This is a genomic window from Cypionkella sinensis, from assembly GCF_042646385.1.
Taxonomy (GTDB): Bacteria; Pseudomonadota; Alphaproteobacteria; order Rhodobacterales; family Rhodobacteraceae; genus Cypionkella; species Cypionkella sinensis.
Genome location: NZ_JBHRTO010000001.1, coordinates 1734141 through 1848926, shown reverse-complemented (window position 1 = coordinate 1848926; position 114786 = coordinate 1734141). Strand labels below are relative to the sequence as shown.

103 protein-coding genes, 3 tRNA genes and 1 riboswitch (2 of these 107 running past the window's edge) are annotated in these 114786 nt (G+C 61.4%); of the genes, 56 read left to right on the top strand and 50 right to left on the bottom strand.

Annotated elements, in window-relative coordinates; genetic code table 11:
- Nucleotides 1–1672 carry the 5' portion of a DNA topoisomerase IV subunit B gene (gene parE / locus ACFOGH_RS09200; protein ID WP_380072771.1) on the bottom strand. It extends 284 nt beyond the left edge of the window, so 1672 of the gene's 1956 nt are visible here — the first part of the coding sequence; the start codon lies at nucleotides 1670–1672; its stop codon lies beyond the left edge, outside the window.
- Nucleotides 1673–1803: 131 nt separating this feature from the next.
- On the opposite strand from parE, the gene ACFOGH_RS09195 reads away from it, so the two are divergent.
- A complete protein-coding gene (locus ACFOGH_RS09195) occupies nucleotides 1804–2700 on the top strand; it encodes an NAD-dependent epimerase/dehydratase family protein (RefSeq protein WP_380072770.1) in 897 nt (298 codons plus the stop codon).
- A gap of 537 nt (nucleotides 2701–3237) precedes the next feature.
- Here ACFOGH_RS09195 and map read toward each other — a convergent pair.
- Nucleotides 3238–3987, bottom strand: a complete 750-nt coding sequence (gene map, locus ACFOGH_RS09190) for a type I methionyl aminopeptidase (RefSeq protein ID WP_380072769.1) — start codon at nucleotides 3985–3987, stop codon at nucleotides 3238–3240.
- 99 nt (nucleotides 3988–4086) lie between these two features.
- On the bottom strand, nucleotides 4087–4749 hold the full coding sequence (locus tag ACFOGH_RS09185; protein WP_380072768.1) for a glutathione S-transferase family protein: 663 nt from the start codon (nucleotides 4747–4749) through the stop codon (nucleotides 4087–4089).
- A 166-nt stretch (nucleotides 4750–4915) separates the two neighbouring features.
- On the opposite strand from ACFOGH_RS09185, the gene ACFOGH_RS09180 reads away from it, so the two are divergent.
- The 3 genes from ACFOGH_RS09180 to ppk2 (ACFOGH_RS09170) are packed head-to-tail and all read left to right on the top strand — an operon-like array spanning nucleotide 4916 to nucleotide 7954.
- Nucleotides 4916–6673: a LuxR C-terminal-related transcriptional regulator gene (locus ACFOGH_RS09180; protein ID WP_380072767.1), complete on the top strand. Its 1758-nt coding sequence runs from the start codon at nucleotides 4916–4918 to the stop codon at nucleotides 6671–6673.
- Nucleotides 6625–6966, top strand: coding sequence for a hypothetical protein (locus ACFOGH_RS09175; RefSeq protein ID WP_380072766.1), 342 nt, complete (start codon nucleotides 6625–6627; stop codon nucleotides 6964–6966). Before ACFOGH_RS09180 ends, ACFOGH_RS09175 begins: the two co-directional genes overlap by 49 nt.
- Nucleotides 6950–7954, top strand: a complete 1005-nt coding sequence (gene ppk2 / locus ACFOGH_RS09170; RefSeq protein ID WP_380072765.1) for a polyphosphate kinase 2 — start codon at nucleotides 6950–6952, stop codon at nucleotides 7952–7954. Before ACFOGH_RS09175 ends, ppk2 (ACFOGH_RS09170) begins: the two co-directional genes overlap by 17 nt.
- A 189-nt stretch (nucleotides 7955–8143) precedes the next feature.
- On the opposite strand, the gene ACFOGH_RS09165 is transcribed toward ppk2 (ACFOGH_RS09170), so the two are convergent.
- The 3 genes from ACFOGH_RS09165 to ACFOGH_RS09155 form a co-directional block, all read right to left on the bottom strand.
- Nucleotides 8144–9130 (bottom strand): Gfo/Idh/MocA family protein, encoded by a 987-nt coding sequence (locus ACFOGH_RS09165; protein ID WP_380072764.1) that lies wholly within the window; start codon nucleotides 9128–9130, stop codon nucleotides 8144–8146.
- A 107-nt stretch (nucleotides 9131–9237) separates the two neighbouring features.
- A complete protein-coding gene (locus tag ACFOGH_RS09160; RefSeq protein WP_380072763.1) occupies nucleotides 9238–9936 on the bottom strand; it encodes a response regulator in 699 nt (232 codons plus the stop codon).
- A gap of 6 nt (nucleotides 9937–9942) precedes the next feature.
- Complete coding sequence (locus ACFOGH_RS09155; protein ID WP_380072762.1) at nucleotides 9943–12609, bottom strand: ATP-binding protein; 2667 nt, start codon at nucleotides 12607–12609, stop codon at nucleotides 9943–9945.
- Between the two features lie 78 nt (nucleotides 12610–12687).
- On the opposite strand from ACFOGH_RS09155, the gene ACFOGH_RS09150 reads away from it, so the two are divergent.
- Nucleotides 12688–13257 (top strand): DinB family protein, encoded by a 570-nt coding sequence (locus ACFOGH_RS09150; protein WP_380072761.1) that lies wholly within the window; start codon nucleotides 12688–12690, stop codon nucleotides 13255–13257.
- A gap of 5 nt (nucleotides 13258–13262) precedes the next feature.
- Here the strand turns inward: ACFOGH_RS09150 and kdpC are convergent, their stop codons facing one another.
- The 5 genes from kdpC to ACFOGH_RS09125 form a co-directional block, all read right to left on the bottom strand.
- Nucleotides 13263–13829, bottom strand: coding sequence for a K(+)-transporting ATPase subunit C (gene kdpC / locus ACFOGH_RS09145; RefSeq protein WP_380072760.1), 567 nt, complete (start codon nucleotides 13827–13829; stop codon nucleotides 13263–13265).
- Nucleotides 13830–13839: 10 nt separating this feature from the next.
- Nucleotides 13840–15876 (bottom strand): potassium-transporting ATPase subunit KdpB, encoded by a 2037-nt coding sequence (gene kdpB / locus ACFOGH_RS09140; protein ID WP_380072759.1) that lies wholly within the window; start codon nucleotides 15874–15876, stop codon nucleotides 13840–13842.
- Between the two features lie 12 nt (nucleotides 15877–15888).
- Nucleotides 15889–17559: a potassium-transporting ATPase subunit KdpA gene (gene kdpA / locus ACFOGH_RS09135; RefSeq protein WP_380072758.1), complete on the bottom strand. Its 1671-nt coding sequence runs from the start codon at nucleotides 17557–17559 to the stop codon at nucleotides 15889–15891.
- 9 nt (nucleotides 17560–17568) lie between these two features.
- On the bottom strand, nucleotides 17569–17655 hold the full coding sequence (gene kdpF / locus ACFOGH_RS09130; RefSeq protein ID WP_380073987.1) for a K(+)-transporting ATPase subunit F: 87 nt from the start codon (nucleotides 17653–17655) through the stop codon (nucleotides 17569–17571).
- A gap of 204 nt (nucleotides 17656–17859) precedes the next feature.
- A complete protein-coding gene (locus ACFOGH_RS09125) occupies nucleotides 17860–19053 on the bottom strand; it encodes an MFS transporter (protein ID WP_380072757.1) in 1194 nt (397 codons plus the stop codon).
- An 83-nt stretch (nucleotides 19054–19136) separates the two neighbouring features.
- On the opposite strand from ACFOGH_RS09125, the gene ACFOGH_RS09120 reads away from it, so the two are divergent.
- Entirely contained in the window at nucleotides 19137–19490 is a 354-nt protein-coding gene (locus tag ACFOGH_RS09120) for an ArsR/SmtB family transcription factor (protein ID WP_380072756.1), read from the top strand.
- A gap of 8 nt (nucleotides 19491–19498) precedes the next feature.
- Here the strand turns inward: ACFOGH_RS09120 and ACFOGH_RS09115 are convergent, their stop codons facing one another.
- The 8 genes from ACFOGH_RS09115 to ACFOGH_RS09080 form a co-directional block, all read right to left on the bottom strand.
- On the bottom strand, nucleotides 19499–21013 hold the full coding sequence (locus ACFOGH_RS09115; protein WP_380072755.1) for a malonate--CoA ligase: 1515 nt from the start codon (nucleotides 21011–21013) through the stop codon (nucleotides 19499–19501).
- A gap of 66 nt (nucleotides 21014–21079) precedes the next feature.
- A complete protein-coding gene (locus ACFOGH_RS09110; protein ID WP_380072754.1) occupies nucleotides 21080–22939 on the bottom strand; it encodes an ABC transporter ATP-binding protein in 1860 nt (619 codons plus the stop codon).
- A gap of 350 nt (nucleotides 22940–23289) precedes the next feature.
- Nucleotides 23290–24471 (bottom strand): low temperature requirement protein A, encoded by a 1182-nt coding sequence (locus ACFOGH_RS09105; RefSeq protein WP_380072753.1) that lies wholly within the window; start codon nucleotides 24469–24471, stop codon nucleotides 23290–23292.
- A gap of 132 nt (nucleotides 24472–24603) precedes the next feature.
- Nucleotides 24604–25845, bottom strand: a complete 1242-nt coding sequence (locus ACFOGH_RS09100) for an ABC transporter substrate-binding protein (RefSeq protein WP_380072752.1) — start codon at nucleotides 25843–25845, stop codon at nucleotides 24604–24606.
- Nucleotides 25846–25914: 69 nt separating this feature from the next.
- On the bottom strand, nucleotides 25915–26967 hold the full coding sequence (locus ACFOGH_RS09095) for an aldo/keto reductase (RefSeq protein ID WP_380072751.1): 1053 nt from the start codon (nucleotides 26965–26967) through the stop codon (nucleotides 25915–25917).
- Nucleotides 26964–27308 (bottom strand): TIGR04076 family protein, encoded by a 345-nt coding sequence (locus tag ACFOGH_RS09090; RefSeq protein WP_380072750.1) that lies wholly within the window; start codon nucleotides 27306–27308, stop codon nucleotides 26964–26966. The genes ACFOGH_RS09095 and ACFOGH_RS09090 overlap by 4 nt, the downstream gene beginning before the upstream one ends.
- A complete protein-coding gene (locus ACFOGH_RS09085; protein ID WP_380072749.1) occupies nucleotides 27305–27772 on the bottom strand; it encodes a DUF3830 family protein in 468 nt (155 codons plus the stop codon). Before ACFOGH_RS09085 ends, ACFOGH_RS09090 begins: the two co-directional genes overlap by 4 nt.
- Nucleotides 27769–28494: a GntR family transcriptional regulator gene (locus ACFOGH_RS09080; protein ID WP_380072748.1), complete on the bottom strand. Its 726-nt coding sequence runs from the start codon at nucleotides 28492–28494 to the stop codon at nucleotides 27769–27771. Before ACFOGH_RS09080 ends, ACFOGH_RS09085 begins: the two co-directional genes overlap by 4 nt.
- Before the next feature lie 73 nt (nucleotides 28495–28567).
- On the opposite strand from ACFOGH_RS09080, the gene ACFOGH_RS09075 reads away from it, so the two are divergent.
- Genes ACFOGH_RS09075 through ACFOGH_RS09055 form a run of 5 tightly spaced genes read left to right on the top strand, consistent with a single transcriptional unit; the run spans nucleotide 28568 to nucleotide 33192 of the window.
- Nucleotides 28568–29332 carry an ABC transporter ATP-binding protein gene (locus ACFOGH_RS09075; protein WP_380072747.1) on the top strand — a complete coding sequence of 255 codons (765 nt, stop codon included), beginning with the start codon at nucleotides 28568–28570 and terminating at the stop codon, nucleotides 29330–29332.
- On the top strand, nucleotides 29329–30051 hold the full coding sequence (locus tag ACFOGH_RS09070; RefSeq protein WP_380072746.1) for an ABC transporter ATP-binding protein: 723 nt from the start codon (nucleotides 29329–29331) through the stop codon (nucleotides 30049–30051). Before ACFOGH_RS09075 ends, ACFOGH_RS09070 begins: the two co-directional genes overlap by 4 nt.
- Nucleotides 30048–30956 (top strand): branched-chain amino acid ABC transporter permease, encoded by a 909-nt coding sequence (locus ACFOGH_RS09065; RefSeq protein WP_380072745.1) that lies wholly within the window; start codon nucleotides 30048–30050, stop codon nucleotides 30954–30956. Before ACFOGH_RS09070 ends, ACFOGH_RS09065 begins: the two co-directional genes overlap by 4 nt.
- Nucleotides 30953–31897, top strand: a complete 945-nt coding sequence (locus ACFOGH_RS09060) for a branched-chain amino acid ABC transporter permease (protein WP_380072744.1) — start codon at nucleotides 30953–30955, stop codon at nucleotides 31895–31897. The genes ACFOGH_RS09065 and ACFOGH_RS09060 overlap by 4 nt, the downstream gene beginning before the upstream one ends.
- Entirely contained in the window at nucleotides 31894–33192 is a 1299-nt protein-coding gene (locus ACFOGH_RS09055) for an NAD(P)/FAD-dependent oxidoreductase (RefSeq protein ID WP_380072743.1), read from the top strand. The genes ACFOGH_RS09060 and ACFOGH_RS09055 overlap by 4 nt, the downstream gene beginning before the upstream one ends.
- A gap of 173 nt (nucleotides 33193–33365) precedes the next feature.
- On the opposite strand, the gene ACFOGH_RS09050 is transcribed toward ACFOGH_RS09055, so the two are convergent.
- Entirely contained in the window at nucleotides 33366–34706 is a 1341-nt protein-coding gene (locus ACFOGH_RS09050; RefSeq protein WP_380072742.1) for a sigma-54-dependent transcriptional regulator, read from the bottom strand.
- Complete coding sequence (locus ACFOGH_RS09045) at nucleotides 34703–36340, bottom strand: sensor histidine kinase (RefSeq protein ID WP_380072741.1); 1638 nt, start codon at nucleotides 36338–36340, stop codon at nucleotides 34703–34705. The genes ACFOGH_RS09050 and ACFOGH_RS09045 overlap by 4 nt, the downstream gene beginning before the upstream one ends.
- Before the next feature lie 208 nt (nucleotides 36341–36548).
- Here ACFOGH_RS09045 and ACFOGH_RS09040 point away from each other — a divergent pair, with 208 nt between their 5' ends.
- The 12 genes from ACFOGH_RS09040 to ACFOGH_RS08985 all read left to right on the top strand — a co-directional run bounded on the left by ACFOGH_RS09040 (nucleotide 36549) and on the right by ACFOGH_RS08985 (nucleotide 48917).
- Entirely contained in the window at nucleotides 36549–37910 is a 1362-nt protein-coding gene (locus tag ACFOGH_RS09040; protein WP_380072740.1) for a dicarboxylate/amino acid:cation symporter, read from the top strand.
- A gap of 300 nt (nucleotides 37911–38210) precedes the next feature.
- Nucleotides 38211–39488 carry an MATE family efflux transporter gene (locus ACFOGH_RS09035; protein ID WP_386847954.1) on the top strand — a complete coding sequence of 426 codons (1278 nt, stop codon included), beginning with the start codon at nucleotides 38211–38213 and terminating at the stop codon, nucleotides 39486–39488.
- Nucleotides 39489–39563: 75 nt separating this feature from the next.
- Nucleotides 39564–39656, top strand: a riboswitch (glycine riboswitch).
- 147 nt (nucleotides 39657–39803) lie between these two features.
- Nucleotides 39804–40928, top strand: a complete 1125-nt coding sequence (gene gcvT / locus ACFOGH_RS09030; protein ID WP_380072739.1) for a glycine cleavage system aminomethyltransferase GcvT — start codon at nucleotides 39804–39806, stop codon at nucleotides 40926–40928.
- Between the two features lie 11 nt (nucleotides 40929–40939).
- Nucleotides 40940–41299, top strand: coding sequence for a glycine cleavage system protein GcvH (gene gcvH, locus ACFOGH_RS09025; RefSeq protein WP_380072738.1), 360 nt, complete (start codon nucleotides 40940–40942; stop codon nucleotides 41297–41299).
- 84 nt (nucleotides 41300–41383) lie between these two features.
- Complete coding sequence (gene gcvP / locus ACFOGH_RS09020) at nucleotides 41384–44224, top strand: aminomethyl-transferring glycine dehydrogenase (RefSeq protein WP_380072737.1); 2841 nt, start codon at nucleotides 41384–41386, stop codon at nucleotides 44222–44224.
- A 169-nt stretch (nucleotides 44225–44393) separates the two neighbouring features.
- Nucleotides 44394–45104 (top strand): AzlC family ABC transporter permease, encoded by a 711-nt coding sequence (locus tag ACFOGH_RS09015; protein WP_380072736.1) that lies wholly within the window; start codon nucleotides 44394–44396, stop codon nucleotides 45102–45104.
- Nucleotides 45094–45423: an AzlD domain-containing protein gene (locus ACFOGH_RS09010; protein WP_380072735.1), complete on the top strand. Its 330-nt coding sequence runs from the start codon at nucleotides 45094–45096 to the stop codon at nucleotides 45421–45423. The genes ACFOGH_RS09015 and ACFOGH_RS09010 overlap by 11 nt, the downstream gene beginning before the upstream one ends.
- A gap of 59 nt (nucleotides 45424–45482) precedes the next feature.
- Nucleotides 45483–45803, top strand: coding sequence for a DUF3775 domain-containing protein (locus ACFOGH_RS09005; protein ID WP_380072734.1), 321 nt, complete (start codon nucleotides 45483–45485; stop codon nucleotides 45801–45803).
- A gap of 3 nt (nucleotides 45804–45806) precedes the next feature.
- Nucleotides 45807–46244, top strand: coding sequence for a thioredoxin TrxC (gene trxC, locus ACFOGH_RS09000; RefSeq protein WP_380072733.1), 438 nt, complete (start codon nucleotides 45807–45809; stop codon nucleotides 46242–46244).
- Between the two features lie 77 nt (nucleotides 46245–46321).
- Nucleotides 46322–47725 (top strand): sensor histidine kinase, encoded by a 1404-nt coding sequence (locus ACFOGH_RS08995; protein WP_380072732.1) that lies wholly within the window; start codon nucleotides 46322–46324, stop codon nucleotides 47723–47725.
- Nucleotides 47722–48363 (top strand): response regulator, encoded by a 642-nt coding sequence (locus ACFOGH_RS08990; protein ID WP_380072731.1) that lies wholly within the window; start codon nucleotides 47722–47724, stop codon nucleotides 48361–48363. Before ACFOGH_RS08995 ends, ACFOGH_RS08990 begins: the two co-directional genes overlap by 4 nt.
- Before the next feature lie 122 nt (nucleotides 48364–48485).
- Nucleotides 48486–48917, top strand: a complete 432-nt coding sequence (locus tag ACFOGH_RS08985) for a hypothetical protein (protein ID WP_380072730.1) — start codon at nucleotides 48486–48488, stop codon at nucleotides 48915–48917.
- 580 nt (nucleotides 48918–49497) lie between these two features.
- Here ACFOGH_RS08985 and rimO read toward each other — a convergent pair.
- From rimO to ppk2 (ACFOGH_RS08970), 3 genes are all read right to left on the bottom strand, one after another.
- Nucleotides 49498–50892 carry a 30S ribosomal protein S12 methylthiotransferase RimO gene (gene rimO / locus ACFOGH_RS08980; protein WP_380072729.1) on the bottom strand — a complete coding sequence of 465 codons (1395 nt, stop codon included), beginning with the start codon at nucleotides 50890–50892 and terminating at the stop codon, nucleotides 49498–49500.
- A gap of 147 nt (nucleotides 50893–51039) precedes the next feature.
- A complete protein-coding gene (locus ACFOGH_RS08975; RefSeq protein ID WP_380072728.1) occupies nucleotides 51040–51720 on the bottom strand; it encodes a DUF421 domain-containing protein in 681 nt (226 codons plus the stop codon).
- Nucleotides 51721–51920: 200 nt separating this feature from the next.
- Nucleotides 51921–52838, bottom strand: coding sequence for a polyphosphate kinase 2 (gene ppk2, locus ACFOGH_RS08970; RefSeq protein ID WP_380072727.1), 918 nt, complete (start codon nucleotides 52836–52838; stop codon nucleotides 51921–51923).
- Nucleotides 52839–52980: 142 nt separating this feature from the next.
- Between ppk2 (ACFOGH_RS08970) and ACFOGH_RS08965 the strand changes: the two genes are divergently transcribed.
- Nucleotides 52981–54975, top strand: a complete 1995-nt coding sequence (locus tag ACFOGH_RS08965; protein ID WP_380072726.1) for an AsmA family protein — start codon at nucleotides 52981–52983, stop codon at nucleotides 54973–54975.
- A gap of 101 nt (nucleotides 54976–55076) precedes the next feature.
- Here ACFOGH_RS08965 and ACFOGH_RS08960 read toward each other — a convergent pair whose 3' ends face one another.
- Nucleotides 55077–55709 (bottom strand): GcrA family cell cycle regulator, encoded by a 633-nt coding sequence (locus tag ACFOGH_RS08960; protein WP_380072725.1) that lies wholly within the window; start codon nucleotides 55707–55709, stop codon nucleotides 55077–55079.
- Between the two features lie 146 nt (nucleotides 55710–55855).
- Between ACFOGH_RS08960 and ACFOGH_RS08955 the strand changes: the two genes are divergently transcribed.
- Nucleotides 55856–56167, top strand: a complete 312-nt coding sequence (locus tag ACFOGH_RS08955) for a hypothetical protein (protein WP_380072724.1) — start codon at nucleotides 55856–55858, stop codon at nucleotides 56165–56167.
- A gap of 76 nt (nucleotides 56168–56243) precedes the next feature.
- Here ACFOGH_RS08955 and ACFOGH_RS08950 read toward each other — a convergent pair whose 3' ends face one another.
- On the bottom strand, nucleotides 56244–57158 hold the full coding sequence (locus ACFOGH_RS08950; RefSeq protein WP_380072723.1) for a nucleoside hydrolase: 915 nt from the start codon (nucleotides 57156–57158) through the stop codon (nucleotides 56244–56246).
- A gap of 235 nt (nucleotides 57159–57393) precedes the next feature.
- On the opposite strand from ACFOGH_RS08950, the gene ACFOGH_RS08945 reads away from it, so the two are divergent.
- From ACFOGH_RS08945 to ACFOGH_RS08900, 10 genes are all read left to right on the top strand, one after another.
- The gene (locus ACFOGH_RS08945) at nucleotides 57394–59052 is read left to right on the top strand and encodes an ABC transporter substrate-binding protein (RefSeq protein WP_380072722.1); all 1659 of its coding nucleotides are present in this window, start codon (nucleotides 57394–57396) and stop codon (nucleotides 59050–59052) included.
- A gap of 19 nt (nucleotides 59053–59071) precedes the next feature.
- Nucleotides 59072–60073, top strand: a complete 1002-nt coding sequence (locus tag ACFOGH_RS08940; protein WP_380073985.1) for an ABC transporter permease — start codon at nucleotides 59072–59074, stop codon at nucleotides 60071–60073.
- Complete coding sequence (locus ACFOGH_RS08935; protein WP_380072721.1) at nucleotides 60070–60918, top strand: ABC transporter permease; 849 nt, start codon at nucleotides 60070–60072, stop codon at nucleotides 60916–60918. The genes ACFOGH_RS08940 and ACFOGH_RS08935 overlap by 4 nt, the downstream gene beginning before the upstream one ends.
- Nucleotides 60911–62908, top strand: a complete 1998-nt coding sequence (locus tag ACFOGH_RS08930; RefSeq protein WP_380072720.1) for a dipeptide ABC transporter ATP-binding protein — start codon at nucleotides 60911–60913, stop codon at nucleotides 62906–62908. Before ACFOGH_RS08935 ends, ACFOGH_RS08930 begins: the two co-directional genes overlap by 8 nt.
- Before the next feature lie 71 nt (nucleotides 62909–62979).
- Nucleotides 62980–63885 carry a LysR substrate-binding domain-containing protein gene (locus ACFOGH_RS08925; RefSeq protein WP_380072719.1) on the top strand — a complete coding sequence of 302 codons (906 nt, stop codon included), beginning with the start codon at nucleotides 62980–62982 and terminating at the stop codon, nucleotides 63883–63885.
- 89 nt (nucleotides 63886–63974) lie between these two features.
- A complete protein-coding gene (locus tag ACFOGH_RS08920; protein ID WP_380072718.1) occupies nucleotides 63975–64769 on the top strand; it encodes a HalD/BesD family halogenase in 795 nt (264 codons plus the stop codon).
- A 71-nt stretch (nucleotides 64770–64840) separates the two neighbouring features.
- A complete protein-coding gene (locus ACFOGH_RS08915; protein WP_380072717.1) occupies nucleotides 64841–66349 on the top strand; it encodes an aromatic amino acid lyase in 1509 nt (502 codons plus the stop codon).
- 295 nt (nucleotides 66350–66644) lie between these two features.
- A complete protein-coding gene (locus ACFOGH_RS08910; protein WP_380072716.1) occupies nucleotides 66645–68726 on the top strand; it encodes a catalase in 2082 nt (693 codons plus the stop codon).
- A 307-nt stretch (nucleotides 68727–69033) separates the two neighbouring features.
- On the top strand, nucleotides 69034–69525 hold the full coding sequence (locus tag ACFOGH_RS08905) for a hypothetical protein (RefSeq protein ID WP_380072715.1): 492 nt from the start codon (nucleotides 69034–69036) through the stop codon (nucleotides 69523–69525).
- 36 nt (nucleotides 69526–69561) lie between these two features.
- Nucleotides 69562–70194: a hypothetical protein gene (locus ACFOGH_RS08900; RefSeq protein WP_380072714.1), complete on the top strand. Its 633-nt coding sequence runs from the start codon at nucleotides 69562–69564 to the stop codon at nucleotides 70192–70194.
- Between the two features lie 310 nt (nucleotides 70195–70504).
- Here the strand turns inward: ACFOGH_RS08900 and glgX are convergent, their stop codons facing one another.
- The 3 genes from glgX to ACFOGH_RS08885 form a co-directional block, all read right to left on the bottom strand.
- Nucleotides 70505–72565 (bottom strand): glycogen debranching protein GlgX, encoded by a 2061-nt coding sequence (gene glgX, locus ACFOGH_RS08895; protein WP_380072713.1) that lies wholly within the window; start codon nucleotides 72563–72565, stop codon nucleotides 70505–70507.
- Between the two features lie 108 nt (nucleotides 72566–72673).
- Nucleotides 72674–74245, bottom strand: coding sequence for an FAD/NAD(P)-binding protein (locus tag ACFOGH_RS08890; RefSeq protein WP_380072712.1), 1572 nt, complete (start codon nucleotides 74243–74245; stop codon nucleotides 72674–72676).
- Nucleotides 74246–75114: 869 nt separating this feature from the next.
- Nucleotides 75115–76707: an RNA repair transcriptional activator RtcR family protein gene (locus ACFOGH_RS08885; protein ID WP_380072711.1), complete on the bottom strand. Its 1593-nt coding sequence runs from the start codon at nucleotides 76705–76707 to the stop codon at nucleotides 75115–75117.
- A gap of 175 nt (nucleotides 76708–76882) precedes the next feature.
- On the opposite strand from ACFOGH_RS08885, the gene ACFOGH_RS08880 reads away from it, so the two are divergent.
- The 4 genes from ACFOGH_RS08880 to ACFOGH_RS08865 all read left to right on the top strand — a co-directional run bounded on the left by ACFOGH_RS08880 (nucleotide 76883) and on the right by ACFOGH_RS08865 (nucleotide 81292).
- The gene (locus ACFOGH_RS08880) at nucleotides 76883–78439 is read left to right on the top strand and encodes a vWA domain-containing protein (RefSeq protein WP_380072710.1); all 1557 of its coding nucleotides are present in this window, start codon (nucleotides 76883–76885) and stop codon (nucleotides 78437–78439) included.
- A 653-nt stretch (nucleotides 78440–79092) separates the two neighbouring features.
- Nucleotides 79093–79168, top strand: a tRNA-Gln gene (locus ACFOGH_RS08875).
- A 157-nt stretch (nucleotides 79169–79325) separates the two neighbouring features.
- On the top strand, nucleotides 79326–80729 hold the full coding sequence (locus ACFOGH_RS08870; protein WP_380072709.1) for an RtcB family protein: 1404 nt from the start codon (nucleotides 79326–79328) through the stop codon (nucleotides 80727–80729).
- A 314-nt stretch (nucleotides 80730–81043) separates the two neighbouring features.
- Nucleotides 81044–81292, top strand: a complete 249-nt coding sequence (locus ACFOGH_RS08865; RefSeq protein ID WP_380072708.1) for a hypothetical protein — start codon at nucleotides 81044–81046, stop codon at nucleotides 81290–81292.
- Nucleotides 81293–81392: 100 nt separating this feature from the next.
- Here the strand turns inward: ACFOGH_RS08865 and guaD are convergent, their stop codons facing one another.
- The gene (gene guaD, locus ACFOGH_RS08860) at nucleotides 81393–82667 is read right to left on the bottom strand and encodes a guanine deaminase (protein ID WP_380072707.1); all 1275 of its coding nucleotides are present in this window, start codon (nucleotides 82665–82667) and stop codon (nucleotides 81393–81395) included.
- Nucleotides 82668–82808: 141 nt separating this feature from the next.
- On the opposite strand from guaD, the gene mgtE reads away from it, so the two are divergent.
- From mgtE to ACFOGH_RS08845, 3 genes are read left to right on the top strand one after another with little or no spacing between them, the layout of a single operon-like run.
- On the top strand, nucleotides 82809–84158 hold the full coding sequence (gene mgtE, locus ACFOGH_RS08855) for a magnesium transporter (RefSeq protein ID WP_380073984.1): 1350 nt from the start codon (nucleotides 82809–82811) through the stop codon (nucleotides 84156–84158).
- Entirely contained in the window at nucleotides 84155–84697 is a 543-nt protein-coding gene (locus tag ACFOGH_RS08850; protein WP_380072706.1) for a 5-formyltetrahydrofolate cyclo-ligase, read from the top strand. The genes mgtE and ACFOGH_RS08850 overlap by 4 nt, the downstream gene beginning before the upstream one ends.
- 5 nt (nucleotides 84698–84702) lie before the next feature.
- Nucleotides 84703–85281, top strand: coding sequence for a hypothetical protein (locus ACFOGH_RS08845; RefSeq protein WP_380072705.1), 579 nt, complete (start codon nucleotides 84703–84705; stop codon nucleotides 85279–85281).
- Nucleotides 85282–85457: 176 nt separating this feature from the next.
- On the opposite strand, the gene ACFOGH_RS08840 is transcribed toward ACFOGH_RS08845, so the two are convergent.
- The 15 genes from ACFOGH_RS08840 to ACFOGH_RS08770 form a co-directional block, all read right to left on the bottom strand.
- On the bottom strand, nucleotides 85458–86774 hold the full coding sequence (locus ACFOGH_RS08840) for an ATPase (protein WP_380072704.1): 1317 nt from the start codon (nucleotides 86772–86774) through the stop codon (nucleotides 85458–85460).
- 62 nt (nucleotides 86775–86836) lie between these two features.
- On the bottom strand, nucleotides 86837–87328 hold the full coding sequence (locus ACFOGH_RS08835; protein WP_380072703.1) for a prepilin peptidase: 492 nt from the start codon (nucleotides 87326–87328) through the stop codon (nucleotides 86837–86839).
- Nucleotide 87329: 1 nt separating this feature from the next.
- Complete coding sequence (locus tag ACFOGH_RS08830) at nucleotides 87330–88175, bottom strand: tetratricopeptide repeat protein (protein WP_380072702.1); 846 nt, start codon at nucleotides 88173–88175, stop codon at nucleotides 87330–87332.
- A 57-nt stretch (nucleotides 88176–88232) separates the two neighbouring features.
- Complete coding sequence (locus ACFOGH_RS08825) at nucleotides 88233–88802, bottom strand: tetratricopeptide repeat protein (RefSeq protein ID WP_380072701.1); 570 nt, start codon at nucleotides 88800–88802, stop codon at nucleotides 88233–88235.
- A gap of 35 nt (nucleotides 88803–88837) precedes the next feature.
- Nucleotides 88838–89821, bottom strand: a complete 984-nt coding sequence (locus ACFOGH_RS08820; protein ID WP_380072700.1) for a type II secretion system F family protein — start codon at nucleotides 89819–89821, stop codon at nucleotides 88838–88840.
- A gap of 5 nt (nucleotides 89822–89826) precedes the next feature.
- On the bottom strand, nucleotides 89827–90795 hold the full coding sequence (locus tag ACFOGH_RS08815; RefSeq protein ID WP_380072699.1) for a type II secretion system F family protein: 969 nt from the start codon (nucleotides 90793–90795) through the stop codon (nucleotides 89827–89829).
- An 8-nt stretch (nucleotides 90796–90803) separates the two neighbouring features.
- Nucleotides 90804–92237: a CpaF family protein gene (locus ACFOGH_RS08810; protein WP_380072698.1), complete on the bottom strand. Its 1434-nt coding sequence runs from the start codon at nucleotides 92235–92237 to the stop codon at nucleotides 90804–90806.
- A gap of 22 nt (nucleotides 92238–92259) precedes the next feature.
- Entirely contained in the window at nucleotides 92260–93561 is a 1302-nt protein-coding gene (locus ACFOGH_RS08805) for an AAA family ATPase (protein ID WP_380072697.1), read from the bottom strand.
- A 276-nt stretch (nucleotides 93562–93837) separates the two neighbouring features.
- Nucleotides 93838–94494 (bottom strand): OmpA family protein, encoded by a 657-nt coding sequence (locus tag ACFOGH_RS08800; protein ID WP_380072696.1) that lies wholly within the window; start codon nucleotides 94492–94494, stop codon nucleotides 93838–93840.
- 4 nt (nucleotides 94495–94498) lie between these two features.
- Complete coding sequence (locus ACFOGH_RS08795; RefSeq protein WP_380072695.1) at nucleotides 94499–95893, bottom strand: type II and III secretion system protein family protein; 1395 nt, start codon at nucleotides 95891–95893, stop codon at nucleotides 94499–94501.
- A gap of 206 nt (nucleotides 95894–96099) precedes the next feature.
- A complete protein-coding gene (gene cpaB / locus ACFOGH_RS08790; protein WP_380072694.1) occupies nucleotides 96100–96942 on the bottom strand; it encodes a Flp pilus assembly protein CpaB in 843 nt (280 codons plus the stop codon).
- Between the two features lie 57 nt (nucleotides 96943–96999).
- Nucleotides 97000–97188, bottom strand: coding sequence for a hypothetical protein (locus ACFOGH_RS08785; RefSeq protein WP_380072693.1), 189 nt, complete (start codon nucleotides 97186–97188; stop codon nucleotides 97000–97002).
- 192 nt (nucleotides 97189–97380) lie between these two features.
- Nucleotides 97381–97587: a Flp family type IVb pilin gene (locus ACFOGH_RS08780; RefSeq protein WP_380072691.1), complete on the bottom strand. Its 207-nt coding sequence runs from the start codon at nucleotides 97585–97587 to the stop codon at nucleotides 97381–97383.
- Between the two features lie 314 nt (nucleotides 97588–97901).
- On the bottom strand, nucleotides 97902–98099 hold the full coding sequence (locus tag ACFOGH_RS08775; RefSeq protein ID WP_380072692.1) for a Flp family type IVb pilin: 198 nt from the start codon (nucleotides 98097–98099) through the stop codon (nucleotides 97902–97904).
- Between the two features lie 308 nt (nucleotides 98100–98407).
- Nucleotides 98408–98614: a Flp family type IVb pilin gene (locus ACFOGH_RS08770; RefSeq protein WP_380072691.1), complete on the bottom strand. Its 207-nt coding sequence runs from the start codon at nucleotides 98612–98614 to the stop codon at nucleotides 98408–98410.
- A gap of 356 nt (nucleotides 98615–98970) precedes the next feature.
- Here ACFOGH_RS08770 and ACFOGH_RS08765 point away from each other — a divergent pair, with 356 nt between their 5' ends.
- The gene (locus ACFOGH_RS08765) at nucleotides 98971–99840 is read left to right on the top strand and encodes a lytic transglycosylase domain-containing protein (protein ID WP_380072690.1); all 870 of its coding nucleotides are present in this window, start codon (nucleotides 98971–98973) and stop codon (nucleotides 99838–99840) included.
- A 90-nt stretch (nucleotides 99841–99930) separates the two neighbouring features.
- On the opposite strand, the gene ACFOGH_RS08760 is transcribed toward ACFOGH_RS08765, so the two are convergent.
- Genes ACFOGH_RS08760 through ACFOGH_RS08750 form a run of 3 tightly spaced genes read right to left on the bottom strand, consistent with a single transcriptional unit; the run spans nucleotide 99931 to nucleotide 101537 of the window.
- Complete coding sequence (locus tag ACFOGH_RS08760) at nucleotides 99931–100215, bottom strand: GNAT family N-acetyltransferase (protein ID WP_380072689.1); 285 nt, start codon at nucleotides 100213–100215, stop codon at nucleotides 99931–99933.
- On the bottom strand, nucleotides 100208–100834 hold the full coding sequence (locus tag ACFOGH_RS08755; RefSeq protein ID WP_380072688.1) for a 3-oxoacid CoA-transferase subunit B: 627 nt from the start codon (nucleotides 100832–100834) through the stop codon (nucleotides 100208–100210). The genes ACFOGH_RS08760 and ACFOGH_RS08755 overlap by 8 nt, the downstream gene beginning before the upstream one ends.
- 1 nt (nucleotide 100835) lies before the next feature.
- Nucleotides 100836–101537: a CoA transferase subunit A gene (locus ACFOGH_RS08750; RefSeq protein ID WP_380072687.1), complete on the bottom strand. Its 702-nt coding sequence runs from the start codon at nucleotides 101535–101537 to the stop codon at nucleotides 100836–100838.
- A 228-nt stretch (nucleotides 101538–101765) separates the two neighbouring features.
- On the opposite strand from ACFOGH_RS08750, the gene ACFOGH_RS08745 reads away from it, so the two are divergent.
- Nucleotides 101766–101847 (top strand) — tRNA-Leu (locus ACFOGH_RS08745).
- Between the two features lie 277 nt (nucleotides 101848–102124).
- On the opposite strand, the gene ACFOGH_RS08740 is transcribed toward ACFOGH_RS08745, so the two are convergent.
- On the bottom strand, nucleotides 102125–103189 hold the full coding sequence (locus tag ACFOGH_RS08740) for a sugar-binding transcriptional regulator (protein ID WP_380072686.1): 1065 nt from the start codon (nucleotides 103187–103189) through the stop codon (nucleotides 102125–102127).
- 64 nt (nucleotides 103190–103253) lie between these two features.
- Here ACFOGH_RS08740 and ACFOGH_RS08735 point away from each other — a divergent pair, with 64 nt between their 5' ends.
- The 10 genes from ACFOGH_RS08735 (at nucleotide 103254) to ACFOGH_RS08690 (ending at nucleotide 113712) form a co-directional block, all read left to right on the top strand.
- The gene (locus ACFOGH_RS08735) at nucleotides 103254–104195 is read left to right on the top strand and encodes a sugar ABC transporter substrate-binding protein (protein WP_380072685.1); all 942 of its coding nucleotides are present in this window, start codon (nucleotides 103254–103256) and stop codon (nucleotides 104193–104195) included.
- A 63-nt stretch (nucleotides 104196–104258) separates the two neighbouring features.
- Nucleotides 104259–105764 carry a sugar ABC transporter ATP-binding protein gene (locus ACFOGH_RS08730; protein WP_380072684.1) on the top strand — a complete coding sequence of 502 codons (1506 nt, stop codon included), beginning with the start codon at nucleotides 104259–104261 and terminating at the stop codon, nucleotides 105762–105764.
- A complete protein-coding gene (locus tag ACFOGH_RS08725; protein ID WP_380072683.1) occupies nucleotides 105761–106756 on the top strand; it encodes an ABC transporter permease in 996 nt (331 codons plus the stop codon). Before ACFOGH_RS08730 ends, ACFOGH_RS08725 begins: the two co-directional genes overlap by 4 nt.
- A gap of 15 nt (nucleotides 106757–106771) precedes the next feature.
- The gene (locus ACFOGH_RS08720; protein WP_380072682.1) at nucleotides 106772–107821 is read left to right on the top strand and encodes a thiamine pyrophosphate-dependent dehydrogenase E1 component subunit alpha; all 1050 of its coding nucleotides are present in this window, start codon (nucleotides 106772–106774) and stop codon (nucleotides 107819–107821) included.
- Nucleotides 107822–107831: 10 nt separating this feature from the next.
- Entirely contained in the window at nucleotides 107832–108827 is a 996-nt protein-coding gene (locus ACFOGH_RS08715) for an alpha-ketoacid dehydrogenase subunit beta (RefSeq protein ID WP_380072681.1), read from the top strand.
- Entirely contained in the window at nucleotides 108827–110353 is a 1527-nt protein-coding gene (locus ACFOGH_RS08710; RefSeq protein ID WP_380072680.1) for an acetoin dehydrogenase dihydrolipoyllysine-residue acetyltransferase subunit, read from the top strand. The genes ACFOGH_RS08715 and ACFOGH_RS08710 overlap by 1 nt, the downstream gene beginning before the upstream one ends.
- Nucleotides 110346–110681 carry a carboxymuconolactone decarboxylase family protein gene (locus tag ACFOGH_RS08705; protein ID WP_380072679.1) on the top strand — a complete coding sequence of 112 codons (336 nt, stop codon included), beginning with the start codon at nucleotides 110346–110348 and terminating at the stop codon, nucleotides 110679–110681. The genes ACFOGH_RS08710 and ACFOGH_RS08705 overlap by 8 nt, the downstream gene beginning before the upstream one ends.
- 27 nt (nucleotides 110682–110708) lie before the next feature.
- The gene (locus ACFOGH_RS08700) at nucleotides 110709–112199 is read left to right on the top strand and encodes an FGGY-family carbohydrate kinase (protein WP_380072678.1); all 1491 of its coding nucleotides are present in this window, start codon (nucleotides 110709–110711) and stop codon (nucleotides 112197–112199) included.
- Nucleotides 112196–112945 carry an SDR family NAD(P)-dependent oxidoreductase gene (locus ACFOGH_RS08695; RefSeq protein WP_380072677.1) on the top strand — a complete coding sequence of 250 codons (750 nt, stop codon included), beginning with the start codon at nucleotides 112196–112198 and terminating at the stop codon, nucleotides 112943–112945. The genes ACFOGH_RS08700 and ACFOGH_RS08695 overlap by 4 nt, the downstream gene beginning before the upstream one ends.
- An 11-nt stretch (nucleotides 112946–112956) precedes the next feature.
- Nucleotides 112957–113712, top strand: a complete 756-nt coding sequence (locus ACFOGH_RS08690; RefSeq protein ID WP_380072676.1) for an SDR family NAD(P)-dependent oxidoreductase — start codon at nucleotides 112957–112959, stop codon at nucleotides 113710–113712.
- Nucleotides 113713–114004: 292 nt separating this feature from the next.
- Here the strand turns inward: ACFOGH_RS08690 and ACFOGH_RS08685 are convergent.
- Nucleotides 114005–114079 (bottom strand) — tRNA-Thr (locus ACFOGH_RS08685).
- 137 nt (nucleotides 114080–114216) lie between these two features.
- Here ACFOGH_RS08685 and ACFOGH_RS08680 point away from each other — a divergent pair.
- Nucleotides 114217–114393 (top strand): hypothetical protein, encoded by a 177-nt coding sequence (locus ACFOGH_RS08680; RefSeq protein WP_380072675.1) that lies wholly within the window; start codon nucleotides 114217–114219, stop codon nucleotides 114391–114393.
- A gap of 9 nt (nucleotides 114394–114402) precedes the next feature.
- Nucleotides 114403–114786, top strand: the beginning of a protein-coding gene (gene murA / locus ACFOGH_RS08675) for a UDP-N-acetylglucosamine 1-carboxyvinyltransferase (RefSeq protein WP_380072674.1). Its footprint extends 885 nt past the window's final position; 384 of the gene's 1269 nt are visible here — the first part of the coding sequence; its start codon is at nucleotides 114403–114405; its stop codon lies off the right edge, out of view.

Genomic DNA, 114786 nt, shown 5'->3' with positions numbered 1-114786 from the left:
ACATCCGCCGCGCGCCTTGGGTCAGGCGATAGAGCGGCGGGCAGGCGAGATACAGATGGCCCTTGTCGATCAGCGGGCGCATCTGGGTGAAGAAGAAGGTCATCAGCAGGCTGGCGATATGCGCGCCGTCCACGTCGGCGTCAGTCATGATGACGATTTTATCGTAACGCAGATCATCGACCTTGAAGCGGGTGCCCATTTGCACGCCCAAAGCCTCGCATATATCGCGGATTTCGGAATTGTCATTCAGCTTGCCAGATGCTGCACCTAGGACGTTGAGGATTTTACCCTTCAGCGGCATGATGGCTTGGGTTTCACGATCACGCGCGCCTTTGGCGGAACCGCCCGCGCTGTCGCCTTCGACGATGAACAATTCGGTATTGTCGCGGGTTTTGCTGGAACAATCGGTGAGTTTCCCCGGCAGGCGCAATTTTTTGGTGGCGGTCTTGCGCTGGGTTTCTTTCTCTTGCTTGCGTTTCAGGCGTTCCTCGGCGCGCAGCACAAGGAAATCAAGAATGGCGCCCGCGGATTTGGAATCGGACACCAGCCAGTTATCAAAATGGTCACGCACCGCACCTTCGACATAGCGGGCGGCCTCTTCGGTGGCGAGGCGGTCTTTGGTTTGGCCGACGAATTGCGGCTCGCGGATGAATACCGAAATCAGCGCGCAGCCCCCGGTGAGCATATCGTCGCGCGTGATCAATTCAGCTTTGCGGTTTTTCACCAGGTCGCCGTAGGCGCGGATGCCTTTCAGGATCGCAGACCAAAACCCAAATTCGTGGGTGCCGCCTTCGGGGGTGGGGACGGTGTTGGTGTAGGATTGGATGAAGCCGTCGCGCACGGGGCTCCAGTTGATTGCCCATTCGACCGAGCCGGGGACTTGATATTTCTCTTGAAACGAGACTTTGCCCGCGAAAGGGTGGTCGGCGTAGGTGGTGGTTTTCTCAAGCGTATCAGACAGATAGTCGGCAAGGCCGCCGGGGAAGTGGAAGGTCGCCTCCATTGGGGTCTCGCCGTCGGGGATGGCGGATTTCCAGCGGATTTCGACGCCCGAGAACAGGTAGGCCTTGGAGCGGACCATGCGGAGCAGGCGCGAGGGGCGGAAGTGGTGGGAGCCGAAAATTTGCGCGTCGGGGTGGAAGGTGACGGAGGTGCCGCGGCGGTTGGGGGCCGCGCCGATCTTCTGGATCGGGCCTTGCGGTTTGCCGCGCGAAAACTCCTGCGCGTAAAGTTCCTTGTTCTTGGCGACCTCGACATACATCCGGTCCGACAGCGCGTTGACCACCGACGAGCCTACGCCGTGCAGACCGCCCGAGGTCTCATAGGCCTTGCCGTTGAATTTGCCGCCGGAGTGCAGGGTGCAGAGGATGACCTCCAGCGCGGATTTGCCGGGGAACTTCGGGTGCGGATCAATCGGGATGCCGCGGCCATTGTCGCGCACGGTGAGGGAGCCATCGGCGTGGAGTTCGATCTCGATCCGGTTGGCGTGGCCTGCGACAGCCTCGTCCATCGAGTTGTCGATGATCTCGGCGGCAAGGTGGTGGTAGGCGCGTTCGTCAATGCCGCCGATATACATGCCGGGGCGCAGACGGACGGCCTCTAGCGGTTCAAGCACCTCGATGGAGGAGGCGTTATAATCGTCGGACGCGCCAGAGAGAAGGTCGGGGGCCATGGATGCTCGATTCTTGTTATGCGGCTTTGGAAGGGGATTATCACAGAAACCGGGCGGGGGGCGCAAGATGTTGGGGTGTTGCTGCAGGGCGATACGGCGGCTAGGGTTGCGCGAAACATGGGAGATGCGCGATGCGGGTGATGGTGACGGGCGGGTCGGGCAAGGCGGGGCGGCATGTGGTGGCGTATCTGGCGGCGGCGGGGCACAAGGTGCTGAACGTCGACCGCGTGGCGTTGCGGCATCCGGGCGTGGCGGATGTGCAGGCGGATATCACGGACTCGGGCCAGATGTTCAACGTGATGTCGGCGCATATGGATGGGGGCGAGTTGGACGCTGGGGCCGCGCCGAAATTCGATGCGGTGGTGCATTTCGCCGCCGTGCCCGCGCTGATGCTTCAGGCCGAGAATGAGACCTACCGCGTCAATGTGATGGGCACCTATAACGTGCTGGAGGCGGCGTGTAAGCTGGGCATCCCCAAGGTGATCATTGCCAGTTCCGAGACCACCTATGGGGTTTGTTTTTCAAACGGAATTGTCGATCCGAAGGTGCTGCCACTCGAGGAGGATTACGACATTGATCCGATGGACAGCTACGGCATGTCAAAGAAGGTCAACGAGGCCACGGCGCGCAGTTTTCAGCGGCGGTTTGGCAATGACATCTACGCGCTGCGGATCGGCAATGTGATCGAGCCGCAGGAATATCGCACGCGGTTCCCCGAATTCTTTGTTGATCCGGGGCAGCGGCGGCGGATTACCTTCAGTTATATGGATGCGCGCGATCTGGGGCAGATTGTCGATCTGGCCTTGAAGAAAGATGGTCTGGGGTTTCAGGTGTTCAACGCCTGCAACGACACCAATTCGGTCTGCCAGAGCAACCAGGAATTGCTGGCGCGGTTCTTCCCGAAAGTGCCGCTCAGCCGCCCGGTTGGGGCGCGGGAGAGTTTGCTTTCCAACCGCAAGGTAAGGGAGGTTCTGGGGTTCAAGGAGCAGCACAACTGGCGGAATTATGTGGATGATCCGACGGTGTGAGGTTGGCAGGTAACGCGTGGACAGCGGGCTGATGGGTTTGCAATCAACGGTTTTGGGTAGGATGACCTTCAACTCGTTACGATCTGCTCGCCATTGGCGGCATTGTTTATTTTGAACAATGACGACTTGCGCGGCGGGTTCAATGATGGAGACTATGAAGGTCAGCTGCTTACGCACGGCCAATTTTTGATCGCGTCGGGTTTCTGACCCGCCCTTTGTGATGTGGTTTAAAATTTTAAGCTGCATCACATATTCAAGCGAAAAAAGTCGTATTCATCATTGTACGACGGCACATCTCTCAACCTTTAGGGCAAGTTTTAACAGCCCGGAATCAAGGCGCGTGCGCCGCCGGGCAGCGCCCGTCCGCCCCCTCGGGCGGGCGCTTTGGGAGGTCACCAGCAGAATTTCGGTGGGAGTGGCTGAGGAATAAAGCGCTTAGAACTTCTGTTGCATCGCCCACCCGGCGGACGGGCGCTGCCCTGTGGTGTGCTTGGGGAGAGCGGAATCTATGGAGCGGTTGCCTTCACGCACCTTACATCAACCCGGCAGCGTCACGATGATCGTGCCGCGGGTGGTGGCGACGATGGTGTGTTCGTATTGCACGGCGGGGGCGCTGGGGGTGGCGTAAAGCGTCCAGTCATCGCCTGAGCGGGTGTCGGCCCAGCGTGCGCCGCGCGACAGGAAGGGTTCGACCGTTAGCACAAGGCCCGCGTGGATGCGGCGTTTGTCGCGGTTGGGCCAGGTGGCGATTTCCTCGGGGTATTCGTGCAGCGCGCGGCCAACGCCGTGGCTGGCGAGGTTGCGGATCAGCGTATAGCCGCGTTTGGCGGCGAATTGGCCGATGGCGTTGCCGATATTGGCCAGCGGTTTGTCGGGCCGGACTTCGGCGATGCCGATCTGCATGGCGCGTTGGCCGTCGCGGCAGAGTTGGTCCAGTGCCGGGGTGACTTGGCCCAGCCGAAAGCTGCCCCCGGTGTCGGCGAAGTAGCCGTTCTTACTGGCAGAAACGTCGATATTCACCAGATCGCCCTCGGCAAGGACACGGTTGCCGGGGATGCCATGGGCGATTTCTTCGTTCACACTGATGCAGGTGGCACCGGGGAAATCATAGGCAGATTGCGGGGCCGAGGTGGCGCCGTCACGATCCAGCAAGGCGCGACCGATGTCGTCCAGCTCGCGCGTGGTCATGCCCGGCTCCATGGCGCGGGCCATCGCTTGCATGGTGTTGGCGACGATGCGGCCAATGGCCTTGAGGCCGTCGAGTTCGTCTTGCTGGGTGATGGTCATGGCTGCAGCTCCGGGCGAATGCAGGTGGGCGGGTGCAGGGAGCGGGCGGCGTGGTGCGTGAGATCACGCACCCTACCGATTGCTTTGCCGTGGGCAGGCTTACGCGGGTTCCGCCGAACGGGCTTCCCACATCGCTTGGAACGCCGGGCGGGCCTGGCAGCGTTCTGCCCAGGCTTTGACGGCGGGAAATTCGGCCAGCAGCGTGGGATGGGCTTGGGCGTAGCGGACGACTTCGGCCACGTTGATATCGGCGGCCGTAAAGCGGTCGCCGACCAGCCAGTCATGCGCGGCCAGATGCGCTTGCAGACGCGCCAGCGGGCGGCGCAGTTTCTCGGCATTCACTGCGATGCTGGCCTGACCTTCGGGTGTTTTGTCGCCGCCGTCGCCAATGATATACAGGATCTCCAGCGCGGGGGTTTCCACCGAGGTTGCGGCGAACAGCGACCACTGCTCCATCAACGCCGCTTCAGCATTGCTTTGCGGCCCCAAGGCGCCGCCGTGGCAGCGCGCGATGTGCAGGGTGATCGCCAGGCTTTCGGTCAGCACAAGGCCGTCTTCGGTATAGGCCGGAATCTGCCCCTGCGGGTTGACCTGCAGGAAATCCGCCGAGGCGGTGTTCAGCGGCGCATCAACGGCGGTGGGGTCGGTTTTCAGCCGGTAGGCCTGAATCACCGGCACATGGGTAAAGGGCAGGCCCAGCTCGGCCAGCAGCCACAGCGGGCGCGAGGCGCGCGAGCGGTAAACCCCATATAGCGTGATCATCGAAGGCTCCTTCAGCGGCGATTTGGCGGTATTCTTAGGCAAAGATCGCAGCGGCGGAAAGGGGCGGCGACGGGCTTTGCCGGATTCGGAAGATTCCGGGCGTTTGCTGCGGTGCAGCGACAGGATTTTACTTGCCGTAACGGCAGGCTTGCGCCACCACAAGCATATGCCAGAGCCGAAGTCCCCAGCTGACGCCGCGCAAACCCCATCGCGCGAGGATAGAGCCGAGATTGTTGATCGGCTCTACGAGGTTGCGCTTGATCCGATCCGGCTGGAAGACCTTGTCGACGTTTGGGAGGGCCGGATTGGGCCGCTGCGCGCGGGGCCAGAGCATGACCCGGTGCAGTTGGATGATCCCGAGATCGAGGCACATATCGCGCGGGCTTCGGTGTTTCTGGACAGGTTCGAGGCCACGCGCGAAGATGGCAGCTATCGCTCGGTGCTAGAGGATATTCCGCGCTCGGCGGCTTTCCTCAGCGATGGCGGGGCACTGCTGGCCGGGCACAACCGGCCTGCGACGGTGGCGTTTGGGCTGAAGGACGGCGCGCGCCTCAGTGATCTGCCGTTCGAGGTGGAAGATATTGCGCTGCTGCGCGGGGTGATCGCCAAGGTGGCGGCGGGCAAGGCGGAAAAGGTCGTCACGCTGCGGATGCGGTCGATGAAGACCGGCAGCCCGGTGATCGTGCGGGTGGGGCCGGTGGAAAGCCCCGGCCCCAAACCGCTGGCGCTGGTGATGTCGACCGAACTGGTCTGGCCCGAGGGTTTTGAAGAAACCGTGCAAGAGGCGTTTGGCCTGACATCCGCCGAGGTCGAGATCGTGCGCGGCATCACCCTTGGCCTGCCGGTCAAGGATATTGCCGAGGCGCGCGGGCGCTCTGCCGAAACGGTGCGCACGCAGGTCCGCTCGATCCTGGCCAAGACCGAAACCCACAGCCAATCGGAACTGGTGCGGGTGGTGCTGGGGCTGATGGACGTTGCGGTGCTGCCTTCGGAGGGGGCCGTTGCCGTGGCTAAGGCGGGCACGCTTGAGGCGCTGTCGTTTCAACAGATGCAGGCCCCGGACGGGCGGCGGTTGGAATGGATCGAGTTTGGCCAGCCCTCGGGCGCGCCTTGCGTGTTCATGCATCTGGATTACGGGCTGATCCGTTGGCCAGCGAGTGCCGAACGTGCCGCGCGCAGGCGCGGGATGCGGGTGATCGTGCCGGTGCGGGCCGGTTACGGGCGCACCGAGTTGCACCGCAAGGGCGTGGGCCATCTGGAAGGTGTCACGGCCGATTACATCGCGGTGTTGGAGCATCTGGGCGTGCGGCGCGCGGCGGTGATCGCGCTGGGGGCCGATCTGCGCTTTGCGATGAGCCTCAGCCTGGAGCGGCCCGAGATGGTCACGGGTATCCTTGGCTGTTCGTGCCAGTTGCCGCTGCGCACCTCGGCCCAGTATGAGCGGATGGACAAATGGCAGCGCTTCATCCTCGCCAATGCCCGTTATGCGCCGAAAATCCTGCCGTTTCTGGTCAAGGCCGGGTTCTCGCTGGCGCGGCGCTTGGGCAAGGAAAAGTTCTTCGCCCAAGTCAACGGTGGCTCTCCTGCGGATATGGAGGCTTTTGCCGACCCCGAAATCCGCGAAGCGATGTTGGCGGGCTCTGAGGTGTGCATGGGCGAGCGGGTGCTGGCCGCCGAGGCATTTACCCGCGAATGTATCGGATCGGAAAAGGATTGGTCGCATCTGGTCAAGCGGGTGCAGGTGCCGGTGGTGTTGTTGCAGGGCGATCAAGACCCGCAGACCCCGGTGCAGACCATCCGCGAGTTGATGGCGGAATACACCCATCTGGATATCCGCTTTCTGCCCAACACCGGGCAGTTGCTGTTTTTCAAGGAATGGCCGCAGGTGTTCGAGGTTTTGGAAAGATTCTTGCCGCGACGTTAAGATTCCGCAGCGGTCTACCGCAATTTGGGTATGCGGGCAGGGGCGGGGCAAGGGTATGGATAGGCATATTCAAGACGACCTTAGCTGCAACCTTTGACACAAGTGATTTTTCCCCAAGAAAGGGCGGCGGCATCTGGGGTGCCGCCGCCTTTCCTGTTTCTACCACCTGTTTTCGCGCGGGGCGGGTTCTTGCAAGCTGCGCTGTTTTGATGCGGATCAAAGTGACGCAGCCTGTTCTGCGCTATCCTGTCCGGGTGCTGGATGGTGGAGATGTGCATGCGTTTGGAGAATGAACCCGAAGTCACTGAAACTGTGGTCGAAGCCAATGCCGCGGTGGCAACCTTGGCCGCCGACGCGGCACCGCCCCTTGCAGAGGCTGCAGTTGCGCCGCAACCCGAGATGCTGACCGGGCCGCGCAAGTTTCCGGCTGTCGACCCCGATGCGATCCGTGAGGCGTTTGAGACCGGGCGCTACCCCTACGCCCGCGCGATGGGGCGGGTGGCCTACGAGGCAGAAAAGGCGCGGTTGCAGGCCGAATTGCTGAAGGTGCAGATCTGGGCGCAAGAGACCGGGCAGAAATTCGTCATCCTGATGGAAGGCCGTGATGCGGCAGGCAAGGGTGGCACCATCAAACGCTTTATGGAGCATCTTAACCCGCGCTATGCCCGCACCGTGGCACTTTCAAAACCGTCCGAGGCTGAGAAAGGCCAGTGGTTCTTTCAGCGCTATATCCAGCACCTGCCAACCGCCGGGGAGATCGTGTTCTATGATCGCTCGTGGTATAACCGCGCCGGGGTCGAGCGGGTGATGGGGTTCTGCACGCCCTCGGAATATCTGGAATTCATGCGGCAAGCGCCGGAGTTTGAGCGGATGCTGGTGCGATCCGGTATCCGGTTTTACAAATACTGGTTCTCGGTCACGCAGGCCGAGCAATTGGCGCGCTTCAAGGCACGTGAGACTGATCCGCTGAAAATGTGGAAGCTGTCGCCGATCGACAAGGCCAGTCTGGACAAATGGGATGACTATACCGAGGCCAAAGAGGCGATGTTTTTCTACACCGACACAGCCGATGCGCCTTGGGTGATCGTGAAATCCAACGACAAAAAGCGCGCAAGGCTGAATTGCATGCGGCATTTTCTGGCCAGCATCGACTATCCCGGCAAGGACATTGATCTGATCGGCACGCCCGATCCGCTGATCGTGGGCCGTGCGGCGCAAGTGTTGAATGGTGCGGGGCATATTCTTGAAACCGCGCTGCATCCGGCGGTGCGGCGGGCCTGAGGCCGGAAAAGTTTTGCGGCTTTTTTGCGGCCCTACCGCAATTTGGGTATGCGGCAGGGTCGTCGGTTGGCCTATCACCTTAGGCATAGAACGAGACGCTTAGCTGAAACCTTTGACGATCAAGCAATTTTTTCCCCAACCAAGGGCGGTGGCATCTGGGGTGCCATCGCCTTCGGCTTTTCTGGGGGGTTAGCTTTCGCTTGGATAGCGCAGGCCGATCTGGGCGCGCAGGGCGTCCAGCGTTTGCATGATCTGCACGGTTTCATCGGGGGGCAGGATGGCGCTTTCGGTCTGGCCTGCGGCGATCAGGCGTTCCACCTCATCCGCCTGAAACTGCATGCCGCGGCCGATGCGGGCTGGGGCGCAGGTTTCGATCAGGGCATTGTCGTTGTCATAGACGCGAAAGCTGCTGGGTTCATACCAGACCCGATCAATCTCAATCCGGCCCTTGGTGCCGACAATGGCGGCGCGGTTTGGCCCGGCGCTGTCAGAGGATGACAGCGTGGTCGCAATCGCGCCCGAAGCATAGTGGAACACCGTCGCCACCTGTGCATCGGCCCCGGTGGCGCGGAAGGTCGCGGTGGCGTGCAGGTGGTCGGGTTTGCCCAGAATGTCCCAAGTCAGCGAAATCGGATAGATCGCCAGATCCAGCAAAGCCCCGCCGCCCAAGGCCAGATCGTTCAGCCGGTGTTTGGGGTCATCGGACAGGTGCTGGCGATGGTCTGCGGTGATCGAGCGGACCTCGCCAATCGTGCCCGCCGCGATGATCTCGCGCATCCGGCAGATATGCGGCAGAAACCGCGTCCACATCGCTTCCAGCACCAGCAGGCCTTTGCTGCGGGCAAGGGCCACCACCTCGGCCGCTTCGACCGCGTTGATGGTGAATGGCTTTTCGACAAGGATATGCTTGCCTGCTTGCAGTGCCATCATGGCGTTCGCGTGATGCTGCGGGTGCGGGGTGGCGATATACACGATGTCAACATTCGGATCGGCGGCGAGCGCCTCGTAGCTGCCATGGGCGGTGGGGATGTTGAACGCGCTGGCAAAGGCTTGCGCGCGGGCGGAGGTGCGTGAGCCGACCGCAGTCACACTATGCCCGGTGAGTTGCAGGTCTTTCACGAACAATTCGGCGATCCAGCCGGTTGCCAGAATCCCCCAGCGCAGTTTTTCAGCCATCGGTTGTCCCATCCTTTTGCTTTCGTGCCACGCTAAAGCAGCGCCGTGCCGATTGCCAACCACGCCTGATGTGTTCTGACGATGGGCGGGGATCAGATGGGTGGGGATCAGACGGCCTCGGGCGGTGCGATAAAGCGATACCCGACGCCGGGTTCGGTCATGATATAGCGCGGGTTGGCGGCATCATCGCCGAGTTTGGCGCGCAACTGGCGGATGAACACGCGCAGATACTGGCTGTCCTCGACATGCGCCGGTCCCCACAATGCTTGCAGGATCATCGCCTGCGTCACCAACCGCCCAGCGTTGGAGGCAAGCATCCACAGCATGTCAAACTCGCGTTTGGTCAGATGCAAAGCGGTGCCGTTCTGGCTGACAAGGTGCAAGGCGGCGTCGATGCGCAGATCGCCTGCGGTGATCAGTGCGGGGGCCGTGTCACCAGGGCTGCGGTCACGCAGAAGGCTGCGGACACGGGCCAGCAACTCTTTCACGCTGAAGGGTTTGACCACGTAATCCTGCGCGCCTGCATCCAAAGCGGCCACCTTGCCCGCTTCATCCGCGCGCACCGACAAGATCAGCACGGGCACCGCACTCCACCCGCGCAGATCGCGCAGCACCGAAAGGCCGTCGGCATCGGGCAGGCCCAGATCAAGGATCACAAGGGCGGGGGTTTCACGGGCTGCGGTGCGCAGGCCATCGCGGGCGGTGGCGGCCTCGATCACGTCATGGCCATCCGATTCCAGCGCCACGCGCAGAAAGCGGCGGATCGGGGCTTCGTCGTCGATGATCAGGATGCGGGCGGCGGTCATGGTGGCTCAGGGCGTGGGGTGGATTTGCAGCGTGATCACGATACGCGTGCCCGTGCCGTTTGGCCATGTGGCTTCGGCACGGATGCTGCCGCCCATCGCCTCGATCAAGCCCTTGCAGATCGCAAGGCCAAGGCCGGTGCCTGCGCGCTGCCGGTCGCCGCCTTCGACGCGGTAGAACATCTCGAAAATCCGTGCGCGGTCCTCGGCGGGGATGCCGGGGCCACTGTCGGCGATGCTCAGAGTGACAAGGCTGCCGTGGGCTTCGGCGGCAAGCGTGATCTCGGACCCATCGGGCGCATATTTCGCGGCGTTGTCGATGATGTTGAACAGCACCTGTTCTAGCAGCACCGGGTCGGCCTGCACCGGGGGCAGGGCGGGCAGATCGGTGGTCAGCGGATGCGCCCGCAGGATGGCGCGCATCCGGTGGCGGGCAGAACCGATCACCTCGGCCAGATCGACAGGCCCCAGATGCGGGCGCAGCGCCCCGTGGCCAAGCCGCGTCATGTCGAGCAGGTTTTGCACATAACGGTCCAGCCGCTCGCCTTCCTCGCGGATCAGTTCGGCCAGCTCTAACCGGCTGGTGTCGGGCAGGTCGCTGGCCTCGGTCAAACTGCCAGCGGCGCCGATGATGGTGACAAGCGGCGTGCGCAGATCATGGCTGACCGACGACAGCAGCGCCGTGCGCAGCCGTTCAGTCTCGGTCGCAAGCCGGGTGGTGGCAAGGTCTTCGCTCAGCCGCAGCCGTTCCAGCGCCAACACGATCTGATCGCACAGCGCATCCATCAGCCGCTGATCCAGCCGGGTCAGCGCGCCATCATCGGGAAAGGCAATGCCCAACACGCCCAGCCGATGCTCGGTGGTTTTCAGCGGCATGAAATACCACCGCGCCGTGGGCAGGGTATCTGAATCGCGGCCCGCAGGCTGGCCCTTTTCCCAGGCGAATTGCGCGGCGGTCTGGTCACGCACCTCAAGCTGGTCTTCGGGGGGAAAGCCGCCCACCACATGCAGCACCTCGGCCGCATCGGGCATCAGCAGGATGCTTTCGCAGCGCAGGGTGACAGCGACATGGCTTACCACCGCCCAGATCAGATCATCGCGCTGGGCGGCGGCGGCGACCTTGCGGCTGAAATCATATAGCTTGTTGGTGCGGTCGGCGATTTCGGTTTGCACGCGGGCGCGGTGGCGCAGGCGCGCGGCCAGCGTGCCAGTGATCAGCGAGGCGACAAGGAACAAACACAGCGTCAGCACTTCGCTGCGGTCGGTGATGGTGAAGGTGCGGCGGGGATCGACGAAGAAGAAATCATACGAGAAAAACCCCAGAACCGAGGCGATGATCGCAGGCAGGTTGCCCTGCCGCGCCGCCACGATCACCACCGCCGTCATGAAGATCACCGACAGCGAGGCGACGGGAAACAGCCGGTCGGCCAGGGCTGCGGCAAAATTGGCCAGCAGGGTGATGCCCAAAGCCTCGGTCACGCCGCGCAAGGTCGGGCGGGCAAGGCTGAAGCGTGGCGGCTGTGCGGCCAGCCGTTCATCGGGCTGCGAGGCGACGGTGATCTCGAACGACCCCGCGCCGCGCATCAGGTGTTGCACCACGTCTTCTTGCAGCCAGCGGGTCAGGAAGCCGCGCTGCCGGGGGTAGCCGACGATGATGCGGCGCACGTTGCGGGTGCGGGCGTAGGACAGGATGGTTTCGGCGGTATTGCCATCTGCCTCGATGGTGGCCACCTCGGCCCCCAGACGTTCCGCCAACCGCAGCGCGTTGGAAATCCGGTCACGCGGGGCCTCGGCCAGATCTTGCTGGCGGGCCGAGGTGACGTTGACCGCGATCCAGTCGGCGCGGGCGCGGTCGGCGGCGCGTTTGGCGACCCGGATCGCCTCACGCGCGGCGGGGCTGTCGTTCAGACAGACGAGGATGCGTTCCTGCGTGGGCCAGGGGCCTTCGATGGCATTGGCGGCCATATGCTCGCGCAGTTGCGCATCCACCCGGTCGGCGGCGGTGCGCATCGCCAGTTCGCGCAGCGCGGTCAGATTGCCCTTGATGAAGAACGAGGTCAGCGCGCGGGCGGCCTGATCCTGCGGGTAGATTTTCCCGGCCTTCAGGCGTTCAAGCAACTCATCGGGCGGAAGGTCGATCAGTTCGATCTCATCGGCCAGTTCCAGCACCTGATCGGGGACGGTTTCGCGCACGCGCACGCCGGTGATGCGGGCGACGGTTTCGTTCAGGGTTTCAATGTGTTGGATGTTCAGCGTGGTATAGACATTGATGCCCGCCGCCAGCACCTCGGCCACGTCTTGCCAGCGCTTTTCGTGGCGACCACCTTCGGCATTGGTGTGGGCCAACTCATCAATCAGCGCCAGTTCCGGGCGGCGGGCCAGCAGCGCATCCAGATCCATCTCGGTCAGCGCGCGGTTTTTATACAGCACGGGCTTGCGGGGCAGCAGCGGCAGATCGGCCAGCTTGGCCTCGGTTTCGGCACGGCCATGTGTTTCGATCACGGCGGCCAGCACATCGACACCCTTGGCCCATTCGCGGTGGCCGTCGTCCAGCATAGACCATGTCTTGCCCACGCCGGGGGCTGCGCCGATGAAGATCTTCAGCCGCCCACGGCCTTCGCGATTGGCACGCTCCAGCAGGGCGGTGGGCGAGGGGCGGATGCCTTCGTCAGCCATGCGGACCCCCGATCGCGCGCGCTCTGGTCGCAGGGCGCGGGCTGCGGTAACATTGTGCGGCGTAATGGAGGAACGGTCTTGTCTGCATCATCCCCTGACCCCTGCCGTGTCTGGCGTAAACTGGCGCAAATGAACCGGCTTGCCAACCACCGCTTGCACGGCGCCTGCGCGGGGCTTTCCGCTGCGGATTACGCAGCGCCCCGCGCAAGTTTTTTCCCCTCGATCCGTGCGACGTTGAACCATATTCTGCTGGTGGATCGATTTTATATCAACGCCTTGGAAGGCAACGCGTTGGACACCGCAGCACTGGACGAGGCACGCGGATTGCTGACGCTTGCGGCTTTGGTGCAGGCGCAAGCCAACAGTGACGCGCGGTTGCTGGCGCTGGTGGATCGGTTGCAGCCCGAGGATCTGGCCCGCGTTGTCCGCGTCGATCGCGGCACGCGCAGCCAACACGACCGCGCCGACGATCTGCTGTCGCATCTGTTTCAGCACCAGACTCACCACCGCGGCCAAGTGCATGCGATGCTGTCCTCGACCCCCATCGCGCCGCCGCAGTTGGACGAGTTCATCGTCGGCGACGATGCGGGCGCAAGGGCGGCGGACATGGCCGCCCTTGGTTGGAGCGAGGCTGATCTGATGCGCTGAGCGGATCATTTCGGCAGCGGAAAGCTTGCATCCAGCGCGAGGTTGGATTGCAGCACATTCACCACCGGATCGCCATACAGCCCCAGCAGCGGGGCTTGGGTGTGCTGGGCGATCAGCGCCTGCACGGCAGCAGGATCGGCGTTGCGCGCGGTGGCAATGCGCGCGGCTTGGGCGGCGGCATTTTCCGGGCTGATGTCAGGATCAAGGCCCGAAGCCGATGCCGTCACCGCGTCAATCGGGGCATCAACCCCATTCTCGGCCCGATAAGCCGCGCGGCGCTCGGCCACGCTGGCGATCAGCGCGGCATTGGTGGGGCCAAGGTTCGACGCGCCCGAAGGTGTTGCGCCGTAGTCTGACGCCGAGGGGCGCGGGTGCAGATAGCCCGCCCCGGTGAAGGCTTGCGCGATCAGCGCAGAGCCGACAACCGCGCCGTCTTTCTCGACAAAGCTGCCATTTGCCTGTGCGGGAAACAGCGCTTGCGCCGCCCCGGTGATCGCCAAGGGATAGGCGAGGCCGGTCAGCACGGTAAAGCCCAGTGTCAGGGTGATGGCGGGGCGAAGATGGGTCAACATGATGGATTCCTTAGGCCAGATGCAGCGCGACAAGGGCAAGGTCGATGGCCTTGATGCCAAAGAACGGCACGATCAGACCACCCAAGCCATAGATCAGCAGGTTGCGCCGCAGCAGCACGGCGGCGCTTGAGGGGCGGTATTTCACCCCGCGCAGGGCCAGCGGCACCAGCGCAATCAGGATCAGCGCGTTGAAGATCACCGCCGACAGGATCGCCGAATTCGGCGAGGCCAGCCCCATGATGTTCAGCACGCCAAGGCCAGGATAGGCCCCGACAAACAGCGCGGGCAGGATGGCGAAGTATTTCGCCACGTCGTTGGCGATGGAAAACGTGGTCAGTGATCCGCGCGAGATCAACAGCTCTTTGCCGACCATGACGATCTCGATCAGCTTGGTCGGATCGCTATCCAAGTCGATCAGGTTGGCCGCCTCTTTCGCGGCAGGGGTGCCTGCGTTCATCGCCACGCCCACATCGGCCTGCGCCAAAGCAGGCGCGTCGTTGGAACCGTCGCCGCACATCGCGACCAGACGACCCCCCGATTGTTCACGCCGGATCAGGTCCAGCTTCATCTCGGGCGTGGCTTCGGCAAGGAAATCATCCACACCGGCCTCGGCGGCAATCGCAGCAGCGGTCAAGGGATTGTCGCCGGTGATCATCACCGTGCGGATGCCCATGGCGCGCAACTCGGCAAAGCGTTCGCGCACGCCGGGTTTCACCACGTCTTTCAGATGCACCGCACCCAGAATATTCATACCCTTGGCCACCAGCAGCGGCGTGCCGCCTGATCGTGCAATCGCATCAATATCCTGCGCCAGCGCTGCGGCAGGGCTTTGCCCGGTCAGCCGCACCACCGCATCAATCGCCCCCTTGCGCAAGCTGGTGCCATCGGCCAGATCCAACCCCGACAGCCGGGTTTGCGCGGTGAACTCCACCGCCGCCGCATCCGCGGGCAGGGCAAGGTCGCGGCCCAGCAGGCTGCGGGCTTTCTCGACAATCGAGCGGCCCTCGGGCGTCTCGTCGGCAAGCGAGGCCAGATAGGCGGCCTCGGCCAATGCGGCCATATCCACGCCGGGGGCGGGGATCAGCGCATCCGCCATACGGTTGCCGAAGGTGATCGTCCCGGTCTTGTCCAGCAGCAGCGTGTCGACATCGCCTGCGGCTTCCACCGCGCGGCCCGATTTGGCGATGACGTTGAACTTCACCAAACGGTCCATCCCGGCGATGCCGATTGCCGACAAGAGGCCACCGATGGTGGTGGGGATCAGCGTGACAAACAGCGCACCCAACACCACGACAGGGATGCTCAGGCCCGCGAAATTGGCAAAAGCGGGCAGGGTGACAACGACAAACAGGAAGATCAGCGTCAACCCCGCCAGCAGGATGTTCAACGCGATTTCATTCGGGGTCTTTTGCCGCTCGGCGCCTTCGACCATGGCAATCATGCGGTCGAGAAAGCTTTTGCCGGGCTCGGCGGTGATGCGCAGCACCAGCCAATCCGACACGATGGTGGTGCCGCCGGTGACGGACGACCGATCCCCGCCCGCCTCGCGGATCACGGGCGCACTTTCGCCCGTGATGGCACTTTCGTTCACCGATGCCACACCGCGCACGGCCTCGGCATCGGTGGGAATGATGTCGCCCGCCTCGACCAGCACGAACTGGCCCGCGCGCAATTCGTCAATCGGCGTCAGCAGCGCCACATCGAAGGCACTTTGCGGCCCCTCCAGACGTTTGACATAGCCCGAGGTCTTGGTGGCGCGCAGCGTATCGGCGCGCGCCTTGCCACGGCCCTCGGCCAAAGCCTCGGCAAAGTTGGCAAACAGCACGCATAGCCACAGCCAAAGCGAGATATGCAGCGCTTGCCAGCCGCCGGTGGTGCCGCTGGCAATATCGCGCAGCGACAGGATGGTGGTCATCACCGCCACGATGGCAGTGGTGAAGATCACCGGATTGCGGGCAAGGCCGCGCGGGTTCAGCTTGACAAAGGTCTGCCGCAGGGCCTGCGGGGCCAGATCGCGCAAGGACGCGGTTGGGATAGAGTTTGACATGATTTCAAGTCCTTAAAAGCTTTGGCCTACAGCGCGCGCGGTTTCTTCCGCAATCGGCCCCAGGGCCAGCACCGGAAAGAAGGTCAGCGCGCCCAGGATCAGCACGGTCAGGATCAGCAGGGTCACAAACAGCGGCCCATGCGTGGGGAAGGTGCCTGCGGTGGCCTCGGCGCGGGTCTTACGGCTGAGCGAGCCTGCAATCGCCAGCAGCGGCACGATCATCGCATAGCGCCCCAAGATCATCACCAGACCAATCGCCGTGGTGTGCCAGGGCAGGGCGGCCCCAAAGCCACCGAACGCCGAGCCGTTGTTGCCGGTGGCGCTGGAATAGGCATAGAGCACTTCGCTAAAGCCATGCGGGCCGGGATCTTGGATCGCGGCCACGGCGCTGGGCATCGTCACCGCCAGCGCGCCCACCACCAGAATCCCCACCGGCATCGACAGGAACGCCACGACGGCCAGCGTCACCTCGCGCGCTTCGATCTTGCGGCCAAGGTATTCGGGCGTGCGGCCCACCATCAGCCCGGCCAGAAACACCGCGATGATGCAATAGAGCAGCATGCCATAAAGGCCAGATCCCACGCCGCCAAAGATCACCTCGCCAATCTGCATGAACACCATCAGCACCATGCCCGACAGCGGCATGAAGCTGTCATGCATCGCGTTGACCGACCCATTAGATGCGGCGGTGGTCGAGGCCGCCCACAGCGACGACAGCATCGCGCCAAACCGGGCTTCCTTGCCTTCCATATTCGCGCCCAGCCCAAGGCTCGGGTTGCCTGCGGCCTCGTAGAAATGCACCACCGCAAGCCCTGCCAGCAGCAGAATGCCCATGGTCGCAAAGATCGCCCAGCCTTGGCGACGGTCACGCGCCATCGCGCCGAACAGAAAGCAGAACGCCACTGGGATCAGCAGGATTGACAGACACTGCGCCAAGTCCGAAGCAACTGTCGGGTTTTCAAACGGATGCGCCGAGTTCACGCCGAAAAAGCCGCCGCCGTTGGTGCCCAGTTGCTTGATGGCGATTTGCGCCGCCGCAGGGCCGCGCGGGATGATCTGCTGCGCGCCCTCAACCCCCGTCGTGTGAACCGCCCCCAGCAGGGTTTGCGGCACACCTTGCTGCGCCAGAAACAGCGCCAGCACGATCGACAGCGGCAGCAAAATCCACAGCGTCGCGCGGGTCATATCGGCCCAGAAGTTGCCAAGCCCGCTGTCCTTCGCGCCGGTAAAGCCACGGATCACCGCGACGCCCACCGCCATGCCGCTCGCGGCCGAGACAAAGTTCTGCACCGTCAGCCCGGCCATCTGGCTCAGGTAGCTTAGTTGCGCCTCGCCGGAATAGGCCTGCCAGTTGGTGTTGGTGACAAAGCTGATCGCGGTGTTGAAGGCAAGGTCAGGCGACATCGCGCCAATGCCATCGGGATTCAGCGGCAGATAGCCTTGCAGGCGCAGCAGCGCGTAGAGCAGCACGAACCCGGCCAAGTTGAACACCAGCACCGCCATCGCGTAAGCGGTCCAGCCCATCTGCCGGTCAGGATCAACGCCTGCACTGCGCAGCACAACGCGGTCGATGGCGGCCAATGCCGGGATGCGGGCCTCAAACACCGCGCGCATCCAGACCGCAAGGCCAAGGCCAAGCGCTGTCAGGGTGGCGAAGTAGAGGGCATAGGAAACAAAAGTCATCGCCGCCCCCTAGAAACGCTGCGGGGCGATCAGCGCCACCGCAAGATAGACGAACAGCCCCACCGCAACGGCAAGGCCAAGGATCAGATCGAACATGATTTCCTCACAGACGGTCGAGAATGCGGATCAAGGCCGCGACGCCGCCAAAGGCCGCGAAGGTCAGCGCAAGATAGACAAGGTCGGACATGGTTTTGCTCCGGTATTTACCGGGTCAAATTGCCCTGTCCCTGCGTGAGGGGGATATGGCGAAGGCAGGTGCTTCGCGTAAAGGCCGCGTAAAGATCGCGGGCAGGGGCGGGCTTAGTCGGTTCTGGTGAACTTGCGCAAAAGCCCCGCGACCGAAGCTAGAATCACGATCATCACCCCATAACCCACCGCCGTGCTGGTCAGCCCCAGATGCGGCAAAAGCATCCCCGCAATCAGGGTGGGCGCGCCGAAGGCGGTGTAGCTGAGCGTCAGGATCGCCGCAAAGAACTCGCCGCGTTCATCGGGCGAACTCAGTGGGATCAGCGTGCGCAACGCGCCATAAAAGCAGGTGCCAAAGCCCATGCCCGCGATACCCAGCGCCACCAGATACAAGGGCAGCGACGGCAAGGCCATGCCGATCAGCGTCAGCGCCGTGCCCATCGCCAAGGCCGCCGTGCCGCCCAAAGTGATCTGGCGCGGGCTGCGGTGGCGGGCCAGATAGCAGGCCAGCGCCCCCATGCCCGACAGCAACGTCACCACAAACGCCTGCATCAAGGTGCTGTGCAGCCCGAAAATCCGCGCCACAATCGGCGCGCCCAGCGACAGATAAAGCCCGCCCGTGGCCCAACCCGCGATGATCGCCGGGGCCGCCCGCCAGAACGCCGCACGGGCGCGTGGCGGCAGGCCCAAGCGGGGGCGCAATGCCTGCAACAGCCCCTCATGCCGGGGCGAGGTTTCGGGCAGGCCCCAGACCGCAATCGCCAGCACCAGACACAACCCGATCAGGCTGCCGAACACATCCAGCTTCGCAGCACTGGTCACGCCCATGACATAACCCGCCGCAAGCGCGCCCAAGGCCAGCCCGATCAGCGGGATCACCGAATTTGCGATGGCGGCACCACCGGGCCGGCTGGGCGGCTCAAGATCGACAATCGTGGCCGACAGGGTGGACAGCAGCAGCGCGCAGGCGATGCCCTGCAGAGCACGCGCGATCAGCAGGCCCTCGACCGTGGTCGCCTGAGCAAAGATCAGCAGCGACAGCGCCAACCCCGCAAACCCCACCGATAGCACCGGACGCCGCCCCAGATGATCGGAACACGACCCCGCCGTCAGCAGCGTCGCCAGCAGAAACACCGTGTAAACCGCGAAAATCCCGGTCAGCGCGGGGTCGGAAAAGCCGATGTCATGTTGCAGCACCGGATAAAACGGCGAAGGGGCCGAGGCACTGGCCATCATCAGCAAAAGCCCCGCCAGCACGATGCCAAAGCCCGCGCGGTGCCGTGCGGTATAGGGGATTTCAAGCGGCATCTGGGACTCGCGTGGTTAAGGTTCGACTATTTTCGAACCGTTTCCTACTATCCCCGCCTGGATGGTTCAACTATATTCGAACCATGAGCCAGGATATTCCCTTTCCCATCGGCGATCTGCCGCATCCCGCCCGCGAAGAGCTCGTGCTGGCGCAGGTGCTGTTTGCACTGAGTGACCCGGCACGGCTGGCGATTGTCGCGCAACTGGTGGCAGGCCCGGTCGATATGGCGCGCTGCCAGTTGCAAGACCCCTCCATCGCCAAATCGACCAAATCGCATCTGATGCGCGTGCTGCGCGAGGCAGGCGTGATCCGGAATGAGCCAAAGGGCCGTGGCCGCAGGTTAAGCCTGCGGCGCGATGATCTGGATCACCGCTTTCCGGGTCTGCTGGATGCAATCCTTGCCAGCGCCCCGCCTGTGGTGGCAGAGCCGATCTAGACCGCGGCTTAGCCCTGATAAAGCCCGGCAAACTGATCGCGCAGCAGGTTCTTTTGCACCTTGCCCATCGTGTTGCGCGGCAACTCGGCCACAAAGATCACCCGTTTGGGCAGCTTGAACCGCGCCAAGCGGCCTTCAATCGCACTGATGATCGCGGCCTCGGTCAGCGCGGGCGCAGCCGTGAGGACGACAATCGCCGTCACCGCCTCGCCAAAATCCTTGTGCGCAATGCCGATCACAGCAGACTCCAGCACGCCGGGGATCTCGTCAATCTCGGCCTCGACCTCTTTGGGATAGACGTTATAGCCGCCGGTGATGATCAGATCCTTGCCGCGCCCGACGATGTGGACATAGCCGTTCTCGTCGATCCGCCCCAAGTCACCCGTGATGAAAAACCCAGTGGAGCGCAACTCGGCTGCGGTTTTCTCGGGCATCCGCCAATAGCCTTTGAACACATTCGCCCCGCGCACTTCGATCATGCCGATCTCACCCTGCGGCAGGGCCGCACCCGTCTCAGGATCAGTCACGATCACCTCCGTCCCCGGCAGCGGCAACCCCACCGTGCCCGCCACCCGCGCGCCGTCATAGGGGTTTGAGGTGTTCATGTTGGTTTCCGTCATGCCGTAGCGTTCCAAGATCGCATGGCCGGTGCGCGCCTGCCAGTCGCGGTGCGTCTCGGCCAAAAGCGGGGCAGAGCCTGACACGAACAGCCGCATATGCGCCGTCGCCTGCGCCGTCAGCCGATCATCCTGCAAAAGCCGCGTGTAGAATGTCGGCACCCCCATCAACACCGTGGCGCGCGGCATCACCCGGAGAATCTGGCCCACATCGAACTTCGGCAGCAGGATCATCGCCGCCCCCGAAAACAGCGTGATGTTGGTGGCAACGAACAGCCCGTGGGTGTGAAAGATCGGCAGCGCATGGATCAGGACATCGCGGGGTGTGTAGTGCCATGCCTCGCGCAGCGCCAAAGCGTTGGACACCAGATTGTCATGGCTCAGCATCGCCCCCTTGGATCGCCCGGTGGTGCCCGAGGTATACAGCAGCGCCGCCAGATCATCGGGCTTTCGCGGGCAGGTGGCGAAGCTGGTGGGTGCAGCGGTTGCGGCATCGCTCAGGCTGCCATTGCCGTTTGCATCCAGCGTGGCCACCCGCGCGCCTGCGGCTTCGGCCAGTGGCGAGATCGCCGCCAGCGCACCCGGATCGCAGACGCACAGCGCGGGTTCTGCATCGCCGATGAAATAGGCCATTTCTGCCGCCGTATAGCCCGTATTCAGCGGCAAGAACACCGCCCCCGCACGCACCGTCGCCAGATACAGGATCACCGCCGCCAGCGATTTCTCCACCTGCACCGCCACCCGGTCGCCGGGTTTCACGCCAAAGCCCTGCAAGGCATTGGCCATCTGCCCCGTCCGCGCCACCAGATCGCCATAGCCAAGGCGCGCGCCGTCTGGGGTTTCAATCGCTGTCGCATCGGGGTCGGTGATCGCGTGTTCCAGAATATCGAACAGATTGGCAGACATCGCAGACTCCGGCTGGGGCATTTGCCCTGTTATCACCGATCTCGCGCCGCCAATCCAGCCAAAGCCTTAGCGATAGCCCGCCGCCTGCAACTCGAACAATTCGGCATAACGCCCCGATTGCGCCAGCAATTCCTCATGCGTGCCCGCGGCCTCAACCCGGCCATCGGCCAGCACCAGAATCCGGTCCGCCATCCGCACCGAACTGAACCTGTGCGAGATCAGCACGGCGGTTTTGCCCGCACTGAGTTCCTTGAACCGCTGAAACACCTCGAATTCCGAGCGTGCATCCAAGGCCGCCGTGGGTTCATCCAGAATAAGCACCTCGGCCCCGCGCATATAGGCGCGCGCGATGGCCAGCTTTTGCCACTCGCCCCCCGACAATTCGACCCCATTGCGAAAACGCTTGCCGATCATCTGATCATAGCCTTCCGGCAGCCGTTCGATCACCTGATCGGCCAGACTGCGGCGGGCGGCGTCGATGATGCGCGGGCGGTTGTCGCGTTCGGCGATACGGCCCACCGCGATATTGTCGGCGGCAGACAGGTTATAGCGCATGAAATCCTGAAAGATCACGCCCATTGCGCCGCGCAAACCGTCCAGATCATAGTTTCGCAGGTCTTGCCCATCCAGCAGGATGCGCCCCTCATCCGGGTCGTAAAGCCGCGCCAGCAGCTTGACCAGGGTGGTTTTTCCCGCACCGTTTTCGCCCACCAGCGCCAAGGTCTCGCCCGCGTACAGCGTGAAATTCAGCCCGCGCACCGCCCAACGCTCGGCCCCCGGATAGCGAAAGCCGACGTTTTCAAACACAAACCCCTGACGGATCGGCGCAGGCATCGGCAGCGCATCGGGCGGCGACAGGATTTCCGGCTGCACCTCAAAAAAGCTGAACAGATCGTCCAGATACAACGCCTGCGCCGCGGTGGAGGAGAACGAGGTCAGCAAGCCCTCCAGCAGCCCGCGCAGCCGCAGGAAAGACCCTGACAGAAACGTCAGGTCGCCCAGACTTAACTGCCCCGCCAGCGTGCCCGCGATGATCCAAGCATAGGCCGCGTAATAGCCCAGCGTGCCCAGCGCCGTCAGCACGCCGCCCCAGATCGCCCGCGCCTGTGCGATCTTGCGGCTGGCGGTGTAAAAGCTTTCCGACAGGTCGCGGTAGCGCTCGGTCAGAAAACCGTTCAGTCCAAAGATCTTGACCTCTTTCGCAGATTCCACGCTGGCGGCGGTCTGGCGGACATAATCCAACTCGCGCCGCTCGGGCGTGCGGCCAAAGTCCAGCGCATAGGTCTGGGCGTTGAAATGCGCCTCACCGATGAAAGCCGGGATCAGCGCAAGCGCCAGCAGCAGGATCAGCCAGGGATTGAAGATCACCAACCCCGCAGCAAAGGTGGCGACGGTGACAAGGTTCTGCATCTGGGTGAACAACAGGCCCATCAGCGTCATCCGGCCACTGGCCTGACGGCGCGCACGCTCCAGCTTGTCCTGAAAACCGGCGTCCTCGAAATCTTCCAGATCCAGCGTCGCCGCATGTTCCATCAGCCGGATCGAGGACGACATTGTCAGGCGGTCCGACAGCAGGCTATCGACCAGCCCCACCACCCGGCCCAGCACATCCGACAGGATCGCCAGCGCAAATTCGGCCAGAACATAAGCCGTCAGCGCGCCCAAGGCATGGCTGTTCCACCAGCCCGAAAGGTCGGTGGGGTGGCCGGGCAGGGCAGACAGCCGCACCACCTCGTCGATGATCAGCTTGCCGATCCACAAGGCCGCCACCGGCAGCACCGCGCGCACCAGCCGCAGCAGCATCGAAATCAGCATCAGCGCAGGGCTGGCCTGCCAGACCAACGCCAGAAACGGGCCGATGTTGCGCAGCGCGGCGAACCGCGCGCGGATAGAGGCCGGGGCAGGGGGCAATCTTGCGGAACTCACCGATATGGGTCTCCTTCGCGCCCCGTGGGCATTTTGGCAGAACCGCAGGGCGGGGAAAAGCGCGAAGCGCGGCGAGTGTTGGCTCTGCATTCACCCTGAACAATCTGGCGAAGGCCATCGCCTTCGCCATGCGGCGCAGATACCGCTGAGACCGCCGGGCCCCAAAGGCCCGGCCAGCGCCCGACCCGCCGCTGGCGGGCGCTTCTCGCCCGCCGGGTCGGGCACTGGCTTCAGGGGTTTCTTGCTGAGCCGACTACAGGGTGAGGCCGCGCACGCGGGCGGGGAAACGCGATGCGTTTCCTGTTTCCGCCCGAACTTGGATGCTCCCAAACGCGTGCAAGTCGCACAGCCTAGCCCGCGTGATGCGCGCCCTTGTGCCCCAGTCCTGCCAGCGCCAGCATCACCGCCAGCACGCCCGCAGCCAGCCACAAGCCGTTCAGATGCAGCGTCAGGCACAGGCCAGCCCAGACCACCAGCGCCAGCACAGCCCCCAGATAGGCCAGCGGCAGTTTCTGCGCCATCACCCGGTGAAACAGCGCCGAGCCTGCCAGAAAGATCGCAGGCCCCGCCGCCGCGATCAGCGCCACCGGGGTATGAACCGCTTCAAGCGGATGCGCCACGATCATCTCGATCGCCACCGCCACCACAATCGCCCCACACACCATCACGCCATGCGCATAAGCCAACCCCGCTCGCGCCATCCGGGTATGATCGGCAGAATGGGCAAAGCCATGCTCACCGGCCTCGGACAGATGCACGAAGTAAATCCACCACAGGCTGAGGATCAGCAAAAACCCCAAGCCCGCCGCCGCCATCACATCGGCATGCAGCGGATGTTCCACCAGCAAACCGCCCAGCAACAGCACCGATTCCCCCAGCGCGATGATGAACACCTGCTGATTGCGCTCCAGCAAATGCAAGCCCCGCAGCGGCCAGCTTTGCATCGGCGTCGCACCCAGGTTCGGCAGCCAAAAGCCCAGATAGGGTGCCGCGTAATCCAGCAGCACCGCCACGATCCACAGCCAGACCCGCTGTTCGGGCAGCAAAGCCCCCGCAATCCAGAACGCCCCGGAAATCGCGCTCCATGCGCAAAGCTGGGCATAGTTCTGCCCCATCCTTTGCCCGCGGAACACCAGCGCCATATAGCCCGCGCGGATCAGCGCCATCGCCACATAAGCCCCCACGAACAGCCCCGCCCGACTGCCATAAGCCTCGGGCATCGCCACCGCCATCAGCAGCGCACAGCCCATCAGCACCGCCATCAGCATCCGCCCGCTGGCATGATCAGGGTTCAGCCAGTTCGTCGCCCAAGCCGTGTAATTCCACGCCCACCAGACGGCGGCGAACAAAGTCACCGCCTCCAGCGCGCCCAGCCAGCTTTCATGCGCCAGCAGGAAATGCGAAAGCTGGATGATCGAGAACACATAAACCAGATCGAAAAACAGCTCCATATTGGTCACGCGCGGGCTGTCGGCGGGGCCAAGCTGGCGCAGGGCGGTGGTGGGGATCAGACGGTCAAGGGTCGAGAGCACGGGGATAACCTTTGAAAAAATTGACACGATAGAAGATGTATCCAGAATATTGCATTGCGATGCAACCAAGGGCGGGCGGCAAAATGAAAACGGCCCGCCAAAGCGGGCCGCTCACGCGCAAATCCGGCCTGATTACTTCACCTTGGCCTTGATCGCATCGACATCCGCCGTGGTCATCTCGCCCACGGTGGTGACTTTGCCATCGACGATCTGCCACAGCCGGAACGGGCCGGAAATATCTCCATACTGGTCGAAATTCACCGGGCCGATCACGCCTTCATAGCGGATCGGTTTGCCTTCCTTGATCAGCGCCAGCGCCTTGGTGAATTCCTCCTTGCCAGCATGAATGACCTCACCCGCCGGATCGACCGCCTTGCGCAAAGCCTCGGGCAGTTTCGCCGCATCCGGCCCGCCTGCAATCGCAATCGCCAGGCCCACCAGCGCGCCCGCATCATAAGAACGGTCAGCGGCAGGGGCCGCCGGGTCCAGCCCCGAGAAGGCATTGTAATTGGCGTTGAAATACTCGGTCGAGGCCGAGGCCACGCTGCCTGACGAGGTGCCATAAGCCCCGCCCAGATATTCCGCGCCCACTGCCGAGATGAAATCGTCCGAGTTCATGCCGTCATTCAGCAGGAACTTCTGCACGCCGCCTTGGCTGATCCACGTCCGGGCAATGGTCGCACCATCCACCGGGTCGGAAATCAGATACAACGCATCCGGCTCCCCGGCCATCGCGGCGGTGACTTCGGCGGCATAGCTGGATTGCTTGGCGTTATAAGGCGTGACCGACACCACCGTGCCACCCAAAGCGGTGTAGGGCGCGGTGAATTCCTTGGCCAGATTGACGCCGAAGTCGTTGTTCTGGTGGATGATCACGATCTTCTTCATGCCCTGATTGATCGCGAACTGCGCCGCAGCCACCCCTTGCAGCGCGTCCGAGGTGATGGTGCGGAAGAACACGCCATTGGTTTTGCCATCACGGCCAAGCTCGGTCAGCGTCGGCGAGGATGACGCGGGCGAGACTTGCAGCACCTTGGCCGGGCCAGTCACCGACGTCAGGATCGGGATCGACATCGGGCTGATAATGCCGCCGATGATTGCGGGCACCTTGGCGACCTGCACCAGTTGCGTGGCCGCATCTACCGCCAAATTCGCCTGAGTCTGGCTGTCACGGGTGTCGGTTTTCAGCGTGCAGCCCGCCACACCGCCCGCATCGTTCAGATCGCGGAAAGCCATCTCGACCGATTTCGCCCCGGCTTGGCCATATGCGCCCGCCTCTCCGGTAAGTTCCAGCACCAGACCGACGGTGATGTCGCAAGCCTGCGCGCCCATCGGCAGCAGGGCGGCGACGCTGGCCAGAAGTAGCTTTTTCATGTTGTCCTCATCTGTTGGTATAAGCCTTTTGTTATGCGCGCGAGGGCAGGCTGATCCGCGCGCTGGCGTTCAAGACGCCTTATTCAGGTTGTATTTGATGATCTGGCCGTGCCGCCCGTTGCGGTCTCGCTCCAAAGTATAAGTATCGCCCTCGGGCACATGGCCCTGCGCCAACACCGCCGCGATTTCCGCACGGTCTTGCGCCGTCAAAGCGAGGCCCGCCACCTTCAGGTTCTGCGCCAGATGGCTGCGGTTGCGCGCGCCGACGATCACCGCCGCGACGCGCGGGCGTTCCAGCATCGCGGCACTGGCGACGGTGGCAATATCGGTGTCATGCCGATCCGCAATGCCGCGCAGGCAGCGCAGCAAGGCTTGGAACAGATCCCAGCCGCCGAAATCGTCGATGATCAGCTTGTATTTTGTCAGCGAGCGGTTCTCCAGCGGATGCTCTGGCTCGGCCACGCCCAGCCAGCGGTCGCCCAGGAACCCCCCCGCCACCGTGCCATAGCAGAAAATCCACATGCCATGTTCCGCCGCAGCCTGCGCCAGCAGCCGCTCGGCCCGCGTGTCGATCAGGCTGTATTGCACCTGCATCGACAGCAGCGGCACGCCGGACTCAATAATCTCCACCGTCCGCGCGGTATCGAAATTGGTCCCACCGATCTGATCAACCTTGCCCTCGGCCCGCATCTCATTCAGCCAGCCCACGGCCTCAAGATAGCGCGGCACCGCGTAATCCCACCAATGGAACTGCACCAGATCCAGCCGATCCATCCGCAGCCGCGACAGCGAGGTTTCCACGCTGCGCCGGATGCTGGCGCGGTCCACCACTTCAAGCGCCGCCAAATCCGGCACCAGCTTGGTATGCACCTTGATCCGCGCCAGCGCTTCCGCCCCGCGCAGGTTGCCGTAAGCCGTGCGGAAAGCCCCGATCAACTCCTCTACCCCGGTGTAAATATCGGCGCAGTCGAAACTGGTGATCCCGGCATCGGCAAAGGCGATCATGTCCTCCACCTGCTGCGCGCCGTCCACCGGGCCATGCCCGCCCGCCAACTGCCAGCCGCCCCGGATCACCCGCGACGTGCTGTAACCGGGGCGTAATTCCAACGTGGGAACACTCATTCGGCAGACTCCTTCGGCAAGGGAACGGCGGTGGTATCGGCATGTGAGAAGGTGCGTTTGCCCAACCGCGTGATGCGCAGCCGCGACGGGCAATGCGGATCGGGGCAGGCCACCTCGGCATCCGAGGTCATCCAGTCATGCGGATGCGTTACCCGCTGCTTGGCAGGCAGCAAGGGCAGGATCGACGACAGCGAATAGATCGAGAAACTTTGCCCCGGCGGCAGGTGCAACTGCTCACCGCGCAGCTCAAACCAATCGCCAACCTTGCCGCAGTAAATCTTCGCCCCCTCAGGTGCCACGAGTTCCACCCGCAGATCGTAAAGCTCGAACTCATCCATCATACGGCCCTCTCAAAGGTGATTTCGCAGGCCCCCGCGCGCCGGATCTTGCCGCAAGCCTCGGCCAAAGCCGCGCGATCCTCGGGGCGTACCTGTGCCACCACAGACCCCGCCAGCCAGCCGATCGGAAACAGCATCCGCGCGCCGGGGCCGTAAAACAGCCCGATGTCAAAGATCGGATCAGGATTGCCGCCCCACATCCGCGCCGGCACATAGGCCAGCACAATATCGCCCGGCTGCGGATGCAGCGTCGCATTCTCGGGGGGCAGGGCGGGTTCCTCGCCCAGATGCGCCGCAGGGATCGGGCAGGAAATCTCCGGCCCCGTCCACATCGCATGTATCCCCGGCACCACCCGCGGGGTCTCCAGATAGCGCCACAAGAACGCGGCATTGGCAGGGGCCTTTTCCGGCAGCATCGGGGCCAGAACATCCATGCCTGATGCGGCGTGCGTGATACGAATTTTCATGCGGCGATCTCTTTCGACAGAAGTTTCTTGCGCAAAAATGCAAAGGGGCGGCTGATATCGGCAATCAACGCGGCACGCGCGGCTGTCGCATCGCCCTTGGCCAAAGCCTCGACCATATTGTGATGGAAATGCGCGCTATCGCTTTCCCCAGCCTCGGAAAACGCGAAAATCGCCGCCCGCGTGCAAGGCCCCGATTGCAGCCACAGGCTTTCGATCATCGGGATCAGCACGGGCGATCCGCAGGCATTGTAAATCTCAAAGTGAAACGCCTGATTCAAGGCCGCTTCCTGCTCGACCGTTGCGGGATCACCATCCAGCCGCAGCACCTGCCACTGTTCCATATACCCGCGCAGGGTCGCAATCACCGCAGGCGTCATCCGGGGGGCGGCCAGCGCAATCGCCTCGCCCTCAATCAGCACCCGCGTGCGGAGCAGATCATCAATCCGCTCCAGCGTCATCGGCGGCACCCGGATCGAGCGGTTCGGCAACGCCTCTAGCGCGCGCTCGCTGATCAGCCGCCCCAAAGCATCGCGCACCGGCATGGTCGAGGTCATCAGCGCATCCGACAACTGCCGGATCGTCACCACCTGCCCCGGCGCAAACAGCCCAGAGATCAAAGCGCGGCGCAATTCGGAATACACCCGATCCTGCACCGATTCCCGCCCCACCGGCGCCAGCGTCAAACCGCTTTCCCCCACCGCCATCCGAACCTCACGAATCATCTTGCTCGTTCAAATTAGACGCGCATAGTGTGATCAAATCAAGTGTGATCACAGATCAAACATCAGGGGGCACATGACAGTTCTGGAAGCGCGTAACGTATCCAAACGCTTCGGCGGCATCGCGGCCGTCGATGGCATGTCCTTCGCTGTCGCCTCTGGGGAGATCCTTGGCCTGATCGGCCCGAATGGCGCGGGCAAGACCACGATGTTTGATCTGCTCGCCGGATCGGTGGCGGCCAGTTCCGGCGAAATCCGGCTGATGGGGCAGGATGTCACCCGCGCCCCGGCGCATCGCCGATTGGCGGGCGGCATGGGCCGCACCTTTCAAATCCCGCGCCCGTTTCCCGAACTCTCGCTGATCGACAACATGCTGCTCGCCCGCCAAGACCAGACCGGCGAACGCCTCTGGGCCAATTTCACCGCCCCCCGCCGCATCGCCGCCGAAGAACGCGCCGCCCGCGACAAGGCCCTCGCCCTGCTCGACCTCGTGGCGCTGCGCCGCTTGGCCGATGAACCCGCCCGCGTGTTGTCGGGTGGCCAGCGCAAGCTGCTGGAACTCGCCCGCGTGATGATGGCCGACCCCAAGGTGGTGCTGCTGGATGAACCCGCCGCCGGCGTCAATCCAACCCTGCTTGAGGTGCTGATCGACCGCATCCGCGAAATCAACGCCTCTGGCGTCACCTTTGTGCTGATCGAACACAACATCGACATGGTCTCGCGCCTGTGTCACCGCGTGCTGGTGATGGCCTCGGGGTCACTGCTGTGTGAAGGCACGCCACAAGAAGTCGCCCGCGATCCCCGCGTGATCGAGGCCTATCTTGGGGGCACCCCGGCATGAGCATTCTTGAGGTCAAAGGCCTGATCGCAGGCTATGAGCCCGGCCTTTCCATCGTCAAAGGTGCGTCCATCCACGCCGATGAGCAGGAAATCGTCGTCATCCTCGGCCCCAACGGGGCCGGGAAATCCAGCTTTATCAAGGCCATCGCCGGATTGGTCCCCATCACGGGCGGCGAAGTCCTGCTCGATGGCCGCGACATCACCTATGGCGCCGCCCATCTGCGTGTCCGCCAAGGCCTCGCCTTCGTGCCGCAAACCGAAAACATCTTTCCCCTGATGACGGTCGAAGAAAACCTGCGCGTCGCGGGTGGCGTGCTGCCCAAATCCGAGGTGCAGGGCCGCATTGACGAAACCTTCACCATGTTCCCCGACCTCGCCCGCCAGCGCAAACTCGCTGCTGGCAGCCTGTCGGGCGGGCAGCGGCAAATGCTGGCGGTGGGCCGCGCCCTGATCGTGCATCCGCGTGTGCTGATGCTGGATGAACCCTCGGCAGGCCTGTCGCCGAAGTTTGTCGAGATGGTGTTTACCCGCCTGTCAGAAATCCGCCGGGCAGGCCTCACCATCGTCTTGGTCGAACAAAACGCCCGCGCGGCGCTGGCCATCGGCGACCGCGCCTATGTGCTGGTCGAAGGCCGCGAAGCCCACGAAGGCCGCGCCGCAACCCTGTGGGATGATCCTGTGGTGGCAGAGCTTTACCTTGGCCAGCGGAGGCACGCATGAACCTGCAATTTATCGCAGACGGTTTGATCTCGGGCAGCCTGATCGGCCTTGGGGCCATCGGCATCACGCTGACCTATTCGATCCTGCGCTTCTCCAACTTCGCGCATGGCGATTTCATGGCTTGGGGCGCTTACGGCACCCTCAGCGTCGTCGCCGCTATCGGAGCCTTGGTCGGCACCACCGCCCCGATCGGCGCACTCTCCTTCGGCTGGCCCCTCATCCTCGCCACCCTGATCGGCATGGTGCTGACCGCCTGCCTCGCCCTCGCCTTGGATTGGCTGCTGTTCGCCCGCCTGCGCGACCGGGGCCAGTCGATCATCGTGGTGATGGCATCTTTCGGCGCGTCGATGGCGCTGCGCAGCCTGTTGGAGTTCATCTTCACCTCCAGCCCGACCTATTTCTCGCGCGGCATCCAGATGGCCATTCCCGTAGGCGCGGGCATCCGCATCACCCCCGACCAAATGGTCATGCTGGCCACCACGATCATCCTTGTCACCGCCATGCACCTCTTCATGCAGCGCAGCCAGACCGGGCGCGAGATGCGCGCCTACAGCCAGAACCCCGCGCTTGCCCGCGTCGTCGGCATCGACACCACCCGCGTGGTGCGCGCCACATGGATCATCGGCGCGGCCCTTGCCTGTGCTGCTGGAGTCATGGTTGGCATCCTCGTGCAGATCCGCCCGCTGATGGGCCTTGATCTGCTGCTCCCGATGTTCGCCGCCGCCATCCTCGGTGGCATCGGTTCCGTCCCCGGCGCGGTGCTGGGCGGCCTGATCATCGGCCTGTCCGAGGCCGCCGCCGTGCAACTGATCGGCGCGGAATGGCGCGCCGCCATCGCCTTCGCCATCCTGATGGCAGTACTCCTCGTCCGCCCGATGGGCCTGTTTGGAAGGGCTGAACGATGATCGACCTGTTGGGCTACGCTGCCTTTTTCACCTCAAGCGCCCTCATCTTCGCCCTGATCACGCTGGGCCTGAACCTGCAATGGGGGCAAACCGGCCTGTTCAACGTCGGAATCGCGGGCTTTGTCGCCATCGGCGCCTATACCTCGGGCATCCTCACCAGCCCAGAGGCCGCCGACCGCATCGGCGGCTTTGATTGGCCGATCCTCGCAGGCTGGCTGGCAGCAGCGCTCGTCACCGCCGCCGCCGCTGCCTTCACCGGATTTGCCACGCTGCGGCTGAAGTCCGACTACCTCGCCATCACCACCTTCGGCGTCGCCGTCGTCGTGCAACTGGTGGCGCTCAACGCCCAATCCCTGACAGGCGGCCCCTTCGGCGTCGCCTTCATCCCGCGCCCCTTCGCGCATCTGCAAGACCAACCGGCTTTGTTCAACTTCATCAACCTTGGCGTCATCGCCGCCGTCACCCTCGCCGTCTACCTTGCCCTCGAACACCTTTCCCGCAGCCCATGGGGCAGGGTGCTGAAAGCGCTGCGAGAAGACGAACGCGCCGCAATCTCACTCGGCAAATCCGCCCGATCCTACCGCATCCAAGCCTTCGCCGCAGGGGGGGCCGTCATGGGCCTTGCCGGAGCCGTGCAAGCCCATTTCATCGGCTTCATCGCCCCCAACGGCTATCTGCCGACGCTGACCTTCCAAGTCTGGGCGATGCTGATGGTCGGCGGATCGGGGTCGAACCGTGGCGCGATCCTTGGCTCGGTGGTGGTCTGGGCGATCTGGGTCGGGGCAGGGGCGTTCAGCGCCGCCGTAGTGCCGACCGATTGGCAAGCCCGCGCCGCATCGCTGCAAATCGTCGCCATCGGCGTGATGCTCTGCCTGATCCTGCTGTGGCGACCGCAGGGCTTTTTCGGCCCGCGCAGCCAATCTGGAAAGCGCCGCGCATGATCGCGCAACCGGCGACCCTGTGGCACGCCACCGCCGCCCCCACAACGCTGCGCCCGCCTGCGATGGGCGAGATCAGCACCGATCTTCTGGTCATCGGCGGCGGTTTTGCAGGCCTCTCCACCGCCCTGCACGCGGCTGAGGCGGGCCTGCGCGTGGTGCTGGTCGAGGCCAGCCACATCGCCTTTGGGGCGACCGGGCGCAACGCAGGCTTCGTGGTGCCGAACTTTGCCAAGGTCGATCCTGATGGCATCCGCGCCACCTTGGGCGACACCAAAGGCAACCAACTGGTGCAGATGGCCGCCACCAGCGCCGATCTGGTGTTCGAACTGATCACCCGCCACGATATCTCGTGCGATGCGCAGCGCTCTGGCTGGATACAGCCCTCCCACTCCGAAACCGCCCTTGCCCGCGCCAAAGACCGCACCCGCCAGTGGGCCGCCGAGGGCCGCCCGGTTGAATTCCTGACCGCCGCCGCCGTGCAAACGCTGACCGGAGCCTCAGGCTGGCTTGGCGGCTGGATCGACCATTCCGGCGGCGTGTTGAACCCCGTCAGCTACGCCCGTGGCCTTGCCCACGCCGCCGAGACCGCAGGCGCAACACTCTTTGAGAACACCCGCGTCGCAAGCCTGTCGCCCAGCGGCACAGGCTGGCAGGCCCGCACCGAAGCCGCCACCATCCACGCCGCCCGAGTCGTCAACGTCACCAACGCCTATGCCGACACCCTGATCCCCGGCTTGGCCCACAGCTTCTTCCCGCTGAAAGTGTTCCAGATCGCCACCGAACCCCTGCCGCCATCCGTCCGCACGCGCCTGCTGCCCGGTGGGGAATGCGTGTCCGACAGCCGCCGCAATCTGTTCACCTTCCGCTTTGATGCCGCCAACCGGCTGATCACCGGGGGCATGCACATTCTGAGCCTTGGCGCGGATACCCGCGTGCCGCGCACCATCCACCGCCGCATGGCGCAGATGCTGCGCCTATCCGATCTGCCACCGCTGCAATACGCATGGTCCGGCATGGCGGCGGTGATGCCCAACTTCCTGCCGCGCCTGATCACGCCCGCCCCGAACCTGATCGCGGGCATCGCCTGCAACGGGCGCGGCATCGCAATGACCACCGCCATGGGGCGCGAATTGGCGCAATGGGCCACAGGCACCCCGGCCGAGGCTTTGGCAATCCCCGCCAGCCCCCCCGCGCCGATCCCGCTGCACGCGCTGATGCGCCACGCGCCCAACGCCTTGCTGCCGATCAGCCAGTGGCGCGACCGCCGCGAAAGCCCCGCCGGTTTGGGCCGCTGACCCCCGCCCACGCCAGCGCTGCGCGCACCCAATTCGCGCGAAAAACCCTCCGAACCACAACATATTGTGGAAATCACTGAGATAGCGGCTGAAAAACACAAGTCATTCCCAGATGGGAAAAACCTTGCGGCCATTGCGGGCCATGCCGCGGCAGGTGCCACAGCCCCGCGCCGTCAGCCTTCGCGCTTGCGAAACGCTTCTGGCCTGATCCCCAGCCGGTTGACCTTGTCATAAAACGTCTTGCGCGGCAGCCGCAGCCGCGCCATCGCGGCGGTGACATTGCCGCCCGACATCCGCAACGCTTCCTGAATGATCCCGGCCTCATACCGCGCCATCATCTCGGCCAAGCCCGGCGCATCCTCGCCCATAGCCTCGCCCAGCACCGGCAAACCCAAAGCCACCGATTCCGCAAACTGCATCAATTCCCGCGCATTCCCCGGCCAATCATGCGTCGCCAGCCGCGCCTGCACCAAGGGCGTGATCTGCGGCACGCTCAGGTTCAGCCGCGCGCAGGCGCTCAGCAGGAAGTGTCGGAACAGCCCGGCAATATCGCCCCGCCGCTCTTTCAGGCTGGGCACATGCAGCGTCACCCCGGACAGCCGATAATACAGGTCGGGCAGAAACGCCCCCGCCGCCACCATCGCGCCCAGATCGGCTTGCGAGGCCGCCAGCACATGCAGATCCAGCCCCCGCGCCGCCGCCGCCCCCGCCGCCCAAACCTCGCGCGCCTCGATCACATGCAGGATACGCGCCTGTTGCGGCAGGCTCAGCGCCTCGATCCGGTCCAGAAACAACGTGCCGCGATGGGCTTTCTCCAGCCGCCCCACCAGACGGGCATGGCGCGGCGCACCGGGCTGGCCCGCCTCGGCCCCGAAGAAATCCAGATCAAACCGCGCCGCATCCAAGGTATCGCAGGCCACATGCACAAAGGCACGAGCATGGCGCGGGCCTTCGCGGTGGATGGCGCGTGCCAGCAGGGTCTTACCCGCCCCCGACGGCCCGGTGATCAGCGCATCCACCCCAGCCTCGGCCAGCCGCGCCACCGTCTCGCGCAGATGCTCCATCGCCACGCTGTCGCCCAAAAGCTGCCCCGCCACGACAGGCACCTGCCGGTCGGCGCGCAGTGCGCGGTTTTCCAGCACCAAGGCCCGCGCTTGTGCCGCGCGGCGCAGTGCTGCGGTCAGGGCATCCAGCCCCACCGGCTTGGTCAGAAAATCCCACGCGCCCTCACGGATCGCCGCCACCGCCATCGCCACATCGCCATGCCCGGTCAGCAGGATCACCGGCAGTTCCGCATCCATGCTGCGGATGCGGCGGAACACTTCAAACCCGTCCATCCCCGGCATCCGAATGTCCGAAAGCACCACGCCGGGATAATCGGCATCCAAACCCTGTAAGGCCGCCGCACCCGAAGAAAATGCCTCGGGCTGAAACCCCGCGATGCGCAGCGATTGCGTCGTTGCCTCCAGCAGATCGGTGTCATCATCGACCAGACGGACCAGGGGCGGCGTCATGCGCGGCTCAAGCGGAAGCGAAAGGTGGCACCCTGACCGGGGCTAGGCTGATCAGCGGTCAACGCGTGACCCAAATCGCGAATGATCTCTTGCGCGATCACCAGACCCAGCCCCAATCCATCGGCTTTGCTGGTGGCAAACGGCGTGAAAAGCTGGGCGGCAATGTCGGGGCGCAGGCCGGGGCCATTGTCGGCCACGCTGATCATCACATCACCCGCTTCCGCCGTGACCGAGATGCGGATTTCAGGATCGGGCCTGCCCGCCAAAGCCTCTTGCGCGTTCTGGATCAGGTTGACCAAAACCTGCTCCAGCCGCACCGCTTCCGCCTTGACCCGCAGCGTCGGATCTGCGCCTTCGATCACCACCTGCGCCCCCGCACCCCGGCTGCGCGAGGCGGTCAGGATCACCGAGGCGTCAATCGCATCTTTCACGCTGACTGCAGTGATCTGCCCGGTCGCCTTGCGGGCAAAGCCGCGCAGATGCGTGGTGATCTGGCCAATGCGTTCGGACATCTGCACGATCTTGCCCAGATTGCCGCTGACCTCGGCGGGGGCTGTGGCTTGCAAGGCCAAAGCGTTCTCCGCCAGCAGCCGGATGGTGGCGAGCGGCTGATTGACCTCATGCGCCAATCCGGCAGTGACTTGGCCCAAGGTCGCCAGCTTGTTGGCCTGCACCAGATCGGCCTGCATCCGCGCCAGCCGCGCCTCGGCACTGCGGCGCTCGGCCATTTCGGCGGTCAGATCGCGGGTGCGATCCTCGACCGCCCGTTGCAGATCGGCGGTATAGCGGCGCTCGGCCGCAGCCCGGCTTTCCGCCCGCCGCCGTGCCCGCCCCGCCCACCAGATCAGCGCGCCCAGCAGCGTTTCCACGCCCAACGCCGCCGCCATCGCCAACACACCCGCCTGCCGCGCCGGAGCCTGCGACAAGCTGAGCGTCAGCACCCAACCTGGCACCCCCGGCACGGCACGGGCGGTGTTAAGCGTGTCCTGCAGCCGCGGCATCGGCAAAAACCGCTCCGCCGGGGTCGAGGACAACAGCACAATTCCGCCCGCATCCTGCACCCGCGTCTGATCCTGCCCGCTGGCCCAACTGGCCTCCAACGCATCAAACTCCATCTTGACGACCACCACCCCGGCCACCGCGCCATCGACCGAAACCGCGTGCGACAGATACAGACCGGGGCGCTTGCTGACGGTGCCCAGCGCAAATTCCAGCGCCGTGCCCTTCGCCATCGCATCGGTGAAATAGCGCCGGAAGCTGTAGCTCGACCCGACAAAAGACACCGGCTCGTCCCAGTTCGACGCCGCAATTGCCGTGCCGCTGGTGTCCAGCAGATAGATCACATTGCTGGCGGTTTCGCTCCGCAACTGATCCAGCTTGCGCGACACCTCCTGCTGCGCCTCCGCGCTGCCGCTGCGCAAGGCGTCTTTCACCAGACCGTCATCCGATAAAATCGCCGCCACCGCGCGCTGCGTTGCCAGCACACTTTCCAAGGCTTGCACCCGCGATCCCGCTGCCGCCGCACCTTGTTCAGCCAGCCGAGACAGCGCCCCCGCCTGCGCCAGAACAAACGCCAACACCAGCAGGCCAACGGCCAACCCGCCAAACCCAAGGCGCAAAAGCGTGCGAGTCATGCTGTGGCCCTTACTCAGATGATGTTTCATTTTCCACATTATCAGAATTCATATGTGTGGAAAAGCGCACATATCTGGGCCTGCCTCATATGGAAAAACCTATGACTTCAATGCATTGCCGCCAGTCGCCTCATTTCTACGCATGGACCACGCCGCCTGTCATCCTGACGTCACAGATTCGTCATCCGCATGTTGGGAGGAGACCACAATGCAGATCAACACCGCCGTGGCGGCGCAAACGCCGCGCCCGTTTTACCGCACACTCTACTTTCAAGTCATCGTCGCCATCATTTTGGGCGCGCTGATCGGGCATTTCTGGCCGAGCGTCGGCGAGTCGCTCAAGCCCCTTGGCGACGGCTTTATCAAGCTGGTGAAGATGATCATCGCCCCGGTGATCTTCCTGACCATCGTCACCGGATTGGCGGGCATGACCAGCCTGCGCGGGGTCGGGTCGGTTGCGGCCAAGGCCTTTGGCTATTTCTTCGTGTTCTCAACCTTGGCGCTGGTGGTCGGCCTGATTGTGGCCAACGTGGTGCAACCGGGCGCTGGCATGAACGTGGACCCGGCGACGCTCGATGCTTCGGCGGTGCAGGGCTACAGCGAGAAAGCGCATGAGACGACGATCACCGGCTTCATGCTGGGCATCATCCCGGACACCATGGTTTCGGCCTTTGTCGATGGCAACATCCTACAAGTGCTGTTCATCGCCATCCTGTTCGGCATCGGCGTGATCCTGATCGGCGAGAAAGCCCGCCCGGTGGTTGACCTGTTCGAGACCATCAGCCGCGTGGTGTTCCGCATCGTCGACATTCTGATGAAAGCCGCCCCGATTGGCGCATTTGGCGCCTTTGCCTTCACCATCGGCAAATATGGCATCGGTTCTATCGTCAACCTCGCGGCCTTGGTCGGCACGTTCTATCTGACCTCGGCCCTGTTCATCATCGTGGTGCTGGGCACGGTCTGCGCGCTGAACGGCTTCTCGATCTTCCGTCTGATCTCGTATCTGAAAGCCGAGATTTTGCTGGTGTTGGGCACCTCGTCGTCTGAATCGGCGTTGCCTGCGCTGATGGAGAAGATGGAACGTGCAGGTTGCGCCCGCCCCGTGGTGGGTCTGGTGGTGCCGACGGGTTATTCGTTCAACCTTGATGGCACGAACATCTACATGACTCTGGCCGCGCTGTTCATCGCTCAGGCGACCAATATTGACCTGTCGTTGGGCGATCAGATCACGCTGCTGGCGGTGGCGATGCTGTCGTCGAAGGGCGCGGCTGGGGTGACGGGCGCGGGCTTTATCACGCTGGCGGCAACCTTGTCGGTGGTGCCGACGGTGCCAGTGGCGGGGATGGCGATCATTCTGGGCGTGGATCGGTTCATGTCGGAATGCCGCTCGATCACCAACTTCATCGGCAATGCCGTGGCAACCGTGGTGGTCAGCCGTTGGGAAAAGGCGCTGGACCGCAGCAAGTTTGACGCGGCCATGCGGGGCGCTGCGCTGCCCGAAGGCGCGTTGCCCACCGGCGGATTGCACGCGCCTGCTGGGCTGCAACTGGGCGAAACCAGCGCAGACTAAGGCCACGCCATATCTGAACATCCATGACGCGGGGGGCCAGATCGGTCGCCCGCGTCTTGCATTTGCGCACGAGCCTTGCGGAAGACGCGCTGCCGTTCAGGCTTGAACCTTTCCGATGGCGGATGCAAAGCTATATCCGGCGCCAGCGGGGCGATCTTCCGGGCAACTTGGAACAGAGGTGGCGGAGGGGTGACTTTCCGCAGGGTGCATATGGCAGAGCAAGCGGTGAAAGCCCAAGGTAAAGCGCCTGGGCAGCAGGCAAAATTCGTCGAGGGCAACCTCTTTCGCCATATCACCGTAATGTCGCTGACCAACTCGGTCGGGTTGATGGCGATCTTTTCGGTCGATCTGATCAACATGGTGTTCATCTCGATCCTGAATCAAGAGGATATCACCGCCGCCGTCGGCTATGCCGGGGCGATCCTGTTTTTCACCACCTCGTTCGGGATTGGCCTGTCCATCGCGGTCTCGGCCTTGGTCGCGCGCGCGGTCGGGCAGCGCAATCTGGTGATGGCGCGGGAAAAGGCCACCAATGGCATGGTGCTGGGCATCCTGTTCGGCATCATCTTTGCCGCCGTGGTCTGGGCATTTCTGCCCGGCATCGTCACGCTACTGGGCGCGGTGGGCCGCACGCATGAGCTGACCGTGCATTTCCTGCGCATCGTGGTCCCGGCGCAGCCGTTTCTGATGGTGGGCATGATCGGCGGTGCGATCCTGCGCAGCCATGGCGATGCCAAACGCGCCATGGCCGCAACGCTGTGGGGGGCATTTGCCAATGCCGTGCTGGACCCGATCCTGATTTTTGGTCTGCATCTGGATCTGACCGGGGCGGCGATTGCCTCGGTGGTCTCGCGCATCGTGATTGCGGGCGTGTCGCTGATCCCGGTGATCCGGCATCACGGCGGCTTTGATCGCCCCACGGTGGCGGGGCTGCGCGCCGATCTGTCCCCGGTTTATGCCATTGCCGGGCCTGCCATCCTGACGCAAGTCGCCACCCCCTTGGGGCAAGCGATCGTGACGCGGATGGTCTCGGGCTATGGAGAAGCGGCAGTGGCGGGCATGGCGATTGCCGGGCGGCTGACGCCGGTGGCGCTGGGCGTGATCTTCGCGCTGTCCGGCGCGATTGGCCCGATCATCGGACAGAACTATGGCGCGGGTCGCATGGACAGGGTGCGCCGCACGTTTCTCGATGGGCTGACCTTTACCGCCATCGTGGTGGCCATCGTCACCGTCATCCTGTTCGCCCTGCGCGCGCCCATCGCCGATCTGTTCCACGCCGAGGGGCTGACCCGCGATCTGGTCTATCTGTTCTGCGGCCCGCTCTGTTTGCTGTTCTTCTTCAACGGCGCGATTTTCATGGCCAACGCGGCCTGCAACAACCTTGGCCGCCCGCTGATGTCCACCCTGATCAACTGGGGCCGCCACACCATCGGCACCGTGCCCTTCGCCTGGTGGTTCTCGCAATACTGGGGCGCACAGGGTGTGCTGATCGGGCAGGCTTTGGGCGGGGTGATCTTTGGCATCCTCGGGGTCTGGCTGGCTTACCGGATGATCCTGGCAACGCCTGCGCGGATTTAAGCGTGTCGTAAAATCATCGCATACCGTCGTATTCTTTTTCCCTTGCCAGCCCCACAGCCTCTGGGCTAGCTAAAGGCATCAGGATCGGGAGAATCCAGCAGGAAACTTCTGGTGCCGAAGGAGCAACCGCCCCGGTAAACTCTCAGGCTCAAGGACCGTTCTGATAACAGACTCTGGAGAGTGGTGCCGCAGCACCCGCCGAAGGGATAACGATCTCAGGCGCCCGCAATGGGTAAGGACAGAGGGGGCATCGAGGGGTGGGGATTGGTCCGCCTGATCGGTGCCGGTATGTTCCGGCAGTTTTAGGGGGCGGCTTTGGCCGAAGAATTGCTTAGACTGGGTCTGCACGATCTGCACGTCGCCTTGGGCGGCAAGATGGTGCCGTTTGCAGGCTACGACATGCCCGTGCAATATCCCGCAGGCGTGATGAAGGAACATCTGCACACCCGCAGCGCGGCTGGCCTGTTCGATGTCAGCCATATGGGGCAGGTGATCTTGCGCCCGAAAACCAGTTATCAGGACTTGGCGCTGGCGTTTGAAGCCCTGATGCCGGTGGATGTGCTGGGCGTCGCGCAGGGTCGTCAGCGCTATGGCATGTTCACCAATGAAACCGGCGGCATCCTTGACGATCTGATGTTCGCCAACCGCGGCGATCATATCTTTGTCGTCGTCAACGCCGCCTGCAAGACCGCCGACATTGCCCATCTGCAGGCGCATCTTTCGGATGTGGCGCAGGTGATCCCGGTGCTGGACCGTGGCCTGCTCGCTCTGCAAGGCCCGCAGGCCGAGGCTGCCTTGGCCCGCCATATCCCCGCCGTTGCGGCGATGCGGTTCATGGATGTGGCGATCCTGCCGTGGCAGGGCGTTGATCTATGGATCTCGCGCTCTGGCTATACCGGCGAGGATGGCTTTGAAATCTCGGTCCCCGACGCGCAACTCCGCGCCTTTGCCGAGGCTTTGCTGGCCGAACCCGAAGTCATGCCCATCGGCCTTGGCGCGCGCGACAGCCTGCGGCTTGAGGCTGGCCTCTGCCTTTACGGCCATGACATCGACACTACCACCAGCCCGGTTGAGGCTGGCCTGACATGGGCGATCCAGAAAGCGCGGCGCACGGGCGGCACCCGCGCAGGCGGCTTCCCCGGTGAGACCCGCATCCTGCAAGAACTGGCCGAAGGCCCGGAACGCAGCCGCGTCGGCCTGCGACCCGAAGGCCGCGCCCCGATGCGCGAACACACCGACCTGTTCGCGCCAGATGGCACGCCTTTGGGCCAAGTCACTTCGGGCGGCTTTGGCCCCAGCGTGAACGCGCCGATTGCCATGGGCTATGTCGCAACCGCCTTTGCCAAACCCGGCACCGCCCTTGAAGGTGAAGTGCGCGGCAAACGCCTGCCCGTCACGGTCACCGCTATGCCTTTCCAACCCACCACCTACAAACGCTGAGGATACCCGCGATGAAATACACCAAAGATCACGAATGGCTGCGCGTCGAGGGCGATGTGGTGGTCGTGGGCATCACCGAACACGCCGCCACCGCCTTGGGCGATGTGGTGTTTGTCGAACTGCCCGAGCCTGAAACCGTCGTGGCCGAGGGCGACGAGGTCTGCGTGATTGAAAGCGTCAAGGCCGCGTCCGACATTTTGGCCCCCTTGGATGGCGAGATCGTCGCCGTCAACACAAAGCTGGTCGATAACCCGTCCTTGGTGAACGAAGACCCCACCGGGGCGGCTTGGTTCTTCAAGATCAAGGTCGATGATCTGTCCGTGCTGGATGATCTGATGGACGAAGACGAATACAACGACTTGATCGGCTAAGCGCCCGTCAAGCCAGTGCATTTCCTGCGAACATTCCTGCTCCCGATTCACGGGGGTTGGTTCTTGCATCCTGAGGGCAGCCAGATGACCTTTACCCCCGTTGACTATAACCCCTATGATTTCGCCAACCGCCGCCATATCGGCCCGTCTCCGTCTGAGATGGAGGCGATGTTGAAAGCCGTCGGTGTCACCAGCCTTGATGCGCTGATGGATGAAACCGTGCCCGCCTCGATCCGCCAAAGCATCCCACTCGGCTGGGCGCCGCTTTCCGAACATGACCTGCTGGCGCGGATGCGCGCGGTGGCGGGGCGCAACAAGGTGATGACCAGCCTGATCGGGCAGGGCTATTACGGCACGGTGACGCCCCCGGCGATCCAGCGTAACATTCTGGAAAACCCGGCGTGGTATACCGCCTACACCCCCTACCAGCCCGAAATCGCCCAAGGCCGGCTTGAGGCTTTGCTGAACTATCAAACCATGGTCGCCGATCTGACCGGCCTGCCGTTCGCCAATGCCAGCCTGCTCGATGAAGCCACGGCGGCGGCCGAGGCGATGACGATGGCCGAGCGTGTCGCGAAATCAAAAGCGCGCGCGTTTTTCGTCGATGAACACTGCCACCCGCAAACCATCGGCGTGATCGAAACCCGCGCCAAGGCGCTGGGCATCAAGGTGATCATCGGTGATCCTAATGCGATGCAGGCCGCCGAGGTGTTCGGCGCGATCTTCCAATATCCCGGCACCTGGGGCCATGTCCGCGACCTCACCCCATGGATCGACGCTTTGCATGCCGCAAAGGCCATCGCCGTGGTGGCGACTGACCTTTTGGCCCTGTGCATGCTGCGCGAACCCGGTGCGATGGGGGCCGATATCGCCGTCGGCTCCAGCCAGCGCTTTGGCGTGCCGATGGGCTACGGCGGCCCACATGCCGCGTTCTTCGCCTGCAAGGATGAGCATAAACGCCAGATGCCGGGGCGGATCGTCGGGGTTTCCATCGACGCGCGCGGCAACAAGGCCTACCGCCTGTCCCTGCAAACCCGCGAACAGCACATCCGCCGCGAAAAGGCGACCTCTAACGTCTGCACTGCCCAAGCCCTGCTCGCCGTGATGGCCAGCATGTATGCGGTGTTCCACGGCCCCAAAGGCCTGCGCGCCATTTCCGAACGGGTGCATTCGCTGACCGTCCGCTTGGCGAAAGCTCTGCGCGATGCCGGTGCAACCCTGCCGCAGAAACAGTTCTTCGACACCATCACCGTCGAAGTTGGCGTTGGCCAAGCCGGTATTCTGGCCGCTGCACGGGCCGAGGGGCTGAACTTCCGCAAGGTTGGTCGCGATCACGTCGGCATCAGTCTGGATGAGACCAGCAACGAAGACGTCCTCCGCCGCGTCCTGCGCGCCTTCGGCATTCAAGACTCGCCCCCCGCAAAGGCCGAACTTGGCTTTGCCGAGAAAATGCTGCGCGAAACCGACTATCTCACCCATCCGGTGTTCCACATGAACCGGGCCGAGTCGGAAATGATGCGCTATATGCGCCGCCTGTCCGACCGCGATCTGGCCTTGGATCGCGCGATGATCCCTCTTGGGTCTTGCACGATGAAGCTGAACGCGGCCGCCGAAATGATGCCGATCACCTGGCCCGAATTTGGCAGCCTTCACCCCTTCATCCCCGCCGATCAGGCCTTGGGCTACCGCGAGGCGATCGAGGATCTGTCGCATAAACTCTGCGAAATCACCGGCTATGACGCGTTTTCTATGCAGCCGAATTCCGGCGCGCAGGGCGAATATGCGGGCCTTTTGACCATCGCCGCCTATCACCGCGCGCGGGGTGAAAGCCACCGCAACATCTGCCTGATCCCGGTCTCGGCGCATGGCACCAACCCGGCCAGCGCGCAGATGGCGGGGATGGCGGTGGTGGTCGTCAAAGCCATGCCGAACGGTGACGTGGATGTCGAAGATTTCCGCGCCAAAGCCACCGCAGCGGGCGGCAATCTTGCGGCCTGCATGATCACCTATCCCAGCACCCATGGCGTGTTTGAGGAAACCGTGCGGGACATCTGCAAGATCACCCATGAATTCGGCGGGCAGGTCTATCTGGACGGGGCCAACATGAACGCGCTGGTGGGCCTCGTGAAACCCGGCGAGATCGGCTCGGACGTGAGCCACCTCAACCTGCACAAAACCTTCGCCATCCCGCATGGCGGCGGCGGGCCGGGGATGGGGCCGATTGGGGTGAAAGCCCACCTTGCGCCCTATCTGCCGGGTCATTCGGAAACGGGTGGCGAGGAAGGGCCGGTCAGTGCGGCCCCCTATGGCTCTGCTTCGATCCTGCTGATCTCTTGGGCCTATTGTCTGATGATGGGCGGAGAGGGGCTGACGCAGGCAACACGGGTGGCGATCTTGAACGCCAATTATATCGCGGCGCGGCTGAAAGGTGCCTATCCGATCCTGTTCATGGGCAACAAAGGCCGTGTGGCGCATGAATGTATCCTCGACACGCGGCCCTTCGCTGAAGTGGGCGTCACCGTCGATGACATCGCGAAACGGCTGATTGATAACGGCTTCCATGCCCCCACGATGTCTTGGCCGGTCACGGGCACGTTGATGGTGGAGCCTACGGAATCCGAGACCAAGGCCGAGATTGACCGCTTTATCACCGCCCTTCTGGCGATCCGGGCCGAGATCAAGGCGGTTGAAGACGGCGAGATCACAGCCGAGGACAGCCCGCTGCGCCACGCCCCCCACACGGTCGAAGATCTGGTCGCCGACTGGACCCGGAAATACCCGCGTGAGCAGGGCTGCTTCCCGCCCGGCGCGTTCCGGGTGGACAAATATTGGCCGCCAATCGGGCGGGTGGATAACGTCTATGGCGACCGCAACCTGATCTGCATCTGCCCGCCCTTGGAAAGCTATATGGAGGCGGCAGAGTGATGGTCCCAACTCGGGACCTTTTGATCGCATTGAAAATCAATGGCTTAGGGTGTGCGATTTAAGGCTCTGTTAACGAATGGCCCCTCCCGGCACGGGGTGGGGCCATTTTTCTTGCTGCCGAAAAATCCGGCACGTTGACCAAACAGGCCGAACCGCATAGCAAAGCGGCATGAGCCTTGCTGCCCCCAAATCCAGTTTCTCTGCGGGCCTTGTCACCGCGCTGCCGATTGCTTTGGGCTATTTCCCGATCGCGTTTTCCTTTGGCGTGGCCGCCACCCGCGCGGGCCTGAGCGGGCTAGAGGCGTTTGGCCTGTCGCTGATCATCTATGCGGGGGCTGCGCAGTTTCTGGCACTGGCGTTGGTCACCGGCGGAGCACCCGTGCTGGTGTCGGCCTTCACGCTGGTGGCGATGAATGTGCGCCATGTGCTTTATGGCCCCGCGCTGATCAAACGGGTCGGGCCGGACGCGCGCACGCGGCACGCTTGGGCTTGGGCCTTCGGGCTGACGGATGAGGTGTTCGGCGCGGCCTTGGGCGCTTTGGCGCGGGGCCGTGTGGCGTTTTCCGAAGCCTTCATGTTCGGGCTGGGTCTGGCGGCCTATGGATCGTGGCTGGCGGGCACGGCGCTGGGCGCATTTGCCGGGGGGGCGGCGCTGCAGGAATATCCGGTGGTGGATGCGGCCTTGGGCTTTATGCTGCCCGCGCTGTTTCTGGCGCTGCTGCTGTCGATCCTGTCGCGCGCGCAGCTTCCCGTCATCGCGGTGGCGATGGCCGCCACGGTGGCGGTGACGCTGGCTTGGTCGGGCACGGCGGGGATTTTGGCAGGGATGATCGCTGGCGCGCTGTCGGGGCTGTTGGTCAGGCGCGGCGATGCGGCTTGAAATTCTGACCCTTGCGCTGATCGTCGGGGCCTGCACCTGGGCATTTCGGTTCTTTCCGACCAAGGCCGATCTTTCGACGATCAAACCCGATGGTATCCTCGCGCGGTTTCTGGCCTCGACCGGGCCTGCCGCGATTGCGACGCTGTTTGTCGCCTCGGTCTTGCCAATGCTGAAGGCCGATCTGGCGAACGCCGGGGTGCCGATGCCACTGGCCTGTGGCACTTTGGTGGTGGTGCTGACCTATGCCGCGCTGCGCTCGGTCGTGGCGGCAACGCTGGCGGGATCGGTGGCTTATGGGCTGGCGGTCTGGCTGCTTTAGGCGCAAACTGGGAACCGCAGGCGGCGCGGGCGGTTGTCGATACAGCACAGGAGGCGATGATGTTGGAAATTACCCCGGCGAAAGTGGTGGAAGTGATTTTTCTGTCGCGCGAAACCACCGCTTCGGCCGAAGCCGAACTGCGCGGGCTGTTCGCGGCAATGAATGTGGACGAACGCGCGCATCTGACGGCGTTGGCGTGGGTCGGGCGCGGCACCTATGCGCCCGAGGAATTCGATCAGGCGGTGGTGGTGGCCGAGGTTGAAGCCTCTGCGCCCACGGCAGAATACCTGCTGGGCATGACCGATCTTGCCGAAAACCTTGAGGCCGGGCTGGAGGCCATGGGCATCGACGTGACCGCCGAGGAAGAGGATCTGCTGTAAGCCATGGCGGATGCGGTCAAGCTGAGTTGTGCGACGTGTGGCCAGATGAACCGGGTCGCGCAGGATCGTCTGGCGGCAGGGCCGAAATGCGGGGCTTGCGGTGATCCGCTGGCCGATGGCCGGGTGATCGAGTTTGACGCCCGCGCGCATGACAAGGCCACGCGCAGCGACGATATGGCGCTGCTGGTGGATTACTGGGCGCCGTGGTGCGGGCCGTGCCGGGCGATGGCGCCGGAATTTGTCAAGGCGGCCAAAGCTTTGCAAGGGCGTGCCCGTCTCGCCAAGCTGAACACCGAGGACAATCCGCAAATCGCGCAGCGCACGCGTATCCAAGGCATCCCGGCGCTGGTGCTTTATCGCAAGGGCCGCGAGGTGGCGCGATTGGCGGGCGCGCGGCCTGCCAGTGACATTGTGGCCTTTGTGCAGGGCAATCTGTCTTAGCGGCCTAACCCGAAAATCTGTGCGAAAATCGCTAGGTCTATGCCGCAGCGCATGGTGTATGCTGCCCGGAAAAGCTGATGCGGCTGCGCATCATAACCGGGGTGCGGATGGCGTTTCTTGATTTCTCGGCCTGGTCACGGCTGTCACTGGTGCAGCAATTTGCCTGGGCGGGCGGCGTGGTGATGCTGCTGGCGGCGGGCGTGGGTGGCAAGGTGGTGTCCGACCGGATCGAAGAGGTGGTGGTGCGCAATACCGCCAATGCGACCGCCTTGTATATGGAAAGCTTCATCGCGCCGCTAACGCAGGATCTGGCGCAACGCGCTGATCTGTCAGAGGATTCGCGGCTGCAAATCGGTGCGCTTTTGGCCGAAACCGCGCTGGGCAAGCGGGTGGTCAGCTTCAAGATCTGGCGCGAAGGTGGGTTGGTGGTGGATGCCTCAAACCTTGAAACCGTCGGCCACAGCTTTCCCCCCACGGAAAACCTGAAAAAGGCTTGGGCGGGCGAGGTGCGCGCCGATTTCAACGACACCAAGGACGAGGAAGACGAGGCCGAGCACGCCTTGGGCATCCCGCTGCTCGAAATCTACAGCCCGATCCGCGAGATCAAATCCGGCAAGGTGATCGCGGTGGCCGAGTTTTACGAGGTGGCGACGCAACTCAAGCAAGACCTGATCCGCGCGCGCACGATGGGCTGGCTGACGGTGGCGGGGGCGATGGCGCTGATTGCGGCTGCGATGTTTGCGGTGGTGCTGCGCGGCTCGCGCACCATCGACCGGCAAGTGCGGGCGTTGCAGGATATGGCGGCGGGCAATCTGGCCCTGCGCTTGCGGGTGCAGGGGGCGGCGGCACGCTTTGCCTCGGTGAACGATCAGGCGCTCAGGCGGATCGGGGCCGATCTGCACGATGGCCCGGCGCAACTGATGGGCTTTGCGGCGCTGCGGTTGGATGCGTTGCAGGGGCAGGTCTCGGGCAGGGCCGCCGAAGATTTGTCGGCAGTGCAGCGGGCGGTGAAGGATTCTATCCTGGAAATCCGCAGCATCGCACGCGGGCTTTCCTTGCCCGATATCGAACAGAAATCGCTGGAAGACATCCTGCGCGGCGTGGCCGAGGCGCATACCGCCCGCACCGGCGCGGCAGTGGCCTTGCACCTGCAGCCGGTCAGCGCCCTGCCTGCTGCGGTGAAAATCTGCTGCTATCGTTTCGTGCAAGAGGGCCTGAACAATGCTTGGCACCATGCCGAAGGACAGGGCCAAGAGGTGCGGCTGCGCTTGCATGGCGATCTGCTGGAGGTGCGGGTGCTTGACCGGGGCGCGGGCTTTGCCGAACCGCCCGTGGATGTGCTGCGCGCCGATGGCGGCTTGGGTCTGGCAGGACTTGCCGACCGTGTGGAAAGCCTGGGTGGGCAGATCAGTTTTGCCAACCGCAGCGACGGGCCGGGGGCCGAGTTGCGGATGGAGTTGGATTTGAGGGAAGCGATATGAGCGATATTCGTCTGGTTCTGGCCGATGATCACCCGATCTACCGCGACGGCGTCGCGCGCACGCTTATAGACGCGGGCGGCATTGATGTGGTGGGCCAAGCGCAGGATGGCGAAGGGGCGGCAAAGCTTTGTGCCGAGCTGCAACCCGATCTGGTGCTGCTCGATGTCTCGATGCCCAAGGGCGGCGGTTTGGGTGCGTTGGGGCTGATCATGCAGATGGAAAAGCCGCCCTTGGTGGCGATGCTGACCGCCTCGGAAGACGAGGGCGATCTGATGGCAGCGCTGAAGGCCGGGGCGGCGGGCTATATCCTGAAAGGCGTCGGGGCCAGTGAATTGGTCGAACTGGTGCGCGATCTGGCGGCGGGGCGATCCTATGTCTCACCCGGATTGGCGGGGCGCTTGCTGGTGGCGATGCGTGGCAAACCTGTGGGAGAGCCGAACCCGCTGGCCGATCTGTCGCGGCGTGAAGAGGATATTCTGCGGCTGGTCGCCACCGGGCTTTCCAACAAGGAAGTCGGCCGCAAGCTGGATATTCAGGAAAAAACCGTCAAGCATTACATGACATCGATCCTGCAAAAGCTGCATGTGCGCAACCGGGTCGAGGCCGCTATGCTGGCGCGGGCGCATCTGAAAGGCTGAGATTTCGTCAGACCATGGGCTGATTTTGCCTGCTAATATCGACGGGCCATGGTCCCTGATGTGCGGAGGTGGAGCGGCGTAGATTGGGGTTACGAAGACAACCTCAGCTTATGGAGCTTATCATGTCCCACTTCACCCTGAACAAACTCATCGCCGCCAGCGTGATTGCCCTGTCGCTGACCGCAGGCAGCGCCGCCATGGCGATGGTGCAAGACACCGCCCTGCCGCAATTCACCACCGCTCTGCCGGGGACGCCCGGTGACGACGCTCAGGCAATCTCGCGCCGGGGCCGGGGTGCCGATGACGCCGCCGGCCACACCCGTCGCGGTCGCGGCAAGGATGATGGCGCTGGCCACACGTTTCTGAACGTGCCCGCATCGGGTGAGCAATTCGCCCGTCGTGGCCGTGGTGCCGATGATGGCGCAGGCCATACCCGTCGCGGGCGTGGCAAGGATGATCCGGCGGGCCATGCAGCCCTTCAGCTTCCGGTCGATCCCAGCCTTGAATTCGCCCGTCGCGGGCGTGGCAAGGATGATGCCGTCAACCACGGTTGACCGCATCCGGCGTGTTGCGCGCGGGGGGGCCGTTGCAACACGCCGCACGATTGCTGTGCGTGGCGATTTGGCGAAGGCTAGGCCCGATCCATATTGCCTTGGGGATAAATGGCGAAGGCCATCGCCTTCGCCACGCGATGCAGATGTTGCTGAAACCGCCGGGCCTCAAGGGCCCGGCCAGCGCCCGAGCCGCCGATGGCGGGCGCTTCTCGCCCGCCGGGTCGGGCACTGGCCTCATCGGGTTTATCGCGGCACCGTTTACAGAGAGAAACCGCACAAGTGGGCGGGGAAACGCAGTGCGTTTCCTGTCTCCGCCCACGCGCAGGCGCAGGAATGTCGCAACCGCCGTAACCCGCCAAATTTTGCCAGATGCACGCCCAACCACAACATATTGTGGAAATCGCCGCATACTGGCCTGAAAACCACAAGTCATTCCCAGATGGGAAAGCTTTCGCTCCTGTCGCGATGGGTCAGACGAACCCGCATCAGCCCCAAACCCCGCCCCGCCCCGGACTTGATCCGGGGCCTCTCGCCTTACCGACGAGGCCCCGGATCAAGTCCGGGGCGGCTTTGTAATGGCTTAGACGCGCCGACCCCAAAGATCATATTCGCCAGCTTCTTCCACCGTCACCGTCACCATATCGCCGGGGGCCAGCCCCTCGAAGCCCTCATCGATGAACAGATTGCCGTCGATTTCCGGCGCATCCGCCATGGTGCGGCAGGTCGCACCTTCGTCGTCAACCTCATCAACGATCACCTTCAAGGTGTGGCCAACCTTGGCCTCCAGCTTGGCCTCGGAAATCGCCTGCGCTTTTTCCATGAAGCGATCCCAGCGTTCCTGCTTGACCTCATCGGGCACATGATCCGGCAGATCATTGCTGCGCGCGCCTGCGACGTTTTCGTATTGGAAGCAGCCGACACGGTCCAGTTGCGCCTCGTCCATCCAATCCAGCAGGGTCTGGAACTCGGCCTCGGTCTCACCCGGATAGCCGACGATGAAGGTCGAGCGCAGGGTGATATCCGGGCAAACACTGCGCCAAGCCGCGATTTCATCCAGCGTTTTCGCCGCCGCCGCTGGCCGGGCCATGCGTTTCAGCACACCGGGGTCAGCATGTTGGAACGGAATGTCGAGATAGGGCAGGATCAGCCCCTCGGCCATCAGCGGGATCAGTTGGCGCACATGCGGATAGGGATAGACATAGTGCAGGCGGACCCAAGGCTTCACCTCGCCGCCGATCTGTCCCATGGCGCGGGCAAGGTCGGTGATATGGGCGCGCACTTCGCCACCCTTCCAGGGCGACAGGTCATGCTTGCGATCCACCCCGTAGGCCGAGGTATCCTGAGAGATCACCAGCAACTCGCGCACACCGTTCTCAACAAGCTTTTCCGCCTCACGCAGCACGGCATGGGCGGGGCGGCTTTGCAGCAGGCCGCGCATGTCGGGGATGATGCAGAACTTGCATTTGTGGTTACAGCCCTCGGAAATCTTCAGATAGCTGTAGTGGCGCGGGGTCAGGGAAACCGCTGAAGCGGGCAGCAGATCAATGAACGGATCGGGCTTGGCAGGCACTGCCTTGTGCACGGCATCCAGCACGGATTCGTATTGATGCGGGCCGGTGACGGCCAGAACCTTGGGATGCGCGCCGGTGATGTATTCGGGCTCGGCCCCAAGACAGCCGGTGACGATGACACGGCCGTTTTCCTGCAACGCCTCGCCAATCGCCTCCAGCGATTCCGCCTTGGCGCTGTCGAGGAAGCCACAGGTGTTGACGATCACCGCATCGGCGCCCTTGTAATCGGGGGAAATCGCATATCCCTCCGCGCGCAGCCGGGTGAGGATGCGTTCGCTATCCACCAGCGCCTTGGGGCAGCCAAGAGAGACCATGCCGATGGTCGGCTGGCCGGGGCGGACGGGCTCGCTGAAGCTGGGCTTCGGGGCAAGGTCTGGGCGGAGGTTGGGCGGATTTTGCGACATGCAACGCGGTATACAGGCAAACGCCGGGTGGCGGTAGGGGGGTGTCTGCGCCGAAAAGGGGGCGGTTTGGGGCAGGGCAGAAGGCTTTGATCACGATGGAGCGGTAGCTTTAGCGACCGCTTTGCAGTGCCCCCGCAGCCTTGTGCGTCATTGCCAAACCGGTGCCATCTGCGCCGCGATGCGGGTGCGCCCACCACAGGCGCCACACTCGGCATGAAAGGACGCCACCGTGCCGCAATTGTTGCAGCACAGGTCGGGGCGGTCTTTTGTTACTACGGCTTGGCTTTCCACCGGGGGCACGATCGGCAACCCCATCACCGGCGTTTTCAGGGGAAAGATCGACACCTGACCAGAAGGCTCCAGAAACACATGCTTGACCGAGCCAAGGTTTTGCACGCCCCGCAAACGCAGCAACTCCATCAATTCCAGACTGCCCAATTTGCGCGCGCGCAGGCCCGAACACAGGATAACGCCATCACGCAGTACCTCTGTCGGATGCCCGTCGATCACGGTTTTGGCGGTGTGATAGCGCCGGATGGCGAGATTAACCGCCTTGTCCAGCAGCACCACCGTCAGGATCACCAACATCGCATGAAGCAGCGGCACATCCGGATACACAATCGAATCGCCAACCGCAGAACCAAGCGCGATCACCAACAAAAATTCGACCAACGAAAGTTGCGAAAGGCTTCGCCCGCCAACCCAACGCAGCAGAAGCATCGTCCACAGCCAGATCACACCGATGCGGAACAGGATTTCCAGCAGGAACAAGGGTGGCTCATCGCCCATGAAGATGCGGTGCCAATCGAATGCGACAATGGTGTCCATACCTGCTCCGGTTTGCGATGTCTGAGACTAACCCGTCAGCGGCGTGATCAGTTCCGCATGTCCGATCTGGCGGTGGGGTTGGCAGGTTTGGCGGCGACGGCCTTTGACACTGCGAGACATGAACCGGGAAATCCGCCCTCACATGCCTCTGCCATGAGGCCCCGGATCAGGTCCGGGGCGGCTTGGGAGTGGGGGATGGGTCAGTACTTCCCCGGCACATACAGTTCCGGCGGCAGCACCGCCCGTTCATAGTTCGGGTTGAACACGCGGTTGGGCAGCTTCACTTCGTCGTGCGGGACGGGCTCATACGGGAATTGCGCAAGCAGGTGGTCGATGCAATTCAGGCGGGCGCGTTTCTTGTCGTTGCCTTCGACGATATACCACGGCGCTTCGGGGATGTTGGTGCGGGCCATCATCTCTTCTTTCGCCTTGGTGTAATCCTCCCACCGCACGCGCGATTGCAGGTCCATCGGCGAGAGTTTCCATTGCTTCATCGGGTCGTGGATGCGCATCAAGAAGCGCATCTGCTGTTCTTCATCGGTGATTGAGAACCAGTATTTGATCACGGTGATGCCCGAGCGCACCAGCATCCGTTCAAATTCCGGCACGTCATGGAAGAATTGCTCGACCTGATCCTCATCGGCAAAGCCCATCACCCGCTCGACCCCGGCGCGGTTATACCAACTGCGGTCGAACAGCACGATTTCGCCGCCAGCGGGCAGGTGAGGGACATAGCGTTGGAAATACCACTGGGTTTTCTCACGGTCCGAGGGCGCGGGCAGCGCCACGACGCGGACCACGCGCGGGTTCAGGCGCTGGCTGATGCGCTTGATCACGCCGCCTTTGCCAGCCGAGTCGCGGCCCTCGAACAGCACGACGACCTTTTTCTTGTGATAAGACACCCAGTCTTGCAGCTTGATCAGCTCGGATTGCAGCCGGATCAGTGATTGGAAATAGACGTGGCGGTCGATGCCATCGGGGTGCTTGTCTTTGTAAATCTTGGAGATTTCCAACGAAAGCTGGGCGTCTTCCATCTCAAGCTCGTATTGTTCGTCAAACGCGTCGGCGAGTTCGGCTTCCAGCCAGTCAAGCGCTTGCGGGGATGGCGTATCGGTCATGCTGGCCTCCAGTTTCTGTGGCGGTAAATCAGGCGATTGTAACAGCGCCGTGACGGGCGGAGTGTTGCCAATCGGGGGACAGTGACTTGTGCACCTGCGGCTTGCGCGTAGAATCGCCGAAACGGTTGGTGTGAGGGTCAAGATGCGTTGGATCATTCGTTCGGCTATCGCGCTGGTTTTGCTGGTGATCGTGCTGGCAGGGTCGGTGTTTCTGATCCCGGCCGAGAAGGTCGCGGCGATTGCGGTGGCGAAGTTCAACACGCTGACTGGGCGCGAGTTGACGATCTCAGGCTCGGTGCGGCCAACGATCTGGCCGCAACTGGGGGTCACGACGGGGCCGATCTCGGTTTCCAATGCCGAATGGTCGCAAGAGGGGCCGATGGTGCAGGCCGAGGGGCTGTCGATTGCGGTCGATCTGGCGGCCCTGATTGCGGGCAATGTGAAGATCACGGGCATCGAGGCGATCAACCCCAAGATCGTGCTGGAGCGTTCGGCCAAGGGCGCAGAAAACTGGGTGTTTGGCGGTGGTGGCGCGGGAGGCACGGTGTCGGCTGCGACGCCGGGGGTGGGGCAGCCATTCACGCTGGACAAGGCGCAGGTTTCGGGTGGCGCGGTGGTGTTCGCCGATCATCGCGCGGGCACAAGGGTAGAACTGAGCGGGATCGCGGCCACAGTCGCGATCCCGGATTACACCGGGCCTGCGACGCTGGATATGGCGGCGGTGATGAACGGGCAGTCGTTTCGGCTGAACGGGAATGTCGGGCGGTTTCAGGAATTTCTGGACGGTGCGCTGGTGGACGGCGATTTCGACCTTACGGCGGGCGATGCCACGGCGCAGTTCAACGGCCAGCTTTCGACCGCGCCCGAAGCGGTGGGTGATCTGACGGCCGATCTGGGCGATCTGGCGGCGGTTTCGGCCTTTGCCGGGATGGCGCCGCCGAAACTGCCCAGCGGATTGGGTGCAAAGACGGTGAAGGTGACGGGCGGGGTGACGCTGACCACCGCCGGATCGCTGCATCTGCGCGGCGGCGATGTGGTGCTGGATGGCAACCGTGTGACCATGGATGCCGATCTGACAACCGCGGGGGATCGGCCCAAGCTTTCGGCCAAGGTTGTGGCCGGGGCGCTGGATCTGGCCGGGGTGTCGGGTGGGCAGGGCGGTGGCGCGGGGGGCGGTGCGCAGGCGGCGGGCTGGCCCACCGACAAGATTGATGTCAGCGCATTGGCGGCGATGGATGCGGTGGTGTCTCTGTCGGCGGATAGCCTTGATCTGGGCATGGTGAAATTCGGCCCGTCGCAGATCGTGCTGACCAATGACCGCGCCCGGTTGGTGACGGAATTGCGCAAGGTGTCGGCTTATGAGGGCGTGATCTCGGGGCAGTTTGTGGTCAATGGCCGCAAGGGGTTGTCGGTGGGCGGCGATCTGTCGTTTGCGGGCATGGCGTTGCAACCGCTGCTGGCGGATTTCGGTGGCTATAAGCGGCTGGTCGGCACTGGCGATTTGCGGGTAAAGTTTCTGGGATCGGGGGCTTCGGTGGATGCGATCATGCAATCGCTGTCGGGGTCGGGGTCGCTGGCTTTGAGCAATGGCGAGATTCTGGGCTTGGATATCGCGGGGATGCTGCGGACGCTGGATACCTCTTACGTGGGCGAGGGGCAAAAGACGATTTTTGACAGTCTGGGCGGCAGTTTCACCATGGCGGGTGGCGTGCTGCGCAATGACGATCTGCTGTTGAAATCGCCCTATATCACCGCCACCGGGGCAGGTTATGTCGGTGTGGGCGGGCGCAATCTCGAGTATCGCATCAAGGCCACGGCCTTGGCCGATGACACCGGGGCAGGCGGGCTGACCGCGCCGCTGCTGATCAAGGGATCGTGGGCGAACCCGAAATTCTCGCTGGATTTGCAGGCACTGGCCGATGAAAAGCTGGCCGAGCAGAAGGCGGCGCTGGAAGCACAGGCCGAGGCCAAACGCGCAGAGTTGGAAGCTCAGGCCAAGGCCAAGCTGGAGGCCGAATTGGGCGTGGTGCAGCAGGATGGTGAAAGCCTCGAAGATGCAGCCCGGCGGCGGATGAACGAGGCGGTGGACGAGGGCGCGCAGGAGGCGCTGAAAAAGCTGCTGGGCGGGGGGAATTGAGCCATATGGTGCGTGGAACCACGCACCCTACCGGTGGCTTTGACATGCAAAAGGCGCGCGGGTAACGCGCGCCTTTTGTGGCTTGGTGATTTCAGTCCGCCTTAGCGGCGACGGTCGCGGCGGGCCGACATCGGCTGGAATGCAACCCCGACATGCGCCTCGCAATAGGGTTTGCCGGGAACGGACGGCAGGCCGCAGAACCAGAAATCTTCGGTCGCGGGGTCGCCGATCGGCCATTTGCAGGTGCGCTCGGTCAATTCCATCAAGGTCAGCCGTTTGGCCCGCTTTTCGACCTCGCGCACCGAAGCCAGCGCCTCGGGGCTGATTTCATTGGCGGAAGGCTGCGGCGGCAGCGGTTGGCCTGCGGGAATGATCGCCTTGCGCATCGGGATCGGCAAAGCGGTGACATTGGCGGCTGGCGCTGCGGGGGCAGGGCGCGGCTCGGGCGCTGGGGCGCGTTCCGGCGCTGCGGCACGCGGCGGTGCCTCGGCGGCCACGGGCTTTGGCGCAGGTTCGGGGCGCGGCGGGGCGGCGGGCGCGGGTTGCGCTGCGACCTCGGGCTCGTCCCCTTCGACAGCCCCACCACCGACGCGGTTCGACAGGCCAAGGCGATGCACCTTGCCGATCACCGCATTGCGGGTGACGCCGCCCAGTTCCTTGGCGATCTGGCTGGCAGACTGGCCCTCGGCCCACATTTTCTTGAGCGTCTCGACGCGCTCGTCGGTCCAGGACATGGCGAACTCCGGTTCAGGGGGCGATGGATCGCCCGAGGGCGTCGCTGTGCAGCAAGCCCTATTCTAATCTTGAGTGCAGGGGATACAAGGCGGGCGCGGCAATATCAAGGGTTGCGTGATTCGGTTTCGCGCAGAGGAGAGTGGTCATGCATGATTTTCGCGAACAGCGCGCGGATACGTTTGAAACCTTCGCCAAGGTCGGGCGCGGCGTGAAGCTGCCGAAGACAGCGGTGGTGGTCTATGAATTCGTCGCAGAAGAGGTCGATACCGCTTGGGCTGCGGCAGAAAAGGCGCTGCGGGCGAAGGGTTTCAAGACCAGCCATTCGGGCGATGTGCTGCAAGCCCGCATCGGGCCGATTGCGATTGACGCCGAGACGGTCTGGCAATGGGAGCGCCTTGCCACCGAAATCGTGCTGCCGTTCCAGTTTGAACCCGACGGCTGGGAGTTGGACGACTGAGCCGCCGCAAGGCTTTTGCCATAGACCTCCAGACCTCGCCGAGCTGCTGAATGCGCCGATTAAAGTTGATCTAGCGTTAGCCAGTCTGCCCCTTCAACTGCGCGAGCCTGACGAGCAGCGTATCAAACAACCTGTCTTGGTCGACTTTGGTCATCACCAGGCAGTTGCCGTCTGGGTCGGGCTGCGCGATGGACCGGCCAAATTGCGGCCCGGTTTCGGTGACAACGCTGACACGGCTTTGCAGGCCTGAAAACAATGACGGCGCAATCAACCAGGCGATGACGCAGGGGTCATGCAGGTGCTGATCCCCTTGGCGGTATGTGCGCAATAGCCGTGCCGCGATCTGCGAGCATGGGTTCTGTTGCAGAGACAGGCAGGTTAGATGCTTGTCTTCGATCCGGGTCTGTTGCGTCACATCCAGACCAAACATCACCAACTGCGCCCCCGATTGCAGCACGATTTCCGCGGCGTGAGGGTCGACCATGAAATTGAACTCGGCGAAATCATTCATATTGCCGGGGCAATATGCTGCCCCACCCATAAAGACGACAGAGTGCATTTTGCGCGCCAGTTGCGGATCAAACAGCAGGGCGACGGCCACATTGGTCAGCGGACCGATGGCGCAAAGCACAACCTCTCCGGGGTATTTCTCGGCCTGTTGCCGGATGAAATCGACCGCATGGATGGGGTTCTGGGGGAAATCGACGAGCAGCGGCAGGTCAATATCGCCCAAGCCATCAGCGCCATGCACCGAGGCCGCCAGATCAGCGGGTGCAAGGATCGGACGAGCGATGCCACGCAGCACCGGAATATCCAGCCGACCCGCGGCTGCACATATCCGCTGGGCGTTGCGATAGGTCTTGTCCAGCGCGACATTGCCTTTGACACAGGTGATGCCCAGCACCTCAATATCGTCACGTGCGGCCAAGGCGAGGAAGATTGCCAGCGCATCATCAATGCCCGGATCGCAATCAATAATGATCTTTTGCACAATGCGGCCTCTCTGGTGATCCGGTTTGGCGGGAAAGCATCTGCGCCAGTTTCGATAGTTTTCGGCGTAGCGAAAGGGCAGATACCCCGCGGCAGGCTTATATTTTCTAAGTCAGGCTAAGATTTTGCCAACTTGTCGAAGCCAGCGTCTTTGGCGACCTTTGTTTACCCGATCCCACCCGCATTGCGCAAAGCCACATCAGATGGCGCTTATCCCAACAGCCGGAGAGACAGATATGACGATCAACCATAAACTGCTGGACGTTTTGCGCCGTGGGCGGACTGCGCACGAGAACCATCTGGTCGATGGGCTGGTGCGCGGCGCGGTCAGCCGTCGCGAGTTTCTGCGCTATGGCTCGGTTCTGGGCCTGTCTGCACCGTTGTTGGGCGGGATCGCGGGGGCGGTTGGCTATGGCCTGAACCCGGTTGCTGCGCGCGCGGGCACGCCCGGCGGCACCATTCGCTTTGGCCAGATTGTGCCGGCAGGCGCGATCAATCCGGTGACGATTGCCGATGCGGGCGGGGTGACGGTGCTGTCGCAATTTGCCGAGGCGCTGGTGCTGTCGGCGCCCGATCTGTCGGCGGTGCCGCTTTTGGCTGAAAGCTGGGCCCCGAACGACGATGGCACGGTCTGGACGTTCAAGCTGCGTCAGAACGTCAAATTTCATAATGGCAAGGTGATGACGGCGGATGATGTCGTGGCCACGTTTGATCGGTTGTCTGATCCAGCGGTTGGCTCGAACGCGTTGTCGGCGCTGTCTGGGATATTGTCGAAGGGCGGCACCCGGAAGGTCGATGATTACACGGTGGCATTTCATCTGGACGCTGCGAATGGCAATTTCCCCTATGCGGTGTCGACCGACAACTACAACGCGGTCATCGTGCCAGCCGAGATGCCCGAGGATTTCGAGGCGACGATGATCGGCACGGGACCGTTCAAGCTGGAAAAATACACCTCCAAAGTTGGCGCATCGTTCGTGCGCAATCCGGATTATTGGGGGGCGGCTGCCCTGCCGGACCGGATCGAGATTACTTTTTACGATGACTATCAGCCGCAGATTCTGGCGCTTCAGGCGGGCGAGATTGACCTGATTCAGCAGGTTCCGGTCCTGCAATCCATGGGGTTGCTGGCTGATCCGAACTTCAGCATCCTCAGCACGCGGTCTTCGGCGCATCATCAGGTGCATATGCGCACCGATGCCGAACCCTTCAAAGACAAACGGGTGCGCCGGGCGATTGCCTTGTGTCTGGACAGGCCGAAATTCGTGCAAGGCTTGCTGCGTGGTCAGGCGCAGATTGGCAATGACAGCCCGTTCATGCCTGCCTACCCTTCAACCGACACCAGCGTCGCTCAGCGCGAGATGAACATCGCCGAGGCCAAGGATTTGATGGAAGCCGCAGGCATGGCGGATGGTTTCAAGACGACGCTGACCACCGAGAAATATCTGGAGATCCCGGACTATGCGGTGTTGATCCAGAATGCCGTCAAGGAAATCGGCGGCGATATTGCGCTGAACATCATGGATCAGGGCGCGTATTATGGCGATGCGGTGCCGGGCAAATCGCCTTGGCTTGATTCCGAGATGGGGATCACCGATTACGGCCACCGCGGCGTGCCGAATGTGTTTTTGCAAGCACCACTTACCAGCACAGGCACTTGGAACTCGGCGCATTTCGCCAACAGCGACTATGACACCTTGGTCAGGGGTTATGTCGCCGCGCTGGATCTGGAGGCGCAGCGTGCGGCGGCGGGCAAGATACAGAACCTGCTGCTGGACGAAACCCCGGTGATCTTCTCGTACTTCTACGACTTCCTCACCGTGACAAAAGCCGGGGCCACGGGGGTTGTGGCGACCGCGATGGGTCATATCATGCTGGCGCAAGCAAGCGTGTAAGCCTTGATGCAGGGCGCAGATCACCTGCGGCCTGCCTCTCACCCTTGACCGATCCGGGAGAGCCGCGATTTCCAGATTTATCCTCAAGCGCAGCCTGCTGGCGCTGCTGACACTGTGGCTTTTGAGCGTGCTGATCTTTGCGGGCGGGCATCTGCTGCCCGGCAATGTCGGGCGGGCCATGCTAGGGCCGTTTGCCGATCAGGCGGCGGTGGATGTGTTGAACCATGAGATGGGCACAGATCGCCCCTTGCTGGTGCAATACGGGGATTGGATGGCGGGCTTTGTGACCGGCGATCTGGGCATGTCCTATGCCTATCGCTCGCCCGTGGCCGACTTTCTGGGCACAGCGCTGCTGAATTCGGCAAAGCTTGCCATTGTGGCTTTTGCCTTGGTGGTGCCGTTGGGAATCTTCGGCGGCGTTGTGGCGGCACTGTATCGCGGACGCCCAGCGGACCGCATCTTGTCGGTGTTCGGCCTTTCGGCGACGGTGGTGCCCGAATTTGTCTCGGGCATCTTGTTGATCCTGATTTTCGGCGTCTGGCTGCGCTGGTTTCCGATCTCGGCCACGTGGGACGATGGCGCGGGGCCGCTGACGCAGCTTTACCATTTGATCCTGCCCGCGATCCCGCTTGTGCTGATCTTGTTTGGTTACATCGCCCGTATGGCGCGGGCCGGGATGATTGAGGCGTTGGACGCCGATTATACCCGCACCGCCGTGCTGAAGGGGCTGAGCTACCCACAAGTGATCTGGCGGCATGTGTTGCGCAACGCCTTGTTGCCGACGATCAGCGTCATTGCCACCCAAACCGTCTATCTGATTGGCGGGTTGGTGGTGGTCGAAATCCTGTTTCACTATCAGGGCATTGGCAGCCTGATCTACACCGCTGCCAAGAAAAAGGATTTCCCGATGTTACAAGCCGGCGTGATGGCGATTGGGGCCTTGTTTGCGCTGACCACTTTGCTGGCCGATCTGCTTTACGCCCGGCTGAACCCTCGTATCCGCTTTGGAGGCCGGGAATGAGCGATCAATCCGCAATCCTCGGCTGGCGCGGCGACCTGCGTCGGCTGTCGCGCTCGCTCAGTTTTGATATTGGCGTGGTGATCGTGCTGTTCTGGATCGCCTGCGCGCTGTTTGGCCCGCACCTGGTGCCCTATGATCCTTTTGCCGATGATCTGCTGAATTCCTTGATGCCACCATCGTCCGAGCATTGGTTCGGCACTGATCAACTGGGCCGCGATGTGTTCTCGCGTGTGATCGTGGGCGCGCGTGATATTCTGACGGTGGCTCCGATTGCGACTGCGCTGAGCACGCTGCTTGGCACTGCGCTGGGCCTGACCATGGGATATTTCAGCGGTGTGATAGACGAAACGCTGAGCCGCATCGTGGATGCCGTGCTGGCGCTGCCGACGGTGATCGTGGCGCTGCTGGCGCTGACGGCGCTTGGCACGTCGACCATCACGGTTATGGTGGTTATTGCGTTCAGCTTTGCCCCGGTTATTGCGCGCACCGTGCGCAGTGCTGTTTTGGCCGAGCGCGGTTTTGACTATGTTGCTGCCGCTGAACTGCGCCGCGAGGACACGTTTTACATCCTGTTCGTCGAGATCCTGCCCAATGTGCTGCCGCCCATTCTTGTCGAGGCCACTGTGCGGCTGGGCTATGCAATTTTCACCGTCGCCACGCTCAGCTTTATCGGCTTTGGCATTCAACCGCCGTCGCCGGATTGGGGTCTGTCGATTTCATCAAATTACGGGCTGATCGGCGGCGGCTTCTGGTGGACAGTGGTGTTTGACGGCGCAGCGATTGCCTCGCTGATCATCGGTATCAACCTGATCGCCGATGGGATTGAGAGCCTGCGCCATGACTGACGCCACCCCCGCACTGCAATTTGAAAATCTGTCCGTCGCCTACCGGGTCAAAGGCGTGTCGCGCTTGGTATTGGCGGGCATCAGTTTGGAAATCCGCAAGGGCGAGGCCTATGGCCTTGTCGGCGAATCCGGTTGCGGCAAATCGACGGCGGCCTTTGCCGCTTTGCGCTATTTGCCGCGCAATGGCGCGGTCACTGCGGGCCGTATTCTGATTGACGGTCAGGACATTGGCCAGATGGCGGCGCCCGCGCTGCGCCGCTTGCGCAGACAATCGGTCGCCATGGTTTATCAAGACCCCGGCAAAGCGCTGAACCCCTCACTTACCATCGGGCGGCAGGTGCAAGAGGTGTTCGAATTGGCAGGCGTGCCGCGTGCCGATTGGGCGGCGCGAACGGTTGAAATCCTGGCCAAGGTGCAGATCAGCGACCCACAGCGGGTGATGGAGCGTTATCCGCATCAGCTTTCGGGGGGGATGCAGCAAAGGGTTGCGATTGCGATGGCGATTGCCAGCAATCCGACGCTGCTGGTGCTGGACGAGCCCACCACTGGCCTTGATGCGACGGTCGAGGCCGAGGTGTTGGATCTGATCCAGCATCTGCGGCGGGAACTTTCCACCGCAATCCTGTTCATCAGCCATAACCTCGCGGTCATCGCCCGGATGTGTGACCGGGTGGGGGTGCTGTACGCGGGCCGTCTGGTCGAAGAGGCCGCAACCGCGCAGATTTTCAACGCGCCGCAGCATCCCTATACGGCGGGGCTGTTGTCTTGTTTGCCACAGGCGGGGCGCAGCAAGGATCAGGCTCCGCTGGCGACGATCCCGGGCTTTTTGCCGGTGCCGGGTGAGGTGACGCGCGGTTGCATCTTTGCGCCGCGCTGTGCGGTGGCGGATGATCTGTGCCGCTCAACCGAGCCTGCGCGGCACGTCAACGACGGACACGCCAGCAAGTGCCACTACCCCGAACGCGCCGCGGCTTTGCCAATTGTTGCCAGAGTGGGCGGGCCGCTGCGCGATACTGCGCCCGCGGGGCCAGTATTGCACATCGAAAATCTGTCGAAAAGTTTTGGCGACGGCCCTGAACGTCAACGCGTGCTGCGCGATATCGGAATCGAACTGCGCAAGGGCGAGACTTTGGGGCTTGTCGGTGAATCCGGCAGCGGCAAGACCACGCTCGCGCGGTGTCTGTTGGGCCTGTTGCAACCCGACAAAGGCAGCGAGTTGAAGTTTGCGGGCGCGCGCCTTGCTGGCCGCACGTCACAGCGCAGCAGGGATCAGGTCAAATCCATCCAGATCGTGTTTCAGAACCCCGATTCCGCGCTGAACCGCTCGCACACCGTGCGGCGGATGTTAGAGCGCACGATTTCTCTGTTGGTCGGGTTGAAAGGGGCAGCGCGTGAGGCGCGCGTGCAGGCATTGACCCAAGGTGTGCGGCTGACCGAGCGTCACCTTTCGTCGATGCCGCGCCAGCTTTCTGGCGGCTTGAAGCAGCGTGTTGCCATTGCGCGCGCTTTTGCCAGCGATCCACAGGTGCTGATCTGCGACGAGCCAACCTCGGCGCTGGATGTTTCGGTGCAGGCGGCGATCCTGAATTTGCTGGCAGAACTGCAGGCCGAGACGCAGGTTAGCTATATCCTGATCTCGCATGATCTTGGGGTGGTGCGGTATCTGTCCGACCGGATAGCTGTAATGTATCTGGGGCAAATCCTGGAAATTGGCCCTGCCGAGGCGGTGTTTTCCGGCCCGCATCATCCTTATACGGCCGCTTTGCTGTCGTCGGCACCCGAGCTTGGTGCGGCCTCGGCCGAGCGTGTCAGGCTGGTGGGGGCGTTGCCGACCACGGCGCAGCGCCCAACCGGCTGCGTCTTCCACACCCGCTGCCCGCAAAGCATTCCGGGTCTGTGCAACAGCAAAGCCCCGCCACAGATTGCTTTAGCGGCTGGCCATGTGATCGACTGCCACTTGCCCATTGACGCACTGCCTGTGCGCAGATGAGCCTGCCAGCGGGATTCCCCAGGGGGCGGAAAACTGATAGGCTTGGCACGCCCCAGCCCGAGAAAGCGCCGATGCCCCTGACCCTGCCTCCGCTGAACGCCCTGCGCGCCTTTGAAGCGGCGGCACGGACGGGCAGCTATGTTGCTGCGGCAGAGGAGCTTGGCGTTTCGGCGGCGGCGATCAGCCAGCAGATCCGCAAACTGGAGGATTATCTCGGCAAGCAGATGTTCATGCGAATGAACAACCGCGTGGTGCTGACGGACGCGGGCCATGCCATCCGGGAAGGCACTGCTGCGGCATTGCAGATGATCTCGGATTCCACCGAGCAACTTGTTTCAGATCGCTCGCGCTCGCGGCTGGTGATCAGCACCATCGAATCTGTAGCCGAGAAATGGCTGATCTCGCGCCTTGCGAGTTATTCCCACGCGCATCCCGACTTTCGGTTTGAGTTGCGGGTAGAGCCTGACCCGGCTGATTTCTCGCGCCATAACATCGACTTGCGCTTGGGTTATGACCCCGTTCAATACCCAGAACACGGGATCGTTCTGCTAGAGCAAGACGTGGTCTTGCCGTTGTGTAGCCCGGCTTACCTGGCGCGCAATCCGGCGGCGATGGGTATGGCAGCTGTGCCTGAAGACGATCTGTTGCACACCAGTTGGGGCAGCAATTTCGGCTCGCATCCAACTTGGCACGGCTGGTTCGTGAAGGCGGGACTGAAGCCGCCATCGGATTCCAAGGGATTTCAGATTGGGCGTTCAAGCCTTGTGCTGGATCTGGCGCGGGAAGGTCTGGGCGTGGCTTTGGGGCAGCGCATGATGGCGCTGGATGATCTTGCCTCTGGCAGGCTGGTGGCGCTTTCGGAGATCAGCATTGCCTTGGGGTATCCCTATTGTTTGGCCTATCCACGTGCGAAGTCTCGCAAGCGGCATTTGCTGGCCTTGGCCAACTGGCTATCCGCTGGGCCAGTGCTTGGCTAAGTTATTCTAAACTTCGCTAATATTTCAGGCGGTTGTGCATCGTATTTTGGCAGGTGACACTTGCTGCATGAAATAGCGGAGGATGCCCGATGAACCACCTTCTTGATCTTGACACCTATCCGATCGACCGCCCCGACAGCCCTGAATACGCAGCGCTTGTCGCAAACTGCAGGGCCCGTTTGGCCGCCGATGGCATGTTTGATTTGCCCGGTTTCATGCGCGCTGAGGTGACCAAAGCTGCGGCCGAAGCCACCAAGCCTGCGATGGCGACGGCCTCGTTCCGTCATGCGCGCAAGCACAACATCTACTTCCGCGATACGGTTGAAGGCCTGGCCGAAGATCATCCGGCTTTGGCCAAGGTGGAAACCGTCAACCATACGCTGACCGCAGATCAGCTTGTTGGTAATCCGGTGATCGACCTTTACGAATGGCCGCCCTTTGCCCGTTTTCTTGCCGAGACCATGGGCAAAGACGCGCTGTACCGCATGGATGATCCGATGGCGCGGGTGAACGTGCAGGCCAGCCGCGCGGGCGAGGCATTGAACTGGCATTTTGATCGTTCGGAATTCACCACCACCATCCTGCTGCAATCGCCCGAGCAGGGCGGCGAGTTGGAATACCGCTCCAATCTGCGCAGTGCCGAAGACCCTAATTATGACGGCGTTGCGGCGCTGCTGCGTGGCGAAGACCCGGATGTGAAAAAGGTAAAACTGCACCCCGGCGCGCTGAATGTATTCCGCGGCGTCAACACGCTGCACCGCGTTGTGCAAGTGCAGGGACCGACAGAGCGCATAGTCGCAATCTTCGCATTCTTTGATCGCCCCGGCGTTATAATGACCGCCAAAGAGCAGATCGGTTTTTATGGTCGTGCTGTTGCCGCCTAAGCCTTAGCTGCGCCATTCCGATGGCAAAGCCACCCTGAAACGCAAGGCCGCCGCATTGTGGCGGCCTTTTCATGATTTGGACCACTGACCTTATGACCCAGACCGCCCATGCCGAACCGCTTATCCTAGATGGTGTCAGCTTAACCTGCGCGCAGCTTGTTGCCGCCGCGCATCGCGCCTATCCGGTAGCCCTTGCCGATGATGCCGATTTGCGCATCCGCCAAGGCCGCAGTGTGGTTGAAGACATCGTGTCCAGTGGCGTCAAAGGCTACGGCATCACCACTGGCGTTGGTTCACAAAAAGAGTTTGCCGTAGCACCCGAAGGCATGCGGGATTACAACCGCCGCCTTGCGCGCGCGCATTCCACCCATATGGGGGGTGCCGTTCTGCCCGAACATCGTGTGCGGGCCGCGCTGATCATTCTAGCGAATGAATTCTCGCTTGGTTTGTCGGGCGTATCCGCCCCGTTGGTGCATCTGGTTGTGCGCCAGATCAACACCGCCGAGATGCCGCAAGTGTCGTCTTATGGCACGGTGGGCGCGGCGGATCTGATCCCGATGGCACAGATTGCCGACTGGCTGCAAAGCCAGCCCGAAGCCTTGGCACGCGGGATTCCGGGCCCGAAAGAAACCCTGTCGCTGATCAACACGAATGCCGTCACGCTGGCCACCGGGGCCGATGCATTGATTGAGGCACAAGCCATCATGCGGCTGGCTAATCTTTCGCTTGCCCTGTCACTGGAAGGATTTCGCGGCAACCTCAACGCCATAAGCGCAAAGGTCAACCAAGCCCATCAACGCGGCGGGCAGGCCAGTGTCAGCGCGCATCTGCGCGACCTGCTGCAAGGCAGCCAGCTTTGGCAAGATGGGGCTGCACGCCGCATCCAAGACCCGCTCAGCTTCCGTTGCGCGTCACAAATCCACGGCGCTTTGGACGAGTTGCTGGAACGGGCAATTCAGGTCTGGAATGAAGAACTAAACTCTGTCACCGACAACCCCATCGTTGATCATGACGACCGCTCGGTGCGCTCGCATGGCAATATGGACTCCACCCGGATGACCTTGGCGATTGATGGGTTGCGGCAGGCCTTTGCGAAGGCCGCAGATATTTCTGGCGAGCGGCTGCACAAACAGCAATGGACCGAGTTTTCCGGCCTGCCCACCGGATTTTCTGATCCGAACAGCCCGTTGGGCGGCGTTCAGTTCCTTAACCTTGGCCATCTGGCGGCATCGCTGATCACCTCGATCAAGATCTGGGCTGCGCCATCGGTGCTTTTGTCTGTTGGTCAGATTGCCGATGGGGTCGAGGATACCGCAGGCCATGCGCTGCATTCCGTCGCTGATTTTGAACGCATGCTCGGCGCGCTGCGCTTGGTGTTTTCGATTGAGATCATTGTGTCGATCTGGGCAATTCAGAAAAGGCAGCTGGCCACCGAAAGCTTGGGTCGAGGACTGCAGGACATTGTCGCGCGGATCGCCCCGGAACTGCCGATTGGCAGAGAGGGCTTGGAGGTTTTCTCTATCGAGGCGATTGTCGATATTCTGAGGAACATCGATGGGGACATACCAGCGGCGCGCTGATTTACGCAACTGGGGCAAGGCTGTTCGTCCGATTTTCTGTCAGGTGAACGCATGAAGCAGATCAGGTCATCTCTTGGCGGTTGATCAGCCCTGAGACCAATCGTGCTTTGCCCAATCAAGGCGACGTTGCTGCATCGCCCAATATCAGCCGTGGGTTGACGCCACGGTAATGCACGGCGTCGGAACCATTTGGCCCGCACATCGTTGCCAGATGAGCCGTCCTGTGATCGCGCCTCGAGGGGGCTTTCTATGCGCCTTCGGAGAGCGTTTCGCGGGGGCATTCGGATTTGCAACCATGGAAAAGGCAGCACAGATGGCACGATCCCCCCAGAAATCAGACAGCTATAAATCCGACACCGGCAATGCGGGAGAGCCACAGCAGCGTGGCGGTGCGGTGATGACCACCAACAGCGGCATGCCAATTTCCGACAACCAGAACAGCTTGCGTGCTGGCCAGCGCGGCCCGACGCTGTTGGAAGATTTCATCCTGCGTGAGAAGATTTTTCATTTTGACCATGAACGAATTCCCGAGCGTATCGTGCATGCGCGTGGCTCGGCGGCACATGGCTATTTTGAATGCACCGATCCGATCCCGGAGTTGAGCCGTGCCGCATTGTTTGCGGAAAAGGGCAAGAAAATACCGCTGTTTGCGCGGTTTTCCACTGTGGCTGGTGGGGCAGGGTCGGTTGACACGCCGCGCGACGTGCGGGGCTTTGCGGTTAAATTCTACACCGAGGAAGGCAACTGGGATCTGGTCGGCAACAACATTCCGGTGTTCTTCATCCAAGACGCTATCAAGTTTCCCGACCTGATCCACTCTGTCAAGATGGAGGCAGACAAGGGCTATCCCCAAGCCGGTTCGGCGCATGATACGTTCTGGGATTTCGTCTCGCTGATGCCCGAAACCATGCATACCGTGATGTGGGCGATGTCGGACCGCGCCATCCCACGCTCGCTGCGGATGATGGAGGGCTTTGGGGTGCATACGTTCAAACTGGTGAATGCCGAAGGTGACGCCAGCTTTGTCAAATTCCACTGGCGCCCGCGTCTGGGCACGCAATCGCTGGTCTGGGATGAAAGCGCCAAGCTGCAGGGCGCAGACAACGACTATCACCGCCGCGACCTGCACGAGGCGATTGCCGCAGGTGATTTCCCGGAATGGGATTTCGCCGTGCAAGTGTTTGATCAGGCGCTGGCCGACAGCTTGCCCTATGACGTGCTTGACCCCACCAAGATCATCCCCGAAGAAACCGTTCCACTGCGGGTGATTGGCCGCATGGTGCTGGACCGCAACCCCGACAACCACTTTGCCGAGAATGAGCAGGCGGCATTCCTGCCTTCTAACATCGTGCCGGGCATCGACTTTTCCGACGATCCGCTGCTGCAAGGGCGGCTGTTTTCCTATCTCGACACACAGAAATCGCGGCTGGGGACGACCAATTTCCACCAGATCCCGATCAACGCGCCGAAATGCCCCTATGCCAATATGATGCGCGATGGTCTGATGCAGACCGCCGTGCCGAAGGGGCGGGCGAATTATGAGCCGAACAGTCTTGACCTTGCTGGCGAAGACCCCGGCCCGCGCGCCAGTGCCACTGGGTTCATGACCGCCACGCAGGAGGTGGCCGGCGAAAAATTGCGCATCCGCGCGGAAACCTTTGGCGATCACTACAGCCAACCGCGAATGTTCTGGCATTCCCAAACCGAGAACGAGCAAGCGCATATCGCTTCGGCTTTTGTGTTCGAGTTGTCGAAAGTGGAATTGGAACACATTCGCACCCGTGTGCTTGCCAATTTGCAAAACGTTGATCCAGGGCTTGCGCAGCGGGTGGCTGATGGCATTGGCATGGAATTGCCGCCAGCGGCGAAACCGTTCCGCGCGCCCATTGAACTTGCCCCATCCGATGCGCTGTCGATCCAGAAAAACTGGAAGCCGACGCTGCAAGGTCGCAAGATCGGTCTGCTGTTTGGCGAAGGCTCGGACAAGGCCGAGATTGATAAGCTGATTGCTGCGATCAAAGCCGAGGGCGGTAGCGTCTTCACTGTGGCGCCCAAGGTTGGGATGCTGAAGCTGAAAGGTGGTGAGATGAAGGCCGACGGCCAGTTGGCAGGTTCGCCCTCGCTGCTGTTTGACGCGATTGCGATGATCCTCGCGCCTGAAGTGGCCGAAAAGCTGGCGAAGGATTCCGCGGCCGTGGGCTTTGTCAATGACGCCTTCGTACACCTGAAGGCGATCGGCCATTGCAACGGATCAAAGGTTATCCTTGCTCGTGCGGGCATCGAACCGGATGAGGGCGTAGGCCATTATAGCAAACTGCCCGAAACCGCCAAACACCGCTATTGGACGCGTGAGGCGACGATCCGCGATCTGGCCTGAGTGTGTAAGACTGCCCCCTCTTGGGGGGCAGGGCTGTTTGTTCAGTCAAAAGAGTTGATGTGCCGGTGGCATTCAGATCAATTGATCTGGATGTCCCGGCCCAATTTGCATTATAGATCAGCGGTAGTAATGCGCGATCACAATTCATACGCTAAAGTTCTACATTACGATCGGCAGTAATCCGCCATATATTATCTTTGGTTGTATAACAGGCAAATCGCCCGGAACTTAATCACCACCGCGGTGTTTTCCTATCACCTGACCAGTCGCAATTCATGTTGCGCCAATCATTCCAAGGAGGAACATCATGCGTGGATTTCAAGCAAGTGTGCTCAGCGCGGCATTCGCTGTCGCAATGGGCGGCACCGCCTTCGCACAGACAGAAACCATGGCACCTGCGGCCACCCCTGCGGCGGATTGCGAAGCACAATTCACCGCTTTGGACACCGACGCAAACGGCTATCTGACCGATGCCGAAGCGCCGCGCGAGTTCGCCCGTGCCCGCGTTGACGCAATGACCCCAGAAGCCAGCGGCATCAGCAAAGCCGCCTTCCTCGAGATGTGCGGCTCGGAAAACTGGGTACAGAAAACCCCGGAAGAAGGCGCGCCGTTTGAAGGTGCCAACAGCTTTACCGAAGAACAGGCGCGTGACCGCGCGGTGGCATGGAATGTCACCGATGTTTCGGCGCTGACGCTGGATGACAAGGGTATTTGGCGCGGCACCGGCAAGGTGAACGGGGCCGATGTCTCGGTTGCCGTCGATTACAAGGGCAACGTCGTCACCACGCCGAAAGCCTAAGGCTAGGCGGCAACCACATCAGAATTGGAGAATATCATGGCTGTTACAACCCGAATTTATGACGATTTCACCACGGCACAGGCCGCTATGTCGAATGTGAATGCCCTGGGCCTTCCGGGCGTGGACGTGTCGCTGATCGGCGACGAATGCTTTCGCGACTATGATCAGGGCGTGATCCAGCGCGATGCCGTCACGGGGCGTGTCGTCACTGTCAACACCGAAGCCGATGCTTCGGGCACCTCTACCGGTGCGGGCATCGGTGCTGTGATTGGCGGCGGCGGCGGCTTGCTTGCCGGTTTGGGCCTTCTTGCCATTCCCGGCGTTGGGCCTGTGGTTGCGGCGGGCTGGCTGGCGGCCACCGCAGTGGGTGCCATCGGCGGCGCGCTGGCGGGTGGCGCGGTTGGGGCGATTGTGGATCTGGGTCTGTCCGAGGAGGACACTCCGGTGTTTTCCGAGGCCATTCGCCGGGGTGGCGTGGCTGTCAGTGTCCGCTTCCCCGAAGAGCATCGCAACGCGGTCGTGACGGCGCTGGACAACACGCCCACCCGTTCGCTGGAAGACCGCCGCATCGGTTATGAGGCCGAAGGCTGGCGTTCGGAAGAAACCGAAGAAGAACGGCTGATCCGCCTGCGCGCAACGCGTCCGATTGATCCGCCAATCGGTTTTTAAGCAGATCAGATCCACAAATAAAATCCTGCCGGGGTCTCTTTTAAGCGGCCCCGGCTTCATCATGATCTATGCAGATCCCTCGCTTTGGATTGTGTGAATATAAATGTGGAACGGTAATGCCATAAAATCGGCAATCTGCCGATATTTTAAGAGACTGGTATTTTATACCACTCCCCCCCCTTCACGCCAGACTTGCAGCAGAAAGGCTTGCCCCTGCCGCCCTCGACGCGTTGAGCTGGATGAAAATAATGCCCGCGTCAGAGACGCGGGCATCTCGGGCAGTTACGCCACCCGTCAGACTGCTTGAAAATCAGACTGATTCAAAAACCGTCACCGACTGCCATTCGATCTCCACCGACCCTGACAACCTCTCCTCCACACGCACCGGTGTCTGCGTGGTGTCGATCCGCTTAATCCATTCGCCATCGGGCAGCGCAACGCTCATCCGGTCAGCGGCATTCAGGCACATCAGCAGGTCAGCTTGCTCAGGGCGCGCCAGCCGCAGCATGACGCAGGACGCGCCCTCTGTCTGCCAGTCATCATCGGTCATCTCACCGCCACGCGGATGCAGCCACTGGGCAACCATCGCACCGTCTGCTGCGCCATCGCCTTGTGCAAACCCCGCGCGCGACATCCCGGTCTCTTTGCGGAAAGCCAGCAGGTCGCTGACGGCCGTGATCAGCTCCTGATCTGCCTTGTCCCAGCCAAGCCAGGTTGTCTCGTTGTCCTGACAATAGGCGTTGTTGTTGCCGCCCTGCGTTTGGCCAAATTCATCGCCTGCAAGCACCATCGGAACACCCTGCGACAGCGCCAGAGTGGCCAACATCCCGCGCACCCGGCGGCGACGCGCCTCAAGGATGCCGGCATCCTCGGTCGGGCCTTCGGCACCTAGGTTATGCGACAGATTGTTGGAATGGCCATCCGCACCATCTTCGCCATTCGCGTCATTGTGTTTGCCGTCATAGGCCACAGTGTCAGCCAGCGTGAAGCCGTCATGGGCGGCCAGAAAGTTGACTGAAGATGTTGCCGGACGGTTGGAATGGTTGAACTGCGTGGGCGAGCCGAGCAGCCGTTGCGACAGTTGCGGTGCCAAGCCACTGTCACGCCGCCAAAACGCGCGCATGTCGTCGCGGGCCTTGTCATTCCATTCGCGGAACGGCCACGGGAAGCCGCCGACTTGATAGCCGCCTTCGCCAATATCCCACGGCTCGGCGATCAGTTTCACCTTGGAGAGTACCGGGTCTTGGCGGATCGCATTAAAGAAAGCGCCTTCACGTTCAAAGCCAGACGGCTCGCGCCCAAGGGTTGAGGCCAGGTCAAAGCGGAACCCGTCGACATGCATCGCCTCGACCCAATAGCGCAGGCTGTCCAGCACCATGCGCAGCACCATAGGATGCGCGATGTTCAGCGTGTTGCCGGTGCCGGTGGTGTCAAAGCCGTGCTGAGGGTTGTCAGGCGACAGCAGGTAATAGCTGGCATTGTCGATGCCGCGGAAAGACAAGGTCGGCCCAAGCTCGTTGCCTTCGGCGGTGTGGTTATAGACCACATCCAGAATAACCTCGATGCCTGCGGCGTGAAAGCGGCGGATCGCTTGCTTTACTTCGCGGATGTAGCCGGATTTCAGATAGGGGCGGTTCGGGGCGAAGAAGGAAATCGTGTTGTAACCCCAATAGTTTGACAGGCCCTTTTCCACAAGATGACGGTCCTGCACAAAGCCGTGAATTGGCAGCAACTCAATCGCGGTCGCGCCAATCCGGTGCAGATGCGCGATCACCGCATCACTCGCCAGACCGGCAAAGCTGCCCCGATCCGCCTCCGGCACGTCTGGATGCAATTGGGTCAGGCCTTTGACATGCGCCTCATAGATCACCGTATCTTCCCAAGCGTGGTTCAACGCCTTTTCGGCATCCCAATCAAAGCTTGGGTCAGCGACCACGCATTTCGGCATGAAAGGGGCCGAGTCGCGATTGTCCAACTCGGTATCCGATCCACCCACCGGATAGCCGAACAGCGCATCATCCCAGACCAGATCTCCGGTCAGTTCCATCGCATAGGGGTCCAGCACGAGCTTGGCCGGGTTAAAGCGATGACCTTGCTCGGGCGCGAATGGGCCATGGACGCGGTAGCCATAAGCCTGCCCCGGCGCAATACCCGGAAGATAGCCATACCAGATGCCGCCTTCCATCTTGGGCAAATCAAGGCGCTGCGTCTCGACCTGACCCGAGGCATCATAAAGGCAAAGCTCAACCCGCGTCGCATGTTCCGAGAAAAGCGCGAAATTGGTGCCCTCTGCATCGGCCACCGCGCCGAGCGTGTCGCTGCGGCCAGCAGACATATCAAATGCGGCAGTCTGCTTTGGCTGATCCAGCATGGTGGCGGTGTCCTTTTTGAATGATGCGATAATCAAACGTGCTGGCTCGCCCTAGGTTCCGCTGCATTGCAGAAAGATATCTGAACCAACACGGCGGCCCCGCTGCCATCAGGCGGCCACAGCTTCACCCAGAATTTCCGCCATCCCGGCGCTTGCAGTGATCCCCTGCACAAAGGGGCGGTCATGCATCAGCCAAGGCAGTGCTGCAAGATAGACCCGCCCGGCGTAATCCGGCACATCCGTCAGGCAAAAACGTTCATCGGTCTGAGGTATCTCCTGACCCGCCTTCAGCACCGCCGCACGCAGCGAAGGAAAAGGAATATCCTTGCTGGTCAATGGCTTTTGCCCGCGCGCATCAATGAACACGTCAAACTTATGCGTCTCGCCATGCGCCACGATGACCGTGCCTTTGGCCGTGTGATCCAGTTTGTAATCCTCACCCAAACCCATCACCGACAACACGCCCGCATCCCGCAAAGCCAGCAGCCTGCGGATCGATTCTGACGGTACGGCGGCGTAGTTGTCGACGAACACCTTCTTCAAGCCCGCGTCGAAGCGCGCGCGATCGGCCTCGTTCAGCTCCGGCACGATTTCCTCGAACTTCTCGTGCATGCGCAGCAGGGCGTAGCGCCAAGCCACGGTGACTTTGTTGGCCTTATTGCGCTCTACCTCGTCCAGATTCTTGCGCGCCCAGCGAAACGGGTCTGCACCAAGCCGCGTTTCGAAATAGGCCGCCTCGAACGTGTCAGCCGTCAAGGTTTGCAGCCCGATCTTGCGGGCATAGGCTGAATCGACCTGGCTGACCTCCTCCTGCAACAACGCGAACATCGCATCCAACGGCGCATCGCTTGCCGCCGCGCGCGCGATGGCTTCGTCAGTCATCACCTTCAGCGGCCGATAGGGCAGGGGGCAGTAAAAGTCGGCTTCTGGCAAAACCCCGGTCCAGGACATCAGCGTGACGTGCAGATCGCTTGCCTTGGTTTGAAACGTCAGATCGTCCCCCTTGGCTCGGAAGCGGCCATGCTGGTTGACCACCGCCATCGCCGCATCAATCGACGACAGCGAGGTTCCCATGATGCCCACGCGCGCAGCGGGGATATCGGCCTGGATCAGGCCTGACCAAGGGCTGGGAAAGTATCTCCGCGTCGCCTCGTCTTCATCCGGGAAGTCATGACCGGTGGCCAACACGATGCGGTCAAACGGCCCCTCGCGGCGTTCCACATCGGTCGCGGTGTTGTGGGTCAGCAAATAAACCTGCCCAGCCTCTACAATCACATCGGTGACAGAAGTCTGCTCGGCAACCACCACTTTTGACCCTTGGCCGACAGCGCGGTCACACAACTCCAGAAACTGCGCACGGAAGTATTCGCCCAGCAACAACCGCGGCGTGAACAAGCGGTCATGCAGGTCTTTATGTGTCAGATCGTAGCGGTGCAAGCGATCTGCCGGCAAAGATTTCAGCCATTCCAGATAGGTGGTCGTCACGGGCGGAATTTCGATGCTGGCAATATTGGCCAGCATGTAACGGCTGGAACTTTCAGCCGAGTAAGGCATCCCCACCCCAGCCTCATCGCCACGCTCAAAGAGCGAGAATGCGGCATTGGGCAGTTTCTCGCTCAACGCCTTGAACGCATAAACACCAGTGGGGCCAGTGCCCACAATCGCGATTCGACTTTGCACTTTTGAGACCCACTTTTTGCGAAGCGATTGTCAACGTGGGCAGGCGGTATTGGTTCCCTGGCCTGCTGGCCAGCATCGCCCGATCAGTCAGGTGGCTTTGCGCCCAGATGCCACCTTCCCAGATGCCACTTCCTATGTCGCGCATCGCCTGGCGCATGGGACACTGGATAACCACAGGCTTAGGGTTAGGCATTCCGCTCTCCAGGCGCGGGGCAGGCGCGTGAATAGCGCCGTGAATATTGCGGGGTCCGGCCCCCGCACGCTTCGATCAGGCCGCGGGTGCAAGGATGCTGCGCGTTGTTAAACGCCTGATTGCAAGTGCTAGCCAGAAAAAGGGAAAGCATGCGCAAGACGAGCTGCATCGTCCTTCAGAAGAATCGAAAAACTGCTTCAATACAAGCATTTGCAAGTCGCGGTAATTGACGGAAAAAGGAGAAGGCTGCGCACAAAACAAATAGTATGCGCATACTTAAAATATTGAAATAAAAGGAAATAAGTCGATAATATTTGCCTTGGCCGCTGAGTCGGCACCTTAAATTCCTAAGAAGTAGGGTCGGGGGGCCATTTTAGCCGCATTGTGGGCGAATTTGGCGGGCCTTTGGCCAGCATGGTAGCCAAGGGCGCCGAAACTCAGTCCCTGTTCGCCGCCTGACACTGAAACGGCTTTTCCTCAACTCCTCTGCGCCTTCAGGTTGGGCAGACTCTCCATCAGACTGATAGAAATTCCGGAGGGCAGGTCAGGGGGAATTGTTCATGTCGCCTGCGGTGTGGCCTCTGCCCCATCGGTCACAGGGGGAACTGGCCCAATTTGGCTCTACGGGGATTTCGTCTAACCAACGGTTTGGCGCGCACTATTCGCCGGGTTTCCTTCAGATCGCTCTATTACTTGTCCCGAGTGTTTGAACCGAGGCCCAATCCAACTCAAAACGTGCGAGGTATTTGCGTAAGCGATCGGCGTCGTTTTGGCTGATTTTGTTCTGGCGCGAAGCCGCGAATAGTCTGCGACCTGCTGCGCTTACATTAGGGCTTTCACGACACGCTCGAATGACGGCGGCGAGTTGGGCGCGGTCGAACTCATCCAATGATTGGGGGGCCGGTAACACCGCGGCCAAAAGCTCCAGATCAGCGTCGGCGGCTGTCGATCGCCATTGCTGGTTAAGCGTTTCAATTTCTTCTTCAACCATAGCCACGGTCACACGGCCGCGCTCTGCCAAGGTGCAAAGGCGGTGCACAGAAGCCGATAGGTCACGGAAGTTCCCTCGCCAAGGTGTTGCCGCATCACGGGCGAAACGCACAAAGCGGCCCATGGCATCGGCGTTAAATCCAACAGAATGGCCCAGCGTGCGTTCGGCGTTGGCACGGAAATGGGCAAGATGGGCTTCGATATCGGCACGTCGGGCGCGAAGTGGCGGAATGCGGAAGCACCATTGGTTCAGAACGGTGAACAGATCAGGGCGCAAACGATTTGATCCAACCAGTGTTCCCAATTCAGTGTTGGCGGTAGCGATAAGCTGAAAGCGGGAGGTCACCTCACTGTCTGAACCCACTGGATAGTAGCGCCCCGTCTCAATTGCTTGCAGCAAGAAAGCCTGGGCATCGGGTTCCAATTCATCGATCTCTTCCAGCAAAAGCACGCCGCCATCGGCCTCGCGCAGGAGGCCTGCGCGTTCCGTGCCCGCGATGCCGGTCACAGAACGGCGCTGACCAAAAAGCGCGGGCAAAGCATTGGCACCCCTCAGCGTCGCGCAATTGATCTGCACCAAGCGACCCTTTACGCGGCGGCGTTGCAGCTTTAGCTCGTAGATCTGCTGCGCAAGACGGCTTTTGCCCGTGCCATTTTCGCCAAGTAGCAACAGCGGTGCATCTGAATGGGTGACCACCATTTCCAGCCGATCAATCAAAGCGTTATACGCGGGCGTCTGACTTTCAATGCCGCCCTTGAGCAAGGAAACAGAATCGCGATTGATCGCGTCAAAGCGTTGTTGCAGCGCGTTATAGCGCGACAGATCAAGATCGATGATATCAAGCGTGCCATACTGCATGTTGTCGCCACGCGGTGGGCCGGATTGCAGAAGCTTTGCAGGGATATGGCGGCTTTCGGTGAGCAAGAACCAGCAGATTTGCGCCACATGCGTGCCGGTGGTCAGGTGCACATGATACCGCTCGCGATCTTCGTCAAAGCCGTAATCTTTGGCGAAATCAAACAGCTTGCCGTAGACCTCTTCGAAATCCCAAGGGTTCGCCATGTCCATCTGCACGAGGCGGACTTCGGTTTCGGGTGAGACCGCAGCGATGGCCTGCTGAATGCGCCCCGCCAAAGTGGCGTAGCGCTGATCGTGCAGCAATTCGAAGCGATCCACCGGAAATTTGGCGTGGCGGGTCAGTTCAACCGAAGGCCGCCAGGCGCGATTTCTCCCCATATCCAGTTGGGTGCCGAGGAAACCGATAACGACATTGCGCATGATCTTATCCAAACTGATAAAGCACGATACCAGTGGATAGAAAATTTTGAAAGGATTTTCGGCGATTCTGTTGATTTCGCTTTGGATTCATAGGCTTAGGCAGTTTTCACCGAAAGCTTTTCTTTTTCAGGGAGATCCGGCAAAAAATACTCACGAAAACAAAAGGATAAAGATGATGGCAAACAAATCCGTGTTTGCAGCAACCTTCGGGCGGTTGCTGCCCAACGCAACCGCCCGCAACCTTGCTGAGGCAAAAGCCTACGCCTACAGCGATGCCCATGCCTTGGCGCAACTGGCGATGACCGGGACGTTTGGCGATGCATTTTACCAAGATACACCGCCGCAGGTGAACCGTTTGCTTGCATTGGCAGAGTCCGTCGAGCCAGAATTTTTGGCGAAAACCGTCCTGCATGTACGTTCCAAGGGGCATATGAAGGACACGCCAGCCTTCTTGCTTGCCGTTCTGGCGCGGCGCGATCCGGCGTTGTTTGCACTGGTATTCAACCGCGTGGTTGACAGCGGGCGGATGCTGCGGAGCTTTGTGCAGATCGTTCGGTCTGGGCAAACGGGGCGTAAGTCGCTTGGGTCTCGGCCCAAGGCGATGGTGCAGGCTTGGCTGAATGCGGCCTCTGATCGGGTGCTGTTGGCGGCGTCTGTCGGAAACGACCCATCGCTGGCGGATGTGATCCGTATGGTGCACCCCAAACCGGAAACTGCGGCGCGGGCGGCGTTTTACGCTTGGCTTATCGGCAAACCGGCGGATACCGCGGCGCTGCCGCAGGTGGTGCAGGACTGGCTGGCTTTTCGGGCGGGTGCCACGGCAGAAGTGCCGGATGTGCCTTTCCAGATGCTGACCGATTTGCCGCTGACGGCGGAGCAATGGGGGCAGATCGCCCGCAAAGGGTCGTGGCAGATGCTGCGGCAGAACCTGAATACGTTCGACCGCCACGGAGCCTTTGCGGTTGCCGGAGTGGCCGAGCATGTGGCGCAAGTGTTGCGTGATCCTGCAAAGGTGAAAGCAGCCCGGGTTCTGCCGTATCAGTTGATGGCAACGCTCAAGGCGCTGTCGGCGAGGGTAAGCCCCTCGCTGCGCGACGCTTTGCACGATGCGATGGAGCTGGCTGTGTCGAATGTGCCGGCGCTGCAAGGCTTGGTTGCGGTTTGCCCAGACGTATCTGGGTCGATGTCGTCACCTGTGACGGGGTTTCGCAAGGGGGCCACGTCGGCGGTGCGCTGCATCGACGTGGCGGCGCTGGTTTCTGCGGCGGTGTTGCGGGCCAATCGTGCGGCGCTGGTGTTGCCCTTCGAGGTTTCGGTGCGCCCCTGCGTGCTGGAACCGCGTGATACCGTGCTGACCAATGCGGCCAAACTGGCGGCTTTGGGTGGGGGCGGAACCAACTGCTCGGCGCCTCTGGCGTGGCTGAACGCAGCAAAGACCGCGCCGGATCTGGTGGTTTTTGTGTCGGACAACCAGTCGTGGGTGGATGCAGCACATGGGGCGCAGGCCACGGGGATGATGGCGGAATGGGCCAAGCTGAAGGAACGCAACCCGCGCGCCAAGCTGGTCTGCATCGACATCCAGCCCTATGGCACCAGCCAGGCGCAGGAACGCGAAGATGTGCTGAACATCGGCGGGTTCTCTGATGCGGTCTTCGACCAGATCGCCGCGTTTGCTCGGGGCGAGATGGGGGCAGATCATTGGGTTGGCCAAATCGAGGCGACCCCCCTTTAGCCTTGGTTTCGGCAGCAATGCCGGAACCAGCTTGGCGAATGTCAGTGGAACTACATTAATCTTTCGGTCGTGGGTTCGAGTCCCACTCTGCCGCACGGCAGGTAGCTCAGCGGGTAGAGCAAAAGACGTTTCACGAAACCCTTGTCGCCAAGGCCAATTGCGGAAGGAATGCCTGCGGGACTACATCTAGGCAAAAGCCAGCCCGTTTGGGACGGGCTCCGTCTTGCAACCGCTTGTCCTTCCGACACATCGACCTCGGCGAATGCCGATGGGACTACAGGGAGCGCCACGGCAGCAGATTCGGCCATCAAAAGCCGTCTCTGCCAAGCGGGTGACTGAGTTTGGTCTCATCCAACTTTTGTCGTCGAGACCAAAATTGAAACCACCCCGGCGAATGCTGGTGGGACTACAGGTGAAAGCGCCGGGGCAACCCGGAGAGGCCGGGTTCGACTCTTGGCCCCGTGTGAACGGGTAGCTTATGCAAACATGTCTCACCGAACTTGTCGCCGGAACCAGAACGACCTTGGCGAATGCTGAAGGGACTACATGCACCAAAACGGGCAACCTGAGTGGGTTCGAATCCCCTCCTTGCAGGCGACCAACGGTGCGGTCGGGGTCCCAAAGTCTCTTCCACCCTTGTCGCCGAGGACCATTGGAAAGTAGCTCAGATGGTAGAGCAACGGGTTTTGATCCCGTGCGTCGCAGGTTCGAACCCTGCCTTTCCAGCCATAACCCCCGGCGAATGCCGTGCGGCACTACAGACAGCCACTCTCGGGATGCGGGTTCGAATCCCGCCATCTGGCAACAGATGTAGCTTATTGGAAAAAGCACGCGTGTCGCCAAACCCTTGTCGCCGGGGCCTTGAATGTGAGTAGAAATGATGACGATGGAAAACGAAACGAACGCGATTACCGGAACTGATCTGATTGCTTGGGGCCACCGCCCCGGCCCGAATTTCTTTGGCCTGTTGGCGATTGCGCATGAAGGCCGTTTGCGCGGTATGGAAACCGATGCCATCCGGTTGATGCTGGACAGCCGCTTGCCGCCACCAGCACCGCCCACGCTTGGCCTGCAATCGGGTGTGACCTTTCACAGCAACATTCAGGCCACCGACGCAGACGAGGTGAAGAACGTTGCGGATGTGTCCGAAACCATGCGCGTGCTGATGCAAACGCCGACTATTGAGGCTGGCGCGATCATGCCCGATGCGTGCCCTGCGGGGCCCTTAGGGACGATCCCCGTCGGTGGCGTGGTCGCCGCGCGCAATGCGATCCATCCGGGGATGCATTCGGCCGACATTTGCTGCTCGGTCATGATCAGCGACATGGGCAATGCCGACCCTAAGGCGGTGCTGGATACAGCAACTGCGGTGACGCATTTCGGTGCAGGTGGGCGTGAGAATGGCAATCGGTTTTCAGTGTCGCTGGATCTGTTGATGGAGTTTCGGGAAAACAAGTTCCTGAACAGCGCCAAGATGCTGCAAGTCGCGCAAAGCCATATGGGAACGCAAGGCGACGGCAATCACTTTCTGTTCGTCGGGCGTTCGCGCAAAACTGGGCGGACGGCGCTTGTGACGCATCACGGCTCTCGCGGGCCGGGGGCAATGCTTTACAATGGCGGGATGGAGGTGGCCGAGGCTTACCGCAAAACACTGTCGCCGGATACGTTGAAGCAGAATGCCTGGATTCCGGCCGATAGCGAAGACGGTCGCGCCTATTGGGCCGCCTTGCAACTGATCCGGCGTTGGACCAAGGCCAACCACAACGCTCTGCATCAGGCCGTGGTGGAAAAGGCGCGGTTCACTCTGGCGGATCGGTTTTGGAATGAGCATAACTTTGTGTTCGAACGGGGTGGGCTTTACTATCACGGCAAGGGGGCAACGCCTGCTTGGGGTGATTATGCGGCCGATGCGACGGGGCTGACCTTGATTCCGTTGAACATGGCCGAGCCGGTTCTGGTGGTGAAGGGCCGTGATGCTTCGCACGGATTGGGATTCAGCCCGCATGGGGCGGGGCGCAATTTCTCGCGAACCGAACACCGCCGCCGGAATGGCACGATGACGCCCGAAGCAATGATGAAGGCGGAAACGGCGGGGCTTGATATTCGCTTTCATGCGGGGGCGATTGATGTATCCGAACTGCCGTCTGGCTACAAAAAAGCCGCAACTGTGGTGCAACAGATTAAAGACTACGGTCTGGCTGATATCGAAGACTATATTGATCCCTTTGGCTGCATCATGGCGGGCGACCAACCGCCGTTCTGGCAAACCAAGAAGCGAACCCGGCGCTAATGCGCCGGGCTTGCCGATTTGTAGCAGATGCATATTCGGCCACATAGTTATGCTCGTTGATGCTTCTGCAAGCAATTCGACTTATGTCGGCTTTGCTGCACAATTTGTCTGATGGTCGGATTGCCCCTACTCCCGGACGGACCTATCCCACGACCTTCGTGATGGGGATGCAAGGTCCGCGCGAGGTGCACGCCAGACGGCTGCATTGTGGACTCAATAATAGCATGGAAAGCCGTGTCGCCCGAACGTAGGGCGAAAGCGACTGAACCGCCCCGGGTTTACCGGAGGGCAAAGCGCGCGGAGAATTGCCCGTTATGGAACAGACATCAAAAAAGAAGACCTCGAAGCCGTATTCACCCGAGTTCCGCGAACGTGCGGTTCGGTTGAGTGAGGCGGACCGGCAGGCTTTTCTGGAGAGGTTCATCAGTTTTCGCACGCTTGGTATCTCGACAGGTTTGTCATGGGCTGTCTTGCTGGAACTACTTGAGGCTGAGCGGATTACGCCTTCGTTTGGCAGCGCGCGGATCTACGATCGGGCCGAGATTGCCTATCTACTTCCCTGAATCAAACTTCAGCACGAATTCTTCTTGACAGGCCTTGCGCATGCTATTGCTTGCTTTTGCGAGGGCTTATCCTTTTTTGGCTAAGTGCGTCTTGTTTTACTCAGTGCAGTTGGCCGCTGATCCAGGTGGCGCGGATGGCGCGGTCGTCGCCCAGCATGATGGTGGGGAAGATCGCCTGCCAGATGTCGGCGGCGCGGCTGATGGCTTGCGCGATAGCAGGGGTCGAGGCGAGATCCAGAATGGTCAGGTCGGCCTCCATCCCCGGTGCGATATTGCCGATCTGGTGTTCGGCGTGCAGCGCGCGGGCCGAGCCGACGGTGGCCAGCCACCAGAGCTGGCTGGGATGCAGGGCTTGGCCCCGCAACTGGCCGATCTCATATGCGGCGGCCATGGTGTGCAGCATGGAAAACGACGATCCGCCCCCGGTGTCAGTCGCAAGGCCGACGCGCAGGTGTTGCGCAAGGCTCATGTCGAACAGGCCTGATCCGATGAAAGTGTTCGAGGTCGGGCAATGCACAAGGCTGGCCCCGGCTTCGATCAGGCGGTCTTTCTCGCGACCCGTCAGGTGGATGGCGTGGCCATAAACTGCACCTTCGCGCAAAAGACCTTGGGCCTCATAAGTGTCGAGATAGTCGCGCGACTGCGGAAACAACTCTTTCACCCAGGCGATTTCATCGACCTGCTCTGACAGATGGGTTTGCATCAGGCAGGTGGGGTGTTCGCGCCAAAGCTGGCCCATCGCGGCGAGTTGTTCCGGGGTCGAGGTTGGCGAAAACCGCGGCGTGATGACATAGGAGAGCCGGTCTACCCCATGCCAGCGCTGCAGCAGGCGTTTGCTGTCGTCATAGCCCGATTGCACGGTATCGCGCAGGCCTTCGGGGGCGTTGCGGTCCATGCAGGTTTTACCGGCGAAGGCGCGCAGGCCTCGGCTTTGCGCGGCGGTGAAGAAGGCATCGACCGAGTCCGGGTGGATGGTGGCGTAAGAACACATGGATGTCGTGCCATGCGCCAGCGCGAGGTCAAGGTAGCGGTTGGCCACCTCATCCGCATATGCGCGGTCGGCAAAGCGCATCTCCTCGGGGAAGGTATAGCTGTTCAGCCAGTCGATCAGTCGCTTGCCCCACGACGCGATGATCGCGGTTTGCGGGTAATGCACATGCCCGTCGATGAAGCCCGCCGAGATCAGGCATTGGCCGTAATCGGTGATCTTCGCCTGCGGGTAGGCGGAGCGAATTTGATCGGCGGGCCCGACGGCTGCGATCTTGCCGTTCTCGACCATCACCGCGCCATGGCTTTCATGGCGGGCCGCATCGGGTCCTTCGGCGAAGGGATCACCGGCGAAGGACAGCACTTGCCCCAGAAGAATGTCGGTCATTCGCATACTCCGCTTGCCAAACCCTGCCAGACTATAGGCTTATGCCTCTTAGGTAAATTTCTGGCTGCCCCCTGTTTCGTTGAAACAGCTTTCTGTAAGCAAGCGGCAAAGGAGTGCGTCATGGCGGAAGATCTGGCAATCATGGACGAAGATGAAGTCCACGCCGACCGTGTGGCCGCGATCCTTGACGCGGTCGAGGCGGAGGATGCAGCGCGGGTCGCCGAGCTGCTGGAACCGTTGCACGCGGCTGATATTGCCGACTTGCTGGAGCAGATCGGGGCAGCGGACCGTCGGGCGCTGCTGGCCTTGTGGTCGGGCGAGGTCGATGGCGAGATTCTGTCGGAAATCGACGAATCGATCCGCGAAGAAGTGATCGAATCGCTGCCGCGCGAAGTGGTGGCGGAAGCGATGCGCGAACTCGACACCGATGACGTGGTCGATATTCTCGAAGACCTTGATCTGCCGCAGCAGGGCCTGATCCTGGACGCACTCGAGGATGCCGACCGCGTCGCGGTGCAGCAGGCAATGGGCTTCCCCGAGGAATCCGCAGGCCGTCTGATGCAGCGCGAGGTGGTGGTGGCGCCCGAGCATTGGACGGTGGGCGAGGCGATTGACTACCTGCGTGAGGTCGAACATCTGCCCGACCAGTTCTATCATGTGATCCTGACCGATCCGCGTATGAAACCAACGGGTTATGTCACCTTGGGGCGTCTGTTGTCCAGCCGACGCGATGTGCGGTTGAAGGATATTCTCGAAGACAGTTTCCGCACCATTCCCGCGACGGAATCCGAGGCCGACGTTGCCTATATGTTCAACCAGTATCACCTGATCTCAACGCCGGTGGTGGATGCGACCGGGCGGCTGGTGGGCGTGATCACCATCGACGATGCGATGAACGTGCTGGACGAAGAACACGAGCAGGACATGCTGCGTCTGGCTGGGGTGGGTGACGATTCAAGCCTGTCCGACGGCGTGATGGCGACGGCGCGGCAGCGCTTGCCGTGGCTGGTGGTCAATCTGTTCACCGCCTCGCTTTCGGCCTTTGTGATCTCACGGTTTGAATCAACGATTGCCAGTTTGGTGACTTTGGCGGCGCTGATGCCGATTGTTGCTTCTACCGGCGGGATTGCGGGCACGCAATCGCTGGCCGTGGCGGTGCGGGCGCTGGCGACACGCAGCCTGACCTCGGCCAACGCCAAACGGGTGGTGTTGCGCGAATTGGTGGGCGGGCTGTTGAACGGCTTGGCACTGGCGTTTCTGTTGGGGCTGGCGGGGACGCTGATCTTTGGCGACTGGAAGCTGGGGTTGGTGTTGGGGGCCGCAATGATTACCAATCAGTTGGTGGCGGCGATGGGCGGGGTTCTGGTGCCGTTGGGGCTGCATAAGCTGGATCTGGACCCAGCGCTGGCTTCGGGCACGTTCGTGACCACGCTGACGGATGTTTTGGGCTATTTGGCATTTCTGGGACTGGCGAGTTTGGTGTTGCTATGAGCGATGTGAAAGCAGAAGCGCGCAAGATCGCCTTCGCGGCGCGCAAGGCCGCGTTTGCGGCGGGGCAGGGGCAGGCGGCGGAGTTGCTGGCGGATGTGTTGGCGCCGCATCGAGGCAAGCCGCTGGCAGGATATATGGCCATGCGGACCGAGGCTGACCCGATGGCGGCGATGCTGGCGCATCAAGGGCCTGTCTGCGTGCCGGTGATCGTGGCGGCGGGCGAGGCGTTGCGGTTTCGCGAATGGACCCCCGGTTGCGCGATGGAAATGGGGGCGTTTGGCGCGCTGATCCCGGCCGAAGGCGCATGGATCGAGCCGGAGGTGCTGATCGTGCCGCTGGTTGGGTTCGACGCGCGCGGCTATCGCTTGGGCTATGGCGGTGGGTTTTATGACCGAACCTTGCAGGGGCTGCGGGCAAAGCGTGCGACGCTGGCCGTAGGGTTTGGTTTTGCCGCGCAGGAATTGGCGGAAGTGCCGATTGATGAATTTGATCAGCGCTTGGATATGATGGTGACGGAATCGGGCGTGCGGCTGTTTTAGGGGGCATGATGCGAATTTTGGCGGCGGTTTTGGCTTTGTCGGTTGCGGGTTCTGCGGGGGCAAAATGTCTTGCGCCGGGGCAGATGCCCGCGCGCGTGACGTTTGCCGATGGCGATGTGATGGATGACATCAGACGTGAGGGGGACAATCTGCACACGACCCTGCATCTGGCCAGCGGCTTGACCGCCTATTCCGAGACAATCTTCGGGCTATACCCGATGCAGAGTTCGATTGAGGGGATGGCGTCGGTCTATCGCTGGAAGACCAAGTCTTTGCCAGCGCCGCAGGATTTGCCGGTGGGTAAGGCGAAGAAACTGATGGCGGAATGGCTGCGCGAGGGCGGCAACGCCCGCTTCACCATGACGGTGACATTGGTTGAAACTGGCGAGGTCAAGGTTGGAAGCTGCAGCTATCCGGCGTTGCATCTGAATGTTGAGACCAAGGATTCTTACGGCGTGCGCAGTGTCAGTGACACCTGGTTTGACCCTGATCGCCTGATCGTCTGGACCAGTGCGCGCAAGGTGTTCAACAGCAAGGGCGGGCTTGAGGGGGCGTTTGAGACGAAGGCTGTCGCTGCCGAATAGCGGCTTAGGCGTGGCTGGCTGGTGTTAACCGGAGGTTTCACGCCCCAGAACCCCGCGGGATATTTGAGCGCAGTGGATGGCAAATTTTAATCAAACTGATCGGGTTAGTGAATCAGGGGCTGCATGATCGCTTTTGACGATCACCACACTGAATCCGATTTCCGATCAATCTGATCCTATTTCGCAATCGATTCCTGTTTGACGAACATGTTGCCCCAGGCACGATCCATCAGTTCGGGGGTCATTTGGTAGGGGATGCCTTCAAATTCGCAGACGGCGATCATCTGATCAATCAGGAAGGTCGGCTGATAGTTGGCGAAGTTGTTGGCAATGATGGGGTATTTCGACTTCAACATGTAGATCAACGTCGCCTCATCCAGCGGCACCTTTTTCTTCTTTGCAACCATAGCGAAGATTTTCAGGAACATTTCCTGATTGGGGCCGTCGATCTTGATCTTGAAGAAAATCCGTCGCAGCGCCGCGCCGTCGAAAATCTCATTCGGGTGGAAGTTGGTCGAAAAGATCACCAGAGTGTCGAACGGGACGGTGAATTTTTCGCCCGATTGCAGCGCAAGAATGTCGCGGCTTTCTTCCAGCGGCACGATCCAGCGGTTGACCAGCTTTTGCGGCGGCTCTGCCTGACGGCCCAAGTCGTCGACGATGAAGATGCCCCCCGAGGCTTTCAGTTGCAATGGGGCTTGATAGGTGCGGGCGGTGGGGTTGTATTTCAGATCAAGCATGTCGAGCGTCAATTCGCCCCCGGTGATCACCGAAGGCCGCTCGCAATAGACATAGCGGTTGTCATAGCGGTTGCCGGTGCGGCGCAGGGCGGTGGGGTCGTCAATCGATTCCTCGGCCGAGGAATGCACGATTGGATCGAAAACGGTGATCACCTGACCGGAATATTCGATCGCGCGCGGGATGTAGATCTTGTCTCCCAAAGCGGCGCGGATGCCGTTGGAGATACTGGATTTGCCGTTGCCGGGCGGGCCATACATCAGGATTGATCGGCCAGAGGTCACGGCAGGGCCCAAATTAGAGATCAGATCGGGCGGCAGGATCAAATGGCCCATGCCCTTCATCAACTCGGGCCGGGTCAGTTTGATGTCGCGCACCGATTGGCGCTTCATCTGCGCCGAATAAGCCGCAAGCGGCACCGGCAGCGCGCCGTAGTATTCTGATTGTGACAGTGCATCCAGCGCGCGGGCTTTGCCGGCATCGGTCAACTGATAGCCCATCTCATTGCTCGTCGAGGTGGCGTTCAGTGTGCCTTTGGCTTCCAGCAGGCGCTGCTGGCGGGCGGCATCGACCAGTTCCTGCGTCAGCACCACCGGCAGGCTGATGGCGCGGGAGAGGTCCGAGACCAGATCAAGGTTCATGCGGAACATGGTTTTCAGCAGGATGTCGCGCATCATCACCGAGCTGAGGCCGGTTTCGGCCAGCGACTTCGGTTGTGGCGGGGGCTGCACCCCCAGCGGCACTTGCATGTTCATGATCGGCACCTTTGTCTGGTCTTGGGGCAGATTGTGCCCAAGCGTTCAACAAAGGGTTTGATCTAGAAAAGCGGCAAGAGTGCGACCAAAAGATAGAAGATTAGTGTCCCTGACAGTGCCGTGCCAAAGGGAAAGCCCGTGTGCGTCCAGCTTTTCCAATCGGGGGTGGCGGCACGAAAGGCGGGCACATATTTCAGCGCGCGGTGGGCGGCCAGTGCCCCCAGCGAGCAGGCGGCATAGATGCCGCAAAGCAGGCGGATATCGGCGTAGATGAACATCGGCGCCATCGCGGCGGCGAATTTCGCATCGCCCGCACCGATGGCGCGCAGTGCGAACAGGATGAAGGTGGCGACAAACACCGCCAGCCCCAGCGCCCAACCCCAAAGCCAAGTTTGAAACGGCACCACAAGCACGCCCACCACCAGCCACAACGCCAGCACGGCATAAGAGGCCTGGTTGGGGATCTTCATGAATTTCATATCGCTCCACGACACCCAGATCGTGATGGCGAAGGCGAAGGGCAGAAAGGCCAGCGCGGCGTAGGGTGAAATCATTTCAGCCGCCCAAGGCTTTCAGGCTGCGCTCGGCGGCCTCAAAATAGGTGGGCGAGGTATCGACGGCCTGTTGCAGCAATTCGCGGCCGACCGAGGTATCGCCCTGTTTCACCGCCGCGAGGCCTAACGTGTAGTAAAGCTGGGCGCGTTCGGTCTGGGTCATCTCGATCACTGGCATGTCGTACTTGCGCTGTGCGGCGCGCGACAGGATCAGGTTGTTCTTGGCGGTGAAGCTGGACGAATCGTAGGTGAGCGCCTCGAGGAACAGCTTTTCCGCCCCGGCATTGTCGCCGCGTGTCAGTTTCGAAAAGCCCCAGTTGTTGTAAACGCCCGAGGGTTTGTTGGTCAGACCTGCTGCAATGTCATAGAAGCTGTCGGCTTTCTTCCAGTTTTTCTGACTGTCGGCGACCATAGCTTCAAGCCGATAGCGCTCGAATGTCTCAAAAGTGGGGGGGATGGTGTTCAGCGTCGCGGCGGTGCCTGCCCAATCCGAGGTGCGCATCTGCGCATCGGCAAGACCGACGCGGTCATCGTTGGTGCCCTGCGGCGATGCGACAACGGCGCGCCAGACCGCGATGGCCTCTTCGGGCTTGTTGGCGCGGATCAGCGATTTTGCCAGACCGCGTTTCAGATCAATGCGGTCGGGGTTTTCGCTGCTGGATTTCTGGAAATAGGCCACGGCCTCGTTCGGGTCGCCCACTGTCAGCATGATGTCGCTGAGGTTGCTCTCATCGACCACATTCACCGATTTCAGCGCACGTTTTTCATGCGCCACTCGGGTGCCTTGGCAGCCAGCCAAAGCGGTTGCGCCCATCAGGCACAGCGTTAGCAAAACAGGTTGGCGCATTTTGCGTCCTTTTTGGTCTACTGCTCGGTCGTCTCGTCTGGTCTTAAAATCGTATCGTCAAAGCTGCGACAGCAAGACGTAGGAGCCTTGCCCGCGTCGCACCAGTTTCATCACGGGTTTCTCATCCTGAACCGGATCATATACAGAGGCTTCGCTGCGCGCTATCGCCAGCTTGAGATTTTCGCGAATGGAGTCCGATTGGCCACTGTCGAGAGCGAAAGCCTGCTGAAACACCCGCCGTGCCTCGCCGACCTTGCCCTGTTCCATCAGCACACAGCCCAGATTGTTCAGCGCTGGCACGTTGCGCTCGTCTGCCTCGATGGCGCGACGCAACACTTGTTCGGCTTGGCCCAGACGACCCAATTTCAGATCAGCAGAGCCGATGGCTGACAGGACGTCGGCATTCATGCCCTGTTCGGCGGCCGCGCGGTAATAAGCCTTCATCGCCAGCTCAAATTCTCCAGCTTCCATCAGGCGGTGGCCCACCAAAAGGCCATCGACACCCTTTTCCCGCGCGTCCACACCATAGGGGACATTGCGCGGTTTGCCGGATGCGGAAAGGCCGCCCGTGTGCTGACAGGCGGCCGTCAAAAGGCAGATCATCAGGATATTTGCCGCGCGCGTCACATCAACCCCGTTGCCTTGGGCCTGACGCCCGTGGTTCAGCCGCCACCCAAGGTTTGCGCAATACCGTAAACCGATGGCCCGATCAGAATAATCAATAGCGGCGGCAGCGTGAACAGCATAGTGCCAAGGGTCAGTTTTGTTGGCAATTTGTTGGCCAATTCTTCGGCCCGCATGATGCGTTTGTCGCGCATCTCGGCGGAATACACGCGCAAGGCGTCTGACATCGAGGTGCCGAAGTTCGCAGATTGCACCAGCGTGGTGCAGAACGACGAGATGTCGGCGATGCCCACGCGCTCGGACATGTCCTTCAACACCTTGACGCGTTCTTTGCCGGCCTTCACCTCTTGTGCCACGGTTTCGAATTCTTCCGCCAACGCCGGGCAGGAGGCGCGGCTTTCCTTGGCAATGCGGTTGATGGATTGGTCAAGCGATTGGCCCGCCTCGACGCAGACCAGCATCAGATCCAGCGCATCGGGAAAGCCCGAGACGATCTCGGCCTGACGTTTTTGAACCCGGCTGTTGACCCAATACATCGGGAAGTAATAGCCCAAGCCTCCCGGCAGCAGGGTAGAGATGATCATCACCTGGGTCGAAACTTCGGCCCCGTCATTACCGGTGAAGGTGTAGATCATGCCCAGCCCCAGCAGACCCAGCCCCAGCGCGAGTTGCGCGAAGTGAAAGGTGCGCACGGCATTCTTTTGCTTGTAGCCCGCGCGCATCATCTTCAGCCGCGATGCGGTCATGGTCTGTTCGTCCTGCGGTTCCAGAAACGACGCGAATTTCTCCAGCCGGTCGGCCTTTTCGCTGTGGCGCAGGCTGGCGCTTTTGGTCGAGGTGCTGGCACTTTCGATTTCCTTGCGCAGCGCTTTCAGCTTGTCGAACGGCTCGGGCTCTTTTTTCAGCAGCATTGGCAGCACGGCGACGATCAGCGCCAGCCCCAGCAGGCCAAGCGCCAGCAATGGCCCCAGCGGGCCAAAGCTATCGGTCAGTTGCGTGTTGAGAGTGTTCAGGAAATCCATGACGCTTAGACCTTAATGTTGACCATGATACGCATGAAGATGATGTTGATCACCAGAAACACTGCAACGGCGAGACAGGCCGGGATGAAGGCCGCCGATTTGGCGACCTCGTCGTAGTAATCCGGCTTGACGATGTTGATCATGATGATCGCGCCGATCGGAAAGAACGACAGGAACATGCCCGACCATTTCGCCTCACCGGTGATCGCCTTGACGCGGCGGAACAGTTTGAAGCGGGCGCGGATCACTTTCGAAAGGCCCTCAAGGATTTCGGCCAGGTTGCCGCCCGAGGTTTGCTGAATGGTCACGGCCACCGCCAAAAAGCGCAGATCCTGGCTATCCATACGCTCCGCAAAGGCTTTCAGGCTGTCGGCGACGTTGCGGCCATAGGCGGCTTCATCGGAAATCATGCCAAACTCGGTGCCCAAAGGATCAGGCACTTCTTTCGAAACGATACCAATGGCCGAGGCAAACGGATGGCCGACGCGCAAGCTGCGCACCATCAGTTCCACCGCATCAGGCAGTTGTTCGTCCATGAGCGCGATGCGTTTCTTGGCCTTGCTGTTGACCCAGAAATACACCCCACCCACGCCCATGCCGACGGCGACGATCACCCGGATCGGCAGCGAGACTTGCGTGCCAAAGGTCAGGCCGGTGAAGGCCACGCCGACCATGCCCACCATGATCATCACCAACTGCTGTGGCGTGAAGGCGATATTGGCCTTTTGCGCCTTTTTCGCCAGGATCGAATACAGCGGAATGCCGCGCGAATTGACGTGCTGTTCGGTCTCTTTGCGCAGTTGCTCCAGCACTTGCTCGCGGTTGTTGTTCTTTTCCAACAGGGCAAGGCGGCGGCTCATCCGGCTGTTCAGGCTGATGGATTTGCCGAACACCACCAGATAAAGCCCGTTCACCATCACCACGACAGCGACGAAGATCAGGATATAGATAAGAGGGGCAGCGGATAAGGTCATGATATGCCTCAGATAATGGGTTCGTAGATCGAGGCTGGCAAATCATAGCCCCATTGCCGGAAACGGTCGGAATAGTGGCTGCGCACCCCGGTCGCGTTGAAGCGGCCAATGATCTTGCCGTTGGGCTCGACCCCAAGGCGCTCATAGCGGAACACTTCCTGCATCGAGATCACTTCACCCTCCATGCCGGTGATTTCGGTGATCGACACCATCCGGCGCGAACCGTCTTGCAAACGCGACGCCTGCACGATCAGGTTCACAGCACTTGCGATCTGGCTGCGCACGGCTTTCAAGGGCATCTCGATCCCGGCCATGGCGACCATGTTTTCCAGACGGCTGATGCCGTCGCGGGCCGAGTTGGCGTGAATCGTGGTCATAGATCCATCGTGGCCGGTGTTCATCGCCTGCAACATGTCGATAACTTCCTCGCCGCGGGTTTCGCCGACGATGATCCGGTCAGGACGCATTCGCAAAGCGTTTCGCAGACAGTCGCGCTGGGTGACGGCACCCTTGCCCTCGACGTTAGCGGGGCGGCTTTCCATCCGGCCAACGTGGACCTGTTGCAGTTGAAGTTCGGCGGTGTCTTCGATGGTCAGCACGCGCTCGGTGTTGTCGATGAAAGACGACAGCGCATTCAACGTGGTGGTTTTCCCCGAGCCCGTGCCGCCTGACACGATCACGTTCAACCGGCAGGACACGGCGGCTTGCAGATACAAGCCCATTTCCTCGGTAAAGGCGCCGAATTTCACCAGATCGGGAATGCCGAGTTTCTCTTTTTTGAACTTCCTGATCGAAACAAGCGATCCGTCAACCGCCACCGGCGGCACCATGCAGTTGAAACGGCTGCCATCGGCCAAACGAGCGTCGCAGTACGGGTTGGATTCGTCCACCCGACGGCCCACGGCAGAGACGATCTTGTCGATGATCCGCAAAAGGTGGCGTTCATCCTTGAAGGTGATGTCAGTCAGCACCAGCTTGCCGCCGCGTTCCACAAAGATGCGGTTCGGTCCGTTCACCAGAATATCATTGACCGATTCGTCTTTCAGCAATGGTTCCAGCGGCCCAAGGCCCATGACTTCATCGTAAAGTTCTTGGTTCAGCGTGGTGCGGTCTTCCTTCGACAGCGCCACCGACATCTCGTCCAAAGCCTCTGCCGCAATCGCGGCGATCTCGACTTTGAGGCTGGCTTCCGAAGCTTGTTCCAGGGCCGCGAGGTTCAGGTTGTCCAGAAGGCGCTTGTGCAGTTCCTGCTTCAACTCGCCCAGACGTTCTTTGCGCTTCTTTTCCTTGTCCGCGGCCACCGCCTCGGCAGGTGGGCGGGCAGGTGCTGCCACCGGGCGGCTAATGCCGGGCTTTGGCGCGGCGGGCGCGGCTGCCGCCGGACGTGCGGCGGCTGGGCTGGCGCTAGGGCCTGCTTCCGGTTTCTTGAAACGTGAGAACATCGTTAACCCCCAAAGTCAGGCCTTAGCCCCTGCCGGTTTCCACGGCCTTGTTCAGATCAAACAGCGATTTCGCGAGCTTTTGGATTTCTTTGCGCAGCGGGTTTTTGCCCGCGTTCTCAGACAGCGGCAGGCCGTGGTCGTTGGCCTGGGTGATCTGCGCGCCGCCGTCGGGAAGCTGCACTTCAATCGTGATATCAAGGCTTTCCGCCATCCGCTTGACCCGGCTTTTTGCCGAAAGATCGGTGAACTTCGGCGCGCGGTTCAATACATAGCGCAGCTTTTCATGTGGCAGGCCCTCGGCCTTCAATGCCCGCACAAGACGTAGCACGTTCTGGGCCGAGCGCAGGTCCAACTCCATCAGCGCGAAGTAAACATGAGCACGCGACAGTACGGTTTCAGTCCAGGCCACAATGGTGCGCGGCATGTCGATGACGACAAAATCGAAATTTGCCCGCGCCATGTCGATGATGCGGCCAATATCTTCGGGGCTGACGATATCCAAAGGCAGCATGTCGGACGGCGCGGTCAGCACATGAAGCTTGTCGTTGAAGGTCAGCATCGCCGCCAGCATCGCATCAGAATCGGCATGGGCCGTGTCAGTCAACAGATCAAACACCGCCTCTTTGCGCGGCAAATCCAGGTAGGTCGCAGCCGAGCCATACTGAAAGTCAAAGTCGATCAGGCACACCCGCGGCGCGTCGGTTTTCGACAGCGTCGCCAGTTCCCAAGCAAGGTTCGCGGCGAAGGTTGACGCGCCACAGCCGCCTGCAAGTCCATGCACCGGCAGCACCACCGCATCGCGGTCGCCCTTGGCCTTGAACGCCGGGCCCTTTTCGGCATGCGGTTCATCCGAGATAACCGCAGCCGGGGCAGGGGCGGGCGCTGCGGCAGGTGCCGGTGCTTCCTCGACAGTCTTTGCGGTGCGGATACGCTCAATCGCCTCGTGCAGCGCGCCATCGGGCAGCGGATAGGGCACGAAATCTTCCGCCCCCAGCCGGAGCAACTGATGCAGCGCGGCGGGGCCGACCTGATCGGCGATCAGGATCACCTTGATCGACTTTGCCTTGGCCGTGCGAATGATTTCGGTGATCCGCGAGAGGTCAACCTCGTCCTCGGCATCCACCGCGATGGCGACAAATTCCAATGTGGCAGATTCGTCCTGCCCCAGGAAAATCAGCGCATCCTCAAAGCTCAGATCACCCCAAGCCTCGCCAAGTTCATTCTCCATATCGTCGATCAAGAGATCAAAGTTCTGCACATCGCGCGAAATCGTGCACGCCAGAATCGGTGCCGGATCGGGTTGCAGGTTGGCCACGCTCGTCATCGTTTCATCGTCCTTCTCACGACATCCCACCACCGACCCCGGCCAAAATTATGGCGCGATTGGGGCCAATCCGGGGAGTATGCATCGCCCTTCGGCACGGCATTGTTCCCATTGGATGCAAGATGCTGGAGGATGGTGGCGAGATTGGGGCTAAAACGGCGTCAATCTGGGGTATTTCAGCCCGCGTACGGGTATTTCGGAAACGAATTCAGAAACAAAAGCCCCCTGTGCTTGCGCGCAGGGGGCTGGAATAGGTGATCCGAATTTCGCCTCAGGTCACTGCGCACCGTCAGGTGCGACCTGGGTTTGGATAATCTCATTGTTGGGGTGCGGCGGGATCGCGCCTTCAACATAACTTCTCCAGATGATCGCGGCATACTTGCCGTTCAGCACCATCGGATTGCTTTTCACGAAGCCAGACACCTCGGTCACAGTGCGGCGGTTCCGCTCTTCCGGGCCAGAGGTTTGCACGACCGGGCGGGTTTTACCGAACGACGCAACCGCTTCAAGCCGGGCGGAGCCAATGCCAAGGCTAGAGAGATAGCGGACAGCAGCTTTCGCGCGGCGCAGACCCAAGGCTTTATTGTATGCATCCGAGCCGACAAGATCGGTATGACCATAAACGCGGAAGCGCACTTCGGGGAATTGGCGGATCCAATCGGCCTGCCGCGCCAGCGTGGCGCGTGCCTCTGGCGTCAGCTCTGATGAATTGAAGGCAAAGGTAATGGTCGAGGGGACTTCACGCGCAAAGCGCTCGGCCAAGGCGATGGTATAATCCCGTTCACCCGACATGATCATCGTGTTGTTCATCGTCGCGTTGCCGAAACCACCTTCGTCAACTTCGGCCCCCGCCTCGCGGGTGAAATCGGTCGGATCGCAGCCAGCAAGGCTCATCATCATGGCGGCAATCAGGGGGAGGGAGCGCAGGTGCATCAAATCACTCCATCACATAGCCGTAGGAACCGCTGAAATCCTGACGCGCGACGTCGCCCGCAGCACCTTTTTGCTTGCCTGCCACATTGCCGAACAGGAACAGATCCTTTTCGGAGGGCAGCTTTACCCGGTCAGTCGGCAGTGCCAGCGCTTCGCCACGGGTCGGTGTAACCAGATGCGGCGTTACGATGATCACGAGTTCGGACTGCGCACGCTGATATTCCGCCGAGCGGAACAACGCGCCGATAATCGGAATGTCACCCAGCCACGGCACTTGCCCGTTCAGATCGCGGAAGTCATCCTGCAACAAGCCTGCGATCGCAAAGCTTTCACCATCGCGCATCTCGACTGTGGTCGAGGTTTCGCGCCGCTTGAAAGCATTGACCGAGAAGCCCGACGCAGTAACGGCTGTGGTGGTGTCAATCGACGATACCGCTGCGTTGATCACCAAGTTGATGATATCGCCATCCACCACGGTTGGGGTGAAGTTCAACTCAACCCCAAAGGGTTTGTATTCAATTGTGATGCCGTCGTTGTCGGTCACCGGGATCGGATATTCGCCGCCAGCAAGGAATTTTGCTTCTTGCCCAGACAGAGCCGTCAGGTTTGGTTCGGCCAATGTGCGGACGACGCCTTTAGATTCCAATGCTTCAAGCAGAACTGCGAATTCCAGTGATCCTGCGGAAAAGCCAAAGGCCACCGCACTGTTGGCGTTGTCACGGGCGGTGATCGTACTGCCATTGATGCTGTTACCATCATTGAGCCACGTGCCTGTCTCTCCGGACACACCAAATTTCGTGCCGCCCGATACCGCGAGCGAGGATGAAAGGTTTTTCGACACCGAGCGCTGCATCTCAGCGAAGCGCACTTTCAGCATCACTTGCTGGGTGCCGCCGACGCCCATCAGGTTCGACACTCGTTTTGGCGCATAGCGTTCGGCCAGATCCAAAGCCCGGTCAAGCTTGGCGGTGGAAGATACCGTGCCCGACATGACGATACCGTCATTCGCGGTGCGGACCTCGATCTTTTCGCCCGGCAGAATCTGCTGCAGACGTTCCTTGAACTCGGCAATGTCGGGGGTGACATGGACATCGACGTTTGAGATCAGCTTGCCATCCGGCCCCAGCAGGGTAAGCGTGGTGCGACCGGGCGTCTTGCCCAGAACGTAGATCGACTTGTCTGACAGCGTCGAGATATCGGCGATCCCAGGGTTGGCTATCGACAATTCGGCAAACGATACATCGCTTTCCACGACCACGGCACGGTTCATCGGGACGTTGAGGGGGGCCGAAGCCGACCCCTCCATCACGCGGAGGGTTTGTGCAGACAGCGGGCTGAGCGCCGAGGTCGCAAGGGCGAGCCCCACCACACCGGCAGTCAGAAATTTACGCATATACATGTGACCTGCCCTTTCGATCACGCCTCTGGTCGGGTCTTGTTACGCCCAATCCAATTCGCAAGATGACGTAAGTGTCGTTTTTTTGCAAGAATCAAATGGTTGGAGGCGGTTCCTTATGTGGATAACTTGCAACAGCCAGCTACCGGATGCGGAATGCGAAACCGGCCGCCACTATAGGAAGTGGCGGCCGGTATGATTTTTCAAGTTTAATTGGTGCAGGCGATCGGCACTTGTGTCGGCACGCCGCCCTGACGCACGGTGACATAGCATGCCTCGGGCGCTGGTGCTGCGGCTTCCGGGGCCGCGATTTTATCGCCGTTGATGTCGGTCGTCGTCACCTTGATTTCGGTCGGATCGCTCGCCGCCGTGCTGTCATTGCCAACCAGCGACATCACCAGACGCCCCGTAGCCTGCGCTTGCGCCAGACGTCCCACTTGTTCAGGGGTGGCCGCCACCGTCATGGTGCGGCTTTGAATCTCGCCCGCGGCGACGGTCGACTTGGCATTGCGATCCACCGCGATGATCTTGACCGCAGTCTCAATCCGCTGGGTGATCTCGGAACCCGAAGCGCCCGACGAGCCGGTCCAGTAGATATCCACCCGATCGCCCGGTTGCAGGAAATCTGCCGCATCGACCTTGATTGCAAACGCCCGCATCCCCTTTTCAATTGCGCCGTTCAAGCCAGCCTGCTCGCCGGGAGCGGTGACTTTCACGGCCAGGATCGGCTCAAATTTCTCCATTTGCCGCACCACATAGCGCGGGTCTTTGGCGTCTTTCGGGAACAGCAGTTCACCATCCTCAAAGGCGCCTTCTGGCAAGGCGTTCTTCGGCCAGTAGATGCGCTGCACGTCGTCTTTCGTCAGCGGATCGCCGTAATCTTTCGCCTTGTTGACCACGAACACCATGGTCAAACCGCCGGTATCGGCCATCAGCTGTTTTTCGCGCTGCGCGGCGGATTGCTGCTGCCCTATGAAATTCTTTGCCATGAACACGGCGGCACCTGCCAGCATCATGCCGACCACAAGCACCAATCCAAAGATCATTCGCATGTTAAACCCTTTCCCACTTGTTTCCGCTTCGGTGCAAGCCCCACGGAAAACCCCAACTCATCTGCCGTAACCCACTTCCACGCCTTCGATGTAATCCGCGACCCCTTGCGTCGAGCTTTCCGTGCTGAAGGCCACCGGCCACAACACGATCATGCCCAACCCGATCACCGCCGCCGACAACGTCACCCATTCCACAGTGACGGCACCGTCGGTCTTGCGGATAAATTTCTTTAACCAGGGTCGCATGTTACCTCCTTCGCGTCGTTTCGCGCCGGTTACTCAGAACACCTACAATCCTTGACATATTCGCCGATTGTGGCCGGAATCGGGATGATCCCGTGGCGGCAATGTGGTCTGGCGGCGCGGTCTTGTTATGGAAAAGGCCGCATCCCGTCCCGGATGCGGCCCTCACCTGTGTCAGGTGATCGAGAAAACCGATTACTGGTTTTCGTAGCCCGAAGCGCGGCCCTGCAGGTCGGACACGATCGAGTCGCCCAGACCTTCGATGCCGCCGCCAACGGTTTTCATCACGACCATGCCGAGGCCAACGATGGCTGCGGTCAGCACGACCCAGTCAACGGTCACAGCGCCCGACTCGTCAGCGCGGAAGGATTTGAACAGTTTGCGGAGTTTCAGCGTCATCATTTTGAATTTCCTATCCCAGGAGTTGCTCAGTTCTCACCGCTTTGGATCTTCACGTTCTGGCCTCTGTTCCAGACCGCTCACCGCGTCGGCTTGGGGACATATAGCCGGGGGATCGTGGCGCGATTGCGGCGGGGATAGGGTGTTTTCAGGGTGATTGCGCTGTTCACCATGCTATTCTTCAGAATCAGTGAAACGATGCGTTTCTATAATTGAAACAAGGCTTTAGGGCAGGCCAGAAAAAATGCAGCAGGCCGCCTCTGCATCAGAGACGGCCTGCTCAAAATTCAAGCGATCAAATTGATCGCCAATAGCGATTACTGGTTTTCGTAGCCTGCAGCACGGCCTTGCAGATCCGACACGATCGAGTCGCCCAGGCCCTCAATGCCACCGCCAACGGTTTTCATAACGACCATGCCCAGCCCGACGATGGCGGCGGTCAGCACGACCCAATCGACGGTGACAGCACCGGATTCGTCGGCTTTGAATTTCTTGAACAGATTGCGCAGTTTCATGGCGTTTACCTTTACTGTTAAGTTACCAAGTTTGGTCTCAGGCGTCGTTTGACACCTTGGCTGCTGTTTGATGGCTGTCTGCGGCAACTTTGTGGCAAGCCCATGGCGGTATCGTGGGTCTTGCGCCTGATCGTGAAACGCCACGTTTCTGATCGCGAAACGATGCTTTTCTTGGCCCAGGGCGCGGCCTTGCCCGGATTGGGCTGGCGCAATCCAATCCCGCGCCGCTCAGGCCGCTTGGAAATGGAAAAGGCCGCATCCCGTCCCGGATGCGGCCCTCACCTGTGTCAGGTGATCGAAAAAACCGATTACTGGTTTTCGTAGCCCGAAGCGCGGCCCTGCAGGTCGGACACGATCGAGTCGCCCAGACCTTCGATGCCGCCGCCAACAGTTTTCATCACGACCATGCCGAGGCCAACGATGGCAGCGGTCAGCACGACCCAGTCAACGGTCACAGCGCCCGACTCGTCAGCGCGGAAGGATTTGAACAGTTTGCGGAGTTTCAAAGTCATCATGATATGGTCCCTTTCTGGGGATGCTCAGGTTTCTAACCGTTCCGGCACTGTCAGCCGCGACCTCTGTTTCGCTGCTTGCCGTTCGGTATGACCCTATATGGCCCTGTGAACGTGGCGGCAGTTTGGTCGGTGTGGGGCGTTTTTGAAGCGCAACACTTTTGGTTGAAATAATGTCGTAAGTGTTAGAAAGATAACGATATATAATTTAACGCGGGTTTAACCTTTGTGGGTGGAACCGTTGCTTTCGCGCCGATTTGGGCAAAATTGCCATGATTGCCGTCATGCAAACGTAGAAAAACGCCCTTGATTCTGCGACTGTTCAGGCAATGAAAACAAGGCAGGCGGCATCCAACGTGATGCAACGGGCAAAAAAGACGGTTCTGGTCGGGTTGATTCTTCTGCTGCCGATTCCGGCGGTGGGCGAAATCATCATGAATTCTGCCGGGGGCGAAGGCTTCAAGCGTGTGAAGGTCAGCGACAACCTGCCCGGCAAGCGCATCACCGTGCAGATTGACCCTGCCGAGCAGGCCCGCCTTTTGGCCGCCTTGCCCGAGGTTGAGGCGCGCGCGCCCGAGCCGCCGGTTGATCCCAATGCACCCGTAGCCCCGGCAACGCCCACACCCGCCACCGCGCAGTATGGCTGGTTCTGGGATGCGGTGCCGGTGCAGCGCGATCAAGTCTCGGGGCGTTTCCCGCTGGCGCTGGCGACACTCAGCCAAGGCCCCGGCGGCGCGCGCGTAGCGGCCCCCCGGATGCAGCATATGCAAGAGATTGCCGCCAATTACGGCACTGAAATCTTAAAGGCGACGATTGGCACCGATGTGTCGCCCGCGCTGGTGTTGGCGGTGATCGGTATCGAAAGTGCAGGCAAACCGGGGGCTGTCAGTTCGGCGGGCGCGCAGGGTTTGATGCAACTGATCCCGGCGACGGCGGCGCGGTTCGGGGTCAGCGATTCCACCGATCCGGTGCAGAACATCAAGGGCGGTGTGGCCTATCTCGATTGGCTGATGAAGCGGTTTGATCATGATCCGTTGATGGTGATCGCCGCCTATAACGCGGGCGAGGGCGCGATTGACGCCAACTCCGGCGTACCGCCCTATGCCGAGACGCGCGACTATGTGCCCAAGGTGCTGGCGGCTTGGCAGGTGGCGCAGGGTCTGTGCCTCAGCCCGCCCGAGCTGGTGACAGACCCCTGCGTGTTCAAGGTGATCTCGGCTACCAACTGACGCTTGCGACGAGATTGTTAAGATTTCGTAAAAGGCGTCGCGTAAGTCATTGATTTAAAAGGCTGCAAAATGGTCCCGAGTTGGGACCACTCAAACTGCAAACACATCCGCCCATTCGGGATGCTTTTTCCGCGTCGCATTCACGAACGGGCAAAGCGGCATGATCTTGAACCCCTCGGCCCGCGCATCCGCCACAAACTGCGTCAGCATGGCCAGCCCCGCCCCGGTGCCGCGAAAACTGTCGGGCACCTCGGTATGGTCGGCGATCACCAGCGTCGGGGTGGTGATCGAATAGGTCATCTCGGCCTCTTCGCCGTTCTGGCGGATATAGTAGCGCCCCTTGGTTTCGGCGTGCTGGCGCTGAACCTCAGTCAACGATCGTGCCCTCCGTCGCGGCACGCAGTTCGGCCTCGGTGACGCCATCGGCGACTTCAACGATCTTCAACCCACCCGGCACCACATCCAGCACCCCAAGGTTCGAGATGATCCGGTTGACCACGCCCTTGCCGGTCAGAGGCAGGGTGCAGGCCTTCAACACCTTCGACTCGCCGTGCTTGGAGGTGTGATCCATCACCACCACCACGCGCCCGACGCCCGCAACCAGATCCATCGCACCGCCCATCCCTTTGACCAGCTTGCCGGGGATCATCCAGTTCGCCAGATCGCCATTCTCGGCCACTTCCATCGCACCCAGGATCGCCATGGCAATCTTGCCGCCACGGATCATCGCGAAGCTTTGGGCAGAGTCAAAATACGCGGTCTGCGGCAACTCAGTAATGGTCTGCTTGCCAGCGTTGATCAGATCGGGATCTTCCTCACCCTCAAACGGGAAGGGGCCCATGCCGAGCATGCCATTTTCCGACTGTAAGGTGACGTTAACACCCTCCGGGATATAGTTGGCCACCAGAGTAGGGATGCCTATGCCCAGATTGACATACCAGCCGTCCTGCAACTCGCGTCCGGCGCGTTCGGCCATTTGGTTGCGGTCCCACATATCAGGCCTCCTTCTTGCGAGTCGTGCGGTTTTCGATGCGCTTTTCGTGCTGACCCTGCACGATGCGATGCACATAGATGCCCGGCAGGTGGATGCTATCCGGGTCCAGCGACCCCAACGGCACGATTTCTTCCACCTCGACCACGCAGACCTTGCCCGATGTCGCCGCTGGTGGGTTGAAGTTGCGCGCGGTTTTGCGGAACACAAGGTTGCCCGATGGATCGGCCTTCCACGCCTTGACGATGGATAGATCGGCCACGATGCCTGTTTCCAGAATATAGGTCTTGCCGTTGAAGTCGTGATGCTCTTTGCCCTCGGCAATCACGGTGCCCACGCCTGTTGCGGTGTAGAAACCGGGGATGCCCGCGCCGCCTGCGCGCAGACGTTCAGCCAAGGTGCCTTGCGGGTTGAACTCCAACTCCAGCTCGCCAGACAGGTATTGCCGCATGAATTCAGCGTTTTCGCCAACATAGGACGAGATCATCTTCTTGACCTGCCGCGTCGTCAGCAACTGGCCAAGGCCAAAGCCATCGACCCCGGCGTTGTTGGACGCAATGGTCAGATCCTTGGTGCCAGCATCGCGGATGGCTGCGATCAGCAATTCGGGGATGCCGCACAGGCCAAAGCCTCCGCTGGCGATCAACATGCCGTCAAACAGCAGTCCCTCCAGCGCCGCAGCCGCGTTGGGATAGATTTTCTTCATCGGGGAACCCTCGCAAACTCTCGGCGCCATAAAAGGCAGGCTTTCGGGTGAAGTCAATCGCCGCAGCGCGGCGGCGCATTGCAACTGGGATGGCGTTGTGCGGGGGCGTGAAAAGCGATGGATCGGCCAGCTTGCGCGCGCCGCTGCAGGCATTCGGCTTTGCCGGGTGATCGGTCGGAGGTTGATCGCGACCCGAAGGGCTGCTAATCGGCAGGTTCCGAGCCGTCGCCCCACGTGGTGAAATTGGTAAACACAGGAGACTTAAAATCTCCCGCCGCAGGGCTTGCCGGTTCGATGCCGGCCGTGGGGACGGTTCGAAGATCGGAGCGGGTGAGTTGACGCGCTCATTTTTCTCGTTTTACAAATTTTCTAGTATGCGCTTGTTAAGCGGTACAGAATCTGTTCGTCGTTGCGTGTATTTACCGTGTGAGCCGGGCCAGCACACGTCAATACGGGGTGCGGGGGTGATCACGTCTCTTTTCACTGCATGACGTAGGGCGGTGGGATCGCGTGGATCAGGCCTATTTGTCACAACACGGTCGCTCTGACGCCGCTTGCCGCTTTCGCTGGAGGCATTCTGTGGGGCACTACGACTTCGACAGGGCGATTGCTGTGTCTCCATCAATGATCAGCCCCCGTGCCACGCCGCTTGCCAGAAATCCTTTGGCTGCCTCTAGCTTGGAGAGCCCGGCCACCAGGGCAACAGTGCAAGTTTGGCGCAGGTCTTCAAAGCCAAGCGCAATGGTGCGCCGGTTTAGCGGATGATCAACCGCCTTACCCTGACGATCAAAGAACAAGCCATTCGTATCACCGACTGCGCCAAGTTGCTGCAATTCGGCCAGATCACTGGCGGAAATCATGGCTTGCGAGCGCAACAGCGAACCTTCCCGCAATTCGCCAATCGAAATGTAGGCGACAGTCGTGGCGTTTGCGAGCGCTAGCGCCTGCTGCACAGATTGTTGGGACAGCAGGATATCACGCACGGATGGGGTGTCGGCGATGAAGGGCACCGGCAGGAAAAAGCCTTCGGCACCGGTCGCACGGGCAAAGGCGTGCACAACTTCGAATGGGTTATAGGATAGGTTCGATTGCAGCGAGCCCATCAGGCTGATGAATTTGGCCTCTGGCGCCGAGACTCCGGCCAGTTGCAGTGTCATCTGTTCCAAGGTGCGCCCCCATCCGGTGCCGATGACAGCATGTGGCGTTTCAGACAGGTGACGGCGCAAATGGGCGGCGGCGGCGGCGCCTACCGCGCGAAACGCAAAAGGTGCCAGGATGGCATCGCTGTCACCACCTGACACATCATGGCCAAGCGCCGGCGTGCAGATGCAGAAATCGAGACCGTAGCGTTGGCGAATCGCTTCCTCGACTGGGAGCAGGCCGACATTGGCGGGATTGATCGTAATGCTAACCAAACCGCTGTCGCGCGCATCGGAAAGTAACTTGTTCACACGAGCTCTGGTAATGCCAAGGCGCTTGGCGGTCGCTTCTTGGTTCAGTGCACCAATGTAATAAAGCCATGCAGCGCGGGCCATAAGGATTTGATCTTCCTGAGTTTCTCCGGCCAATGGTCGCATCTGTTTGCTCCTTGTATTGCGCGCAATATTACAAATGTCATGAAACTTGACAAATGTAATATGCCGTCGCATCATTTATGCGTCGGAAGAGGCCGACACGGGGTATCGCCAGTTAACTGGCTTAGGGAGGAAATAGCAGATGAAAAACCGGTTTGCCGGAATGGTAGCGGCTTGCTCGATGCTTGCGCTGATGTCAGGGGCCGCCCATGCATTTGAGCTCGCTTGGGTTCATGCGAATGCGGCAGCGCAATCCGAGCAGCGCGTCAAGGCGGGTTTTGATGCCTGGCTTGCAGAGACAGGAAAGACCGACTGGAACGTCAGCCTGCTGGACAGCGGCGGTTCGGGTGAGGCGACGGCCTCGAACATCCAGGACGCAGCAAGTCGCGGTGTTAATGCCATCGTGATCACCATGGCCGACCTTCGCGCATCCCGCGCGGCACTGGACGCTGCCAAGGCAGCGAACATTCCGGTTTTCGCCGTGGACTCGGGTTATACTGACGGTGTGTTGGTTGATATCACCACGAACAACTGGGCCATGTCTTCGGATGTGTCTGTCTATCTGCTGGATCAGATGGGCGGCAAAGGCAACCTTATCTTTCTGCGCATGGCGGAACATCATGGCACCCGCAAGCGCGGCGACGTGATGGAAACCGTTCTGAAGGAATATCCCGATGTGAAGGTTCTGGCCGAACACAACATCGACTACACTGCGTTTTTCGAAGACACCAATAAGACGATGGAAGATTACGTCGCTCGTTTTGGCAACGAAATCAACGCTGTGTGGGCGCCTTGGGATGAGCCGGCACAAGCGGCCGTGAACGTCTTGAACGCAGCGGGGCTGAAAGATGTCAAAGTCATTGGCATTGACGGCCATCCGCAAGCGATCGCCGAAGTTTGCAAGCCGGACAGCCAAATGATCGCCACCGTCAGCCAGCCCTTTGAAAAGATGGGGGCGCAAGTGGGTGAGTGGATTCAGGAAATCGTGATCGACAAGAAATCCGCTGATGACGTGCTGCCTGCCAAGACCGTCTACATGGACGCGCCACTGGTCACCAAGAAGAACTGCAAAGACTTCATGTGATTTGATCTTTGGGGCGGCTTTTGTCTGCCCCAAGGCAACCTTTTTGCAGGGGAGGGATGGCGTATGGAAATCGTGCTTTCCGATATCACGATGCAATTCCCCGGCACGCGCGCGCTGGACGGGGTGAACGCAACTTTTTGCACTGATGAAGTGCATGGACTGATTGGCGAGAACGGGGCTGGCAAATCGACGTTGGTCAATGTCCTGGGTGGCAGCTTGCTGCCCACTTCGGGAACCGTTCAGATTGATGGGCGGGCGGTGCGTCTGTCATCACCGCACGATGCGTTGCTGCAGGGTATTGCCCATGTCAGCCAAGAAGGCAGCCTTGTGCAGGGTCTGAGCGGTGCCGAGAATATCCTTCTGGGGGCCGAGCCGCGCCGGATGGGAGTAGTGATCCGCGCTGGAAGCTTGAACGCGCAGGCGCAGGCATTGCTCAGCCGTTGGTTTCCGCAGGTTCAGATTGACCTGCGCCGACCCGTCGGAGATTTGCCCATGGCAGACCGCAAAGTGATCGAGATTGTGCGTGCCTTGCGCGGCGCGGCGCGACTTGTCATCCTTGACGAGCCGACCGCCACCCTTCCTGCGCGGGAAAAGGAACAGTTGTGGGGCATCATCCGCAGCTTGCCCCAACAGGGCGTTGGCGTTGTCTTGATCAGCCATTTCCTTTCTGAAATCAAAGCTCTGTCGGACCGCATCTCAGTGTTGCGCGATGGCAAGCATGTTCGCACCGCGCCTGCGTCCGAGTTGTCAGAGCATGATCTGGTCGACATGATGCTGCGCCGCTCGGGTGGGGCCAATCTGCACGGAACGACCGCAGCAAAAATTCAAGGCGAGGTGGTGCTGAACCTGCGTGATTGGCAAGTCGGCTCCGTCAAGGTGCCAAACTTTCACCTGCACGCCGGAGAGATTGTTGGGCTGATTGGACTGACGGGAGCGGGCCACACCGGCTTTGCACGATCTCTGCACAATCCAGCTGGGGTGCAATGCGGAAGTCTCGTCGTGGCGGGCAAGCCGTTGAAGCTTGGCTCTGTCGCGCAGATGCAGGCGGCAGGCATTGCGTTGGTGCCAGATCACCGAATGGAATACGCCTTGGTCGGAGAATGGAACCTGCGTGAGAATCTGGCCATGGTCCATCCGCAGCATGGCACATTTGGCGCAGGCGTGCTGTCGATCCGGCGTGAGGAAACCGAAGCGCAGCGTGTAATGGGCCTGTTGAACGTGAAGGCGCATGGGTCGGGTCAGCTTTTGAAAACACTGTCGGGCGGCAACAAGCAGAAAATCTCGATCGGCAAATGGCTATACGGCGCTGAGGGGCGCTACCGCGTGATGATCTTTATCGAGCCCACCGAAGGTGTCGACATAGGTGCGAAGGCCGAAATCTACGCCGAAATGCGGCGACTGGCGGCATCGGGTGTTGGGATCATAATCGCCTCGTCCGACCTTCTGGAAATCGAAGCCATAGCGCACCGCGTCATTCCCTTTACCCATCAGCGACCAGGGCCTGAAATTCCGCAAAGCGGCTTTTCGGAAAGCGCCTTTATCACTGCAATTTCAGGAGCCGCAGCATGAGTGATCTGACACATTCGGCCAGCGCCGACCGCCGCGATACAGTTTTCGGCATCATCCCAAAGGACTACGTGCAGCGCTACAGCACGCTCGTTGTTTTGGTGCTGATGTTTGTGGTGTTCACCGTGACGGTGGACAAGTTTCTGACGCCGCAGAACCTGTTGAACATCGCACAGCAGATATCCATGCTGACCATTGTGGGCGCAGGACTGACCTTTGGCTTTGCCGCCAAAGAGATGGATCTATCGGTTGGCTTTACGGTCGGTCTGGCGGGCGTGCTGGTTCCGCTGATGCTGGTGGCAGGGTGGTCGCTGCCGGTGGCATTGATCGTAGGCCTTGTCGCGGGATTTCTGGTGGGTGCGTTGAATGCAGGGCTGGTGACACTGGTGGGCATCCCGTCGCTGATCGCCACGCTGGCAACTGGCTCTATCCTGTTTGGCGTGAACTTTTTGCTCACAGGTGGGCGGGCCATCTACGGTGGCTTACCCGACAGTTTTCTCTGGCTGGGGCAGGGGCGGATCATGGGCGTGCCGGTGCTGGCCTATTTCATGATTGCAGCCGTGGCATTGGCCTGGTTCGTGATGGAGCGGACGATTTTCGGTCGCTACATCTACGCTGTGGGTGGCAACCAGAAGGCGGCAGAGTTGTCGGGCGTCAAGGTGCGCCGTTACAAGGCTGCGGCGCTGATTGTCTGCGCCCTGTTTGCGGTGGTGGCAGGCACGCTGTTGTCTGCACGGCTGGGGTCGGGCCAACCCAACGCCGGTGAGCGTTACTTGCTGGACGGCTTGGCTACGGTTTTCATCGGTATGACGATGCTGCGCCCTGGCACGGCGACCGTCCTTGGCACATTCTTCGGCGCGCTGTTCATCGGGGTCATCAACAACGGCCTCAATCTGATGGGCATGGACACCTACATTCAGTCGATCGTGAAGGGTGTGATCATCCTTGTGGCGGTGGCTGTGGTGTCGCGCAGCACCAAACTGAACCTTCTGTAACGATCGGAGACTGAGATGAACCAGCCAAAGGCTGTTCACCGGGCTGACGCAGGCTCTAACACCGACCTGCCGCAGCTTTACCGCATGATGCGCCGCATCAGGACCTTTGAAGAACGTGTGGGCGAATTGTTCGTGCGCGGGCAGTCGGCGGGGTCGATGCTGCACCTGTCGATTGGCGAGGAAAGTGCGGCGGCAGGCGTCTGTGCGGCGATGCGCGACGGCGACAAATTCACCACCCACCACCGCGGGCATGGCATCTTTCTGGCACGCGGCGCTGACCCTGCCCGGATGATGGCCGAGATTGGTGGCAAAGAGGCCGGTTATTGCCACGGCAAGGGTGGTTCGATGCATATTGCCGATATGGGGTTGGGGCATCTTGGTGCCAATGCGATTGTGGGGGGCGGTATTCCGGCCGTTGTCGGCGCAGGCCTTGCGGCGCGGCATCATAAAACCGGCGCGATCAGTGCGGCTTTCTTTGGCGATGGCGCGACAGGTCAGGGCATTTTGTATGAAAGCATGAACATGGCGGCTTTGTGGGCCCTGCCGTGCTTGTTTGTCTGCATCAACAATCAATACGGCATGGGCACACGCATTGATCAGGCCACCGCCAACCCTCGGCTGCATGAACGTGCGCAAGCGTTCGGGCTGGCTGCGGAAACCGTTGATGGCCTGGATGTCGAGGCTGTGGCCGAGGCTGGGCGTCGGCTGGTTGATGGCGTGCGCGATGGCAAGCCTGCGTTTCTGGTCGTCGATTGCTACCGTTTTTACGGCCATGCTCGTAAGGACAAATCCCCTTATCGTGATCCGGTCGAGGAAGAAACGGGGCGCGCGAAAGACCCCGTGGCCTTTGCGCGCGCGGCCTTGATCGAACGCAACATGATGCAGGAAAGCGCCTTGGACTCGTTGGATGCTGAGGTGGCTGCGGAGATGGATGCGACGATAGATTTCACAGTTGCGCAGCACGAGCCGCCGCTGTCGTCAATGTTCCGCGACGTCTATGCCCCCGGCGAGCCCGAACCGGAGCCGGTTCGCGCCAGGATCGAGCGCATTTTGGCACGCGGCTAAGGGGAAAATCATGGCACTTCAAGAACTGACCTACCGCGACGCTTTGCGCAAAGCCTTGGCGGATTCGATGACAGAGAACCCCGATGTGATCATCCTGGGCGAGGAGGTGGGCCGCTATGGTGGCGCCTATGCCGTGACCAAGGATCTGATCAAAGAGTTTGGTCCCGAACGCGTGATCGACACGCCAATCTCGGAACCCGCGATCGTTGGGGCTGCCGTGGGTGCCGCGATGGCAGGGCTGCGTCCGGTGGCAGAACTGATGTATGTCGACTTTATCGGCATGACGATGGATCAGCTTGCCAACCAAGCCGCCAAAATCCGTTACATGTTCGGCGGTCAGATCGGCGTGCCGATGGTCTTGCGCACGCAGGGCGGTACGGGCCGCTCGGCAGGTGCGCAGCACAGCCAAAGTCTTGAAGCCTACGTGATGCACACGCCTGGCCTGCGTCTTGCGATGCCCGCGACGGTGGCTGACGCCTATCATCTGTTGCGCCAAGCGCTGACCAAGCCGGATCCGGTCGTGTTCATCGAGCATAAAGCCTTGTATACGATGAAGGAAACGGTTGATCTGGACGCACCCGTGCCAGAATGGGGCAAGGCCGCTATCCGCCGTCAGGGCCGCGATCTGGTGATCGTCACCTATTCACGCCAAGTGCACTACGCAATCGAGGCCGCGAAGAAGCTTGCGGGCGATGGCATCGAGGCGACGGTGATCGACCTGCGCACCCTCAGCCCGCTCGACTTTGACACGATCCGGGTCGAGGTGGAAAAGACCGGACGCGCCATGGTGGTTTCCGAAGGCGTCATGACGGCGGGGGTTGCTGCTGAGCTTGCCGCGCGGATATCCGAAGAGTGTTTTGATTTCCTTGAAGACCCGGTCATCCGCGTCGCAGGGGAAGATATTCCGATTTCGGTTTCCACAGCCTTGGAAACCGGATCGGTTCCCGGCACGCAGCTAATCTTCGAATCCGCGATGAAACTTCTGGCCTCGCGGGAGGCGGTGTGATGCAGCTTGTGCTGACCATGCCGCGGTTGGGCGAGACGATGGACGAAGGCACCATCCTGGGATGGCTGGTCGCCCTTGGTGTTGGCTTCAAGCGCGGCGATGCGATTCTGGAGCTGGAAACCGACAAGACCGTGGTGGAATATCCGGCACTGGGCGATGGTATGCTGAATGAGGTTATGGTTGGCCCCGGAGATCGCATCCCGGTTGGCGCGCCAATTGCGCGGGTGACAGTGGCGAATCCGACAGATTGGGCGGATTCGACTGCACCTGATAACTCTCCCAACGCCGAAGCTTCCTTCGCGATCCTGACCATGCCACGTCTCGGTGAGACGATGGAAGAGGGGGTTATCGGCCAATGGCTTGTGGCCGAGGGCGCTGCTTACGCCCGTGGTGATGCCATTCTAGAGATAGAGACCGACAAGACGGCGGCGGAAGTTCCGGCACTGTCTGCGGGGCGCCTTCTGCGCATCCTTGCGCAACCCGGCGCACGCGTTGCCGTGGGCCAACCGATTGCCGAAGTGGAAGGCGAGGTTGAGGCTACGAGCGGTTTAGATGCCGCTGTGCCGGATACACCCTCTGCGGACACGCCGGTTCAATCGGTGCCCGTCGCAAGTGATGGGCGCTTGCGCGCCACGCCTTTGGCCCGCCGCATGGCGCGGCAAAAGGGAATAGCATTGCAAGGCCTGACGGGGACAGGGCGTCGCGGCCGTATTGAGCGCGCTGATATAGAGCGGGCGGGTGAAACGGGGGCCGGTGCGGGTTGGCTGCAAACGCCTGTTGGCCGTATCGCCTACGAAGTCGAAGGCTCGGGCGCGCGCACATATCTGCTGATCCATGGTTTTGCGGGGGACCGTACCGCTTGGGCGGCGACAGCCTCGGCCTTGCGCCGTGCAGGGCATCGCACCGCTGTATTTGACATGCCGGGCCATGGAGAAACAGAAGCTGAAGCCAGCGATTTGGCGACGCTGACCGAAGCGGCTGCTGCATTTGCCGCACAATTGTCGGGGCAGGTGGTGCTGGTTGGCCATTCGCTTGGCGCTGCGGTAGCGGTGGCACTTGCTGCGCGGTTGGGCGCAAGGGTCTCGGGGCTTGTGCTGCTGACTCCGGCGGGATGCGGGCCACGTATTGGTGCGGAATTTGTGCATGGCATGGCAGGGGCAGCCACGGCGGGCGAGGTCTCTCATCTCTTGCGACTGCTTGGTCCGAAAGGTGGCGCGCTGTCAGAAGCGGCGATGTCGCATATGGCTGGGCAAATGGCGCGCGGCCGGTTGAAAGCGCTAGCGGCGGGGTTGGCTTCAGACGATGGTCGTCAGCGGATCGATATACTCCGCGCGTTGCAGGCTTTGGCCGAAAGCCTTCCAATCAGGGCGCTGTTTGGCACCGAGGATCGTATTGTTACTGCGAGCGATGCCCTGAATCTTCCTCCCCGTGTCGCTGTGCATTTTTTGCCTACAGGGCATATGCCGCAATGGGATGCGCCGCGTGATGTAGTGGAGTTGATCCTGAAAGGAGCCAGCAATGACTGACGCAAAAGCAAACCTTGCCGCCGCAAAAACCCGGCTGAGTGGGTTGGCAAAGGCTGCCCCAAGTTTGATGCAGTCCTTTGCGGGGATCAGCAAGGTGGCAACAACAGCGGGGCAATTTTCGGCTGCGCAAAAGGAATTGTTGGCCGTTGCCATTGCTGTTGCCAAAGGCTGCGAGGATTGCATCCTTTATCATCTGGACGCCGCGCGTCGGCACGGTGCCGATGAGGCGGCGCTGGTTGAGGCACTGGAAGTCGCAGTGGAAATGGGGGGCGGCCCTGCCGTGATGTATGGCGCAAAGGCGCTTGATGCGTGGCGCAACTTCGCCTGAAAGGGGCGGTGTATCGGGGAGGATACCATGGCTTACTACTTGACCGCGGACGGCGGCACCGAAAGCCTGCGGGCGCGGATTTATGATCTGAATGGGAGGTGCCTTGGACAAAAGGCGGTGCCCTACGAAACCCGTTTTTCCCCCGGCGCACGGGCAGAGCAGAACCCCGAGGATTGGTGGCAGGCGCTTGTCAAAGCCACCGCAGGCGCCATTGCCGAGGCTGGAATTGATGCGGGCCAGATCGAGGCGATGTGCTTTGCCACAACCTGCTGCACCGTTGTGGCACTTGACGCGCAGGGGCGCGCGCTGAGGCCGGCACTGATGTGGATGGATGTGCGCGCGAATGCCGAGGCTGATGCCGTATTGGCGACGGGCGATGCTGTGTTGGCCATCAATGGCGCGGGGCAAGGCCCGGTGTCGGCAGAATGGATGATCCCCAAGGCGTTGTGGCTGAAGCGCCACGAGCCGGCCACTTTCGATGCGGCACACACGATTTGCGAGTATCAGGATTTTCTGACGCTTCGTCTGACGGGAGAGCGCTGCGCATCGTTGGATAACGCGGGCCTGCGCTGGCACTATTCCAGCCGCAATGGCGGATGGGCGCGCGGCATTCTGGCCAAGCTAGGGTTGGAGGCGCTGGTTGAAAAGTGGCCCGATCGCGTGGTGCCGCCGGGCGAAGTCGTGGGGACTTTGACACCACATGCCGCCCATGCATTAGGCCTGAAACAAAGCGTCAAAGTCGTGCAAGGCGGGGCCGATGCGCTGATCGGGATGATTGGGCTTGGCGTGGCGCAGCCGGGACAGTTAGCCCTGATCACAGGATCGTCGCATTTGCTGTTTGGCGTCACCGAGGCGCCGCTTTATGCCCCTGGGGTGTGGGGCGCTTACCCGGACATCGTCTATCCGGGGCGATGGATTGTCGAAGGCGGGCAGACCTCGACAGGGTCAATCATCAACTGGCTGCGGCGGATGACGGGGGGCACTCTGGATCTTGCCGAAATGAACCGTTTGGCCGAGGCACTAGAGCCCGGTTGTGAAGGGCTGATCGTGCAGGACCACTTCCAAGGCAACCGCACGCCCTATACCGATCCACTCAGCCGAGGGGCGATTGTCGGGCTGACCTTGGCGCATGAGCCGCAACATATCTTCCGCGCCATCATGGAAGGCATAGGATTTGGCACGCGCACCATTCTGGATGCGTTTCGGGATGGTGGTTATGCCTCGACCGAGATCACCGTGGGCGGCGGGGCTACGGCTTCGACGCTTTGGATGCAGATTCATGCCGATACGGCGGGATTGCCGGTGCGTATTCCTGCCTCGGCTGATGCGCCCTCGACCGGGTCTGCGGTGCTGGCGGCGCATGGGGCTGGGCGGTTTTCTAGCATTGACGAAGGTATCGCCGCCCTGGTGCGCGTCGGCACCAGCATAGAGCCGCGCCCGCGCGAGGCGGCGATGTATGAGGAAATATACCACAAATACAAAGCGCTTTATCCCGCGCTGAAAGGTGCCCTGGCTTGATCCGCGAATTTGATCTGACCGGCCGGTTGGCCGTGGTGACGGGAGGGGCAGCAGGCATTGGCCGCGCAATTTGCACCGTGTTGGCCGAAGCGGGCGCGCGGGTTGTTGTTGCCGACCGCAATGGTGATGCGGCGGCATCGCTCGCCGCCGAGATAGACGGGCTCGCGCTGCCATTCGACGTGACCGATGCTGCCGCCTGCGAAATGGCCGCAGCCGATCTTGCGGCCCAGCATGGCCCAGCGGTGATCCTTGTCAACAATGCAGGTATCGTGATGAATGCGCCGTCGTTAGAGGTCGACCTTGCCGACTGGCGACGGGTGATTGACGTCAATCTGCACGGCGTGTTTCACACCTGCCGCGCCTTTGGGCGGCACATGGTGGCAGCAGGGCGCGGCAGCGTGGTCAACATAAGCTCGATCTGCGGTGAGGTGACGGTGCATCCGCAGCCGCAAGCGGCCTATAATGCCGCCAAGGCTGGGGTGAATCTGCTGACCAAATCGCTGGCAGTAGAATGGTCGGGCCGCGTGCGGGTGAATGCAGTTGCCCCGGGTTACACGGCAACCGAGCTGACGCTGCTGGGCCGCTCCAAGCCGGAATGGTTCAGTACATGGTTGGCGGGCATTCCAATGGGGCGTTTGGCCGAGCCCCGCGAAATCGCGTTGGCGGTGGCTTTTCTGGCCTCTGATGCGGCGTCTTATGTCACAGGTTCCGTCCTGACGGTGGACGGCGGCTATACTGCAATCTGACGGAGGAAAACATGAGCATTCAAAAACGTGTGGCATTGGTAACGGGTGCAAGCCGCGGTATTGGCCGCGCGATTGCCCTTGGTCTAGCCGCACGGGGCTATGATCTGGTGCTGAACGATATTGCCGCGCAACAAACGGTGCTTGCCGAAACCGCAACCGAGGCACGCCGCCATGGGGGGCGCGTGCTTTCGCTGCACGCTGATGTATCCAACAAGGCACAGGTGCAGGCGATGGTGGCAGAAGCCGTAGCACAAATGGGCAGCATACACGCCGTTGTCAACAATGCGGGTATCCTGCGGGCCTCGGATGTCGAAAGTTGTCCCGAGGAGTATTGGGATAGCGTGATGGACATCAACGCCAAAGGCACTTTCCTTGTAGTGCAGGCGGTGCTGCCATTGATGAAAGCCCAGCGATACGGCCGCATCTGCAATATCTCATCAATCGGCGGAAAACATGGCGCGCCGGAACAGGCGCATTATTCGGCGTCGAAAGCCGCTGTCATGGGTTTTACCCGCGTTCTGGCACAAGAAGTCGGCCCGTTCGGGATAACCGCCAACTGCATTTGTCCCGGCATCATTCTGACGGACATGGGCCGGGTGAACCTGGATGATCCAAGCATCAGCAACGCGTGGAAGGCCAAGACCGCGATGGCTCGCATCGGCGACCCCGAGGATGTGGCAGGGCCGGTTGCGTTCTTCTGCTCGGACGACAGTGCATTCGTCACAGGGCAAACGCTGAACGTCGATGGCGGCATCGTGTTGAGCTGAGCGCTTGATCTGCCACGGCATTGCTGGCGCTGGTCAATTGCCAATTGGTCCTATGCGCGGCGGCATAGGCTGCCGCGATGATAAGGCTGTTGCCCAAACGGGCGCATTTTGCGCGCTTGGGGTGTGTGGGTGAGTGGTGGGCTTCTGGTCAATAGCGGCACCTTTGCAGCGAACGCCCGTTTTTTTGCGCAGATTTGGATGAGGATCGCCAAGGCGATCTGACGAAGCGCTGTCGCTCCGAGGTCAGCTCAACCGCGCTAGGCAACTAAGATACTAAGGCATAAAAGATAAATGGTGCTGCAAGAGAGGATTGAACTCTCGACCTCTCCCTTACCAAGGGAGTGCTCTACCACTGAGCTACTGCAGCGCCGGATGCTTGCGGAACCCTGTGGTTCGCTTGCGTGGCGGCTGAATAGACGCCTTCGCGGCAGGGTGCAAGAGCAATTTGGTGGTTTTTTGCGCAGCCTTGCTGGACGCTTGGCGTGGCCTGTATTAGAAGGCCTGATGCGTGAAAAATCGGATGACATTGCTGCGGCCAAGCCGAAATCCCAGCGCGAGATCGAGCGGGAGGCGCGGTTGAAGCTGGCGCTGAAGGCGAATATGGGCCGGCGCAAGGCGCAGGCGCGGGCAAGGTCGGCGGCGGATTCGGATGTATCCGAAGATAACAACAAGAACGAGTGAGGCGGGCAGATGGATTCGATTTTGGTCAAAGGCAATGGGCCGCTGAACGGGGTGATCCCGATTGCGGGGGCGAAAAACGCTTGTCTTACGCTGATGCCAGCGACGTTGCTGTCGGAAGAACCGCTGACGCTGACCAATGCACCGCGGCTGTCGGATATCGCGACGATGACGCAGCTCTTGCAGTCTTTGGGCGCGGAAGTGGCCAGCCTGCAGAACGGGCTGGTGCTGGCGATGTCGAGCCATAAACTGGATAATCACACCGCGGATTATGAGATTGTGCGCAAATTCCGCGCCTCGATCCTGGTGCTGGGGCCGCTTTTGGCGCGCGATGGTCATGCGGTGGTGTCCTTGCCGGGGGGCTGTGCGATTGGCGCGCGCCCGGTGGATTTGCAC

Coding starts and splice junctions, on each gene's coding strand:
- ACFOGH_RS09100 (WP_380072752.1), bottom strand. CDS start 25,845: ATGAAAAAGCTACTTCTGGCCAGCGTCGCCGCCCTGCTGCCGATGGGC.
- cpaB (WP_380072694.1), bottom strand. CDS start 96,942: ATGCGAATGATCTTTGGATTGGTGCTTGTGGTCGGCATGATGCTGGCA.
- ACFOGH_RS09040 (WP_380072740.1), top strand. CDS start 36,549: ATGCAGATCAACACCGCCGTGGCGGCGCAAACGCCGCGCCCGTTTTAC.
- ACFOGH_RS08750 (WP_380072687.1), bottom strand. CDS start 101,537: ATGAAGAAAATCTATCCCAACGCGGCTGCGGCGCTGGAGGGACTGCTG.
- ACFOGH_RS08800 (WP_380072696.1), bottom strand. CDS start 94,494: ATGCACCTGCGCTCCCTCCCCCTGATTGCCGCCATGATGATGAGCCTT.
- ACFOGH_RS09050 (WP_380072742.1), bottom strand. CDS start 34,706: ATGACGCCGCCCCTGGTCCGTCTGGTCGATGATGACACCGATCTGCTG.
- ACFOGH_RS09195 (WP_380072770.1), top strand. CDS start 1,804: ATGCGGGTGATGGTGACGGGCGGGTCGGGCAAGGCGGGGCGGCATGTG.
- ACFOGH_RS08710 (WP_380072680.1), top strand. CDS start 108,827: ATGCAGCTTGTGCTGACCATGCCGCGGTTGGGCGAGACGATGGACGAA.
- ACFOGH_RS08840 (WP_380072704.1), bottom strand. CDS start 86,774: ATGAACATGCAAGTGCCGCTGGGGGTGCAGCCCCCGCCACAACCGAAG.
- ACFOGH_RS09070 (WP_380072746.1), top strand. CDS start 29,329: ATGAGCATTCTTGAGGTCAAAGGCCTGATCGCAGGCTATGAGCCCGGC.
- ACFOGH_RS09075 (WP_380072747.1), top strand. CDS start 28,568: ATGACAGTTCTGGAAGCGCGTAACGTATCCAAACGCTTCGGCGGCATC.
- ACFOGH_RS09175 (WP_380072766.1), top strand. CDS start 6,625: ATGGCCGCAGGTGTTCGAGGTTTTGGAAAGATTCTTGCCGCGACGTTA.
- ACFOGH_RS08870 (WP_380072709.1), top strand. CDS start 79,326: ATGGAAAACGAAACGAACGCGATTACCGGAACTGATCTGATTGCTTGG.
- ACFOGH_RS09120 (WP_380072756.1), top strand. CDS start 19,137: ATGAGCCAGGATATTCCCTTTCCCATCGGCGATCTGCCGCATCCCGCC.
- ACFOGH_RS08845 (WP_380072705.1), top strand. CDS start 84,703: ATGATGCGAATTTTGGCGGCGGTTTTGGCTTTGTCGGTTGCGGGTTCT.
- ACFOGH_RS08725 (WP_380072683.1), top strand. CDS start 105,761: ATGAGTGATCTGACACATTCGGCCAGCGCCGACCGCCGCGATACAGTT.
- ACFOGH_RS09095 (WP_380072751.1), bottom strand. CDS start 26,967: ATGAGTGTTCCCACGTTGGAATTACGCCCCGGTTACAGCACGTCGCGG.
- ACFOGH_RS08920 (WP_380072718.1), top strand. CDS start 63,975: ATGAACCACCTTCTTGATCTTGACACCTATCCGATCGACCGCCCCGAC.
- ACFOGH_RS09185 (WP_380072768.1), bottom strand. CDS start 4,749: ATGATCACGCTATATGGGGTTTACCGCTCGCGCGCCTCGCGCCCGCTG.
- ACFOGH_RS08740 (WP_380072686.1), bottom strand. CDS start 103,189: ATGATGCGACGGCATATTACATTTGTCAAGTTTCATGACATTTGTAAT.
- ACFOGH_RS09155 (WP_380072762.1), bottom strand. CDS start 12,609: ATGGCTGACGAAGGCATCCGCCCCTCGCCCACCGCCCTGCTGGAGCGT.
- ACFOGH_RS08810 (WP_380072698.1), bottom strand. CDS start 92,237: ATGTTCTCACGTTTCAAGAAACCGGAAGCAGGCCCTAGCGCCAGCCCA.
- gcvH (WP_380072738.1), top strand. CDS start 40,940: ATGAAATACACCAAAGATCACGAATGGCTGCGCGTCGAGGGCGATGTG.
- ACFOGH_RS08865 (WP_380072708.1), top strand. CDS start 81,044: ATGGAACAGACATCAAAAAAGAAGACCTCGAAGCCGTATTCACCCGAG.
- ACFOGH_RS08905 (WP_380072715.1), top strand. CDS start 69,034: ATGCGTGGATTTCAAGCAAGTGTGCTCAGCGCGGCATTCGCTGTCGCA.
- ACFOGH_RS08990 (WP_380072731.1), top strand. CDS start 47,722: ATGAGCGATATTCGTCTGGTTCTGGCCGATGATCACCCGATCTACCGC.
- ACFOGH_RS08985 (WP_380072730.1), top strand. CDS start 48,486: ATGTCCCACTTCACCCTGAACAAACTCATCGCCGCCAGCGTGATTGCC.
- ACFOGH_RS08690 (WP_380072676.1), top strand. CDS start 112,957: ATGAGCATTCAAAAACGTGTGGCATTGGTAACGGGTGCAAGCCGCGGT.
- ACFOGH_RS08770 (WP_380072691.1), bottom strand. CDS start 98,614: ATGATGACTTTGAAACTCCGCAAACTGTTCAAATCCTTCCGCGCTGAC.
- ACFOGH_RS09015 (WP_380072736.1), top strand. CDS start 44,394: ATGAGCCTTGCTGCCCCCAAATCCAGTTTCTCTGCGGGCCTTGTCACC.
- ACFOGH_RS08720 (WP_380072682.1), top strand. CDS start 106,772: ATGAACCAGCCAAAGGCTGTTCACCGGGCTGACGCAGGCTCTAACACC.
- ACFOGH_RS09045 (WP_380072741.1), bottom strand. CDS start 36,340: ATGACTCGCACGCTTTTGCGCCTTGGGTTTGGCGGGTTGGCCGTTGGC.
- ACFOGH_RS08835 (WP_380072703.1), bottom strand. CDS start 87,328: ATGATTTCACCCTACGCCGCGCTGGCCTTTCTGCCCTTCGCCTTCGCC.
- kdpF (WP_380073987.1), bottom strand. CDS start 17,655: ATGTTCGATCTGATCCTTGGCCTTGCCGTTGCGGTGGGGCTGTTCGTC.
- ACFOGH_RS08805 (WP_380072697.1), bottom strand. CDS start 93,561: ATGACGAGCGTGGCCAACCTGCAACCCGATCCGGCACCGATTCTGGCG.
- ACFOGH_RS08850 (WP_380072706.1), top strand. CDS start 84,155: ATGAGCGATGTGAAAGCAGAAGCGCGCAAGATCGCCTTCGCGGCGCGC.
- ACFOGH_RS08945 (WP_380072722.1), top strand. CDS start 57,394: ATGACGATCAACCATAAACTGCTGGACGTTTTGCGCCGTGGGCGGACT.
- trxC (WP_380072733.1), top strand. CDS start 45,807: ATGGCGGATGCGGTCAAGCTGAGTTGTGCGACGTGTGGCCAGATGAAC.
- kdpA (WP_380072758.1), bottom strand. CDS start 17,559: ATGACTTTTGTTTCCTATGCCCTCTACTTCGCCACCCTGACAGCGCTT.
- ACFOGH_RS08885 (WP_380072711.1), bottom strand. CDS start 76,707: ATGCGCAATGTCGTTATCGGTTTCCTCGGCACCCAACTGGATATGGGG.
- ACFOGH_RS08830 (WP_380072702.1), bottom strand. CDS start 88,175: ATGCGCCAACCTGTTTTGCTAACGCTGTGCCTGATGGGCGCAACCGCT.
- ACFOGH_RS08995 (WP_380072732.1), top strand. CDS start 46,322: ATGCGGCTGCGCATCATAACCGGGGTGCGGATGGCGTTTCTTGATTTC.
- ACFOGH_RS08785 (WP_380072693.1), bottom strand. CDS start 97,188: ATGCGACCCTGGTTAAAGAAATTTATCCGCAAGACCGACGGTGCCGTC.
- ACFOGH_RS08915 (WP_380072717.1), top strand. CDS start 64,841: ATGATTTGGACCACTGACCTTATGACCCAGACCGCCCATGCCGAACCG.
- ACFOGH_RS08965 (WP_380072726.1), top strand. CDS start 52,981: ATGCGTTGGATCATTCGTTCGGCTATCGCGCTGGTTTTGCTGGTGATC.
- map (WP_380072769.1), bottom strand. CDS start 3,987: ATGACCATCACCCAGCAAGACGAACTCGACGGCCTCAAGGCCATTGGC.
- ACFOGH_RS09085 (WP_380072749.1), bottom strand. CDS start 27,772: ATGAAAATTCGTATCACGCACGCCGCATCAGGCATGGATGTTCTGGCC.
- ACFOGH_RS09090 (WP_380072750.1), bottom strand. CDS start 27,308: ATGATGGATGAGTTCGAGCTTTACGATCTGCGGGTGGAACTCGTGGCA.
- ACFOGH_RS08775 (WP_380072692.1), bottom strand. CDS start 98,099: ATGAAACTGCGCAATCTGTTCAAGAAATTCAAAGCCGACGAATCCGGT.
- gcvP (WP_380072737.1), top strand. CDS start 41,384: ATGACCTTTACCCCCGTTGACTATAACCCCTATGATTTCGCCAACCGC.
- ACFOGH_RS08910 (WP_380072716.1), top strand. CDS start 66,645: ATGGAAAAGGCAGCACAGATGGCACGATCCCCCCAGAAATCAGACAGC.
- ACFOGH_RS08705 (WP_380072679.1), top strand. CDS start 110,346: ATGACTGACGCAAAAGCAAACCTTGCCGCCGCAAAAACCCGGCTGAGT.
- ACFOGH_RS08935 (WP_380072721.1), top strand. CDS start 60,070: ATGAGCGATCAATCCGCAATCCTCGGCTGGCGCGGCGACCTGCGTCGG.
- ACFOGH_RS09065 (WP_380072745.1), top strand. CDS start 30,048: ATGAACCTGCAATTTATCGCAGACGGTTTGATCTCGGGCAGCCTGATC.
- ACFOGH_RS09115 (WP_380072755.1), bottom strand. CDS start 21,013: ATGTCTGCCAATCTGTTCGATATTCTGGAACACGCGATCACCGACCCC.
- ACFOGH_RS08780 (WP_380072691.1), bottom strand. CDS start 97,587: ATGATGACGCTGAAACTCCGCAAACTGTTCAAATCCTTCCGCGCTGAC.
- ACFOGH_RS08715 (WP_380072681.1), top strand. CDS start 107,832: ATGGCACTTCAAGAACTGACCTACCGCGACGCTTTGCGCAAAGCCTTG.
- ACFOGH_RS08930 (WP_380072720.1), top strand. CDS start 60,911: ATGACTGACGCCACCCCCGCACTGCAATTTGAAAATCTGTCCGTCGCC.
- ACFOGH_RS09055 (WP_380072743.1), top strand. CDS start 31,894: ATGATCGCGCAACCGGCGACCCTGTGGCACGCCACCGCCGCCCCCACA.
- ACFOGH_RS09060 (WP_380072744.1), top strand. CDS start 30,953: ATGATCGACCTGTTGGGCTACGCTGCCTTTTTCACCTCAAGCGCCCTC.
- rimO (WP_380072729.1), bottom strand. CDS start 50,892: ATGTCGCAAAATCCGCCCAACCTCCGCCCAGACCTTGCCCCGAAGCCC.
- kdpB (WP_380072759.1), bottom strand. CDS start 15,876: ATGTCAAACTCTATCCCAACCGCGTCCTTGCGCGATCTGGCCCCGCAG.
- ACFOGH_RS08925 (WP_380072719.1), top strand. CDS start 62,980: ATGCCCCTGACCCTGCCTCCGCTGAACGCCCTGCGCGCCTTTGAAGCG.
- ACFOGH_RS08955 (WP_380072724.1), top strand. CDS start 55,856: ATGCATGATTTTCGCGAACAGCGCGCGGATACGTTTGAAACCTTCGCC.
- kdpC (WP_380072760.1), bottom strand. CDS start 13,829: ATGTTGACCCATCTTCGCCCCGCCATCACCCTGACACTGGGCTTTACC.
- ACFOGH_RS08680 (WP_380072675.1), top strand. CDS start 114,217: ATGCGTGAAAAATCGGATGACATTGCTGCGGCCAAGCCGAAATCCCAG.
- ACFOGH_RS09165 (WP_380072764.1), bottom strand. CDS start 9,130: ATGGCTGAAAAACTGCGCTGGGGGATTCTGGCAACCGGCTGGATCGCC.
- guaD (WP_380072707.1), bottom strand. CDS start 82,667: ATGACCGACATTCTTCTGGGGCAAGTGCTGTCCTTCGCCGGTGATCCC.
- ACFOGH_RS08815 (WP_380072699.1), bottom strand. CDS start 90,795: ATGACCTTATCCGCTGCCCCTCTTATCTATATCCTGATCTTCGTCGCT.
- ACFOGH_RS08960 (WP_380072725.1), bottom strand. CDS start 55,709: ATGTCCTGGACCGACGAGCGCGTCGAGACGCTCAAGAAAATGTGGGCC.
- ACFOGH_RS08730 (WP_380072684.1), top strand. CDS start 104,259: ATGGAAATCGTGCTTTCCGATATCACGATGCAATTCCCCGGCACGCGC.
- ACFOGH_RS09005 (WP_380072734.1), top strand. CDS start 45,483: ATGTTGGAAATTACCCCGGCGAAAGTGGTGGAAGTGATTTTTCTGTCG.
- ACFOGH_RS08900 (WP_380072714.1), top strand. CDS start 69,562: ATGGCTGTTACAACCCGAATTTATGACGATTTCACCACGGCACAGGCC.
- ACFOGH_RS08700 (WP_380072678.1), top strand. CDS start 110,709: ATGGCTTACTACTTGACCGCGGACGGCGGCACCGAAAGCCTGCGGGCG.
- mgtE (WP_380073984.1), top strand. CDS start 82,809: ATGGACGAAGATGAAGTCCACGCCGACCGTGTGGCCGCGATCCTTGAC.
- ACFOGH_RS08795 (WP_380072695.1), bottom strand. CDS start 95,893: ATGTATATGCGTAAATTTCTGACTGCCGGTGTGGTGGGGCTCGCCCTT.
- ppk2 (WP_380072727.1), bottom strand. CDS start 52,838: ATGACCGATACGCCATCCCCGCAAGCGCTTGACTGGCTGGAAGCCGAA.
- ACFOGH_RS08820 (WP_380072700.1), bottom strand. CDS start 89,821: ATGGATTTCCTGAACACTCTCAACACGCAACTGACCGATAGCTTTGGC.
- ACFOGH_RS08755 (WP_380072688.1), bottom strand. CDS start 100,834: ATGTGGGACCGCAACCAAATGGCCGAACGCGCCGGACGCGAGTTGCAG.
- ACFOGH_RS09160 (WP_380072763.1), bottom strand. CDS start 9,936: ATGACCGCCGCCCGCATCCTGATCATCGACGACGAAGCCCCGATCCGC.
- glgX (WP_380072713.1), bottom strand. CDS start 72,565: ATGCTGGATCAGCCAAAGCAGACTGCCGCATTTGATATGTCTGCTGGC.
- ACFOGH_RS09080 (WP_380072748.1), bottom strand. CDS start 28,494: ATGATTCGTGAGGTTCGGATGGCGGTGGGGGAAAGCGGTTTGACGCTG.
- ACFOGH_RS09180 (WP_380072767.1), top strand. CDS start 4,916: ATGCCAGAGCCGAAGTCCCCAGCTGACGCCGCGCAAACCCCATCGCGC.
- ACFOGH_RS08735 (WP_380072685.1), top strand. CDS start 103,254: ATGAAAAACCGGTTTGCCGGAATGGTAGCGGCTTGCTCGATGCTTGCG.
- ACFOGH_RS08880 (WP_380072710.1), top strand. CDS start 76,883: ATGGCAAACAAATCCGTGTTTGCAGCAACCTTCGGGCGGTTGCTGCCC.
- ACFOGH_RS09035 (WP_386847954.1), top strand. CDS start 38,211: ATGTCGCTGACCAACTCGGTCGGGTTGATGGCGATCTTTTCGGTCGAT.
- ACFOGH_RS09125 (WP_380072757.1), bottom strand. CDS start 19,053: ATGCCGCTTGAAATCCCCTATACCGCACGGCACCGCGCGGGCTTTGGC.
- ACFOGH_RS08765 (WP_380072690.1), top strand. CDS start 98,971: ATGCAACGGGCAAAAAAGACGGTTCTGGTCGGGTTGATTCTTCTGCTG.
- ACFOGH_RS08975 (WP_380072728.1), bottom strand. CDS start 51,720: ATGGACACCATTGTCGCATTCGATTGGCACCGCATCTTCATGGGCGAT.
- ACFOGH_RS09010 (WP_380072735.1), top strand. CDS start 45,094: ATGCGGCTTGAAATTCTGACCCTTGCGCTGATCGTCGGGGCCTGCACC.
- ppk2 (WP_380072765.1), top strand. CDS start 6,950: ATGCGTTTGGAGAATGAACCCGAAGTCACTGAAACTGTGGTCGAAGCC.